We start from the raw sequence: 115,343 nt of genomic DNA on the forward strand, positions 1-115,343 counted from the left end.
GAAGCCGCGCCCCACGGCATCCGCGTCAACGCGGTCTCGCCGAGCCTCGCCATGCACCCCCACCTCGCCAAGGTCACCTCCCCCGAGCTCCTCGAAGAGCTCACCGCACGCGAGGCGTTCGGGCGGTACGCGCAGCCGTGGGAGATAGCCAACGTCATCGTCTTCCTGGCCAGCGGCTACTCCTCGTACATGACGGGGGAGACGGTCTCGGTCAGCAGTCAGCACGCCTAGGCGGAGAATGACCGTGTGTCGAAACAGAAGCAGCCCACCAGTGACGAACCGAACCAGCACACCGGCGGCAAACAGGGTGCGGGCAAGAAGAAGCCCCAGGTGAGCCCCTCGCCCGAGCGTCGCCGCGAACTCCTCGGCATCGCCGCCGACGTCTTCGCCGAGCAGGGGTACAACGCGACGACGGTCCGCAAGATCGCCGACGCCGCCGGCATGCTCGCCGGCAGCCTCTATTACCACTTCGACTCCAAGGAGTCGATGCTCGAAGAGATCCTCCGCACCTTCCTCACCGAACTGTGGGACGGGTACGACTCCGTGCTTCAGGCCCAGCTCGACCCCCGCGCCACCCTCGAAGCCCTCGTCACCGAGTCGTTCCGGGAGATCGACCGGCACCGCGCCGCCGTCGCGATCTACCAGAAGGAGTCCAGGCACCTGGTCGCACAGCAGCGCTTCCAGTACCTGTCGGACTCGCAGCAGCGCTTCGAGAAGGCCTGGCTCACGACCCTGGAGCGCGGCGTCGCGGAAGGCGTCTTCCGCGCCGACCTGGACATCCGGCTCGCCTACCGCTTCGTGCGCGACACCGTCTGGGTCGCCGCGTCCTGGTACCGCCCCGGCGGCGGCCACAGCCCCGAGGAGATCGCCCGCCAGTACCTGTCGATGGTCCTGGACGGCATCTCCGTACGAAGTACGTAACCGGAGCGCCGTCACCCGGCGTCGCGCCCCACGACCGAGGAGCACGCAGTCATGGCCGAGGCCTACATCGTTGAAGCGGTCCGCACCCCCGTCGGCAGGCGCAAGGGAGGGCTCTCCGGTGTCCACCCGGCCGACCTGGGCGCCCACGTCCTCAAGGCGCTCGTCGAACGCACCGGCATCGACCCCGCCGCCGTCGAGGACGTCGTCCTCGGCTGCCTGGACACGGTAGGACCCCAGGCCGGCGACATCGCCCGCACCAGCTGGCTGGCGGCCGGACTCCCCGAAGAAGTGCCCGGCGTGACCGTCGACCGGCAGTGCGGATCGTCCCAGCAGGCCGTGCACTTCGCGGCCCAGGGCATCCTGTCCGGCACCCAGGACCTCGTCGTCGCGGGCGGCACACAGAACATGTCGATGATCCCCATCGCCTTCGCCTCCCGGCAGGCCGCCGAGCCCCTCGGCCTCACCGAAGGCCCGTACGCGGGCAGCGAAGGCTGGCGCGCCCGCTACGGGGACCGGCCCGTGAACCAGTTCCACGGCGCCCAGCTGATCGCCGAGAAGTGGGGAATATCCCGCCGCGACATGGAGGAGTTCGCGCTCCGCTCGCACCGGCGGGCGGTCCGCGCCATCGACGAGGGCCGCTTCGACCGCGAACTCGTCGCCTACGGAGACGTCACCACCGACGAGGGCCCGCGGCGCGACACGACCCTGGAGAAGATGGCCGGCCTCGAACCCGTCCTCGACGGCGGCACGATCACCGCCGCCTGCTCCTCACAGGTGTCCGACGGCGCGGCCACGATGCTCCTCGCGAGCGAACAGGCCGTCAGGGACCACGGGTTGACGCCCCGCGCCCGCGTCCACCACCTCTCCGTGCGCGGAGAGGACCCCATCCGGATGCTCTCCGCACCCATCCCCGCCACCGCGCACGCCCTCAAGAAGACCGGCATGAGCATCGGCGACATCGACCTCGTCGAGATCAACGAGGCGTTCGCGCCCGTCGTCCTCGCCTGGCTGAAGGAGACCGGCGCCGACCCCGAGAAGGTCAACGTGAACGGCGGCGCGATCGCCCTCGGCCACCCCCTCGGCGCGACCGGCGTCAAACTGATGACGACCCTCCTGCACGAACTGGAGCGCACCGGCGGCCGGTTCGGCCTCCAGACGATGTGCGAGGGCGGCGGCCAGGCCAACGTGACCATCGTCGAACGCCTCTGAGGGCTGTCGGGGCTGTCCTCGGATTCCTCACTCCTTGCGGGAGTACCTGCGCCGACCGCGCTCCACAGCGGCCCCGACCCGGCTAGTCTCGACTTCTGTACGTCGATTGAGCGACCCCGGGAGGTAGCGCGATGACGCAGGGACGGCCCGGAGGAGCCGCCTGGGCCCCGCTGTGGGAGCGCGACGCCGAACTCGCCGCGGTGGCCCAGGCCGTGGACGAGCTCTGTGCCGACTCGACGACCACGGGCGGCCTGCTGGCCTTCAGCGGAGAGGCGGGCATCGGCAAGACGGCGCTCCTCGCCGAAGTGCGCCGCATGGCGGAGGGCCGGGCCACGGTCTGGTCCGCACGCGGCGGCGAGACCGTCACCTCCGTCCCCTTCAACGTCGTACGGCAACTGCTGCAGCCCGCACTCGTCCAGCTCACCCCCGACGAGGCCCGCGAGTACTTCGGCGACTGCTTCGACATCGCGGGACCCGCACTCGGCATAGCCGAGCCCGGCGGGCCCCAGGCCGACCCGCAGGGCGTCTGCGACGGCCTCGTCGAAGCGGTCTCCCGGCTCTCCCGACTGCACTGGCCCCTCGTCCTCCTCATCGACGACGCACACTGGGCCGACCAGGAGACCCTGCACTGGCTCGCCACGTTCGCCCAGCGCCTGGAGGAACTGCCCGTCCTCGTCGTGGTCGCCCGCAGGCCCGGCGAGGCCACCGGCGACAGCGCCCGCCACCTGGCGACGGTCGCCGCCCAGGCCCGCTCCTTCAGCACCCTGCGCGCCCTCACACCGGACGCCGCGGCCGGCCTGACCCGCGCGACGCTCGGCGAGCACGCCGACGCCCCGTTCTGCCGCGAGGTCTGGGCGGTCACCGGCGGCAACCCGTACGAATCCGTCGAACTCCTCGCCAAGGTGCAGGACAGCGAGCTCGAACCGGTGGAGAGCTCCGCCGACGAACTGCGCGCCCTCAACCGCACCGCCCGCGGCCGCGGCCTCGTCGCCCGCCTCGAAGCACTCGGCACCGACGCCACCCGCTTCGCCTGGGCCGCCGCCATCCTCGGCAGCGCCATCTCCCTCGACCTGGCCGCCCAGCTCGCCGGAATGATGCCCGACAACGCCGAACGCTGCGCGGAGCGGCTCTGCACGGCGCGCATCCTGGCCGAGGGCGACGAGGGCCTGGAGTTCGTCCACCCGCTGATCGCCAGCACGGTCTACCGCTCCATCCCGGCGGCCACCCGCACCGCGATGCACGGCGTGGCCGCCGGCATCGTCACCCTCTCGGGGCGTGGCGCCGCTGCCGCCTCCCGGCACCTCCTGGAAGTGCACCCGGACGACGATCCGGAGCTCGTCGAGCAGCTGCGCGAGGCCGCAGCCGAACACCTCGCCGTCGGTGCGCCCGACGCGGCCCGCCGCTGCCTGGAGCGCGCCCTCCAGGAGCCGCCCCTGCCCGAGATCCACGCGCGCGTGCTCTACGAACTCGGCTGCGCCACCATGCTCACCTCGCCTGCCACCACCATCCGTCATCTGCGCGAAGCCCTCTCGATGCGCGGCCTCGACCGGGAGCTGCGCGTCGACGCGGTCTGCCGCCTCTCCCAGGCCTTCGTCCACAACGACCAACTGGAGGAAGGCCTGCGGGCCATCGCCGAGGAGGCGAGCAGGCTCGAAGAGGGTCCCGCGAGGCTGCGCCTGCAAGCCGTGCACTACATGTGGGAGGGCATCCACGCGGGCGAGCAGGACTCGCCGGGACGGTCGCGGCGGCTCGCCGCCCTCGCCGGACCCCTCGCAGGCCGCGACAACTCCGAGCGCGCCCTGCTGATCCTGCGCGCCTTCGACGCCATGACCCGCGGCGAGAGCGCGGAACTGGTCGTCGAGCTCTGCGACCGCGCCCTCGTCAACGGCCGCCTGGCGCCAGGACTCGGCTGGACCGACACGGAGTGGAGTTTCGAGCTCCGCCTGATGCTCGGCGGGTCGTACGCCTTCTCGGACCGCCTCGACCGCGCGGAGAGCCTGTTCACCGAGGCCGTGCGCGCCTACGAGACCGCGGGCTGGAGCGGCGGACACCTCGCCCTCGCCCACGCCTTCCTCGGCTACGTGTACCGCAGGCGCGGACGGCTGACCGACGCCGAGCGCTCGCTGCGCGAGAGCCTGCGCCTGGCCGACCGCGTCGGCCAGGGCCTGCCCATGCACTGGGAGGCGGCCAGCATGCTCATCGACACGCTCCTGGCGCGCGGACACATCGAGGAGGCCGGTGAGGTCGCCGACCGGTACGGCTTCGCGCCGCCCTCCGCCTCCACCATCTACGTGCCCGACGCTCCGTCCGTGCGCGGGCGCCTCCTGCTCGCCCTCGGCCGCACGGAGGAGGGGCTCAACGAGCTGGAGGCCACGGCGAAGGCACTGACGGCGCGCGGCCAGTACAACACCGTCCTCGCGCCGTGGGCGTACGACCTCGCCCGCGCCCTGGCCGACGAGGACCCCAAGCGGGCCGCGCACCTCGTCTCGGACGCCCGTATGCAGGCCGAGCGGTTCGGCACGGACACCGCGATCGGCGAGGCACTGCGGTGCGCGGCGTTCCTGGAGACGGGACCGCGCGCCGTCGCGCTGTACCGCCAGGCCGCCGGCTATCTGGAGGCGTCACCCTGCGCGTACGAACACGCGGTCGCCCGCGTCGAGTACGGGATCGCCGCCGGTTCCGCGGCGGAGCTCGAGCGTGGCCTGACCCTGGCGCGGACCTGCGGTGCGGACGGTCTCGCCGACCGGGCCCTGGACCACCTGGGACCCCGCTCCTCAGTCGCCGGACGGGCGTGACGCCGGTCCGTACCGACCGGACAGCTCACCCATGACCTCGTCCGCCTCCCGCATCAGCCGCTCCACGAGCTCCGCGCACGAAGGCAGGTCGTCTATCAGGCCCGCTATCTGGCCCGACGCCATCACGCCCAGCTCCGGACGGCCGTCCACCATCGCCGACCTCAGCATCATGGGGGTGTTCGCGGCGAGGAGGACCTGGCTCCAGGTGAGGTCCTTGCCGCGCCTCATCGCGAGGCCGTCGCGGGCCAGCCGGGTCCACCCCAGGCCGGAGACCTTCCGGAACGCCGCTGCGTGCCGGACCGCCCGGACGAGGGAGGCGAGCCTGCCGGACCGCTCCAGGGACGCCACCAGCTCCGTCCGCAGCATGCGGTGCGGGAGGCCGTCCACGCGCGTGGTGACCGTGACGTCCTTGACGGAGGCGGCCAGATAGCGGGCCTTGACCGCGTCCGGGACCGTCGAGTCCGAGGTGAGCAGGAAGCGGGTGCCCATGGCCACGCCCGCCGCGCCGTAGGCGAGCGCGGCGACCAGGCCGCGGCCGTCGTAGAAGCCGCCCGCCGCGACCACCGGAACGTCCACCGCGTCGACGACCTGCGGAAGCAGCACCGTGGTGGCCACCTCACCGGTGTGGCCGCCGCCCTCGCCGCCCTGCACGAGCACCGCGTCCGCGCCCCAGGCGGCGACCTTCTCGGCGTGCCGCCGCGCGCCGACCGTGGGCATGACCACCACGCCGGCGTCCTTGAGCTCCGCGATCAGCTCCTTGGAGGGCGCGAGCGCGAAGGACGCGACCCGCACCCCTTCGTCGATGATGATCCGCACGCGGTCCCGCGCGTCCCCCGCGTCCGCCCGCAGGTTCACCCCGAAGGGCGCGCCGGTACGGGACTTGACCTCGCGGACGGCCGCCCGCAGCTGCTCGACCGTCATGGTCGCGGAGGCCAGGATGCCGAGCGCCCCGGCGTTCGCGGTCGCGGAGACCAGCCGGGGGCCCGCCACCCAGCCCATACCGGTCTGGACGACCGGGTGCCGGACGCCCACCAGTTCGGTCAGCGGCGTCTTCAGGGTGGGTGTCACGAGCGGTTGCTCCGGTGTCACGGGCGCACCTCGCGGTCGCGCAGGCCGTCCGGGTCCACCACGTCGCGGATCAGCCGCAGCTCCTCGGCGGTCGGCTCCCGGGTGTACGGGACGTCGTCGCCCGGCACGGCCAGCGCGAACCCGGTGGCCTCCCGCACCCGCTCCAGGGTCACGCCCGGATGCAGGGACACCAGACGCATCGCGTGATCAGGGGCCCCGAAGTCGAAGACGCCGAGATCGGAGACGACCCGGCGCAGATCGTGGAAGCGGGTCGCGGAGGGCCCGGCGGCGGCCGCGCTGTCGTACCCGACGCCGCTGATCATGTCGACCTTCTCGACGAACACGCGCGCGGAATGCCTCGGTACCCAGTAACTCACCGGATTGTTCAGCGTGTTGACCGGGGCGCCGCGCACGCCGAGCAGCTGCCGTCGGGGACGGGACCAGTCGCCGATGCACGAGATGTTCTGGTTGCCGAACCGGTCGAGCTGGCTCGCGCCCATCATCACGTGCCGCTTGCCGCCCATGACCATCGTCAGGTGCTTGCGGTACGGCAGCCAGCCCTCGGTCACCGCCGACGCCGCGCCGACCGCGGGGACGTCGCCGATGAGCAGGGCCTCGCCGTCGGTCAGCAGCAGGTCGGGGGAGAAGGTCAGCTTGGCGAGGCGGGCCGCGACCGACGGGACCGTGCCCATGGGGGAGGCGAGGATCTCGCCGTCGCCCCGCCAGGCCTCGGCGCAGGCGATCACGCAGTACTCGGCGCGGGTGGCGGCCCGTGCGGTGGCCGGGGTCATCGCTGCTCCTTGTGCCAGGCCTGGACGGCGAGTTGGTAGTCCCGCTCGGTCCCGGCGAGGAAGCGGTTCCGGAAGTCCCGCCAGGTCTCCGGGTCGGCTGCCGCGGCGGCGTACGCCTTCTGGAAGGGCTCGTCGCGGCCGTAGTCGGGCACGCAGGACGTGAAGTGCGCGCCCTTGGGCGTCTCGGTCACGCCCGTCACCGAGTGCCGGGAGACGAGCATCGTCTGGGGTGCGGCGTGCGCGGTGAGCTCGGCGGAGTCGACGATGCGCTCGCACGAGACGTACGCGGTGTCGGAGGCCTCGCAGAACAGGTCGTCGAAGTAGGGGTCGGGGCCGAGGTACTGGCCGTTGCCGAAGGGGTCGGCGCGGTTCATGTGCACCAGGGCCGCGTCCATCCGCAGCGCGGGCACGGCGACGAGCTCCTCCCTGTCGTCGTACGGAGAAGTGACCGTCCGCAGGTGCGGGTTGACGCGCATCACGTCCGAGCCGAGCCCCGCCCGGATCGGCAGGAACGGCAGCCGCTGGGCGCCCGCGGTGAGGCCCTGCATGAACATCGCCTCGTCCAGCTCGACGAGTTCGAACGCGGCACGCTCGCGCGCCGCGCGGAAGTGCGGCTCCAGGGGGATCGAGTCGAGGGTGGTGAAGGCCGTGACGAGCTTGCGGATGCGGCCGGCCGCGGCGAGCAGGCCGATGTCCGGGCCGCCGTACGACACGACGGTCAGGTCCGTGACGTCGGACCGCAGCAGCGCGCGGACCAGCGCCATCGGCTTGCGGCGGGAGCCCCAGCCGCCGATGCCGAGCGTCATGCCGCTGGCCAGCCGCCCCACGATCTCGTCGACCGTCATCTTCTTGTCGGTCCTGCCGCTCATGCATCGCCCTCTTCTCGCGTCCCGAAATCCGCACGGATGCGGTCGGCAAGGCCGCTGAGGTTCGCCTCGAAGGTGAAGCCCTGCTCGAAGCGGTAGCTGCGGTGCACGTCCACGGGGTCGATTCCGTTGATCGCGGCCTTCGCGAAACGCAGCAGCGTGCCGTCCTTGCGGGCGATCTCCCGCGCCAACTCCAGGGTCGCGTCCAGCAGTTCCACACGCGGGACGACCCGCCACACGGAGCCGTGCGCGTGCAGCTCGGCGGCCGTCGCGGTCCGCGAGGTGTAGTACAGGGCGCGCATCAGGTGCTGGGGGACGAGGCGGGCCAGGTGGGTGGCGGCGCCGAGCGCGCCCCGGTCCAGCTCGGGAAGGCCGAAGGTGGCGTCCTCGCTGGCCACGATCGCGTCCGCGTTCCCCACGAGACCGATGCCGCCGCCCAGGCAGAAGCCGTGCACCGCCGCGACGACGGGCACCTCGCACTCGTACACCGCCGAAAACGCTGCGTAGCACCCGCGGTTGGCGCCGATCAGCGCGGTGTGGCCGGGGTCGCGCCGCATCTCCTTGATGTCCACGCCCGCGTTGAACCCGCGGCCCTCGGCGGTCAGGACGACGCAGCGCGTGTCGGGGTCGCGGCCGGCGGCGCGGACCGCGTCCGCCAGGTCGTACCAGCCGCGTACCGGCAGTGCGTTCACCGGCGGGTAGTCGACGGTGACGACGGTGACGCCCTTGTCCGGGGCGGAGGTGGAGACAGACATCAGACGATCCGCTACCTTTCAACCCACACGCCTTCAACCAAACATTTGTTAGTTGGAAAGGTAGCAGCGATGACTGACCCACGACAGGTGGTCGTCGTGACCGGCGGCACGCGGGGCGTCGGTGCTGGAATCGCCCGGAGTTTTCTCGCCACCGGCGCCCGGGTCGTCGTCTGCGCCCGCCGGCCGCCGGACGAGCCCGTCGAAGCGGCGGGCGCTACCGCCGAGTTCAGGCCGCTCGACCTGCGCGACGCGGCGGCGGCCACCGCCTTCTTCGCCGAAGTGGCCGTGGACCACGGCGCGGTGGACGCGCTGGTGAACAACGCGGGCGGCACGCCGTTCGGGCTGCTCGCCGAGACCGCCCCGGCCCGCCAGGCCAAGATCGTGGAACTGAACCTGCTCGCCCCGCTGTACGCCTCCCTCGCCGCGTACGAGGTGATGCGAGGGCAGGAGACGGGCGGCAGCATCACGATGATCGGCAGCGTCAGCGGGACCCGGCCCTCACCCGGCAGCGGCGCGTACGGCGCCGCGAAGGCGGGCCTGGAGAACCTCGCAGGAACCATGGCCGTCGAGTGGGCCCCCGCCGTGCGCGTCAACACGGTCGTCCTCGGCCTCGCCCGCACCGAGAACACCGCCCTGCACTACGGAGACGACGAGGGCGTCGCCCGGGTCGCCCGCACCGTCCCGCTGGGCCGCCTCGCCGACCCCTCCGACGTCGGCGACGCCTGTGTCTTCCTGGCCTCCGACCGCGCCCGGTACATCAGCGGAGCTGCGCTCCGGCTGCACGGCGGCGGCGAACGCCCCGCGTTCCTGGCCGCGGCCTCCGTCAACCATTGAACGACCCGCACATCGCCCACACCCGACCGAGGAGTTCCGTATGACGTCAGCTGCCAAGTCCGGGCTCTGCGACGGCCGCGTCGTGATCGTCACGGGGGCGGGGCGCGGCCTCGGCCGGGCGCACGCGCGCGCGTACGCGGCCGAGGGCGCCCGGGTCGTCGTCAACGACCTCGGCGTGGGGCCCGACGGATCGGGGGCCTCCGGCGGGCCCGCGCACGACGTCGTCGAGGAGATCCGCGCGGCGGGCGGCGACGCCGTCGCGCACGGCGGCGACATCGCCACGTCCGAGGGCGCGGCCTCGCTGGTGCGGACCGCGCTCGACACGTACGGGCGCCTCGACACCCTCGTCAACAACGCGGGCTTCCTGCGGGACCGGATGCTGGTCAACCTCGAGGAGGACGACTGGGACGCCGTGATGCGCGTCCACCTCAAGGGGCACTTCCTGCCCCTGAAGCACGCGGGTACCCACTGGCGGGCCGAGGCGAAGGCCGGCCGGACCCCGCACGCGTGCGTGGTCAACACCAGCTCCGGAGCGGGCCTGTCCGGCAGCGTCGGCCAGGGCAACTACAGCGCCGCCAAGGCGGGCATCCTCGGCCTCACCCTGGTCGCCTCCGCCGAACTCGCCTCCTACGGAGTACGGGTGAACGCCATCGCGCCCGCCGCCCGGACCCGCATGACAGAGCAGACCTTCGCCGACACGATGGCCGCCCCCGAGGACGGCGGCTTCGACACGATGGCCCCGGAGAACGTGTCCCCCCTCGTCGTCTGGCTCGGCTCCACCGCCTCCGCCGGGGTCACCGGCCGCGTCTTCGAGACGGAGGCGGGCCGCATCACCGTCATGGAGGGCTGGCGCCCGGGCCCCAGCGCGGACAAGGGTGCTCGCTGGACCCCGGCGGAGGCGGGCGAGACGGCGCTGAAGCTGCTGGCCGAGGCGGGGGCGCCGCGGCCGGTGTACGGGGCCCGGTGACGTCGCGGCGCGGGCCCCATGGGCACCCGGCCGGCGCACGTCACCCTCCGCCGCGTCCTTGCCGCCCCCCGGCTTCCTCGGCGAGCACCCGATCGGCCACCGCGAACGCCGCGTTGGCCGCGGGCACCCCGCAGTACACCGCCGTCTGCAGCAGGACCGCGCCGATCTCCTCGGGCGTCAGGCCGTTCCGGCGGGCGGCTCGCACATGCATCGCGAGCTCGTCGAGGTGGCCGTGGGCGACCAGCGCGGTCATGGTGATCATGCTGCGCTCGCGGCGGGCGAGTGTGGGATCGGTCCAGATCTCGCCCCACGCGTAGCGGCTGATGAAGTTCTGGAAGGGCGCCGTGAAGGGCGTCGTGTTCGCCTCCGCGCGGTCCACGTGCGCGTCACCGAGCACGGCGCGCCGCACGGCCGTGCCGTTCGGTGGAGCGCCCGTGAAATGGGCGCGCAGGGCCGCCGCCACCGCGTCGGGGCGCTCCGCGGGCGCCAGATGGGAGGCGTTCGCGAGCTCCACCAGGGAGGCGCCCGGTACGGCGTCCGCGATCTCCCGCGCGTGGGCGGGCGGAGTCGCCGGGTCCGCGCGCCCGGCGACGACCAGCGTGGGCACGGTGATCGACGCCAGCGAATCCCGCATGTCGTACGCGGCCAAGGCGTCGCAACACGCCGCGTACGCGCCCGGATCGGCCGCCCGGAGGTCCGCGACGAGGGCGGGCACCGTGAACCCTGGCGTGAACCAGCGCCCCGGCGCCGACTCCGCGAGCCCGCCCAGGCCCTCGCGGCGCACCAGGGCGGCCCGCTCCCGCCACGGCCCGGCGCCACCGAAGTGCGCCGACGAGCAGACCACGGCGAGGGCGCTCACCCGGTCGGGATGCCGAGCCGCCAGGTGAAGCCCCACGGCACCGCCCAACGACACCCCGGCGTACGCGAAGCGCTCGAGGCCGAGGGAGTCGGCGACCGCGAGAACGAGCCCGCCGAGGTCGGCAACCGTCGCACCCGGGCCGATCAACTCCGCGGGGGACCGCCCGTGACCGGGCAGGTCCCACCGCACAACGCGGTGCGCGACGGCGAACTCGGGCGCGACGGCATCCCACAGCGCGGTGGAGGTGCCGAGGGAGGGGCCGAGGAGGAGCGGGGGAGCGTCCTCGGGGCCTTCGACGGTGTGGTGCGGGAGTTTGCTGGGGGGTGCGGTGCTCAAGGTCGCTCCAGGGCACGGTCGGTGAGTTCGGTGTAGCGGGTGAGGTCGACGTCCCACAGGGCGGTGGAGGTACCTATGGACGGGCAGAGGCGGAGCGCGGGAGCGTGGCCGACGCCTTCGGTGGTGTGGTGTGGCAGTTTGCCGGGGGGTGTGGTGGTCAACGTCGCTCCGGGGCACGGTCGGTGAGTTCGCCGGTGAGGCCGGTGTAGCGGGTGGGGTCGTGGGATTCCGCGAGGTCGGCGTCCCACGGGGTGGTGGAGGGGCCGAGGAGGAGCGGGGGAGCGTTCCCGGCGCCTTCGGTGGTGTGGTGTGGCAGTTTGCCGTGTGGTGCGGTGGTCAACGTCGCTCCAGGGCGCGGTCGGTGAGTTCGGCGGCGAATCCGGTGTAGCGGGTGGGGTCGGTGGATTCCGTGAGGTCGATGTCCTTCAGGGCGGGCTCGTCGGCGAGGACGTCCGCGAGCCTCCGCCCTTCCGCGCGGGCGCGACCCGCCGCCCGGGTCAGCAGCTCCTTCGCGCCGGCCCGGCCGAGTGACGCCGAGAGCTCGACGGCCAGACGCTCGGAGACGATCAGCCCGCCCGTGAGGTCGAGGTGCGCACGCATCGCCTCCGGGTGCACGCGCAGCCCCTCGACGAGCTCCGCCGCGTCCCGGGCCGCGCCACCGGCCAGCCGCAGCAGATCGCGCAGGGGCTCCCACTCGGCGTGCCAGGCGCCCGCCGGCCGTTCGTCCTCGGCGGCCAGTGAGCCGTACAGGGTCGCGGCGAGACCGGGCGCCCGCCGCGCGGCGGCGGCGATCAGCGTGGCACGCACGGGATTGGCCTTGTGCGGCATGGCGGACGAGCCGCCGCCCGCACTCTCGGAGAGTTCGCCGATCTCGGTACGGGAGAGGTTGAGGACATCGGCCGCCACCTTGCCGAGGGCGCCCGCGGTGAAGGCGAGCGCGGAGGCGAGATCGGCGACGGGCGTGCGGAGGGTGTGCCAGGGCAACAGCGGAGTACGCAGGGCGAGTTCGTCGGCGAAGGCCTCCACCACCCGTGCCCCGTCAGCCGCCGCCTCCTCCCCATGCGCCCGGAACGACGCCAGCGTGCCCGCCGCGCCGCCCAGCTGCGCCGGCAGGCTCCCGCGCAGGGCCTCGACCCGGTCACGGGCGTCGAGGACGAGGGACCGCCAGCCCGCCGCCTTCAGGCCGAAGGTCGTCGGCACCGCGTGCTGGGTGAGGGTGCGGCCCGGCATCACGGTGTTCCGGTGGTCGCGGGCCAGGCGGGCCAAAGCCCGTTCCGCCCGGGCCAGGTCCGTGAGGGTCAGGTCCAGCGCCCGTGCGGCGAGCAGCATCAGGGCCGTGTCCAGGATGTCCTGGCTCGTCGCGCCCCGGTGGACGTACGGCGCCGCCTCCGCGGGCACCGCGGCCGTCAACGCCGCCACCAGCGGGATCACCGGATTCCCGCCGTCCCGCGCGCGCAGCGCGATGTCCCCCGGGTCGAACCGGCCGGCGTCCGCGGCCGCTTCCGTGACCGCTGTCGCCGCCTCCGGGGGCGCGAGGCCCACCGCCGCCTGCGCGCGGGTCAGTGCCGCCTCGACGGACAGCAGCGCTCCGAGGAAGGCGGTGTCGGAGGTCGCGTCGGCGGCGGGCGAGCCCGCCCACCCGGGAGAGAACAGCCCGCTCACCGGGACACCTCCACGGGCTCCACGGACCCCACGGACTCCGAGGACTCCGTGAAGTCCAGGAAGACCGTCTCGTCGGGCCCTTGGAGATGGATGTCGAACCGGTACGCGCGCGGGGCCTCGCCCCGGGCGACCAGCGTGGCCCGCCGCTCCGCGTCGAGCGAGCCGAGCAGCGCGTCACCCGGCTCGTCCACCAGGTACGCGCGCGTGTACAGGTGGTGCAGCAGCCCGCGGGCGAAGACGGCCAGCGCGATGTACGAGACGCCGCCCGGCGGCAGCGTCCGCACGGCCCAGTGGCCGTCGGCGTCGGTCGGGACCCGGCCGAACCCGGTGAACGCGACACCGTCGCGCCCCACGACCCGCCCCACGACGGGATCGTGCCGCAGCGAGCCGGGCACGCCCGCACGGGAGCCGTCGGGCGCGGGCTGCCAGGTCTCTATCAGGGCGTCGGGCACGGGCTGCCCCGCGCCGTCGAACACGTACCCGTGCAGGGTGATGGTCTCCGGGTCCCCGACGGGCGCCACGTCGCCTCCGCGCGGGAACGGCAGCGCGTATCCGTAGAAGGGGCCGACGGTCTGGGAGGGAGTGGGCGCGTACGGGGGTGTGGATGCGTACATCAGTGGTCGTCGTCCTCCTCGAAGAGTGTCGCGGACGGGCCGTCCAGGACGATGTCCCAGCGGTGGCCCAGTGACCACTCGGGGACGGAAAGTGTGTGGTCGTACGCGCAGACCAGGCGCTGGCGCGCCGCGTCGTCGGTCACCGAGCTCAGCACCGGGTCGTAGGGGAGGAGCGGGTCACCGGGGAAGTACATCTGCGTCACCAGGCGCTGGGTGAATGCGGTGCCGAACAGGGAGAAGTGGATGTGCGCAGGACGCCAGGCGTTGGTGTGGTTGCGCCACGGGTAGGCGCCCGGCTTGATGGTCGTGAAGGAGTACGTGCCGTCGTCGCCGGTCAGGCAGCGGCCGAAGCCCGTGAAGTTCGGGTCGAGGGGCGCCGGGTGCTGGTCCAGCTGGTGGGCGTACCGGCCGGACGCGTTGGCCTGCCACAGTTCGACCAGCTGGCCGGGCACGGGCCGCCCCCGGCGGTCGAGGACCCGGCCGCTCACGGTGATGCGCTCGCCCAGCGGCTCCCCCGCGTGCTGCCGCGTCAGATCGCTGTCCAGTGCGGAGACGTCGGTGACGCCGAACGCCGGACCGGTCAGCTCCACCGCCTCCGGGTCGCGCAGGGGGACCAACGGCCGCTTCGGGTGCCGCAGATGGCTGCTGCGGTACGGCGGGTAGTCGCGCGGCGGATGGTGCGCGCCGGCCGCCGCGGCCGACTGCGCCTTCGCGACCTCCGCGTCCATGGCGTCCTGGCTGAGTCCGTCCGGCAGCGGTCCGGTGTCGAGGCTCATATCTCGGATCCGTCCGGGATGTGGAGTTCCGCCGCGGTCTTCGCGGCGATCTCCGTGGCGGTGACGCCCGGCGCCGTTTCGACCAGTGCGAGGCCGTGCGCGGTCACTTCGAGGACGCCGAGGTCGGTGACGATCAGGTCGACGCAGCCCTTGCCGGTCAGCGGCAGCGTGCACTCCTCGACGAGCTTCGGCGAGCCGTCCTTCGCGGTGTGCGTCATGACGACGATGACCGTACGGGCGCCGTGCACGAGGTCCATCGCCCCGCCGATGCCCGTGACCATCCGGCCGGGGACCGCCCAGTTGGCGAGGTCCCCGCGCGCGGAGACCTGCATCGCGCCCAGCACGGCGACGTCGATGTGACCGCCGCGGATCATCCCGAAGGAGAGCGCCGAGTCGAAGAAGGAGGCACCGGGGAGCACGGTGACGGTCTCCTTGCCCGCGTTGATCAGGTCGGGGTCGACCTCCGCCTCGGTGGGATAGGGGCCCACTCCCAGGATGCCGTTCTCCGACTCGAGGAGTACTTCGACGCCGGGCGGGAGGTGGTTGGGGATCAGGGTGGGCAGTCCGATGCCGAGATTCACGTACTGGCCGTCCCGCAGTTCGCGGGCGGCGCGGGCGGCCATCTCCTCACGAGTCCAGGCCATCAGCCGGTCACCGTCCGCTTCTCGATCCGCTTGTCCGCCGCCTGCTCCGGGGTGAGCGCCACCACGCGCCGTACGAAGATCCCCGGCAGGTGCACCGCGTCCGGTTCGATCTCGCCCGGCTCCACCAGCTCCTCGACCTCCGCCACGGTCACGCGCCCGGCCATCGCCGCGAGCGGGTTGAAGTTGCGGGCGGACCTGCTGAAGACGAGGTTGCCGTGCCGGTCGCCCTTGGCCGCGCGGACCAGCGCGAAGTCGGTGCGGATGGCGTGCTCCAGGACGAAGGAGACGCCGTCGAACTCCCGCACCTCCTTGGCCGGGGACGCGAGCGCGACCCCGCCCTCGCCGTCGTAGCGCAGCGGTAGCCCGCCGTCGGCGACCTGCGTGCCCACTCCGGCCGGGGTGTAGAACGCGGGAATGCCCGCGCCGCCCGCCCGCAGCCGCTCGGCGAGCGTGCCCTGCGGGATCATCTCGACCTCCAGCTCACCGCCGAGGTACTGGCGGGCGAACTCCTTGTTGCCTCCGATGTACGAGCCGGTCACGCGGGCGATGCGGCCCGCCGCCAGGAGTACGGCGAGACCGGAGTCCAGCGCGCCGCAGTTGTTGGACACGACCCGCAGGCCCGAGACGCCGGACGCGTGCAGCGCGCGTATCAGTTCGTCGGGCACGCCGCACAGCCCGAAGCCGCCGACCGCGACCGACGCCCCGTCCGGGACGTCCGCCACCGCGTCGGCGGCCGTGGCCACCACCTTGTCCATCCGCGCTGCCCCTCTCTTCCCGCTCGACCAATCAGTCAGGGCGCATTAATCAGCGCACTGACTATTTCGGCGAGGATAGGTGGACTCGAACTACTGCACAAGAGCAGGACTGTTGGCGGCACGCGACAGGTATTGTTCAGTGCACCGACGAAATCCGCCGGGAGAGTCGAAGCGACACGGAGGACCCCATGGCCGCGGTGGACCTTGCCACCCACCCCGGGCACCTGGCCCGGCGGCTGCAGCAGGCGCATCACCTGCTGTGGAACACGATGGTGTCCGAGGAGATCACCTCACCCCAGTTCGCCGTCCTGAACGCACTCGTCGCCGAGCCCGGCCTCGACCAGCGCACCGTGGGGGAGCGGGTGGGCCTCGACCGGTCCACGATCGCGGAGGTCGTCGCCCGGCTGATCCGCCGGGAGCTGCTCGACAAGGTGCGCGACCCGCAGGACGCCCGCCGCTACCTGCTGCGCCTCACCGACGAGGGCCGGCGCACGCACCGCGGACTGACCGTGCGCACGGCCCGGATGAACCAGGTGCTCCTCGCCCCGCTCTCCGCCGACGAGCGCTCCGTCTTCCTCGATCTGATCCAGCGCGTCGCGGACGCGGCGGAGGAGCTGCGCACCCCGGCCCCGCTCACGCCTTCGCGTACACCACCCACACCTGCCCCTTCGCGAACGGCAGCCGCTCGCCGCCGGCCGTCGTGAACTCCGTGCCGGCCCCGGCCGCCGGACGCTTCCACCGCGTCTCGTAGGCGCGCCCGTCCCGCAGCACGGTCGCGGAGCCCTCGCCGACCGTCTCGGTGAAGGGGGAGACGCTGCCCGAGCGGTCGTGGAAACGGGACGGCCGCACCTTCACGTACTGCACGACGACCGTCGACGGGCTCAGCTCCTTGCCGCCGGAGGTCCGCGCCCGCTCGCCGTCCATCGCGACGCGCCAGCGCCCCTCGTACTCCACCCAGTCGAAGGTGAAGCGCGCCGCGGGGAAGCGGACCGTCCGCCGCGTCTGGGGCGTGCCGCCCCGCGGGCGCGGCCCGAACCGGATCCCCGCGTCGGCCAGTGCCTCCGGGCGCGGGTCGGCCTTCAGGGCGCCCGGGCGTACGAAGAGGTTGTGCGGCACGGGCTTCGCGCCGCCCCGGTAGTACGCGTCACCGGGCGCCTTGCCCGGCGGCAGGGCCCGGACGGGCGCGCCGGCGATCAGCGGCAGGAGCTTGGACTGCGCACCGGAGAACGCGAGCACGGGCCGGTCGAACTGGCGCAGGAGTTCGAGATCCGTCTCGCGCGCGCTGCGGACGGGCCCGACGGCGGGCGGCAGCCGGGACGCGTACACCGCCATGAGACGGGTGAGTCCCGCCTCCACCTGCTCCACGTACACGATGTCCGCGGCGTCGAGACCGGTCTGCGGGCGCGCCGGACGTACGTTGTCGACCTTCACGGCGACCACGCTGCCGCCACCGCCCGACCCCGGAGCCTTCCCGTCCGCCCCCTCGATCGTGCAGCCGGACACCAGGGCGGCGAGTGCGATCGCCACCGCCGCCCCGGTCCTGCTCCGTGCCCGTGCCAGTGCCCGCGTCCGCCGTGTCATGCGGGAGTCCTACCCCGAACGCGCCCGAACGCGCCCGATCGCAGCCCGTCAGCCGAGATCGAGGGCGTTCGGCAGCCCGAGCCGGTAGCGGGTGCGGTCGTGGCGCTTGAGGGCCTCGATCGCCGGGACGCGGTACAGCGGCGTCACCGTGCACGGCTTCTGGTCCGAACCCACCTGCTTCAGCAGGGCGTTGACCGCCTGGCGGGCCGAGGCGTTGGCACCTTCCATGGTCGCCAGATCGATGTCCACGGAGACGTAGTCCCCGGAGAGAAAGAGATTCGGGATCTTCGTGGCGGCCGACGGGCGGTTGTGGAACGTGCCCACCGGGTGGATGAGGAGCTGGTCCTCGTTGGTGGGGTTCGGTGTGCCCAGGCCGTCGACGCCCGGGTCGAGGAACCAGGAGTGCAGCTTGCTGTCGCTGAGGACCGTCTTGCCGGTGTCGTTGAGGGCGGCCTTGAGCTGCGCCCACACCTCCTTGGCGACCTCGTCGCGGGTGCACTGCTTGGCGGTCTTGCCGTACAGGATCCCCGGCTTGTCCCATTCGGAGATGTCCACGGAGAGACAGTCGACCGCGACGCCGTCTCCGTAGTCGGCCGGAAAGTCCCGCTCGGGCCAGTGGCCCGCTTGCGCGATGCCGGTCAGCGACCACGGGGAGTCGATGAGGTTGAAGTGGCCCTTCACGACGGGCGGGCGCTCGGTCAGGTAGAACTGGATGCCCGTCATCCAGTCCGTCTGCAGCTTGTCGCAGCGCGCCAACTGCGGGTCGGCGGCCTTCAGTTCTTTGCTCCACGTCCGGCGCGCGTGCTCCACCGGCATGGCCTGCACGTAGTGGTCGGCGGTGATGTCGCGCCGTACGCCGTCGGGGTCCTCGACGACCGTCTTCGTGATGCGGCCGCCGCCGAACGCGAGCTCGCGCACGGTCCAGCCGATGCGGAACTCCACGCCGAGCGACTTGAGATGGGTGACCCACGGGTCGATCCACGCCTCGTTCGTCGGCGCGTTCAGGATGCGGTCGGGCGGGCCGTCGGCGCCCTGCCCGAGCGCGTTGAGCACGAACGCCTCGCCGAGCGTACCGACGGTGCGGGTGCTCGCTTCCTCCGCCTTCGTCGCCACGATGTTGCGGGTCACGCCGATCACGAGGATGCGCTGGTAGTCCTTGGACATCCGCTCGGCGCGGGTGAAGTCCCACCAGGGCGTCGACTCCCAGTCGTCGTCGCGGCGTTCGTCGCAGCTCGTGAAGAAGACGAGGGCGCGGTTCACGAAGTACGCGGCCTCGTGGGCCGGCAGGTTGAACGCGGTGTCGAGCAGCGCGGTGAGCGCCCGCCGGATGTCGTCCAGGGTGAGCTTCTCCGGCTCGTTGCCGGGCCACGGGATCGGCATCCTGATGTCCTCGCGGCCGGTGCGCGCGAACGACATCTCGCGGGGCGCGATCAGGTTGTCCCACACGCCGTTCGCGTTCCCGGGGAACGGGATGCGGCGCATCGTGTCCGGGAGGTTGTGGTAGATGCCCGGGATGAAACGGAAGCCGTGCTCGCCGGGCAGCGGCTTGCGGTTGCCCTTCGCGCTGCCCGGTACGTCCATGCTGCGGGCCTTGCCGCCCAGTTCCCTGCGCTCGTAGACCGTGACGGCGAAGCCGCGCTCGGCGAGCTCGTGGGCGGCCGTGAGCCCGGCGACTCCGCCGCCGAGCACGGCCACCGACTGCTTCGCGCGCGGCGCGTCCGGCGCGGCCGGTGCCCGTGTTGTGCCGGGCGTGGCCGCCGCCGCGGGCAGCGCCCCCGCCCCCGCTCCCAGCGCGGCCGCCCCGCCGACCGCCGCGGCTCCCGCGACGAACCCCCGCCGCGTGCTTCCCTCGGCACCGCTGTGCCCCATGCCCCGCCCCCATTACCGTCGGTAACTGACGTGTCAGGCGCAGGAGCCTACGGTCACGGCCAGTGGGGCGGAAGGTGCGCGGGTGCTGATTCACACGTTGGCGTGATTGAGGTGGTCGGTCCTGGACAGTCACGGACCCGCAACCTCATCCGCAAGCGGCGGTCAGTCGGCGGTGCCCAGCGCGTCCGCGAGGTCGTACCGCACCGGTTCCTCCAGCTGCGCGTACGTGCAGCTCTCCGGCGTTCGGTCCGGGCGCCACCTGCGGAAAGCGGCCGTATGGCGGAAGCGCCGGCCGCCCTCCATGTGGTCGTACGCCACCTCGCAGACCAGCTCCGGGCGCAGCGGCACCCAGGAGAGATCCTTCTTGCCCGACCAGCGGCTAGGGGCGCCGGGCATCCGGGCCGTCTCGTGCGCGGCCTCGTCCGTCCAGGACGCCCACGGATGCCCGGCCGCGGACTCCATCCGCAGCGGCTCCAGCTCCTCGACGAGCTCGGCCCTGCGCTTCATCGAGAAGGCCGCACACACGCCCACGTGCTGCAGGGCGCCCCCGTCGTCGTACAGCCCGAGAAGCAGCGACCCGACGACGGGCCCGCTCTTGTGCAGGCGGTAGCCCGCGACCACGCAGTCCGCCGTCCGCTCGTGCTTGACCTTGAACATGAGGCGTTCGTTCTGCCGGTAGCGCAGGTCGAGCGGCTTGGCGATCACCCCGTCGAGGCCCGCACCCTCGAACTGCTCGAACCACACGTGCGCCACCTCCGGGTCCGTGGTCGCGGGCGCGAGGTGGACGGGCGCCGTGACGCCCGCCAGCGCCTTCACCAGCAGGTCGCGCCGGTCGGTCAGGGGCGCGTCGAGCAGCGCCTCGTCCCCGAGGGCGAGCAGGTCGAACGCCACGAACGAGGCGGGCGTGCGCTCGGCGAGCGTCGCCACGCGCGAGGCGGCGGGATGGATACGCTCCGTGAGCGCGTCGAAGTCCAGGTGACCGTCCCGGGCGATCACGATCTCGCCATCCACCACACACCGCTCCGGCAGCCGCTCCCGCAGGGCCGTCACCAACTCGGGAAAGTAGCGGCTCAGGGACTTGCCGGTGCGGCTGCCGAGCTCGACCTCGTCCCCGTCGCGGAACACGATCGCCCGGAACCCGTCCCACTTGGCCTCGTACTGCATACCCGGCGGGATCTTCTTCACGGGTTTGGCGAGCATCGGCTTCACGGGCGGCATCACCGGCAGGTCCATGGTCCAACTTTAGGAGCGGTCCACGCGGACCGCCTGTTCGGCGAGAGCTCCAGAAAGCGCAGGTCAGACGGGGCGGGTCCGGCACAGTTCTTCGCCCACGAGCGTGATCATGGCTTGCTGGGTGTCCTGGCCGCCGTCACTGGTTACGTACACCACGGCGGTCCGGGACCCGTCTCGTGTGGCGCCGGCCCAGGTGACATAGCCGAGGAGCTCGCCCTGGTGGCCGAAGTAGCTGCCGCCACAGGGCAACGGGATCTCGGCAAGACCGAGCCCATACCTCACGCCCAGCTCGGGCATCGCGGGCATGGTGGTCGTCATCTCGTCGAGCTGCGCCGGAGCCAGCAGACGGCCGCCGAGCAGCGCGGCGTAGAACTGGTTCAGATCATGCGCGGTGCTGATGATCGAGCCTGAGCCGACGGCCATACTCGAATTGAGCTTCGTGACGTCGATGGCGGTGTCGGTGCCGAACGCGGCGTAGCTCTGGGCGTGCGGGCCCAGGATGGACGGGAAGACGCCGGGCGTACTGGTGTTGCTTAGGTCCAGGGGGCGGATGATCCGGTCCCTCACCTCCCGTGCCCAACTCCGGCCAGTGACCTTGTGGATGATCATCGCGGCGAGAACGTAGTTGGTGTTGGAGTACGACCAGCCGGCGCCCGGGGAGGACTTCTGCCGCATCGCCAGACCCACCAGCTCCCTGGGGGTGTACGTGCGGAACCGCTCGGCCCGATAGCCGTCCGCGCTGTTCAACGCGGGTATCTCCGGCTCGACATCAGGGATGCCGCTGGTGTGCTGCAGCAGCTGCCGCACGGTGATCCGGCTGCCGTCATGGCCGTTGCCCCGGACCACTCCCGGCAACCACTGCTCGACGGTGTCCTCCAGGGACATTCGCCCCTCGCCGACGAGTTGCAGCACGACCGTGGCGGTGAAGGTCTTGGTGGCACTGCCGATCCGGAACCTGCCGTCCCGCGGCATCGGCCTCCTCGTGTTCATCGCGGCCGTCCCGGCGTACGCGCTGTCGCGTGCGTCCGGTGACGTCACCTCGGCGTGCACACCGACGGCCCCGGTGTCGTGGACCGCGTCCACCTGCCGTTGGAGCGGATCGGCCGGCCGCGGCTTCGCCGCTGCCGTGGACGCGGTCGATGCGGCGATGACGGCTGTAGCCAGGCTGGTCAGGACGAGCAGATCTCGTCGACGCCTTCTTGACCCATGCATGACGACCCCTTCTCTGTTCAGGTTGCGCGCGCGTTCAGGGACCGCTCAGGCTGTGACCCCGCGACTGTGTCGCCTCCGGAGCCGGCGGTCGGCGACCATCCCACCAGCGGAGGAGGGCTCGCCCCATCCGGCCTTCCCCCGACGTACCGATGCGCTGTCCTCAGTGCGGTGCCGGGGGTTACCCCCCCCGGATGCTGAGACTCCCGGTCGCGAGGGCGACAACATGCACGGATACGTGGTCCGCTACTTCCGCCGATATGCCCCGGAAGGGGCGCAACGCCCGGTGTGCGATGAATGTCCAATCCGCATAGCGTGGCACGTATGGGTGCAGCCAAGGGCAAGAGCGCGGCCGTGGAGATCGACACGGGGGAGCGGACGGTGCGGCTGTCCAGCCCGGACCGGGTGGTGTTCCCCGAGCGGGGATTCACCAAGCTGGACGTCGCCCAGTACTTCGTGGCCGTCGGCCCGGGCATCCTCCGCGCGCTCCGGAACCGGCCCACGACCCTGCAGCGCTACCCGGACGGGGCGGCCGGCGAGTTCTTCTACCAGAAGCGCGTCCCGAAGAACCACCCCGACTGGATCCCCACCGCCACCATCGCCTTCCCCAGCGGCCGCACCGCCGACGAGATGTGCCCCACCGAAGTGGCCGCCGTCATCTGGGCCGCCCAGTACAACGCCCTCACCTTCCACCCCTGGCCGGTACGCGGAGACAACCTCGACCACCCCGACGAACTCCGCATCGACCTCGACCCGCAGCCCGGCACCGACTATGCGGACGCGGTACGCGCCGCCCATGAACTCCGCTCCGTGCTCGACGAGTTCGGCGGCCTGGTCGGCTGGCCCAAGACGTCGGGCGGGCGCGGGCTGCACGTCTTCGTGCCCATCGAGCCGCGCTGGACCTTCACCCAGGTCCGCAGGGCCGCGATCGCCTGCGGACGCGAACTGGAACGGCGGATGCCGGACGCGGTCACGACCGCCTGGTGGAAGGAGGAGCGTGGGCAGCGGATCTTCGTGGACTACAACCAGACCGCCCGGGACCGCACGATCGCCTCCGCCTACTCACTGCGCGCCCGCCCGCACGCCCCGGTCTCGGCGCCCCTGCGGTGGGACGAGGTCGAGGACGCCCGCCCCGAGGACTTCGACCTTGCCACCATGCCGGGCCGCTTCGCCGAGGTCGGCGACCTCCACGCGGGCATGGACGACCGCGCCCACTCCCTGGAGGCCCTCCTGGAACTGGCCACCAAGGACGAGCACGACCACGGTCTCGGCGACCTGCCGTACCCGCCGGAGTACCCGAAGATGCCCGGCGAGCCGAAACGCGTCCAGCCGAGCCGGGCGAAGCACGAGGAGGAGTAGCGAAGCCGCGGTGACCGGCCCGGCTCGTAGGCTGCCGGTGTGAGTGATGAGAGGATTCTGCCCGATCCGGCGGAGCTGAAGAGTCTGGCCGGTGCCCGGCCGGACCGCCTCCGGGCACTCGCCTCCGAGCTGGCAAGCGACCGGCGCCTCCCGCACCTCGAAACGCTCTTCACCGAGCCCCCTCGGAGCGCCACCGATTCAGAGGCCGAACTGCGGGCCTGCGTCCTCGGAGAACTGGCGCTCAGGGGCGTGCCGTGGCGGGAGCGGCCCGCCATCGAGGCGTACGCGGAGCGGCTCCGTGAGCTGGGGCATCCGCTGGCCCGGCTGCCGGAGACCCGGCTCGACCTGGAGCACCGCTTCGGGGCGCGGACGCGGGGCGTGGGGCCGGTGCGCTCGGCGGGACAGCTGCGGGCCCGCTTCCCGGAGGCGCCGGACACGGCGGGCGGCGTGGCGGCCGGGGCCACGGCGCGGGAGACGCCGGACGCGGCACGGTCGCGGGCGGCCGCCGGGGCGTTCACGGCCGGAGGCTGGGCGAAAGAGCCCGAGGCGCGGTTCTTCGCGTTGCCGCGGCCGCTGAGGGACGACGACTTCGGCATGGCGTTCCTACGGGGGCTTCCGCTCGACTGCCTGGCGGGGGAGCCGGGCCGGGGCGGGATGCTGAGCTGTCTGACGGCGGCCGACGACGCGGCCGCTCAGCTGTACGTGGCGGCGTGCGACGGCGGCGTCAACGGCCGCCCGCAGTACGGCGCCTACGCTCGCCTCCACGCCTGGGAAGGCCTGTACGCGCTGCTCGGCCTGCCGCCCGGCACACCCTTCCTGGACGCCGTGCGGTACGCGGCCGACAGCCGATGGCTGCGCTTCATGGCCTTCACGTCCTGGTTCCACCACGACACGGCCGACGTGGGCCTCGCCGTGCTCGACCCGTCGCGGACGCGGGTGGCGGTCCTGGCGGCCACGGACACCGACGAATCCGACGACATGTTGGGGTTGGCGCGGCGGCCTTGAGAAACGCCGCAGACCCTGGGAGCCGTCCAGGCGGAGGCGCACCAGGACGCGGAAGCGGAAAGGGCCGCACCCGCGACTCTGCCGGGGCCCGATGTCGACAGCATCTTGGCGCCGACCTCCAGGACGACACTCAACTCGGCAACGCTCGAAGCGTTCCAGTCATCCATTGAGGACTACTGGCGACGAGACGACCAGCACGGGGGCGAGGCGCTGCGGCCGGCCATCGTCGGGCAGCTGCGATACGTGGTCGGGCTCCCGCCGCCAGGACCAAGCCCGGTCGGCCATGGGGAGCACCCGCGTGTCCTGTCGCTGTTGTCCGGCGACAGTTCAACGTCTGCTTCACCGCCCAGATCCTCGGCGGCCAACTGGCGATCTCAGAGGTTCGGCGCTTTCTGGAGCAGCGCGGGTGGCCGTATCTGGGTTGACGGTGGCGGCAATGCTGACAGAGCACTGCCCAATTCCGCGTCCGACTCGCTCTTCTCGGTCGGTGGCCCCGCGTAGGTGCCGCCTTCGATGCGGCAGACGTGGCGCTGCGAGCCAGGCCGAAGCCTCCAAGTAATCGTCAAATATTGAGCAGTGTGAGGGAATTCCTATCGCTATACAGCAAATGCCTTCTGTAATTGATTCGAATCTCTGGGTAGGCTGCGAGGTGCCGGTTAAACCTTCCTCTGACTGCAGAGGTATTGCGGAATGAAAGGCGAACCGGAGCTTGCCAATCGGCCGACCCGTCTGACCTCTCCCTCACGCTTACAAGGGAAGTGTGCGTGAAGCAGAACCGCATCCGCATAGCCGCTGCGGCCGACCGCAGACGATGTCCGCGACCTCATCGCCCGGATGCGGGCAGACGGCGCGTACACGAATCAGATTCGCGAATTCGAGCAGTACGCGAAGCAGCTTGAAGACCCCGCTGCCCGCAAGGGCTCCGAGCGTATCTGGGGCACGGTAGCCTGCAAGCTGATCGTCGCCGGCATACGCCACGGCGGTACATGGCTCGGCAAGATTGTCGGCGTCAAGGCCGGTGTTCCGACTGACATCGCCAAGGATCTCGCACACGCAATCATGCTGTTCGTTGGCTGAGACTACTGATCTCGCGGGCGGCACACCGGCAGCGTCGGGTGCCGCTCGTTCCCTCTTCTCGTGCACAAAGGAGACGCACCGTGGAACCCGAGCGTTCCGGTGACGAACCCACATGGGCCTCTCTGTCGACACCTGAAAAGGTGTCAGCTGCCCTCGCGATGACTGCCCTCGGGCTCGGCGTTCTCGCTGCCTTGGGCGCGGTGACGCTGGCAGGCATCTTCGTTGTCGCCCTCCTCTCCAACAACTTGATCGAAGTCGACGACCCCAGCTCTCTCGTCTGGGCAGCCGCGCTGTGTCCTCCCTGTGGCCTGATTGCGGGCGTATTCGCCACCGCTGCACGTCTCGCACTGCGCCTGACAGCTATTTCCGACAGGACCAAGCGCGGCGCCGAAACGGCCATCTCCGGGGCAACGACGTTTCTGGGAGCTCTGCTCGTAGAATCCTTCACTCCCGGGCTCCGCGTCGAACACCCCTGGCTGCCGGCGCTGCTAGCGACACTTTTGGCTGCTCTTGCCAATCTGGTGATCAACCACATTGAGCGCCGTAAAGGCCGACGGGGCAGCGACGCAAGCTGATGCCGAGGCGGGCCTAGAGACACGCCTTCAGGCTCGTCGCTTATCGATAGGACTGCTTGCATTCCGTTCCGCGGCCATTCGTACGAGTATGGAATGCAGGTCTTGTTCTGCCGTGGACACCTGGGCATGGCGTCGGTGGATCACGACGCGGAGTTCAGGGGTGTCCTGCGCCAGAGGGCGGTGGACAATTGTGCCATTGCGTTCCAGGGGGTCTTCGAACACGCTGTAGTCGGGCAGTACGCTGGCTCCGAGCCCCTGGGCCACCATCAGCTTGCACATCTCAGCGCCGTCGGTCGAGTACGACGAGGCGGGGGTTCTGCCTTCGAGAAGGCGCTGGAGGTAGCGATGCATGGCGTAGCCGGATCGCATCACGATCAACGGATGGGCGAGCAGGTCGGTGACGGTCACTGCGTTGAGAGCCGCCAGCGGGCTGTCTGGGCGGACGCAGACGACCGGTCGTCCTCGGAGTAGCTCGGTGGTGTGAAGGCCGGCTGGAGGGTCGTCGTCCCCGAGGTAGCTGATCAGCCCGAGGTCCAAACTGCCCTCGGAGAGGTGCTGCTGGACACCGGCCTGCCGGTCCGCGACCACTTCTATCTGTGTCGAAGGATGTATAGCACGGAACGCACGGATGGCTGGCGCGAGGAGCGTGGCCGTGGCCGCGTTGACTGTGCCCAGTCGCAGCCTGCGGTTCGCATGGTGACGTTTGCCGGATGCCTGGAGCAGCCGATCGACCGCGTCCAGCACCTCGGCGATGTGCGGCAGCAGCTCGCGTCCTTCGGCACTGATCTTCGACCCGGAACGTCGGCGTTCCAGAAGCTCCACGCCCAGTTCGCGCTCCAACTTGCGGAGTGCCTCGCCCAGAGCTGGTTGAGAAAGGTGTAGTTCCTCAGAGGCGCGGCGCAGAGAGCCCAGCCGTGTGACCATCACCAGGTACTCCAACTGTTCCGTTCGCATAGCGAGCCACCTCCAAGATCATGATAAATGGGCAGCGCGCCGGACGAGTCGGGTGAGAGGGGAAACCGATCGCCCCGCTGGAAACTCCTTACAGGTCTGAGTAGAGGCCGCAATGTGGGATGCGTACGTGGGAAAGTGCTCTCTGCCGGGCCTGCCGTGGAGTGGCTAGATCACTGATCACGATCAGCGAGGCCAGCTATTCCCTTTACGGCGGAAGTGTTGAGCTCTATCGGGCTTTCGGCTCCCTGGCCATGTTCAATGCGGCCCTGGATCTGACCGGTAAGCAGCAGAACGTAGCGGTGTCGTGCATCAACCTTCGTAGTTCGGGCTCAACAGGCAAGCGCGACCTGCGCACGGTGGGAACCTCTGGTTGCACACCGTGATGAGTTAGCAGGCGCCAGGGGCACACAGGTGCGGGCATCACCGCGTGTCGCTTCTCGGAGGAGCCGCCTGGCGGAGCCTCAACAGGCGTCACCTCGGTGCAGGAGACCGGTGCGCCCGGGGAAGAGCCTCCTGGTCAGGCCAGTCGAACTGGCACTCCTGGCGAGCTGAACGGACCAGGCAAGCCGGGTGCCGGCAGCGGCGAAGCGGGAAGCCCGCCGGGCCGACAGGGGAGCAACCCCTCCGATGGCCATGGCCATGGCCAGGAAGACGACAGTGACAATACGTCTCCCGGGCCAACCGCCCCCCGACCCTTGCCGGCCGACGCCACCGCCCGGCGCCACCGCCCGGCGCCACCGCCCGGCGCCACCGCCCGGCGCCACGTGTTCGGCGCCGCCGGACAGTCAGCATCGCAACATCCCCGATAGCTAGCGGAGTGGCCGCTTCCCGTAACCGGCGACTCGGCGGCTCTCCCGCCTCGTCGCGTGAGCCGAACCGACTGCTGCGGCACCGCCGCACTGGCCGTTACGCGATGGCCGACGTTCGCGTCCGTTCTACCCGGGTCAGGGTCAGGGCTCCCTCAGAGCCCGCTTCAGCAGGAGAAAATGGACCCCACCTGGAACTCGTCAACTCTGCTGTCGGCACCGTGGCGTTCATCGGCGTGCTGATGTTGTACACGGGCTACATCTATACCAACGCATACTTCGGATACTTTCATCTGGACAACTTCGCCATGGGCTTCAGCCCCGACGAGCTGGTGATCCGCAGCCTCCGGCTCGCCACTATGCCTGTCGGGGCGGAGAGTAGCGAAAGCTCACTACGTATTCGTTGCCGCCGGAGCACTGTTGATGGTGCTGTGGTCCTGGATTCAGTCGTTCGCGTGGGTCGCGCCACTGCTCGTGGCAACCGGTGTGCTGCTGGGACGCGTTGACTCGGTGATTCCTCCGGGTCAATCGCGTGAACCGGTGTGGAGGTTCGCGGCGTCCCTCATGATCGCCGGCCTCTGCCTGATCTGGGTAGCGGCCCTGGTGGCTGGGGACCTGGGTCGCAAGGACGCTCACCGAGACACACAACAGTTGGTTCGCCGAGTCAGTGTGATTCTACTGAGCACTGAGCAGTTGAACTTCGCCCCGCCGAGACCTCGCGTCACAGACCTGGGGGAGGGCACACACTTCCGCTATCGGTACACCAATCTTCGACTGCTGATAGAGCGTGACCACAGGTACTACCTGCTGCCTGTCGGGTGGCGGCGCGAGAGACCCCGTGTGCACCACGGAGCTCGCGAAGACGACTGAAGGGCGCCCCCGCCCCGAGCGGGGCGAGGGCGCCGAAGCAGGCCGGGGGAAGCCGAGCCGGGCTACAGCTCCTTGATCCGGATGTCCCGGTACGACACCACGTCCGTCACGCCGTGGACCTGGAGCCCGACATAGCCGGACGCGTACCTGCGGCCGTCCGTGCCGGGATCGTTGGCGCGCGGCGGCGTGAACTCCTGGCCGCCCGTGTTGTCGAACTCGTTGATCAGGACGCCGTTGCGGTAGACCGAGTAGTGTTGGTCCACCACACGGATCTCGTAGTCGTTCCACGTGCCCTTCGGAGTGACCCCGGCACCGGCCAGACCCACCCGGTCGAAGCCGTAGATCGACCCCGTCTTGTACATGTCGCCGTCCGGCCGGTCGTGGACCTGCACCTCATGCCCGTACTTGATGGCGACCCACTCGGGGCGCGACTCCTCCGGGTGGTCGTGGACCTGCGGGAAGCGCACGAAGACACCGGAGTTGGTGTTGCCGTTGCCCGGCGCGTCGTCCCGCCACTGGAGCTTCAGCGAGAAGTCGCCGTACTTGCGCTCCGGGAACCAGAGCATGCCCATGCCCTGGACCGTGGTGGAGCTGGTGATGGTGCCGTCGGCGTTGAGACCGAACTTGCCGCCGCCCACCTGCTCCCACTTGCTCAGCGATTCCTTCGTGCCGTCGAAGAGCTTGCGGTAGCCGTCCGTCTGGCCGGGCTTACCGATGCCGGACTGCTTGGCGGCGCGGTTGATTTTGTTGTACTCGCGCCTGTCGATCTCGCCGGCCTTCAGGAGTTTGTCCGTCACGCTCTTGACGTGCTTCAGGAAGAGCGCGTGCGACGTCCACTCCTTCTCGTCCTCGATCAGCTCGCCCACACGGCAGCGGTTGTTCGTGACGCGGTTGGGGATGCCCGTGTCGACCGTGCCCACGAACACCGTCAACCGCTCTTCGTACTCAGGGCAGTTGGGGGCAGGGACGCCGCCGCCCTCGGACACCGTGAAGGAAGCCGTCTTCGCCTCCGACGCGTTGCCCGCCTTGTCGCTCGCCCGGTACGCCACCGTGTGGCGGCCCGCGCGGTCGACGACGACCGGCGCCTCGTACGCGAGGTAGGGGCCACCGTCCAGGGAGTACTCGACCTTGTCGACACCCGAACCGGCGTCCGTGGCGGTGACCGTCACCTTCGCCTTCCCGAGGTAGGCGCCGTCCGAGTCCTTGTCGCCCTCGACCTTCGCCGACGTCTCCGGAGGCGTCCTGTCCTCCACGGGCGGGGCGACCACGCTGAACTCCACGGCCTTCTCGGCGGCCTGGTTGCCCGCCTTGTCGGACGCGCGGTAGCGGACCTTGTGGGCGCCGGCCTCGTGCACCATGACCGGCGCGGTGTACGCGGTCCACGCGCCGTCACCGACCGCGTACTCGATCTTGTTGACGCCGGAACCGGTGTCGGACGCCGTCACCGTGACCGTCGCCATCCCGACGTACTGCCCCTGGCCGTTCTTCTCGCCGGTCACCGTGGCCGATGTCTCCGGAGGCGTCTTGTCGTCCGTCGGCGGCGCGACGACCTTGAAGTCGGCCGCCTTCTCCGCGGACGTGTTGCCCGCCTTGTCGGTGGCCCGGTAGCGGATCTTGTGGGTGCCGACCTGGTCGACGACGACCGGCGCGGTGTACGGCTGCCACGCGCCGTCCGCCCCGACCGCGTACTCGATCCTGTCGACGCCCGAACCCTCGTCCGCAGCGGTCACGGCCACGGAGGCCGAACCGACGTACGCGCCATCGGCGTCGGTCTGGCCCGTCACCTTCGCCGAGGCCTCCGGCGCCGTGGTGTCCTCGCCGCCGCCCTCGGTCACGACCAGGACGCCCTGCATGGAACCGTGGCCGGGGATGGTGCAGTGGTAGCGGTAGCGGCCGGGGGTGAGCGTGACCTCCGCGGTGTGCTTGCCGGCCTGGTCGTCGTTGGGGTTGGCCAGGATGTTCAGCGGGACGTCGTCGTTGTACTCCGGGTCGGAGACGTCGAACGTCAGCGTGTGCGGCATGCCCGTCGTGTTGCCGGTCGCCTCACTGTTCTCGAAGACGATCGTCGTCGGTCCCGCCACCGCCGTCGTGGGCGCCGACTTGTATTTGGCGATGTCGTTGTCGGCCGTCCAGGTCAGCGTCTGGGCTGCGGCGAGCCCGGGGTCGTCGGGCCGCGCCGTCGCCGCGGTCGACGTCAGCCCGAGCACCATGAGGAGCGCCGCGAGCAGAGCCGTCCACAGTCTCCGCTTCCGTATGGTCCGCTGCACCGGAATGGTCCGCTGTGTCGGAGAGCGCATCATCCCGCCCTCCTCGCCAGGTCGCCGGCGGCCGGGGTCGCCGCCCCGCCCTTGTACGTCACGCGCCACAGCGCCGACTTGGCGTCCGAGGTGAAGAAGCCGCGGCCGTAGTCGAGGACGTACAGCGAGCCGTCCGGCGCGAACTTCCAGTCCATGAGGTTCTTGATGCCGTCGTTGCCGATCGGAATGATCTTCTTGAGCGACTCGGCGTGCACCGGGAGGCCGCCGCTGCCGACCGTCTTCGGGTCGGTCACCAGCGCGTGCCGCGGCTGGTCGGCGTCGTAGAGGTCGCCGACGAACCACTTGCCGTCCCAGTACGCGGGCCACTTGTCGGCGCTCGCGCTCGCCGCGTCGTAGCGGTACACCGGGCCGTTGATGGCGGCCTGGCCGCCGCCCTTGAGCCACGGCAGGAGGATCTTCTGCTCCGCCGTCTTGTAGCTCGGCACGCCGTTCGCGTCGCGCGGGTAGTCGACGCCGCCGCCCTGCGGTGAGTACCAGATGTTGTTGGGCTCGGCCGGCGGGATGTTCACCAGGCCGTCGTTGTTGGGCGACTCGTTCTTCAGGTTCTTGCAGTCGTACCAGCCCAGCGGCTTCGTCGGGTCCGGCAGGTTGCGGTCGCGGTAGGGCTGGTTGTTGCCCATGCAGTACGGCCAGCCGCGGTTGGAGGCGTGCGTGATCGCGGCGAACGTGTCGTACTTCGCCGGGCCCCAGGTCGTCGACGGCGCGCCGGCGTCCGGGCCGACCCAGCCCGCGTACAGCGTGTCGGTCTTCTTGTCGATGGAGATGCGCGCCGGGTTCCTGACGCCCATCACATAGATCTCGCCGCGCGTCTTGCCGCCGCCCTCGGCCTGTTCCTTGCCGGTGAAGAGGTTGCCCTCGGGGAGCGTGTACGTCCCGTCGGGCTCCGGGTGGATGCGCAGGATCTTGCCGTTGAGGTTGTTGGTGTTGCCCGCGGTGCGGCGCGCGTCGGCGAAGGAGACGCCCTTGAAGTTGGGCTGCGGGTTGTTGCCCGAGTAACCGTCGCTGAACCGGGAGGAGTTGTTGTCACCGGTCGCGATGTACAGGTTGTCGTTGGAGTCCCAGGCCATCCCGCCGCCCGAGTGGCAGCAGCTGTGGATCTGGATCGGCCACTTCAGCAGCACCTTCTCGCTGCCCATGTCCAGCTTGCCGGTGGCCCGGTCGAGCGTGAAGCGGGAGACGTACCGCTCGGCCATGTGCGTCTCGCGGTTGATTTTCGAGTGGGGCGTGTAGTGCAGGTACACCCACCCGTTCCGCTCGAACTCCGGATCGAGCTCGATGCCGAGGAGCCCTTCCTCGACCTTGATCAGCTCATCGCCGCCGCCCTTGTTCCCGAAGACGGTCAGCGCGCCCGCGAGCGTCGACTTCTTCGTCTTCGGGTCGTAGACGTGGATCTCGCCCGTGCCCTTGCCGATGTCCGGGTTGTCCCAGTCGGTGATCACCGGCTGGGAGGAGTCGGCACCGCCGCGGCCGATGTAGAAGACCTTGCCGTCGGGCGCGGTGACGAGGCCGTGCGGCTCCCCGATCTGGTCGTTCTTGCCCGGCTGGTTGGGCTGGGTGAGGCGCTCCGCCTTGTAGTTGGCGTCGATCGTCCCCTTGCAGTCGGCGCGCGCGATGCGGGTCGTCCACAGCAGGGCGCCCCGCAGATGGCCGCGGAAGTCCGCTTCGTCGTACGACGCCGCCGTGCCGCCCATGCCGGTGTAGAAGGAGCGTCCGCCGTCGTAGTCACGGCACCAGGACACCGGGTGGTCCCAGCCGTTCGCCCCGGCGCCCGGCTTGTAGGTCGTCTCGCGTACCCGGGCGACGGTGTGCACTTCGCCGGAGGGGTTCTTCGCCCAGTTCAGCCAGCGGTCGGGGCGCTTCCACTGGAGGGGCAGGTCCTTGGTCGCCGGATGTTGGCGGTCGCCGACCTCGACGGTCGCGCGCTGGACGTCCGTCGGGCTCGCGTCGGCCGGCCGGGCGCCGATGAGGCCGGTGAACCAGTTCGAGTACGGCTCGGCACGGGCCGCGTCGTGGATGCCGAGGAAGCCGCCGCCGGCCTCCATGTAGGCCTCCAGGCCCGCCTCCTGCTCGGGGTCGAGGACGTCGCCGCCGCCGGTCAGGAAGGCCACGGCGTTGAATTTGCCGAGCTTCCGCTCGTTCGTGAAGACGGCCGGGTCGTCCGTCGCCTCGATCCTGAACCGCTGGGCGGCCGGGCCCGATCGGCCGATCTTCTCGATCGCCTCGATGCCGGCGTCGACGACGGGCGACTCGTCGCCACCCGCCGCCGAACCGTGGAAGACCAGCACCTTGACGTTGGCCCCGCCGGGCGGCGAGGGAAGGGACATCGTTGTCAACCCCGGCTCCGGGAGAGGCTTCGCGGCAGCGGCCTGCGCCGTGAGCGCCCCGGTGACCATGGCTCCGGACAGCAGCGCGGCCGCCCAGGCCCGGCGCGAGCGGTTCGGTCTGTGGCGTGCCTGTGCTCGCGGTTGCGCTTGTGCTCGCGGTTCTGCTTGTGCTTGTGCTCGTGCGTGGATCAACCCTCTTACGGTCAAGGGCTTTTGATGCGGTGTGCGCCGCATGAGTACACCCACCCCTCGTCGGTCACAGCAACAGCGCCGACGAAGCTAGACCTCTTTTCGCAACTCGCCAATAGGTATCACCGCGATAGCACGAACTTTGTCCTGAGTGTGGATAAACAAAGATCCGGCCGATACCGTGTGGCCGTCCCCGGGGCCTCTTGCGCCCCGTCAGTCCCCTTGGTGCAGTGGGGAGTTCGTCATGGACCAACAGAAGCGGCGGAATCTGGACAGGCGGAGCTTCAACCGGCGGATGCTGGTGGGCGGGGCGGCAGCGGCGGCCGGTGTGACATCGTTGTCGGTCGCGGCCGCGCCCGACGCGAGCACGGCGGAGGCGCCGAGGACCGCGCCGGCGGGCGGCGAGGTCAGGCGCATCAAGATGTACGCGGAGAAGCTCCCGGACGGGCAGTTGGGGTACGGCCTGGAGAAGGGCAAGGCCTCCATACCGGGGCCGCTCATCGAACTCAACGAGGGCGACACGCTGCACATCGAGTTCGAGAACACGACGGATGTGGCCGCCAGTCTGCACGTGCACGGCGTGGACCGCGAGATCTCCAGCGACGGCACCAGGCACACCGGAAGCCATGTCGAGCCGGGCGGAAAGCGCACCTACACGTGGCGCACGCACGCACCGGGCCGCCGCAAGGACGGCACCTGGCGCCCCGGCAGCGCGGGTTACTGGCACTACCACGACCATGTCGTCGGCACGGATCATGGAACCGATGGCGTGCGCAAGGGGCTGTACGGGCCGGTGATCGTGCGGCGCAAGGGCGACCCGCTGCCCGACAAGACCTTCACCGTCGTCTTCAACGACATGACGATCAACAACAGGCCGGGCCACGACAGTCCGGCCTTCGAGGCCACGGTGGGCGACCGGGTCGAGTTCGTCTCGATCACCCACGGCGAGTACTACCACACGTTCCACCTGCACGGTCACAGCTGGGCGGACAACCGCACGGGCCTGCTGACCGGCCCCGACGACCCGAGCCGGATCCTCGACGACAAGATCGTCGGCCCGGGCGACTCGTTCGGCTTCCAGGTCGTCGCGGGCGAGGGTGTGGGGGCCGGGGCCTGGATGTACCACTGCCACGTGCAGAGCCATTCGGACATGGGGATGGCGGGGCTGTTCCTGGTGAAGAAGACGGACGGGACGATTCCGGACTATGAGCCGCACCATGCGGGGGCGGACGGCGAGCACGGCCACGAGCACGGTTAGCGCGCGGTACGCAGCCGTTCCAGCAGCTTGGACACCATCTCGGTCAGGTCGTCCGCGTCCGGGTAGTCCCCCGGGTCCGCGAGGCGATCGGTCCAGCCGGACGACTCCAGGGCCTCCAGACGTGCGACGAGCCGGGGCCGTACCTCGTCCGGCAGACGGAACCCTTCGCTCATCGAAGCGTTCGCGCAGACCGACACGAACTCCCAGTGCGGGTCGGGGGATTCGAGCTCGTGGAGCAGCCGGTCGTACGCGCCCGGAACGTTCCGTGCGAGGGCGGCGCCGAGGCTGAGCGCGCGGACGGCCGGGACCGGCGAGCCGGCGTGGCGCTCCAACGCGGCGGCGGCGTCCCGCTCGTTGCCTTCCTCCGCGCAGTCCAGGTTGGCCAGCGTCCTCGCGGCGGACACGCGGACGCCGACCTCCACGTCGCCGTCCAGCAGCCCGGTCAGCCCGTGCACGGCCTCCCGCTCCACCGGGGAACCCTCGGCCATCGGAACGAGGCCCTCGGCGGCGGCCTTGCGCACCTCGGCGTCCGGGTGCCGCAGTGCGTCGAGGAACAGCGCGAGCGGCGGCTCGGCCAGCGGCTTGTGCGCGTGCAGCCAGTCGTAGCAGCGCAGCACCTCGCCCAGGACGCGGGCGCCGGGCGCGGCCGCGGCCAGCCGGTCCAGGGCCGCGCGGACCGCGCCGTACCGCTGCACACCGTTGAACAGCAGCAGATCCGACAGCGTCTCGACCCCGAGCGTCCTGCGGTCCGGGTCCGCGTCCCCGCACAGCTCGAGGGCCTCGTCGATCAACAGCCCGACCTGGGCGCGCTCCGTCCAGGAGTCCTCCGCGGGGAGGTCCGCGACGGTGACCAGGATGTCGACGCGGTCGGTGGAGCCCGGCGCGAAGCGGGCAGCCTGCGCGAGGCGGGCCCGCATCGCGCCGCGAAGCCGCTCCGCCTCCTCGTCGGACAGCGGCTCGCTCCTGCGCACCACGAGTGAGGCCAGCATGACCGCGAGGTCGAACGCCAGGTCGCGCAGGAAGGTCCCGGGCCGCCCGAGACGGTCGATCCCCTCGGCGGTCCAGCCCTCGCCACGCAGATACGTGAGGCGTTCCCGCATGTCGTCGCAGAGGTCCTCGCCGATGTCCCGCGGCGCCGGGGGCCCGCCGAGCTCCGCCACGAAACCGGTCCACGCCCGCACGAAGCCTTCCGGGTCGGTCAGGTGCTCCGCGACGATCCGCTCCGTCCGCTCGCGGATCGCGGCGTCGCGGCGCAGCGCGGCCGCGAAGCCGTCCACCACGGTCTCGTGGAAGTCGTCCGTCCACGGCTCGCGCGCCACGGCCGCGGCCAGCTCCGGCAGCGCCCACCCCAGGTCGCCGGCCTCCGCCGCGTCGAGCGCCGCCTTGGCCCGCACCGCCGCATCCGGCTCCCGCAACGCCCCGGCCAGCTCCTCGTGCAGCTCCGCCTGCTTGCGCTCTCTCCGCTTCTTGAACATGGGGGCAGGGTAGGCGAGGCGTGTCCCGTGCGTACGAGGGGAGAGCCCCGCGCGTGCGTGGTTCTCGCAGGTGCCGAGTGCATGTGCGGGACGGTGATTGCTCGGTAGAGTCATTGAGAAGCGACTGGTTGTGGGGTCAACCGGCCGACGTTCAGCTGCCGATGTCCTGGGGGGCCGCAGCATATGAGTCGTCGCTCTACCGGATTTGTCGGCGCGTGGGCCGAGGTGCAACGGCAGCAGCAGCGCCAGATCGAAGCCGAGGCCAGACAGCGGAGATCGGACGCCCAGCAGGCGCGGGCCTACGAGCGGCGGGCCGCGCAGGGCTATCGCGAGTACAGGCAGGCCGAGGCCTTGCGCCGCACGGAGGAGCTGGACGCACAGGTCGAGTCGCTGCAAGGCCTTCTCGCCGCGGGCTGCCGGGCTCCGGCCTTCCGGGCGTCCTCGCTCATGCGGCCCGAGGAGGTCCAGCCGTTCGCTCCGGGGCCGTGGGCGCAGCCCGTGCCCCTGCCGGACGTCAGTCAGTATCAAGTGCAGGGCGGCTGGACCGCGGGTCGCCGGGCCCAGGCCCAGGCCGAGGCGCGCGAGCGTTACGAGCGTGACCTGGAGGCCGCCCACACGGCGGAGGCGCACAGGCAGCGCCAGCTGGCCGCGCACCAGCGGCAGTACCGGGCGTGGGCGGACGCCCAGTTGGCCGAGGCGCGTGCGCACAACGCCGGCGTCGTCGCGGTCCAGGAAGGGGTGCGGCGCCGGGACGCCGATGCGGTGGTCGAGTACTTCTCCGCCGCCCTGTACGCCTCGACGGGATGGCCCGAGGGATTTCCCCGGCAGGTCGCGGCCGCCTACGACCCCGCTGCCGGGCAGCTGGTGCTCGACTGGGAGCTGCCCGACTACGGCGTCGTTCCCGAGGTCAAGTCGGTCCGCTACATGTTCGGGGTCGATCAGGACAAGGAGGTTCTTCGCCCCGCGGGCCGGCGTCGGGCTCTGTACAGGGAGGTCCTGGCCCAGTGCATGCTGCTCGTCCTGCATGAGGTCTTCGCCGCGGACGAGCTGGGTGTGCTCGAGTCGGTGGCCCTGAACGGGTTCGTCGACGGACACGATCCCGCGACGGGCCGCCGGGGCCAGCACTTCCTCGCCACCGTCATGGCCTCGCGTGCGTCATTCCGTGAGCTGCACCTGGCGCAGGTGGACGCGGGGAGCTGCCTGGCCGGGGCGCTCCGGGGGCAGCTCTCGACGCGGCCCGACCAGTTCGCGACGGTGCGGCCGGGGCGGCGGCCGCAGGACATCGGGAACCGGGTCGTCGCCCACGGCGGCGACGAGGAACCGGACCTGTACGCCATGGACCCGATCGAATTCGAGGGGCTTGTCGCCGAACTCTTCCGGGCCATGGGGATGCAGGCGGTGACGACGCAGCGTTCGAACGACGGGGGTGTGGACGTGGACGCACTGGATCCCACGCCGATCCGCGGCGGCAAGATCGTCGTGCAGGTGAAGCGCTGCCGCACCACGGTGCCGCCCACCGCGGTGCGTGACCTGTACGGGACGGTCCAGGACGCCGGAGCGAACAAGGGCGTCCTGGTGACGACCTCAGGGTTCGGCCCCGGCTCCCACACCTTCGCCAACGGCAAACCCCTGGAGCTCGTCCCGGGGACCGAACTGGTCGACCTGCTGCACCGCAACGGTCTGCGTGGCCGGCTCGGGGCGGACGGCGGCGGGCATCCCGCACCGCAGCCGGCGCCCCCGGAGCCGGACACCCGGCTGCCCGACGACTACAACATCCTGGGCATGTCGTGGACGGGAAGCGTCGCCCTGGACGTGTGCGCTCTCGTCTGCCGCGGCACCCGGGTCCTCAGCGATGATCACTTCGTCTTCTTCAACAACCCGCGGACCCCGGAAGGCTCCGTGCGGGCCCTGGCCGCCCCCGCACCCGACAAGGCCGCGATCTGTGTCTCCTTCGACGGGCTGCCGGACGAGGCCGACCGGCTCGTGCTCGCGGCCGCCGTCGACCCGGAGATCAATCCGGACGCGGACCTCTCCGGCTTCACGGACGCCTGTATCCGCCTGCTCGACACCGGCCTGGCCGAGCTGGGGCAACTCGAGGTCTCCGACGGCCGGGCCCGCGAAACCGCCCTGGTCCTTGGCTCGTTCCGGCGCAGGTCGAACGGGGACTGGGACTTCGTCCTGGGCGGCAGGGGCTACACGGGCGGCCTGGAAGAGCTCGTGAAGGACTTCGGCATCGAAGTGGACTAGGGCCTGTCCGGCGGATCAGGTCGCGGTCGGGTGGCGGTCACGTTTCGGTGCAGGTGAGCGGGGTCTGGTGCGTCGAGATGCAAGGCGGAGGAGGGCGGCAACGCGATGGGGGCGCCCCCTGCTCGAGCGGAGCCGAGAGCTCGGGGGAGTTGACAACCGACGACAACGCCGCAGGGTTGGGGTCTCCCCTGCTCGAGCGAAGCCGAGAGCTTGGGGAAGTGCCAGAGCCCGCGCCCCGCGGCATGATCCGCCGGACAGGCCCTAGAACCGTCGAAGTGGACCGGAACCGTCGCCTGCACGGTCACGGCACGGGCAGCGCGTCGCTCAGCTCGTGAGCGTCGTGAGCCGGGCCGCGAGACCGTCGAGGACCCGGTCGAGCCCGTAGGCGAAGTCCTCGTCGCGGATCCGCTGCGGGTGCGTGTCCGCGCGGGCCGCGCTCCCCTCCCGCAGGAGCGGGTGCTGCCGGGCGGCCTCGTCGAAGGCGGGGCGCAGGCCCGCCACCCACTCCTGTTCGGTTCTGCCGCTGCGGGCGATGAGGGAGAGGTACGCCGCTTCGGAGGCGGCGATTCCGATGACGTATGCCGTGAGCGTCCCGACGGCCCGGTCCTGCTCGTCCGGGGGAAAGCCGGCGGTCTCGAACTGCGCGAGCAGCCCCGATGACATCCGCATGGCGTTCGGGCCGATGTGGACGAGGCCGACCTGGCCCAGCTCGGGGGCGATCCAGGGGTGCCGCAGCGCCATCGCCCGCAGGTCGTCGGCGGCGCGGGTGACTGCCGCGCGCCACTGGGTGCGGTCGGTGGCGGCCGGGACCCGGCACTCTCCGAAGACGTCGTCCACGACCAGCTGGATCAGCTCGTCCTTGTTGGCGACGTGCCGGTAGAGGGACGTGGCCGCGGCGTCCAGGCGGGTGCCGAGCTTGCGCATGCTGAGCGCCTCGATGCCCTCCGCGTCCAGCAGCTCGATCGCCGCGGCCACGATGTGCTCGCGGGTCAGCTGCTCCCGCTGGCGGGGCCGCGGACGGGTCCACACCGATGCGGTCGGCTTCCTGTCGGCTGACATGCGCCCCTCGTCTCTGCTGCTGCTCGTGCTTGTGCCGCGACTCTAGCGGATGGCGCGCACGGCGTACGCCGTTGCGTACACCGTTCCGGTGTGCGTACAGTGTTCGCACCGGAGGACGTCGTACGCAACGAGGTCGTACGCAACGAGTGGGGGACGATATGTCGAAGAACGCCGTGAATTGGGACGAGCGGGGTCGCTGGGATGCCAACGGCGCCTGGGGCAGCCGGAGTTCGGCGGGGCGGAAGTTCGACCTCGCCCGCTGGCAGGCCCGCCTCGACGAGCTGCGCGTCGAGCACCACGTGCCGGCCGCGTCGCTCGCCGTCCTCGTCGACGGGACCGTCCACGAGCTGGCCTGCGGAGTGCTGCACCGCGGCACGGGCGTGGAGGCGACCACCGATTCGGTCTTCCAGATGGGGTCGATCGCCAAGATCTACACGGCCACTCTCGTCATGCGCCTCGTCGAATCGGGCGAACTGGACCTGGACGCACCGGTCGTGGACCTGCTCCCGGAGTTCTCGGTCGCCGACCCCGACGCGACGAAGGCGATCACCGTACGCCGCCTCCTCAGCCACACCAGCGGCCTCACCTGCGACTTCACCTATGACAGCGGACGCGGCGACGACTGCCTCGCCCAGTACGTCGAGGCCGCGAAGGACGTGGCGCTCGACTGTCCGCCCGGCACCGCGCTCTCCTACAGCAGCGTCGGGTACAACGTGCTCGGCCGGATCGTCGAAGTGGTGACCGGCAAGGTCTGGGACGAGGCCCTGAAGGATCTGCTCCTCACCCCGCTCGGCGTCACCCACACGATGACGCTGCCCGAGGAGGCGCTGCGGTTCCGTGCGGCGATGGGGCACCTCGGCGAGGCGGGCCGGGAGCCGGAGCCGGTGCCGTCCTGGGATCTGATGCCGCGTTCGGCGGGCCCGTACGGCAGGGTCATCGCCACGGCCGGGGACGTCGCCCGGCTCGCGCAGCTGCACCTCGAGGGCGGCGTGGCCCGGGACGGCACGCGCGTGCTGTCCGAGGAGACCGTCGCGCTGATGCGGCAGCGCGTGGTCGACTCCCCGGACAAGTGGACGGTCAGCGCGGACGGCTGGGGGCTCGGCTGGACCCTCTACGACTGGGACGGGGTGCAGGGCTTCGGCCATGACGGTGCCTCCATCGGGCAGTACGGGTACCTGCGCGTGGTGCCGTCGGCGGGCGTCGCGGTGGCGCTGCTCACCAACGGCGGTGGCGCGCGCGAGCTGTACGCGGCGCTGTACCGGGAACTCCTCGCCGAGCTGGCAGGGGTGACGATGCCGGAGCCCTTCGCCCCGCCCGCCGAGCCTCCCGTGGTCGACCTCGCCCCGCTCGTCGGCACCTACCGGCGCGAGGGCGTGGTCATCACCGTGACGGAGCGGGACGGCGCGGCACACGCGGTGTACGAGTTCGTCGACGGCATGAAGGACTTCTCCGAGCCCCTGGAGATCGACCTGGTACCGGTGACGGACACGGTCTTCGCCGGCACGGGGGTGGGCGCGGCGTTCAGCGAGGACTACATGCCCGTGGTCTTCTCCACGCTGGGGGACGGCACGGGCTGCGTCTACATCGGCATGCGCTGCGGGCCCAAGGTCGCGTAGCGCGGCTCCCGGCCCGGAAGGCAGGACCGCTCAACCCGACGGGGCCGGCGACGACTTCGCCCTCCCGGGGAGTCCGTGGAGCCGATACGGGAAGATGCCTCCTGACATCGTCAGGGAGGAGTGACCGAGGTGACCGAGGAACCGCGCCCGACCCTGGAGGCCGTGGCAGCCCGTGCCGGGGTTTCCAGGGCCACCGTCTCGCGAGTCGTCAACGGCGACCCAGGGGTGCGGGAGGCGCTCGCCGAGAAGGTGCGGCACGCGGTCGACGAGCTGGGCTACGTTCCCAACCGCGCCGCCCGCAGCCTGGTCACCCGGCGCCACGACGCGGTCGCCGTGGTGATCGCCGAGCCGGAGACGCGCGTCTTCGCCGACCCGTTCTTCGCGCTCCAACTGCGCGGCATCAGCAAGGAGTTGACGGCGAACGACAATCAGCTCGTGCTCCTGCTCACCGAGGGGCGGGACGACCACGAGCGGGTCGGCCGCTATCTCGCGGGCGGTCACGTCGACGGCGCCCTCGTCTTCTCGCTGCACCTGGACGACCCGCTGCCCGGCATCATCCGGCGCGCCGGGGTGCCCACCGTGTTCGGCGGCCGGCCCGGGTGGCCGCAGCCGGGGCCGGGCGAACCGAGCGCGGCGTACGTGGACTGCGACAACCGCGGCGGCGCGCGCGAGGCCGTGCGCCATCTGGTCGGACTCGGCCGCGGCCGCGTCGCGCACATCACCGGGGCGCTCGACCAGACGTCCGCGGTCGACCGGCTCGACGGGTACCGCGACGTGCTGGGCGACGTCGATCCGCGGCTGATCGCCGAGGGGGACTTCACCCCGGGCGGCGGCGAGCGCGCGATGCGGGAACTCCTCGACCGCGTACCGGATCTGGACGCCGTCTTCGCGGCCAGCGACCTGACCGCGTCCGGCGCCCTCCGCGTGCTGCGCGAGCGGGGCAGGAGGGTGCCGGACGACGTGGCGGTGGTCGGGTTCGACGACATGCTTCCGGTGGCCGAGCAGACCGACCCACCGCTCACGACGGTCCGTCAGGAGATTGAGGAGATGGGCCGGTTGATGGCCGGGATGCTGCTGCGCGGCAGGGGAGGGGCGGAGCCCGTCGCCGAGCCGGCCGGTGTGGTCCTGCCGACGTCCCTGGTGCGCAGGGCCTCGGCGTGACCGGCCCGCCGGGACCGGCTCGTCCGACGGGGACCTGCGGTGTGCGTCAGGAGCCCACGCTCACCGTGAACCGCCGCGGATTCCCGTCGTGCGCCGCCCCCGACACGTCCGGCTGCCCGTCCGGGCGCACGTCGTCGTACGGAAACGCGTAGCCGATGGGGGAGTTGGCATGCACCACCCGTGACCAGTGGTTGGTCACCGCGTCCCGGTAGTAGTCCGCCGAGCTCGTCCCGTTCGGCTGCTGGGGGTGGGTGAGCATGATGCTGCGGTTGAACCCGGCGGCGAGCCGGGCGAGCAGGCCCTTCTTGTCGTCGGGGTCGCCCGGGTTGTTGGCGAACGGGCCGTGGTTGCAGGTGAAGATGTCCTTCGAGGTGGGCTTGGTGAAGGAGTGGCCGCCGTTGAACGTCAGTACGTTGCCGCTGACGCGCCCGGTGAACACGCCCCGGCCGCCCTGCAGATCGATCTTGAGGTCAGTGCTCCGGTACTTCTCCCACACCTTGTCGATGTAGCCGTTCCACACGTCGCGGAACGGCATCTGGTCCGGCCTGTCGAAGTACGGCGCCATGAGGTTCTGCGGCGAGATCACCCGCAGCACGCGCCCGTCGTCGCCCCGGATGACCAGCTTGTCCCAGGGCTGCCCGTCCTTCGCCGCCTGCGCCGCGAGGTCCGCCGCGATCCTGCCGACGGCGCCGTCCGGCAGCGGGGCGACGGTGTGCCTGGCGTCGCCCTCCAGGGTCAGGCCGATGGGCAGCGCGGTGACGAGGTCGACGTAGCTGATGTTGGCGTACAGCTGCTGGGGGTTGAAGGTGAACTCGCAGAACGACCACGTCCTGCCGTAGTTGGGGTCCGCCCGGGTGGCGAAGGCGGGCTCGACCAGCGCCGGGCCCGGGTTGAGGAAGAAGTCCAGCTTGTCGTCGCGTACGAAGTAGACGCGCGCGCCGAACATCTGAGGCAGCGTCAGCACCCTCGGTGCCGACCCCGCGGCCCCGAGCGGGATGGCGCAGTCGACGGGCAGCGGGGTCTGCGGCGCCGAGGGCGACTCGGGGCGGTAGACGCCGCCGTCCGGCTTGAGCAGCACCCAGCGGCCGGTGCCCTGCTCGTGCCCGGTGACGTAGGCGCGCACCTGACCGGGGAGCGACTTGTTCGCGAGGGCCAGCTCGCAGGTGGCGGGGGCGGCGGCCGTGCCGCCCGCCCGCGCGCCGGGGCTGAGCGCGCTGCCCCAGACGGGGTAGGTGAGGGCGCCCGCGGCGCCGGCTGTGGAGGTCAGGAACGTTCGACGCGATATCACGGAAGGTCTCCTGCGCGGTTGCGTGGGGGGAGGGGGCATGGCCGCCCCGAGGTGGTGCACCACTGTCCCGACGCCGGAATGCGGCGTCAAGAGTTGTGACTGAGAGCGCTCTCACAAATGTTGTCCGTTCACCAGATGACGACGTCAGAGGTGGTGGTACCGACGGCAGGGTGCATTGTCAGTGGCGGGTGCCAGACTCAGGAGTGCGGAAGAGAGATGCGACAAAGGAGTCGATCATGCTCAATAACCGTTTTCTCACGGGAGCCCCCGTCTGGGTGGACTCGTGCGCGCCGGACCTGGACGGCGTCAGTGCCTTCTATCGCGAGCTGTTCGGCTGGGAGCTCCAGCGGGGCCCCGCGGAAGTCGGCGGCTACAGCCAGTATCAGCTCGCCGGCCGGACCGTCGCGGGTGCGATGGCCATGCCGGCGGAAGAGGCCGCTCCGTCCTGGACGCTCTATTTCCGGACGCCGGATGTGGACGCCACGGTCAAGTCGGCCGAGCAGGCCGGCGGCGGCTCGCTCTACGAAGCCGTGGACATCCTCGACCTCGGCCGCATGGCGGGCCTCACCGACTCCGCCGGCGTCCCGTTCTCCGTGTGGCAGCAAGGAGAGCTGAAGGGCGTTGATCTCCTGAACGAGCCGGGCGGGCTGGTCTGGACCGAGCTGTACACCCCGGACGTCTCCGCCGCCCTCGGGTTCTACGCCTCCGTGTTCGGCTGGCAGACCACCGAGGCGGCCTTCCCCGGCGGGACGTACACGATGGTGCACCCCGCGGACGGCACGGCGGACGACATGTTCGGCGGCGTGGTCCCGCTGGCGAGCGACCCCTCCGAGGACGAGGCGTACTGGCTGCCGTACTTCCAGGTGGACGACTGCGACGGCGCGGCTGCCACGGCCCGGCGGTGCGGCGGCGAGGTGCGGATGGAGCCCCTCTCGATGGAGGGCGTCGGCCGCTTCGCGAAGCTCGCGGACCCGGCGGGGGCACGGTTCGCGGTCCTGCAGCCGTCGCCTCCCGGGGAGCAGGCCGAGTAGCGGGGAAGGAGAGGGGACCACACGGTTTCGCCGTGTCCACCGATGGGCAGTCCCCTGCGGGGCACAGGCGCTCAACGGCCGACCAGTCGTTCGTTGATCGTTCGTTGATTGCTTGTTTCGCGCGGTGGGACACCATCGGTGGCATGCAGATCGAGATGACAGCCGAGCCGGAACTCGCCTGGCAGGAGCAGGCCCTGTGCGCCCAGACCGGCGCCGACTTCTTCTTCCCCGAGCCCGGGAGCTCGGTGCGCGAGGCGAAGGACATCTGCCGGATGTGCGAGATGCGCACGGCTTGCCTGGAGTACGCACTGACCAACGACGAGCGGTTCGGCGTCTGGGGCGGCCTCTCCGAGAAGGAGCGGTACGCCCTCAGACGCGAATCCCGTGCCTGACGAATCCCGTGCCTGACCCCACCTGATTCCCGGCCCCGCGGGCTCCTTCCGAGCCCGCGGGTTCAAGGACGAGCTATCAGGCGTACGTCACGACGAACCGCCGCGTCCCCGCGGGCACCTGCACGTCGTCACCGGTGACGGGCAGGTCCCGCCCGTCCGCCGACACCGACCGCACCGTTCCGAACCGGCACGGGTAGACGTACCGCACCTGAGCCGGAGCCTCCGTCACCTCCACCGTCACCGCCCGCTTCCCCGCGTCGTGCGTGAGCCGGTACCCGAAGGGCTCACCGAACAGCGTCGGAGCGGACTCGACGGCCACCGTGTCGCCGTCCGGCACCCAGTGGGGCCGTACGCCCGGCGCGATGTACACATGCGGGTCGTGGTCCTCGTCCGCCTCGAAGAGCAGGATGTCGCGGATCAGGAGCAGATACTCGGCGGCGGCCCAGCCGTGCGGGATGTCGCCCATGTACCAGTGCCGGGACGGCACTTCCTGGAAGTCCGACGCGATGGTGAAGGCGTGCTGCTCGTTCCACGCGCCGAGCGCCACCGCCCGCTCCTCGGTCCGCGGGAAGGCGGCCCCGACGATCCAGCCGAGCAGCTCGTCCATCCGCCCCGGGGCGCCCGCCAGCAGGTACGCGTGCGCCAACTGCGTGGTGAGGTACGGGCCGAAGGCGTTCCACGCGGCCTCGTGCCGGTAGCCGCCCGACACGAAGTGGGCGTACATGGTGTCGAGCGTGCAGCGCGCCGCCGCGTCGATGTCCGTGCCCAGCTTGCTGCCCATGTGCAGCCGCAGCGGATGGAAGAACGCCGCGGTTCCGATCATCGTCGAGTCGAGCCGCCCGACGTCACCGGGACCGGTCGGGATGTACGTCTCCCAGGCACCGCGCCTGCGCTGCTCCGCAAGGACCCACCGCACCGAGGCCGCCGTCGCGCGCTTCACGTCGTCGAACGCGGCCCAGAGTTCCGGCACGTCGGGCGAGCCGATGCGCTCCGCGAGCCGCGCCGCCTCGTACAGACCGGCCAGCGCCCACAGGTCGTCCCAGTAGTGCGGCTTGTCGCGCTCGCCCAGGTGCTCGGCGCTCCAGCCGCTGTGCAGCAGCCCGTACTGGTCACGGTTGTCGCGCAGCCAGCGCGCGCCGTCGACGACGTACGGCGTGTACAGCTTCGTCCCGAACGCGGCGGCGCGGCCCTTCGTGCGGTCGAGGCGGCCGATCGCCCAGAGCGCCTGGCCGTTGCTGTCCCACTCGCGGTCGTCCCGCTCATGCGGACCGCCGTAGAAGCCGTACTCCGCGCACGGCCCGATGCGGCCCGTGCCACGGTTGAACTTCAGCGGGTAGTGCGTGCCCAGCTGGTGCTCGGCGAGCGCGGCGTCGCCCACCAGCGAGCAGGCCGTGGCCTCGACGGACGAGTCACGGATCCAGAACGAGTCGTAGACCGTCGGGCCCGGATGGATCTCCCCGTGGTCGGAGAGGATGAGCAGCTGCGCACGCGACTCGCGGAACAGGTCCGTCAAGTGGGCAACCGGGCGCGGCAGTTCGGGCTGCACGCCCTGGTCGGTCAGTTTCGAGGTCCAGAACGCCCGGTTGGCCTCCTCCAGTTCGGCGGCCGGGGTGGCCCGGATCTCGGCCAGGTCGTCGGCACCGCTGTACAGGTCGACGGGCAGCCGCACGTCCAGCTCGAACATCTCGTCGTCGACGACCCGGTACGGCCAGGCGAACGCCGCGCTGCACAACCCCGCGACCTGGTCCTGCGCCTGCGCCACACCGTTCAGCTTGCCGCCGGTCACCAGGTCGTGGAACGGGCTGCGCGTCAGATAGGAGCCCGGATCGTGGCTGAAGTCGGGGTTGCCGTACACGCCGTACTGCTCGGGCGGCGTGTCGAACACGGGGCCCCAGCCGCTGTTCGTCTCGACCCGGTTCTCCAGCGGCAGATGCCGCAGGAATGTCAGCCTCCGGTCGGTGATCTGCCGGCCGTTGCGGTCGTGCCGCTGGAAACCGCTCGGGCCCGCGGGCATGATCGCCGCGCACAGCCAGCCCTCGCGCGGCCGCCCGGTCGCGGAGCCCACCGTCACCCGCGTCACCACGAGGTCACGCTGCCGCGCGCCCACGGCCGTGGCGAAGGTGCGCTGCACGAACGAGACGCCGTCCGGCGCGCGGAAGTCCGTGAGGACGACCGGCAGGTGCGGAGCCTCCATGCGCTGCGCCACCGTGCCGCCGTCGGACAGCTGCGGCAGGTGCAGGGCGCCCGTCGCAGGGTCGTACAGGAAGAAGAACAGGCAGTACTTGTCGTAGACCGGCTCGATCTCACCGGCCTGCCCGATCAGGGACTCCTGCCGGTGGTCCTTCACGCCCACCATGTGCCAGTAGCGGTACAGGGCGTTGGAGGCCAGGGCGGCCTCCTTCGATTCGTACGTCCCGGAGTCGAAGTCGTCGCTCCAGTGCCGGAAGGCCTGCTGCGCCCACCACGGCACGGGATAGGGCACCTGCCCCTTTCCCGCCCAGCTGCGCCACATGACCTCGTAGAACATCCACTCATGGGTCTGCGCCATGGGTTCCACCCCCGGTGCCCACAGTTGCACCGCGAGGAGCGTTCGTAAATCGTGTGCCCCGGGTCAGGGCCCCGGCTTGACCGTCTTCATCGTCAGGTGCGAGTCGACGCGCAGGACACAGGGGAGGCCGGTGAGCTTGCCGGTGAGGAAGGCCTCGTAGGCGGCGTGGTCGGCGACCGCGACGCGGATGAAATAGTCGGGGCGGCCGAACATCCGCCGGACCTCTATGACCTCCTCGTAGGCGGCCACGACCTCCTCGAACTCGAGGTACGTGTCGCGGTCGTTGGCGCTGACCTCGACGTCGATGAGGACTTCGAGGCCGCGGCCGAGCGCCGCGGTGTCGATGACGGCGTGGTAGCCGGCGATGACGCCCGCCTCCTCCAGACGCTTGACCCGGCGCAGACAGGGAGGCGCGGTCAGGCCCACGCGTTTGGCCAGCTCGACGTTGGTGAGACGGCCGTCCTGGCGCAGGTGAAACAAAATGTCGTGGTCGAGGGCGTCAAGGCGAATTTCATTGCTCACGGGCCCATCATAGAGCCACTATCGGCAATCAAATTAGGCGTGGATCTTCATAACATGTCGGCATGCGAATAGCACCACCCGTCGCCGACGCCCCTCCCGTTTCCACCCCCGCCCCGGCTTCCCGACCACGCTCGGGGCTGCGGACCGCGTTCGGGGACACCGCCTCCGTAGGGCTCGCGTTCCTGCCGCTCGGTCTCGCCTTCGGGGCTCTCGTCACCCATTCCGGGCTCGACTGGTGGTGGGCGGGCCTGTCCGCCGCGCTCGTCTACGCGGGCTCGTTCGAATTCCTGCTCATCGGCATGGTCACCGCCGTCGCCCCGCTGGCCTCGATCGCCGTGGCCGCCTTCATGGTGAACGTCCGGCACGTGTTCTACGCGCTGTCCTACCCGCTGCACCGCATCGAAGGGCGGGCCGGCAAGGCGTACGGGACCTTCGCGCTCAGCGACGAGGCGTTCGCCCTGACCTCGGGGGAGCAGGCCCGCTCCTGGCCGGGCCGGCGCATCCTCGGACTGCAGCTCCTCCTGCACCTGTACTGGGTGGCCGGCTCGGTCGCCGGCGCGCTGCTCGGCTCACTCATCCCCGACAGCGTCAGGGGCCTGGACTTCGCGCTGACCGCGCTGTTCACCGTGCTCGCCGTCGACACCGTACGCGACCTGCGCGGTGATCTGCCCACGCCCGTACTCGCCGTGCTCAGCGCCCTGTTCGCCCGCCTCGTCTTCCCCGGCGAGCTGCTCCTGGCCGCCTTCGCCCTGTTCACCGCGGGGCTCCTGGCCCGCCACCTGGTCACCCGGAGGGCGCCGAGCCATGCCTGACGCCCGGTACGCCATCGCCGCGGTCCTCGTCACCGCCGCCGTCACCTGGGCCCTGCGCGCCCTGCCCTTCGCCGCCCTCGTCCCGCTGCGCGAGAGCGGCACCGTCCAGTACCTCGCCGCCCGCATGCCCGCGGGCGTCATGGTGATCCTCGTCCTCTACTGCCTTCGCGACCTCCCCCGCGCGGGCGCCTCCGCCCTGGCCCCGACGGCGGCCGTCGCCGTCACCGTCGGCCTCCATCTCTGGCGCCGCAACGCCCTGTTGAGCATCCTCGGCGGCACCGCGGTCCACGTGGTCCTGGCCAGTACCGTCTTCGCTTCCTGATTCGGTGAGCGCCGCCCGGGAAAACCCATGCGACACAGGCGCGCGCCCTTGATTACGATCAGGGCGTGCGCCGGGGGTCCTGTAGAGCAGAGGCAGACTCGCCGCCCTCTCAAGGCGGATACGCCGGTTCGAATCCGGCCGGGACCACGAGCACGGAACACGCGGGGCGGGAACACATGGGTGAGAGCGGCGGGATCAGCGAGGCGGACCTCGCGGTCTTCCACGACGTGGTCGGCAGGCTGCGGGAGCTGCCCGTCGACGACCCGGTGCGGCTCCGTGCCGAGCAGGTCGCCGCGTCCTTCGCCCGCGACGGACGGCTGCGCAGGCGCAAGGCGCGCGGCGCCGAACTGTCCGCCGCCGACGCCGCCGCCATGGCCGCCACCGCGACCGGCGCGGGCGACCGCCGCGAGGACGCGCCCCTGGCGACGGCGGGAACGGGTGGCGTCTTCCGGCGTCCGCGCCCCTGCTACGTCTGCAAGGCGTCGTATCGACAGGTCGACTCCTTCTACCACCGGCTCTGCCCGGACTGCGCGGCCGACAACCGCGCCCGGCGCGCGCTCACCACGGATCTGCGCGGGCGGCGGGTCCTGCTCACGGGCGGCCGGGTGAAGATCGGCTTCCAGCTGGCCCTGATGATGCTGCGGGACGGCGCCGACCTCGTCGTCACCAGCCGCTTCCCGCACGACACCGTGCGCCGCTTCCGTGCGGCGCCGGGCAGCGAGGCCTGGCTCGAGCGCCTCACCGTGCTCGCCGTCGACCTGCGCGACCCACGCCAAGTGCTCGGCCTGTGCGAGGAGTTGCGGCAGGCGGGCGACCCCCTCGACATCCTCGTCAACAACGCGGCGCAGACGGTCCGGCGGCCACCCGAGTCGTACGCGGCTCTCGCGGCGGGGGAGCGCAGCGAGCTGCCCGCGCTCGCCCGGAGCGCGCCGGGATTCCGGCCGGCGCAGGCGGTGACGGGCGCCGCCGGACAGGGCGCCCTCGCGCTCGTCCTGCGCGACGCCGACGAGGCCGGACTGCTCCCCGACCCGGCGCCGGAGAACTCCTGGTCCGCACGGCTCGGCGGCCTCGACCCCGCCGAGGTCCTGGAGACCCAGCTGGTCAACGCGCTCGCCCCGGCCCTCCTCTGCGACCGGCTGCTGCCCCTGCTGCTCGCGTCGCCGCGCCCCCGCACGTACATCGTGAACGTGACGGCGGTCGAGGGCCGCTTCGCCGTGCGCAACAAGATGGGCGGGCACCCGCACACGAACATGGCGAAGGCCGCCCTGAACATGCTCACCCGCACCAGCGCCGCCGAACTCGCCGAGCAGGGCGTGCACATGTGCGCCGTCGACACCGGCTGGATCACGGACGAGAACCCCGCGCCGAAGAAGGACCGCATCGCGGGCGCGGGCTTCCGCACGCCGCTCGACGTCGTGGACGGCGCGGCCCGGATCTACGACCCGATCGTGCGGGGGGAGGCGGGCGCGCCCGTCTCGGGCGTCTTCCTCAAGGACTACCAGGAGGTGCAGTGGTGAGCGAGGACCCGTCCGCCGGAGTGCCGCGCGTGGTGCCCCGGCCGGTGGCCGAACTGGCGCCCCTGCTCGCCTGGTTGAGGGCGGGGCGTCCGGCGGACGAACGCCTCGACTTCACGGCGGGCACCGCGCTGCCCGACGGCCGGCTCGACCTGTGCAAGCAGGCGATCGGCGCGCAGGGTGCGGCCCTCGTCGCCGACGCGCTGCGGGGGGCCCAAAACCCTGCTCCCGTACGCCACTTGCTGCTCGGCACGGACGGTCTCGGCGACACGGGAGCGAACGCCGTGGCGGCCGGTACGGGTGAGAGCGGCATCAAGACGCTCTACCTCGGCTGCAACGGCATCACGGCAGGCGGCGCCTGCCGCATCGCGGACCAGCTGCGCGCCTCGCCGCAGGTCGTGACGGGCGTCTGGCTCAAGCGCAATCCGCTGGGTCCGTCGGGTGGCCGCGCGGCGGCCGAACTCATCGAGTCCGTAAGGGCGTTGCGCACCCTCGATCTCGTCCAGACCGGCCTCGACGCGGACGGGCTCACCGCCCTCGCCGAGGCCCTCATCGCGGCCGCCGCCACCGGGCGACGCGTCGAGCGGATCTTCCTGGGCGGTAACCCACTGGGGCGGGAGGGCGCCGTACCGCTGGCGGAGCTGATCGCCCGGGGCGCGGTGCGCGAACTCTACGTATCGGCGGCGCGGTTGGGCGACGAGGGTGCGCTGCTGCTCGCCGCCGCCCTGGAGCGCGCGCCGCACGGCGGGCTCGACCGGCTGGCCGTCGCCAGCAACGGCATCGGGCCGCGCGCCGCGTCCCGGCTCGTCGCCGCGTCGGTCGCCGCGGGCGTGGAGCTGCTCGACCTGGGCCGGGTGCGTGCCGCGGGAGCACTCGGCGCGGCCGACAACCACCTCGACGACGAGGCGGCCGGAGCCGTCGCGGACGTGCTCGCGGGCACTGAGCACCGGCTGACCCACCTGGTGCTCACTCACACCGGAATGCGCAGCCGAGAGGCCCACCGGCTCCTCGACACCGCCGAGCACGCGCCCACACCCACGCGGTTCGTGCTCGGCCGGGGCATCGCGGCGAGCGTCAAGCGCCGTCTCGCGGCGTTGAGCGCGGACATCCCGGCGCCCGCGGTCGCGCCGGACGTCGCGGCGGTGCGCAGCGTCCACCGCTGACCGGGGCGAGGGGAGCGGGGCGTACGATCTCCCGCAAGGGCGGGGTCGTAGCGCAGTGGCAGTCGCGCCGGTCTCCAAAACCGGAACACGCCGGTTCGAATCCGGCCGCCCCGCCCCCTTCAGGCCCTGTGCGGGGCGGGGTCAGGCTCCCCGCGCCGCCAGCCGCGCCTTGCGCGCCGCCAGCCTCTCGTCGAACTTGGACGCCTCGGCGTCCAGCCCGTTCATGTAGAGGCCGAGCTCCTCCTGCGCCTTCAGCCCCTCGGCGCCGAGGCCGTCGATCTCCAGGACCTTCAGGAAGCGGAGCACGGGCTGCAGCACGTCGTCGTGGTGGATGCGCAGGTTGTAGACCTCGCCGATGGCCATCTGCGCGGCGGCGCGCTCGAAGCCGGGCATGCCGTGGCCGGGCATCCGGAAGTTGACCACGACGTCCCGCACGGCCTGCATGGTCAGGTCGGGGGCGAGCTCGAAGGCGGCCTTCAGGAGGTTCCGGTAGAAGACCATGTGGAGGTTCTCGTCGGTGGCGATGCGGGCCAGCATGCGGTCGCAGACCGGGTCGCCCGACTGGTGTCCGGTGTTCCGGTGCGAGATGCGGGTCGCCAGCTCCTGGAAGGCGACGTACGCGACCGAGTGCAGCATCGAGTGCCGGTTGTCCGACTCGAAGCCCTCGCTCATGTGCACCATCCGGAACTGCTCCAGCTGGTCCGGGTCGACGGCGCGCGAGGCGAGGAGGTAGTCGCGCATCACGATGCCGTGCCGGCCCTCCTCCGCCGTCCAGCGGTGCACCCAGGTGCCCCAGGCGCCGTCGCGGCCGAAGAGGGAGGCGATCTCGTGGTGGTAGCTGGGGAGGTTGTCCTCGGTGAGCAGGTTCACCACCAGGGCGATGCGCCCGATGTCGGTGACCGGGGACTGGCCCTTCTCCCACGCCTCGCCGTCCTCGAAGAAACCGGGGAAGTTGCGGGCGTCGGAGAACGGGACGTACTCGTGGGGCATCCAGTCCTTGGCCACCTTCAGATGGCGGTTGAGTTCCTGCTCGACCACTTCCTCCAGCGCGTAGAGCAGACGGGCATCGGTCCAGCTGTCCGTGCTGCCGAGGTGGGGAGAGGTGATCGTCACGGGGGCTCCAGAGAGGGACGGGAGTACTGACAAGCGGTGCGGGCAAGCAGTGCGAGCGGTGCACTACCTACGGTCTCGTAGGTTACGTTGCCGTAGGTTAAACCCGCCGTAAAGAGGCTGTGAGCCAGGACGCCACCCGTCCCCGCCGCAACAAAGGCCTCATTACTGGTCAGGCGTACAGCTCGCGCAATCGAACTGAGAGGCACGTCACACAGCCTTCGAGCTTCTCGAACTCCCGGATATCCACGAGAACCGGATCAAATCCGAGATCCGCGAAAAGCTCCGCGCTCTTCGGCGCACTCGCCGACATGAGCAGCTTCGAGCCGCCGAGGAGGACCACGTGCGCGCCCGCCTCCTCCGGTACGGGAAGGAAGCGGGGGAAGAGCGCGGCGGAGTCGACCAGCGGCTCGTACCCGATGACCGTCCCGTCGGGCAGCGCCGTCACCGCGGACTTCAGATGCAGGACCGTGGTCACGGGGACGGCGACGACCCGCGCCCCGAGCGGTTCGAAGACGGCCCGCAGCTGCCGCACGCCCTCCGCGTTCGTCCGCCCGCCCCGGCCCACGTACATCGTGTCGCCGATCTTCAGGACGTCGCCGCCGTCGAGCGTCCCGGGCTCCCACACCCAGTTGACCGAGCAGCCGAGCCTGCCCACCGCCTCCTCGACACCCGGGGTCTCGCCCCGCCGGGAATCGGCGCCCGAGCGCGCTATGAGGGCCACGTTCCGGAAGACCACCACCGCGTCCTCGACGAAGACCGCGTCCGGGCAGTCGTCGGCCGGCTCCACCTCGAAGGTCTCCCAGCCGTGCCCGGCCAGCACCGCCGCGTACGCCTCCCACTGCCGCGCCGCGAGCCGCGTGTCGACCGGTGCGCGCTCCAGGTGGGTGGCCAGGCCCTCGGCGAGGCGCGGTCCCGGACGGCGGATCAGGGCCTTCTTGCTGGGCACGGCTTGCTCTCCTCACGTGGCGGGACAGTGCCGCACATCATGCAGCGCGGGGACCGCCCTCGCCCAGAGCGCGTCGCAGGTGCTCCGCCGTGAACGATCCCTCGGCGCGCAGGAGCTCCGCGGGCGTCCCCTCGAACACGATCCGCCCGCCGTGCTTGCCGCCGTCGGGGCCGAGGTCGATCACCCAGTCCGCGTGCTTGACGACATCGAGGTTGTGCTCGACGACGAGGACGGTGTTCCCCGCGTCGACCAGCCGGTCGAGCAGCGCGAGCAGCCCGTCGACGTCCGCCATGTGCAGCCCGGTGGTCGGCTCGTCCAGGACATACGTCGTGCCCGTGCGGTGCAACTGCATGGCCAGCTTGATGCGTTGGCGCTCACCGCCGGAGAGCGTGCTCAGCGGCTGGCCGAGCGTGAGGTAGGTGAGGCCCACGTCCCGCAGCGCCCGCAGCCGGCGGCGTACCGACGCGTCGTCGAAGCGCTCGAAGAAGTCCAGCGCTTGATCGGCCGTCATCTCCAGTACGTCCACGACGGAGCGGCCGTCCACGGTCAGCCGCAGGACCTCGTCCTTGAAGCGCCGCCCCTCGCACGCCTCGCACGTCGTGGTCACCGGGTCCATGAACGCCAGGTCGCTGTAGATGATCCCGCGCCCCTGGCAACGCTCGCAGGCGCCACGGGAGTTGAAGCTGAACAGGCTCGCCTTCGCGCCGGTCCCGCGCGCGAACAGCCTGCGCACCGTGTCCATGATCCCGAGGTACGTCGCCGGGGTCGAGCGGCCCGAGATGCCGATGGACGACTGGTCCACGACGACCGCGTCCGGATGCGCCCCGACGAACGCCTTCGACACCAGCGTGCTCTTGCCGGAGCCGGCGACACCGGTCACCGCCGTGAGCACCCCGGCCGGCACCCGCACGCTCACGTTCCTGAGATTGTGCAGGTCGGCACCCTTGACCCAGTGTCCGCCGATCGGCTCGCGGGGGCGCTCCTTGATGCCGGTGGCGCGCCGCAGACAGCGGCCGGTGAGGCTGTCGGCCCTGCGCAGCTCGTCCGGCGTGCCCTCGAAGACCACCAGGCCGCCGGCCGCGCCGGCCGCCGGGCCCATGTCGACGACGTGGTCGGCGACCGCGATCACGTCCGGGTCGTGCTCGACGACCAGCACGGTGTTGCCCTTGTCGCGCAGCCGGAGGAGGAGGTCGTTGAGGCGTCCCACGTCGCGCGGGTGCAGTCCGACGCTCGGCTCGTCGAAGATGTACGTCATGCCGGTGAGGCTGGAGCCGAGGTGGCGCACCATCTTCAGGCGCTGCCCCTCGCCGCCGGAGAGCGTGGACGTCTCCCGGTCCAGGCTGAGATAGCCGAGGCCGATCGCCTCGATCCGCTCCAGGGCGGCCACGGCGGCGCGGGCGATCGGGCCCGCCACCGCGTCGTCGACGCGCTCCAACTCCCCGATGAGATCGGTGACTTCCATGCGGGTGCAGTCGGCGATGCCCAGGCCGTTGATGCGGGAGGCGAGCGCGGCCGGGTTGAGCCGCGCCCCGCGGCAGGACGGGCAGGCGCCTTCACTGAGGAAGCCCTGCACCATGTCGCGGGTGCGCTGCGAGAGCGTCGACAGGTCGCGGTTGAGGTAGAGCCGCTCGAAGCGGTCGGCGAGCCCTTCGTAGTCGATGTCCCGCGCACCCCCCGTGTTGTCGACGCTGACCTTCTTCTTGCCGGGGCCGCCGCGCAGCAGGAACTGCCGCTCCGCGTCGGTGAACCGGCCGACCGGCTTGTGCGGGTCGAGCTCGGTGGTGTTGGTGTACGTCTGGCCCTGCCAGGTCCCGGCGGTGAACGGCGGGAAGAGGATCGCGCCGTCCGCCAGGGACCTGGCGGGGTCGAGGATGCGGTCGTAGTCGGGGCGCACCGTGCGGCCGAGCCCGTCGCACTCCGGGCACATGCCCGACGGGTCGTTGAACGAGTACGCCGTCGCCGGGCCCGCGCTCGGTGTGCCGTGCCGGGAGAACAGCACCCGGATCACGGAGTAGATGTCCGTCATCGTGCCCACGGTGGAGCGGGAGTGGCCGCCGATCGGCTTCTGGTCGACGACGATCGCGGGGGAGAGCTCCTCGATGGCGTCCGCGTGCGGCCGCTCGTACTTCGGCAGCCGGTTGCGGACGAACCAGGTGAAGGTCTCGTTCAGCTGGCGCTGCGACTCCACCGCGATCGTGTCGAAGACGACCGACGACTTCCCGGACCCGGACACCCCGGTGAAGACCGTGAGCCGGCCCTTCGGGATGCGCAGGTCCACTTCCCTGAGGTTGTTCTCACGGGCTCCGTCGATGGTGATGTATTGATGCGTTTCCTGGTGCATGCACCAGAAGCTACGAGGAATACCCGACAGCTTCTGTCTTCTTTTCCTGGGTGATCTCCTTGAGCTCGCCGTCCAGGAGCAGCCACCGCGTGATGCCGATGGACTCCAGGAAGGGCAGGTCGTGGCTGGCGACGATGAGCGCGCCCTCGTACGACTCCAGGGCCGTCGAGAGCTGTTTCACGCTCGCCATGTCGAGGTTGTTGGTCGGTTCGTCGAGCATGAGCAGCTGCGGTGCGGGCTCCGCGAGCAGCAGCGCCGCGAGCGCCGCGCGGAACCGCTCGCCGCCCGACAGGGTCGCCGCCCGCTGATCGGCCTTGGCCCCCTTGAACAGGAACCGGGCGAGGCGGGCCCGGACGCGGTTGTTGGTGGCGTCGGGGGCGTACGCCGCCACGTTCTCCGCGACGGTGAGCTCGTCGTCGAGAACGTCGAGGCGCTGCGGCAGGAAGCGCGCCGGGACGTGGGTCCTCGCCTCTCCGGAGACCGGGTCCAGCTCCCCGGCGATGGTGCGCAGGAACGTGGTCTTGCCGGCGCCGTTGCGGCCGATGAGCGCGATCCGCTCGGGCCCGCGCAGCTCGAACTCGCCCTCCACGCGCGCCCCGTAGCGCAGTTCGAGGCCGCTCAGGGTGAGCACGGTGCGTCCCGGATGCACCAGGGTGTGCGGCAGGTCGACGCGGATCTCGTCGTCGTCCCGCACCGCCTCGACGGCGTCGTCAAGACGCTCCTTGGCCTCGGCGAGCTTCTCCTCGTGCATGATGCGGTGCTTGCCCGCCGACTCCTGGGCGGCCCGCTTGCGCGCCCCCATGATGATCTTCGGCTCGCGCTTCTGGTCCCACATCTTCTGCCCGTACCGCTTGCGGCGGGCCAATTTGACCTGGGCGTCGGCCAGTTCGCGCTTCTGCTTGCGCAGATCGGTCTCGGCGACGCGCACCATGCGCTCCGCCGCCTCCTGCTCCACGGCGAGGGCCTCCTCGTACGAGCTGAAGTTGCCCCCGTACCAGCTGACCTCCCCGTCCCGCAGATCGGCGATCTGGTCGACGAGGTCCAGGAGTTCACGGTCGTGGCTGACCACGACCAGGACGCCGGACCACGCCTCGACGGCCGCGTACAGGCGCCGACGGGCGTACAGGTCGAGGTTGTTGGTGGGTTCGTCGAGCAGCAGGACGTCGGGGCGGCGCAGCAGCAGCGCGGCCAGGCGTAGCAGCACCGACTCGCCGCCCGACACCTCGCCCGTGGTGCGGTCCAGGCCGATGTGGCCGAGTCCGAGCTGGTCGAGGGTGGCGACGGCGCGCTCCTCGACGTCCCAGTCGTCGCCGACCGCGGTGAAGTGCTCCTCGCGCACGTCACCGGCCTCGATGGCGTGCAGCGCGGCGCGGGTCGCGGCGATGCCGAGCACCTCGTCGACGCGCAGCCGGGTGTCGAGGGTGACGTTCTGCGGCAGGTACCCCACGTCGCCGGCGACGCGCACGGTGCCCTCGGTGGGCGTCAGCTCACCGGCGATGAGCTTCAACAGGGTTGATTTCCCCGACCCGTTGACGCCGATGAGTCCGGTCCTGCCGGGCCCGAAGGCCACCTGGAGGTCGTCGAAGACGTCGGTTCCGTCGGCCCAGGCGAAGGAGAGCGACGTACAGGTGATGGAAGTGGGGGAGGTAGACATACGGGCCTCGCGGTTGCGTGGTGTGGAGCGCGGTCAGGGGCAACGCGTTCGAGACACCGCGGCGCGGGGAGGCCGGAGAAATGAAGAAGGCCTGTGCCGGGGGGGCGGGGACGGCTCGTGATGCCGAGGTCGCACACGGCGCGCACGGCAGCGTGAAGCTGCGTGACGCGGTGTCTCATGACCTCAGACGAGCAACGTCCTACTCCTATCGAAGGCAACAGAACCGTTGTACACCGTAGAGAAGCTCGGTGGAGGGTGTCAACGTTTTATCGGGCGGCCGGGCGGGGCCCGCCCCCGGCGGGCCGCCTCAGAGGGCGTCCCGCATCAGCTCGGCCAGATCCTGGTCCAGGTCGACGTGGCGGTGCTCCTGGCCGACCGGCACCAGCGCCGTCGTGCGGTGCAGGAAGCGGCGGAGCTCCCCGGTGCGGATGTGGACGATCGCGGTGCCCTCGGGGGCGTGGAACTCCAGGACGGTGCGGTCGAAGCCGTACGGCCGCACGCGCACGTCACCGTCGCCGACCGCGCGCTCGACGCCCTGGGTCAGCAGTTCGCGGGCGAACGTCCAGTACACCTCGATGCCCTCGAGGGTCGCGGGCGCGGGGAAGCTCATCCGCACGGCGAAGGGATCCCGCCGGTCGTAGTGGAGCGTGGCGGGAATGGTCGGCATCCGCGGCGCGGCGGCGACCAGGCGGGCCTCTACGGCTTGCTCGATGACGGTGGACAACGCCTGCTCCCTCACTGACTGCTGGACGACTGGGGTCGGCATGTGACTAGACGACGGAAAGACGGGATCCGTGCACACGGAGGGTGGGTGAGACCGAGTGACCTCTGTCACCGCGACACCGTGGCGGCGCCCGCGGTTCCCGGCCACCACCTCATGGGGGAGGCCTTCCGGCCATCTGGACGAGCCCCGGCGCGTCGGCTAGCTTCGCCCGCCATGAGAGGCATGGGGAAGTCGAAGTCGATGAGGCGGACGGTGCTCGCGGGAGTGTGCGGGGCGGTGCTCGCCGGGACCCTCCTCGCGGCGCCCGGAGCGGCCGGTGCGGACGAACGGACCCAGCGTCCGGACCGGTATCCGCGCTGGCAGCTCAAGGACAGCGGCACCGACGCCCGCTTCCGCGGCCTCGCCGCCGTCAGCCGGAACACGGCCTGGGCGGCCGGCACCAAGGGGACCGTGCTGCGTACGGCCGACGGCGGCAGGACCTGGCTCGAAGTCTCCCCGCCCGGCGCCGCCGCTCTGGAGTTCCGCGACATCGAGGCCTTCGACGGCCGCCGCGCGGTGGTCCTCGCCATCGGCGAGGGCGAGGCCTCCCGGGTGCTGCGCACCGAGGACGGCGGAGCCACCTGGACGGAGTCCTTCCGCAACACCGACGCCAGAGCCTTCTACGACTGCATGACCTTCTTCGACCGCCGCCACGGACTGGCGATGAGCGACCCCGTCGACGGCAGGTTCCGCATCCTCTCCACCGCCGACGGAGGCCGCTCCTGGAAGGTCCTGCCGAACGCCGGGATGCCCGCCGCGCAGGAGGGCGAGGCCGGCTTCGCGGCGAGCGGCCAGTGCCTGGTGAGCTCGGGGCCGCGCGATGTGTGGCTGGCCACCGGCGGGGCGCCGCGCGCGCGGGTCCTGCACTCCGCCGACCGCGGGCTGACCTGGAAGGCCACCGACGCGCCCCTCCCCGCGGGCGACCCGGCCCGCGGCGTCTTCGGCCTCGCCTTCCGCGACCGTACGCACGGCATCGCGGTCGGCGGCGACTACCGCGCGGGCCAGGCCTCGCCGAAGGCGGCCGCGGTCACCCGCGACGGCGGCCGCCGCTGGGACCCGGCGGGGCGCCCGCCGCCCGCCTACCGCTCGGGCGTGACGTGGTTCCCGCACAGCCGCTCCACGGCCCTCGCCGTCGGCCCGACGGGCACCGACGTCACCACGGACGGCGGCCGGAGCTGGCGCACGGTCGACACGGGCTCGTACGACACCGTGGACTGCGCCCGGGACCGGGGCTGCTGGGCCGCGGGGGAGAAGGGGCGCATCGCCCGCCTGGAGCGGAGCGAAGCGGCACGCTAGGCGGGCAGCTGCTCGCGGTACGGGGCGAGTGCCGGGGCCGTCTTCGTGGCGAAGAACTCCGTGATCCGGTACTCGCAGACCCCGGCCGTCGTGAACGGGTCCGTCGCCACGAGCTCCTCGATGCGTGCGCGGCTCTCCGCGACGGCGATGATCACGCCGCCGTCGCGCGGGTTCTTGCGGCCGGAGGCGATGAAGACACCGGCCTCGTACTGCTGGTCGAGCCAGTCGACGTGGGCGGCCAGCTGCTCGTCGACGGCGGAGACCGGCGCGGTGTAGGTCAATTCGAGAATGAACATGATCACGAGGCTACCGGGCGCCACCGGCGTCGGTCAGCTCCAGGAGATGGCCGAGGACGGCCGAGCCGAGGCCTCTTCCCCGGCCCCGCGGCGCCGGGTAGAAGTGCTCGAGCCATCGCCCGTCCCCGGCGGGCCTCAGCGTGACGCAGTTCCCAGTCCATGATCGAAGCATCGCCACGCGGGGCGCGGGGCACGCGGCCGGGCGCCGGGGTGCTACCGCGCCAGTTCCGCCCGTATCGTCTTGCCGGTCGGGCCGCGCGTCACGCCCACGGCTCTCGCCAGCTGCTGCACCATGGGCCAGCCGAACCCGCCGGTGCCTCCCTCGAAGTCGGGGGCCCGTTCCCGCGGCGGCCGCGGATCCGCGTCGGAGACGGCGATCGTGATGACGCCGGGCCGGGCGTGCAGCCGGAGCGAGCACAGGGCGCCGCGTGCGTGGCGCACCACGTTGGTGATGAGTTCGGAGACGACGAGCTCGATGCTCGCGGCGTTCTCGTCGTCCACGGCAGGGGTGAGTCCTGCGACGTAACTACGGGTCAGGTCCCTCGCGTCGGAGACCGCTTCCGGCCTCTTGTCGAAGGTGGCCGAAGCCGGCGGTCCGGTGTCGAGCGGTATGTGCTGTGTCCGCATGAGCCTCCTCCTTCGTCGAGTCGGCAGAGCCGAGTCATGGTCGTACGAAAGGAACTCTTGCCCGAAAAGCGGCGGATTCAACGCCCCGTTGCCTCAGTCGCGGCCCCGCCAGTCGAGGCACACGATCATCGCGTCGTCGTCGGCGTCGATCGGCCCCCGGTACCCCGAGAGCTCCTTGAGCACCGCGCGCGGGACCTGCGAGGGCGGCAGGAGGCGGGTGTTCGTCATGGCGCGTGTGAGCGCGCGCTCGCTGTAGCGCTCTCCCGTCGGTGACGCCGTGTTGTAGACGCCGTCGCTGACGAACAGGAGCCGGTCGCCGGGCCGGACGCGGAAGTGCTCCGTGCTGTACGGCGTGTCCTCGGACATGCCGAGCGGAAGCTGCGCGTCCAGTTCGATGGGCTCGGGCCGGCCGTCCCGCATCCGCCACATCTTCGGGGACCCCGCGTCGACGATCTCCACGTTTCCCGTGGCGAGGTCGAAGCGCAGGAGCAGCACGGCGAGATGGGCCGCGCCCTGGAAGTGGCCGTAGACGGCCTGGTCGGCCAGGCACGCCTGATCGGCCAGGGACAGCCCGGCGCGCCGGGCGTTGCGCAGCGCGTTCACCGCGAGGTTGGTGAGCAGGGCGGCCTGGATGCCTTCGCCCATCCCGTTGGTGACGGTGAGGGTGAGCCGGTCGGCCGAGGCCGACCAGTCGAAGTTGTCACCGTGGATGGCGTACGCCGGTTCGAGCTGGGCCCCGATGTCGTACTCGGGACGCGAGCTGGAGCAGCCGGGCAGCAACTGCCACTGCATCTCGGCGGCGAGGGTGAGCCGGTCGGCCCGCCGGGCCTGGAGGTAGAGGTCGGTGTCGCGCTCCGCCACGACGATCTGGTGGGCCAGCACCTCGGCCACCTCGGCGAGTTCGCGCACGGTGGCGGGATCGCAGGCCTCGGCGGGCAGCCGCACGCTGAGGACGCCGATGCGGTCGCCGCGCACGGTCACGGGGAGGTGGGCGGTGCTCAGGCCCTCTTGGCCATCGGTCTCGACGCGGGGTTCCTGCGAGCCGAACGCGCGGCCGACCGCACCGGAGTGGGCCGGCACGGGTGTCGCGGTTTCCGGAAGGGCGTTGACCGGTTGGAGTATGGTCATCGCGTAGTCGGCCATGAGCAGTTCCACGGAGTCGGCCGCGTAGTGGACGGCGAGCGCGTCCCGCACTGCTTCGATGAGAGCGTGCGGTGCGGATCTGCGCAGCGCACGTTCCACGGCCGTGTATCTGTCCACTTGTCGGGTACCACCTGTTCCTGTTCGGTCGTTCTGATACGGGAAGAGCTTGCGAAGGAGCCGTCGGCCTGCCATGCCTCAGCGACTGACAGGATCATTGCGAAGTGTCACAGTTGAGGGCATGGATTCCGAAACTTCCGCCGGGGACGGGCAGGATGCGGCCGCGCATGCTGCCCGGGAAGTCATCGAACTGCTCGAGGTGCTGTGGAGCAGAGGCAGGGACATCACGACGACGGCACCGGTGTCGTCGTCGCAGCTGCGCGTGCTCTACGCCCTGGACGGTGCGCGGGGGATCAACCTGCGCACCCTCGGTGAGTACTTGGGGTCGGCGCCGTCCTCGGTGAGTCGTATGTGCGACCGCCTCCATGCGTTGGGCTTCATCGAGCGGTCCCTCAGTTCTGCCAGTCGCCGCGAGCTCGAACTGCGCTTGTCGAGCCGGGGAGAAAATTACCTCAACGAACTCCGGGCCCGCCGGGAGAGTGCGCTGCTCGAAGCCATCTCGGAGATGCGGCCCGCGGAGCGCTCCGCCCTGGTCAAGGGATTGAGCGGGTTCCACAGGTCGGTGGAGTGCACCGCGCCGCGGCCCGGCTCGGCGGGCGACCACGCGGCGGAGTCCGCCTGACGTTCGCCTGAACGCGTGGGTTTACTTCCGGCGTATCCCGGTACTCGCAGACGGTCGTGGCCCGGCCACGACGCAACGGAGCCGCTGGAACGTGCAGTTGACGCGTCGTAGCCTCTGCCTTCGGATGATCGTCGACCTCGGTTAACATTTGCCGTGCGACAACAATTGCTAAGGTGGATGGAATGAACACCAGTGAGCCCGAGGCCCGGTTGCGCGTCATTGCCGCCCTGCGCGAGCAGGGGGAGAAGGTGGCCGATCGCTGGGTGCAGCTTCAGTCGGAACAGGCGGTCCTGGAGACAGGCATCACCGAGGACGAGCTGAACGAGGAAGCCGACTCCTTGGTCGAGACGCTGCTCGCCGGCCTGGAGGCCGGCCACCCCGTCCAGGACGTGGTGGCCTCGCACCGCACTCTGCGGCAGGCCATCACGGACCTCTCGATGCGCCGCGCCAGAGGAGGCGCCACCCCCACGGCCACCTACATGGCCGTGCTGGCGCTCAAGGAAGCGCTGCTGGAAGCGGTGCAGCAGGAGACGCGCGACGTCACCGCCCTCTACCAAGCCGCCCTGTTCATCAACCGGCTCCTCGACACCGCGGGCGCCATCTCCTTCGAGATCTTCGTCGAGGGCCGCGAGGAGATCATCCGGCGCCAGAGCCGTCAGCTCCTGGAAGTCTCCACGCCAGTGGTGCGCATCTGGGACCGGGTCCTTGCCGTCCCGCTGATCGGCACGCTCGACACGACCCGTACCCAGGTCGTGATGGAGAACCTGCTCGAGGCCATCGAGCGGGACGAGGCGCAGGTCGCCATCATCGACATCACCGGTGTCCCCACGGTCGACACCGCGGTGGCGCACCACCTCATGCAGACCGTCAACGCCGTGCGGCTGATGGGCGCCGACTGTGTGATCAGCGGCATCCGCCCGCCGATCGCGCAGATCATCGCGCAGCTCGGCATCGATCTGTCGCCCATCCTGACCCGCGCGACGCTCGCCGACGCCCTCGCCGCCGCCATCCCGATGCTCACGGACCAGCCGGAACAGCGGGCCATTTTCGCGGACGCCCGGTGAGCGGCGGCTTGAGCGGCGTACCGATCCTGCGCCTCGGTGACGTGCTCGTCACCGGGCTGCTCAACGAACTCGACGACAGGGCGGCGATCGCCTTCACCGAGGAGCTGACGGAGCGCATCGTCGCCGACCGTGCGCGCGCGATCCTCATCGACATCTCACGGCTCGAGATCATCGACTCGTTCGTGGCTCGTACGCTCATGGAACTGACGACCACGGCGCGGCTGCTGGGAGCCCGGGTGATAGTGGCCGGCATGCGCCCGGCGGTCGCCATCACCCTGGTCGAACTGGGGCTGCAGCTGTCCGGTGTGGAGACCACACTCAACGCGGAGCAGGGCATGATCGCGCTGGGCTGGCAGCCGTCGTCCCGGTCGTCCAAGGGGAGCCCGGACCGATCACCCAAGGGGAGCCGTGGTGTCCCTCTACGGTGACCTCGAAGAAACGCGCACCGTCCCCGCCCAGACCCGTGCCGACGCCGAGCCCGTCCGCAGCGAGCACGCCATCCGGGCGGAGGAGGACCTGCTCGCGGTGCGCCACGCGGTGCGCGAAGCGACGCTCCGGGCCGGCTTCGGCCTCGTGGACCAGACGCGCATCGTCACGGCCGCCAGCGAACTGGCCCGCAACGCCTACGTGCACGGCGGCGGTGGCTCCCTCGCCCTGGAGATCATCGGACAGGGCGACCGACGCGGGCTGCGGCTGACGGTGAGCGACCAGGGGCCGGGCATCGCCGACCTCGACCAGGCGTTCATCGACGGGTACACCACCGGGGCCGGCCTCGGACACGGTCTGGGCGGCGCGCGCCGCCTCATGGACGAGTTCAAGGTGCAGACCGCCCCGGGCCGGGGCACGACCGTCACCGCCGTGCGCTGGAACGGGCGACGGTGAGCGCCGGAGCGGCGGTACGCACTCTGCACATCGCCATCGACCACCCCAGCGCGGTGCAGAGCGCGGCCGACCAGGCCAGGTCGGCGGCGCGCGGCATGCCCGGCGCGCTGCCCGACCAGGCGGCCGTGCTGGCCAGCGAACTGGCCAGCAACATCGTCAAGCACGCCAGGAACGGCGCCGTGTTCGTCCAGCGGTCGCCGCTCGGCGACGGCCTGGACGTCGTCGCGGTCGACAGCGGCCCCGGCATGCCCGACGTCGCCCGGAGCCTCGTCGACGGCTACAGCACCACCAAGACGATAGGAGCGGGCCTCGGAGCCGCGCGCCGCATCGCCACCGACTTCGTCATCCGCTCCGAAGCCGGCTTCGGCACGCTCGTCCACGCCCGCCTCGCCGCGCCGGACACGCCGCGCGTCGCGGGCGCCCCGGGCGCGCTGTGTCTGCCCGCCGACGGCGAGGACGAAAGCGGCGACGGGTACGCGGTGGCCGAGCACGACGGCGCCCGGACCGTGCTGATGATCGACGGCCTCGGTCACGGCCCCGAGGCCGCCACGGCCGCCCAGCGCGCCGAACGCACCTTCCTGGCGAACCCCGCCGCCCCGCTGGCCGACATCCTCACCGCACTGCACAAGGCGCTGCGGCACACCCGCGGCGCCGCCGTCGCGGCCCTGCGCACCACCGGCGGCCAGGCCGAGTTCTGCGGCATCGGCAACGTCCGCGCCGTGACCCTCTCCTCCCAAGGCATCCACCGCCAGCTCACCGGGCACGCCGGCATCGTCGGCTACAACCTCCCCAGGCCCAGGAGCCGGTTCGTGGAGCTGTCCGAACACACCACCGTGGTCCTGTACACCGACGGGATCGACCACCGGTGGACCTATGCCCCCACCGACGCGCGCCTCACGCTGCCCCCGGTGCTCCTTGCGGCCTCCCTGGCCCACACCCACCGCCGCCGTCGTGACGACGCCACCATCCTGGCCCTCGGCCCCCACCTGGGAATGAGATGACCCGCGAAACCCTCCGTACGCTCACGGCCCTCCGGCACACCGTACGAAGCATCGCCCTCGGCCACCGGCTGCCCGCCGACGACCGGGCGCGCCTCGTCCTGTCGCTGAGCGAGGTGGCCGCCGCGGCCCTCGGCCGCGGCCGCCCCGTCACCCTCCTGAGCGGCCGCGAGACGGGCGAGGACGGCGCCCACCTGCTGACCCTCGCCCTGCGGCTGCCGCACCAGAGCACCGGTGCGCAGATCGCCACGGACCGGCTGCCGCTGCGCGCGCGGACCCAGCCGGACGGCACGGTCGTCTGGAACCTGCCGCTGCCGGCCCCCGGCTCCTACGGCCAGGGCCCCTCCTTCACCGGCGGCCTGCCCGCGAGCCGGCCGTCGGCCACCCCCGCCGCGGCCGCGCAGCACGGCGAGACCGACGTCGCCCTCCTTGAGGAGGAGCTCCGGGCGGCGCTGGCCCGCGCGGACGCCCTGGCCGACGAACACCAGCGGCTCAAGCACGAACTGGCCGAGACGAACAGCGGGGTCCTCGCCCTCTACGTACAGCTCGAAGAGCGCGACGAGCAGCTCCGCACGGCGCACGGCCGCACCCTGCGCGCCCTGGAGGACGCGCTGCGCCCCAGACCGCTGCACGTCCAAGGCCTGGAGCTGGCCGTCCACTACGCCCCGGCCAGCGACGACGCCCCCACCGGCGGAGACCTCTACGACTGGTTCACCCTGCCGGACGGGACCGTCCACATCACCGTCGTCGACGCGATCGGCCACGGGATCACCAGCACCCGCACCGCGCTGACCGTCACCCACGCGGTCCGCACCCTCGCCCTCGAAGGGCACCCGCTGGAGAGCATCGTGGCCCGGACCGACACGATCCTGGCGCCCTTCGACCAGAACGTCATGGCCACCCTGCTCCTCGCCCGCCTCGACCCGGTCGAGGGCAAGCTCTCCCTGGCCAACGGCAGCCACCCGCCGGCCCTGCTCGCCCACGGGGACGGCAGCGCGACCTACCTCGAGGTGCGCGGCCGGGGCATCGGCTTCCCGCTGCCCGGCAGCGACCGCGTGCTGACCACCACGATGGAACCCGACGACGTGCTGCTCCTCTACACCGACGGCCTCACCGAGAGCCGCCGGGACCCCATCGCGGGCGAGGCCCGGCTCAAGGAAGCCCTGTGCCGGCACCGCGCACGACCGACCGAGCTGATCCCCGGCCTGCTGGCCGAGGACCTGCTCAGCGACGTGCTCCACCAGGACGACACACTGGCGCTCGTGATGCGGCGTACGGCGAACTAGGGGCTTTCGTTTGGGTCAGCGGGCGGACCGGAGGAAGATGCCGGGGTGGCCTGCCGCCCCGGCTGCCCCGCCGCAGCCGGTGGCCACGCTGATCCGCCGGGATGGGAATCACCGCCCGGATGCCGCGCTTGCGCAGGTGGCCGCGGATCGCACGGGATGAGTAGGCCTTGTCCGTCAGGGCCATGTCCGGCCGGGTGCGCGGCCGGCCACGTCGCCGGGGAACACGCAGGCGGGCCATGACGTCGGTGAAGGCCGGTGCATCGCCGGCCTGTCCCGCAGTCAGAACGAACGCGAGGGGCCGGCAGCGGGCATCGGCTGCGAGGTGGACTTCGGCCGTCAGCCCACCACGGGACCGGCCGATGGCGTGGTCGGCCGGTTCGCCGCCCGGGGCCCCTTTTTGCGGGCCCCGGCCGCGTGCTGGTGAGCTCGCACGATCGTGGAGTCCACCGACACCGCCCGGGCCAGGTCCTCATTGGCGTCGGCCCAGGCCATCAGCGCGGTGAACACCCGCTCCCAGGTGCCGTCGACGGCCCACATCCGCAACCGGTTGTAGACGCCTCGCCAGGCACCGTACTTCTCCGGCAGATGCACCCACTGCGTTCCGGTCCGGAACTTGAACGCGATCGCATCGATCACCTCACGGTGATCCCGCCGGCGGCCACCACGCTTCGGCGTCCGGTCCGGGAGCAACGGCTCGATCCTCCGTAGCCGCGGAGCGCGAGCACGGTGCCGGGATCTGCTGACCCGTGTCCGGTCCCGCCGCCCGTCGTCGATCAGCCGGTACGGCGCGTCCCACATCCCGGCGGGCCCGGATTGCCTCCAGGTGGCTGCAAACGTAGGTTGGGCGACCGTTCCTGTGCTTGAAGATTGAATTGAAAGGTGCCACCAGGTGGGCCGACGCGAGAAACCGGTGGACCCCAGCGCCGGCCCGGTGCAGCGCCTCGCACACGACCTGCGCCTGCTCAGGGAGAAGGCCGGAAAGCCGCCGTACCGGGAGATGGCCGAGCGCGCCGGTTACTCCACGACCGCGCTGTCACAGGCTGCGGCCGGCGACCAGCTGCCGACGCTCGGGGTGGTGCGCGCGTATGTGGAGGCGCTGGGTGCCGACCCGGACGAGTGGGAGGCTCGCTGGCGGGAGGCGGAGGCCGAGCTGCGCGCTCCGGCGGACGACGAGCGGGCTCCCTACCGTGGACTGGCCCGCTTCGAGCCGACTGACAGCAACCTGTTCTTCGGCAGGGAAGCACTGGTCGCCGAGTTGCTGGGCCTGGTGAGCGCGCACCGGTTCGCCGCGGTGTTCGGCCCGTCCGGCAGCGGGAAGTCCTCGCTGTTGAGGGCCGGGCTCGTCCCGTTGCTGAGGGACGCCGGGGGTGGGGACCGCCCGGCAGTGATCCGGGTCCTCACCCCCGGTGAGCGGCCCGCGCACACGCACGGACAGGTGCTCCTCGCCAAGGACGGCGAGTTGGACACATGGGTGATCGTCGATCAGTTCGAGGAGTTGTTCACTCTCTGCCGGGACCGCGAGGAGCGGGATCGCTTCCTCGACCTGCTGCTCGGCGCGCGTGAGCCGGAGAGCCGTCTGCGAGTGGTGGTCGCGGTGCGTGGTGACTTCTACGGCCATTGCGCCGCTCATCGGGAGCTGGCCGAGGCCGTCAGCCGCGCCAATCTGCTGGTCGGGCCCATGAAGGAGGACGAGCTGCGCGAGGTGATCACTGGCCCGGCCACCGCAGCGGGCCTGAACGTGGAGCGAGCGCTGACCGCCCGGATCGTCGAGGAGGTCGGTGACCAGCCGGGTGCGCTGCCCACGCTCTCGCACGCACTGCTGGAGACCTGGCGCCGTCGCCGGGGCCGCACGCTGACGCTGGCTGGATACGAGGAGGCGGGCGGGGTACGCGGCGCGATCGCCGCCACGGCCGAGCAGGTGTACGGCGACCTGACCGCGTGGCAGGTACGGACGGCCCGTCGCATCCTGCTGCGGCTGATCGCTCCCGGCGGCTCCGCTCTCGAACGGGGTTCGCCGCTGTCTGCGGGTGCCCCTGACACGCGCCGCCCGGCGTCCCGCGCGGAACTGACCGGACCGGACACCCTTGAGGTGCTGGAACGTCTTGCCGCCGCCCGTCTGATCACCCTCGACGGCGACACGGTGGAGCTGGCCCACGAGGCCCTCATCACGAGCTGGCCTCGGCTGGCCGGCTGGATCGAGGAGAGCCGTGAGCGGCTGCACGCGCAGCGTCTGCTCGGCGACGCCGCCCATGCCTGGGACGGGCTGGACCGCGATCCCGGTGCCCTGTACCGGGGCACCCGGCTGGCCCAGGCCGAGGAGCTGTTCCCCGTGACGCAGACCGGGCGACAGGCCGAGGACGACGATCTGTCTCCGCTGGAGCGGGCCTTTCTCCGCGCGTCGGGGGCGGGCCGGGACGCGGAGCGGGCCGCCGGGGCACGGACCGCCCGACGCACGCGCGCGCTCGCCGTGGGACTTTCGGTGTTCCTCGTGTGCGCGCTGGCGGCCGGCCTGCTCGCCTGGCAGCGTGACCGGACGAGCGAGCAGGAATCCGCGAAGGCCGCCGCCCGACACCTTGCCACGATCGCCGAGAGCCTGCGCGCCAGTGACCCCCGCACCGCCGCCTTGCTCGGCGTCGCGTCCTGGAAGCTCGCCCCGCTGACGGAGTCCCGTTCCGCGCTGCTGGCCTCGCTGGCCCAGCCGGAGCGGGACACCTTCACGGATCCGCAGACGGGCAGTGACGCCCGGCGCTTCCTCACCGACCGCGGCCGGAGCCTCGTCAGTGTCGCGGGCCGCACGGTGAGGGTGTGGCGTGTCGCCGACCACCGGCGTAAGGCGACCTACCGCCTGCCCAGCGGCATGGAGGTCTACGCCGCCGGCCCCGACGCCCGTTCCCTGAACCTCTCCGGGCAGGACGGTGAGGTGCTGTGGGACCTCGCCGCCGGGAAGCCCGCCGCCGAACTCGGCGATGCCGCTTTGGTGGACGCCTCCGAGGACGGAAGCGCGTACCTCACCGCTCCCACAGGGGACGAGGGCTCGCTGCGGCTGCGGCGGACCGACGGCGCCAAAACCGCCTTCTCGGCCGATGCCCCGGGCAGCACGGGCATGACGGCCGTGGGTCCGGGCGGTCGGCTGCTGGCGCTGTGCCCTGCCCGAGGCCGGCCGCAGGTGTGGGACACCGCCCGGCACCGACGGCTGACGGGTGAGTGGGACAAGGCCGACAACACCGTCTGCGGCACCGGCTCGGGCGCGGACGACGGATCCCGCCTGCTGAAGTTCAGCGCGGACGGTCGACGGCTGGCCGTCGCCCACGGCACGGCGATCTCCGTCTGGGACGTGGCCGGCAGGCGCACGGTCGCCGACTTCGAAAGCGGCGGCATCACCGGGTTCACACAGCTCGCCCTCTCCGCTGACGGTCGGTTCCTCGCCACGGCCGACGACCAGCAGATCGCCGTGTGGCGCCTGGACAGCGGAGGCACCCTCGCCTACGAGCGGCCGCTGTCCGGCGCGGAGGTGAAGGGGCTGACCTGGGCCCCGGGCGGGCGACGCACCCTGCACTACCTGGACGGCGCCACCGTCCACAGCTACGACCTGACCGAGCGCCTGCGCCCCCGATGGCAGGACACCGAGGCGGACGCGACCGCCCTGAGCCCCGACGGCACCTCTCTGGCCACCGTCACGCGCTCCGGCCACGGCTACCGCTTCGAGCTGCGCTCCACGCGCACCGGCAGGATGCTCGCCAGGGCCCGGCTCGGATCGATGCCCTCACCGGAGAACGCCGGCCCTCTGCTGTCGTTCAGTCCGGACGGCCGGTCGCTCGCCGTCGCCGACACCACCTCCGCGCGCGGCTCGCTGCGGCTGCGGTTCACGATCTGGGACGTACCGGAACACAAGGTGCGCACGGTCTTCGACACCGCCGGTGCCGATGACCATCCTGCGTCCGGCCTTGCCCTGGGTCCCGGCGGGCGGACCCTGCTGGCCGTTCGCTCCGACGAAAGCGGCGCCGAGGTCTGGGACACCGCCCGCCACCGCAGGCAGCGGACCCTGCGCGGCCTGTCCGAGACCGCCATGGCGGTCCGACCGGACGGCCGGCTGCTGGCCAGTCACGGTGACGCGTACGGGGACCTGGCGTCCGGCGAGGCCACCGGGCGTTCGCTGGCCGACGGCCGGCAGGTCACCGCGCTCGCCTTCAGCCCCGATGGCACCCGGCTGGCGGTCGGTGACGAGACGGGGCACGTCACCCTGTGGGACGGCGGCATCCGGCGGCGTACGGGCGTGCTGACCGGTACCGCCGATACGGTGCCCCGGGGCCGGCCGGAGCCTGTCACGGCGCTCGCGTTCTCCGCCGACGGAGACACCTTCGCCGTGGGCGGGATGGGTGGCACGCTGCGGCTGTGGGACTCCGACGGCCAGCGGCTGCTCGGCGGCGACCTGCCCACGTCCGGTGACGAGATCGACTCCCTCTCCTTCGCGCGGGACGGGGGCACGGTCTATGCCGCGGGCCCGCACGTCCCGCTGCAGGCGCTGCCCATCGCCCCGGATCATGCCGTCCGCGCCATGTGCGAACGAGCGGGTGGCGGACTCACCCGGGTCCAGTGGCACACCTACGTACCCGACGCCCCGTACCGGGAGGTGTGCCCCGCGCCGCGGTGAGAAGAGCTGGGATTGTGGGACGAGAATTGTTCAGGGTGACCCCGGGGGTCGCTGAAAAACGCCTCTGACCTGGAACATCGAGAGCACAACGGCCGTCCGCGCGCTCCGGGTGCAGGGCGGCCGACCGGCGTCCGTTCCGTGATGCCCGGCACGTCCTCTTCCCACCAGGTTCTCCGCATGCGTACTCACATCCTTGTTCCCACGGCGCTTCTCCTCCTCGGTGCATGCACCTTGACCGCCTGCTCCGACGGCGCCGGAGTCGTGGAGTCCTCTCCTGCCCGGGCACAGGCTGGACCGTCCTCTCCTGGGGCCCCGGCGGTCGACCCTTCGAAGATCAAGGGTCTGGAGATCGTCAGCGACAGCAGTGAGCACGGCTCCTGCCCGTTTGCCGTCAGCTACCCGAAGGTGCCCGGGGCAAGGGCGATGACGGCCGCGCTGAAGAAGGACGTCGACCAGCGCCTGGCCACTTTCCGCTCCAGCAGGTGCGGCAGCGACTCGACCGCGGTCGGCGAGCTCAACATCAGCCACCGCTTCCTGGCCGCCTCCGGGGACGTGCTCGGAGTTCGACTCACCACCCTGGACAGCAGTGGGGCGGGTAACCCGCGGACGGCCAAGAGCTACTGGTACGACGGGAAGGACGGCGCCTACCACCCGGCGCTCGACCTCGTCGCCGACGGCTCACGGAATGCCTTTGTCGCCGCCTTGAAGAAGCGGCTCAAGGGCCGTGAGGGAGTGGACCCCGCCCTTCTTGACGAGGCCTTTGCCGACACCAGGGACCTCGCCGACCTCCTCGGCGATCTGTCCTTCACCGCCGACGGCGGTCTCCGGGTGCACGTCGCTCCGGGCGCCGTGGGAGGCGCTGCGGCCGGGGCCTATGTCGTGTCCCTCACCGAGGCGGCGACCACGCCCTGGTTGTCCCCCTTCGGCAAGCGCGCCCAGAAGCAGAGCGAGCACCCCGGCGACGGCCTGGATCTGGGCTCCACCCGCACGCCCGCGGCCGTGCCCACCCACACCGCCTCCGCCGACGACGACACCGACTGCAAGAAGGTCAAGTGCATCGCTCTGACCTTCGACGACGGCCCGGCTGCCCCGGAGTCCGCGAGCCTGCTGCATCACCTCGCCCGGTACAAGGCGCGGGCCACTTTCTTCGTCGTCGGCCAGAACGTGGCAACCCATCCCGAACTCGTACGAGCCGAGGCGAGGGCCGGTCACGAGATCGGCAACCACTCCTGGAACCACCCCGACCTCACCAAGCTCACCTCCCGGCAGGCCGCCTCCCAGCTGGGTCGCACCAGCGCCGCGATCAAGGCAGCGACCGGCAAGACCCCCACTCTCTTCCGGCCGCCCTACGGCGCGGTCAACACCCGGGTGAAGGCCGCCACCACGCTCTCGCCCGCGCTGTGGGACATCGACACCGAGGACTGGAAGTACCGGGACAGCGCCAAGGTCGCCCGGAAAGTCATCGCCAAGGCGCGGCGCAACAGTGTCGTCCTGATGCACGACATTCACCCGACATCCGTGGCCGCCGTACCGCAGATCCTGCGCACTCTCACCGCCAAGGGCATGCACTTCGTCACGGTGAGCCATCTGCGGGCCACGCTCTGAGGCCCGCCACCTTCGGTTGCACGGTCCTCGCGGCAACCATCCTCGAACCGGCGGCAACTGTTGAGCGGCCCGTGTCTCACGGGCGCCCCCCACGTACGTACAGATGGGAAACGACGCATGACTGAGCCGCACAGCCACGGCAGGGCCCGGCACCGCAGAAAGAAGACGGCCCTGGTGGCAGGGGTCCCGCTGGCGCTGGCCGCCGCGGGAGCCCTGGCCTACGGCGGTGCCTTCGGGGTCTTCGGCGCGGACGCGCAGCCGCGGGCCGCCGCCGCCCCCGCACCGGCCTGGGCGAACGACGCGGCCGACGGTTTCGCCTCGGTCCACGCGCTGGGGCAGAAGGGCACCTACGGTGGCCGCGGCGGGCGGACGGTCACCGTGCGGACCCTCGCCGACCTGGAGAAGTACGCGACCGCGAAGGAGCCCTACGTCATCGTCGTGGCCGCCACGATCCCCATGAACCCGAAGGGCAAGGAGATCAAGGTCGCCTCGGACAAGACGATCGTGGGCGCGGGCACCTCGGGGCAGATCGTCGGCGGCGGCTTCTTCCTCGGCCAGGGCGTGCACAACGTCATCATCCGGAACCTCACGATCCGGGATTCCTACGAAGGGACCTGGAACGACAAGGACCACGACTGGGACGCCATCCAGATGGACGGCGCGCACCACGTGTGGATCGACCACAACGATCTGCGGCACATGGCCGACGGCCTGATCGACAGCCGCAAGGACACCACCAACGTGACGGTGTCCTGGAACAGGCTGAGCGACAACAACAAGACGTTCGGCATCGGCTGGACCGAGAACGCCACCGCCGACCTCACGATCCACCACAACTGGTTCCGCGAGACCGAGCAGCGCAACCCCTCGACCGACAACGTCGCCCACGCCCACCTCTACAACAACTTCCTCCAGGACGACCCCGGCACCGGCGTCACCTCGTCCTACGGCAACTACGCGCGCGGCAGGACGAAAATGGTCCTGGAGAACAGCTACTTCCAGGGCGTGAACAACCCCGTCACCAAGGACGGCACCGCCGCCCTCGTACAGCGCGGCAACGTCTTCTCCCGCACCACGGGCCGCAACGAGAGCGGCGGCACGGCGTTCGACCCGAAGGCGTACTACCGCTACACCCTCGACAAGGCCGCCGACGTACCCGCGCTCCTCAAGTCCGGGGCCGGACCGCGCCCTTCCATCGGGGTGACGGCGGCCCGGGCCGCGGCCGCCGCGCGGGGGACCCTCACCGTGGCCAAGGACGGCAGCGGCCAGTACAAGAGCGTGCAGAAGGCCGTCGACGCCGTCCCCGCGGGCAACACCTCACGCGTCGTCATCCGCATCAAGCCCGGCACCTACCGCGAGACGGTCAAGGTCCCCGCGAACAAGCCGCACGTCACGTTCGAGGGCACCGGCCGCAGCCGCAAGGACACCGTGATCGTCGAAGGCCACGCCGCCGGCATGAAGAAGCCGGACGGCACCCCCTACGGCACCGGCGGCAGCGCGACCGTCGCCGTGGAGGCCGACGACTTCCGGGCCCGCAACCTCACCATCTCCAACGACTTCGACGAGGCCAGGCACCAACAGCTGAAGGACCAGCAGGCCGTGGCGCTGCGCACCGCCGCCGACCGGGTCCGCCTGGACGCCCTCATCGTCAGCGGCGACCAGGACACCCTGCTCCTGGACACGGCCGCCAAGGAGAAGACGGGCCGGGTGTACCTGACCAACTCCTACGTGATCGGCAACACCGACTTCGTTTTCGGCCGCGCCACCGCGGTGATCGACAAGTCCGTCCTGACCCTGAAGAAGCGCTGGAACGGCACCTCGGCCGGATATGTCACCGCGCCAAGCACTCCGGCCGGACGCAAGGGCTTCCTCATCACGCGCACCACCATCGACGGCGACGTCTCCGCCCGCAGCTTCCACCTCGGCCGCCCCTGGCACGCGGGCGGCGACGCGTCCCTCGACCCGCAGACCACCATCCGCGACAGCAAGCTCGGCGCGGCCGTCAAGACCGCTCCCTGGACCGACATGGGCGGCTTCTCCTGGAAGAAGGACCGTTTCGCCGAGTACAACAACGGGGGCCCGGGTGCAGGCGCCGCCAACAGTGACCGCCCGCACCTGACCGACGCCCAGGCCGCTGCCCAGGAGACCACCGACTGGTTCGGCGACTGGAAGCCCACCGCCTGAACCCCGTCGGCTCGGGGACAAGCCGGGACGCCCCCTGTGCCCCGGAACGGCTGAGCCGAACGGAACCCAAAGCACTGCGTGATGGAGGCCCCACTCGTATGCGGCAGGGCCCGGTGCGGGATGCGCCGGGCCCCCGTACGGGGGAGTGCTACCCGGAGGCGGCAGGACACTCCCCGAGCGTCTCTCCCGTCACAGAAAGCCTGTTGCCTTCCACCCCGAACAAGGGGGCGCCACTCGGTCGTTTGTAAGCCGATGTCATATCCGTCCACACCCGAAGGAGAAGCGCGTGAACCGTACTCTGCGCAGATCTTCGTTCCTCGCCCTGCCCGCCGCCGTCATGCTGACCCTGATGCCGTCGAGCGCGTCCGCCTACCCCGGCCCCGGGAGGGTCACCGGCGACGTCACCGTCCACGACCCGACCATGCTCCGCGCGCCCGACGGGCGCTACCTGCTCCACTCCACCCACGGCTACCTGGAGTCCCGCACCTCCACCGACCGCGTCGCCTTCAGCCGCAACGGCAACGCCTTCACCTCACCGCCTCGTTGGTGGTCGCGCTATTCACCCGAGAACGACCCGTGGGCACCCGACGTCTCCTATCACGGCGGCCGGTACCTGATGTACTACTCCGTCTCCAGCTTCCGCTCCAATACCTCGGCCATCGGCCTCGCCACCTCCACGACCGGGATGCCGGGCAGCTGGAAGGACCAGGGCGTCGTCTACTCCTCCACGGCCAGCAGCGACTTCAACGCCATCGACCCTGACCTGTTCGTCGACGACGACGGCAAGTGGTGGCTGGCCTTCGGCTCGCACTGGAGCGGGATCAAGATGATCCGCCTCGACCCGGGGACCGGCAAGCAGTACGCGAGGGACACCACCCGCCACTCGCTCGCCTCGCGCTCCACGGCCCCCAGGGCGGTGGAGGGCCCGACCGTCATCAAGCGGAACGGCTACTACTACCTTTTCGCCTCGTACGACACCTGCTGCAGCGGCACCTCCTCCACGTACAAGATCAAGGTCGGCCGGGCCACCAGCCCCACCGGGCCCTACTACGACCGCAACGGCGTCGCGATGAACAAAGACGGCGGCACCGTCGTCATGGCGTCCCAGGGATCCGTGATCGGCCCCGGCGGGCAGGACATCATGCGCGACGGCGGCAAGGACCTGCTCGTCTACCACTACTACGACGGCAATGACGGCGGTGCCTCCAAGCTCGGCCTCAACCTGCTGAAGTGGAGCGGCGGCTGGCCCACCGCATACTGACCGGGACTCGGCGGCGCGGGGGCGGCGGTTCGCGTAAGGGCCGCCACTCCCATGCCTTCGCGCGCGACGGGCACGTGCGGCCCGCCCGCTGCACCACTCGGTCTTCCCACCGCGCCCTGCCCCGCCGCCCTGCCCCGCCGGTTCATGGTGCACCTTCGCCGTCCCACCGGTGCGCATCACGGCCGGGACCGGACGGCAGCCGACGAGCCGGAGGTTTCCTCGTCGCTCACGCGCCCGTCTGCGGTCGGCGGCGGGTGACCGGTGGCTGAAGCAGGGCTCCTGCGGCCCGGCCGTAGGCCGTTGAACCGACAACCTTTACATAGGGGCGGCGACCACCAGCGGCCCCTGCCCCCGACCCATGAGGTATCCATGTCCCTTGTTCCACCCGCAACGCACCGCCGTCGCCGCAGAGGGCGGCTGCTCGCGGCAGCTCTCGCTGCCGTCCTCGTCGGCACCGGCGCTTCCCTGGCCCTGGACCGGTTCGCGGACGCCGCCGACACACTGCCCGCGCCCGCCAACAAGGCGACGAAGGCTCTGGCCGCAGCCCGCGTCGCGGAGCGCCTCGACCGGGGCCTGGTCGCGGTGCCCGCGGACGGCGGAACGCTCGTCACCTGGCGGATGCTCGGCAACGATCCGGAGGGCGTCTCCTTCAAGCTCTACCGTGGCAGTGAACTCATCGAGGAGACACACAAGACCAACTACCTCGATACCCGAGGCGGCCCCTCGTCGACGTACGAGGTCCGTGCCGTCGTCAACGGCGCGGAAAAGCCCGGCGAGAAGGCCCGGGTGTGGGCTTCCGGACGCCTCGACATCCCCTTGCAGAAACCCGAAGGCGGCACCACCCGCGACGGCGTCGCCTACACCTACTCCGCCAACGACACCTCAACGGGCGACCTGGACGGCGACGGCCAGTACGAGCTCGTCGTCAAATGGGCGCCCTCGAACGCCACCGACGTCGCCAACTCCGGCACCTGCACCGGACCGACCGTCTACGACGCCTACGCGCTGAGCGGCAAGCGGCTCTGGCGGGTCAACCTCGGCACCAACGTCCGCAGCGGCTCCCACTACGACTCCTTCCAGGTGTACGACTACGACCGCGACGGCAAGGCCGAGATGGCCGTCCGCACCTCCGACGGATCAAAGGACGCCGCGGGCACCGTCATCGGCGACCGGAACGCCTCGCACCTCGCAGCCAATTGCGCGGTCATCAGCGGAGCCGAATACCTGTCCGTCTTCAACGGAGCGAGCGGCAAGGTCATGGACTCCGAACCCTTCGAACCCGCCCGCGGCTCCGCAGCCGACTGGGGCGACACCTGGGGCAACCGTGAGGGCAGGCTGCTCTCCGCCACCGCCTACCTCGACGGCACCAGGCCCAGCATGGTCTTCACCCGCGGCATCTACGCGCGCACCGCACTCGCCGCGTACGACTGGAACGGCTCACAGCTGACCCGGCGCTGGAAGTTCGACAGCAACAGTTCGGCGAACCGCGGCAAGGGCTACGACCAGCAGGGCAACCACAACCTCGCGGTCGCCGACGTCGACGGTGACGGCAAGGACGAGATCATGTACGGCGCGATGGCCGTCGACGACAACGGCTCGGGCCTGTGGACCACGAAACTGGGACACGGCGACGCCCTGCACGTCGGCGACCTGAACCCGACGCGCCCCGGCCTGGAGTCCTTCAACGTGCACGAACACAAGGACTCCGCCTACGGCTTCGAGATGCACGACGCGAAGACAGGCCAGATCCTGTGGGGCCAGAAGACCGGCACGGACGTCGGCCGCGGCATCTGCGCGGACCTGGCCAGGCAGCACGCAGGCGCCGAGTGCTGGTCGAGCGGCGGCGGGCTCTACACGGCGGCCGGCAAGAAGATCAGCGACAGCATTCCGGCGTTCGGCGGCGGCGCCTCGTACAACTCCGCGATCTGGTGGGACGGCGACGCCCACCGTGAACTGCTCGATCACCGCTGGTCAGGCTCGGCGAAGACCGGCTACGGCCAGATCCTGAAGTACGACGGCGACAGCGAGCTCACCCGCATCTGGCACGACCAGGACGCCAAGTCCAACAACTGGACCAAGGGCAGCCCGGCGCTCTCCGCGGACCTGCTCGGTGACTGGCGCGAGGAGATGATCTGGCGGAACGCCGACTCCACGGCGCTGCGGCTCTACAGCACCCCGCATCCCACCGAGTACCGGCTGCCGACACTGATGCACGACCCCGTGTACCGCACGGGCGTGGCCTGGCAGAACACCGGCTACAACCAGCCGCCGCAGGTCAGCTACTACCTCGGGACGAAGTAGACGGGGCACGGGCGAGCCCTCGCCTACGAGGCGAGGGCTCATGGCAGATGCGAGGGCGCCGGAGGCGCCGTCATCGGCGCACACCGTGCTGTACGCCCCCACGGCCTGGCCGACGCCGCGTTCCTCCTGGACCGCGCCCGGTACGAGGTGCTCGTCACCACCGTCCTGGCATGGAAGGACCCGGGTCTCACCGCACGCGACTACGAACAGATCGTGCTCCAGCTGACCGGGCACGCCCGCGCCCTGGCCGTCGACGTCCAGCGGCCATGCCGCCGCCCTGCCCAAGGACGACGGCCGCAGCGCGCTCGCCGAAGTCGTCCTGCGGGAAGCCACCAGCCGCCTGTCCCAACCGATACACGGCACCGTGCACTGCGCCCAGAACCGCGCCCGCCTCGACCGGGCGCTCCACGAACGGCTCGACCGCCTCACCGGGCCCCGACAGCCACCCCATAGCCGTGCTACCACTGCCCTCTGACAGGTGATCTTGACTGATTGACAAGTGATCTTGACCGGGGCTGGGTCGTCCCTGCTGGTGCGGCGGAAACTGCGATGCGTGTGGGTCGGGCGGCGACCGGCTTACGCCCCATCGGCGAGGATGAGTTCGGCCATCGCAAGCAAGCCTTTGAAGACCCTGAGTCCCTCTCGGTACTTCGCCGAACGCGCCAGCAGCGCCACGGCCGCACGGAGCTCCGGCAGGCAGTCACGGAGAACCTCGACGTCGTCCGGGCCCGGAACTCCATCGTTCCTGAGATAGGCCGTGACGCAGCCGGCCATGTTGAGATCCAGGTACGCCAGATCGTGTCGGTGATCAAACGGCACGTCGGGGAACGGCCCGGGGTGGTGCGCGGCCCACAGGAGGGCCACCTCGCTGACTATCGCCCGGTGTCGGTCGGGCCCGGGAGGCGGGATGAGAGTGGTCACGAAGCGATCCTCCCGCACGCGCCGAGCCCCACCCGCCGCCGGGCCTCCTTCGACGTGGCCGACATGTTGACCTCTCGCAGCGAAGGTTGCTCACGACAGGTGTGGCCGGGCCGCGGTCCTGGGTGGGGGTCGTCGTGGTCGGCGCCGTACACGCGCCGCAGGGGCGTGTCCAGGCGCGGCTCCAGATCCATCGCCTTTGCCCCGATGGAGCCGAATCCGCCACACAGATCCGCGCACACGTATGGACGGCAGACGTCCCGGCCGCCGGCACCGACTCGTGGGTCTACCTCGGAGTCGGAGGGCGCGAGTTCCTTCTCGACACCGGGGAAACCGATCTTCAGCAAAACCAGGACCAGGAGTGCATCTTCGGCGAGGGCAGCAACGCCAAGAACGCCGAGTACAACGACCCGCGTACACCTCCCCTGCCCACCGAAGATGCGGCGGACATGGTCCTGGCGGACAAGGCCTACTCATCCCGTGCGATCCGCGACCACCTGCGTAAGCGCGGCATCCGGGCGGTGATTCCCATCCCGGCGGATCAGCGTGGCCACCGGCTGCGACGGGGCAGCCGGGGTGGCAGGCCACCCGCCTTCGACCGCGAGACCTACAAGCAGCGCAACACCGTCGAGCGGTGCATCAACCGCCTCAAACAGTGGCGAGGCATGCCACCCGCTACGAGAAGACCGCGACCATCTACCTCGCCGGACTCCACATCGCCGGCATCTTCCTCCGGTCCGCCCGCTGATCCAAACGAAACCGCCTAGTCGGTCACCGCGATCCGGCCGTCGACGGGCGCGGGCGCCGGTGTCGGCGTCCTGCCCCCGGTGAGGTTCTTCAGGAGCTCCGCGAGGTCGACTCCCGTGGTGGAGTTGAGGAGTTCGACGCCCTGGGCGACGTTGTCCGCGACCGTCCGCGAGAGCTGACTCGCCCCGTCCGTCGAGATCACCGTCATCTTGTCCACCGCGCTGAGCGGCTCGGACGCCTTGGCGACCACGCTCGGCAGCACCTCGACGAGCATCTGCAGGACCGCCGCGTCGCCGTACCGCGTGAACGCGTCGGCCTTCTTGTGCATCGCCTCCGCCTCGGCGGAACCCTTCGCGCCGATCGCGGCGGCCTCCGCCTCACCCTCCAGGCGCACGGCGTCGGCGAGCGCGGCGCGGTGCGCCTTCTCGCCCTCACCGGTGAGCCGGGCCCGCTCCGCGTCGGCCTCGGCCTGCTTGACCAGGCCGATCCTGCGGGCCTCCGCCTCCTGCTCGGCCTGGTAGCGCGCGGCGTCGGCGGGCTTGCGGATCTTGGTGTCCAGCTCGCGGTCGGTCAGCGCGGCCTGGCGCTGGGCGACCTTCTCCTGCTCGGACAGGACGTCCTGCTGCCGGGCCGCCTCGGCGAGCGGTCCGGCGGCGCCCGCGCGGGCCGCGGCCTCGTCCGTCTCGGCCTTGATCTCGGCCTGCTTGAGCGCGAACGTCCGCTGGGCGATCGCGATCTCCTCCTCGGCCTTCAGCCGCGCCTGCTCGGCGGCGCGGCGCGCCACTGCCTCGGCGATGTCCGCCTCCTGCTTGGCGCGGGCCGCCTCGGGCCGCCCCAGGTCCTCCAGGTAGGAGCCCTCGGTGGTGATGTCCTGGATCTGGAAGGCGTCCAGGACCAGGCCCTGCCCGGAGAGGCTGGCCTCGGCCTCCTCGGCGACCTGCCCGGCGAACGCGGCGCGGTCCCGGATGATGTCCTCGACCGACATCCGCCCCACGATGGAGCGCAGCGCGCCGGACAGCACTTCCTGGGTGAAGCCGACGATGCCGTCCTGCTGCACCAGGAACCGCTGGGCCGCGGCCCGTATCGAGTCCTCGGTGCCGCCGACCTTCACGATGGCGACGCCTTCGAGGTTCGCCTTCACACCGCGCAGCGTGACCGCGCCGCGCACCGCGATCGGAATGTGCCGCGAGGACAGGTCGAGGGTGAACTTCTGCTGCACGAACGGCACGACGAACACGCCGCCGCCGACCACGACCTTCTGGCCGCTGTTGTCGGTCATGACCCGGCCGGTGTCCGGGTCGGTGGACTTCTTGCCGCGCCGGCCGGTCACGATGAAGGCCTCGCTGGGCCCGGCGACCTTGTAGCGCGTGATGACGACGAGCGCCAACAGGACGAGGAGTACGACGACTCCGACGACGGAGATCAGGACTGAGCTCATGGTGCATTCCCCCTCTGCCGTCCGGGGACGGCAGATCGGTTTCGGGATGGTCTGTGTGTGGGTGGCCCGCAGGCGTGTGCCCGGGTCAGCGCTCCACGGGCCGCACGGTCACCGAGGTCGGCGAGAGCGTCGCGTCGACCCAGACCTCGGTGCCCCGCGCCACGGCGACGGAGCTGCGGGCCGCGAACTTCACGCGCTGGCCCGCGAGGTGCAGCAGCACTTCGCCGTAGCCGTCGGCCGGGATCGCGGTGACCACGGACCCCGGGGTGCCCACGAGGTCGGCGCCGCGCGGAGTGCGGGCGGTCTGGTCGCGCATCAGGGCGCGGGTGACCTTCCACGTCAGCAAGGCGGCTCCGGTCCCGGCGCAGGCGCCCGCGACGGTGGCGGGGCCCGCGCCGAGGCCGGTGGTGCCGAGCACGAGCGCCCCGCCGAAGCCGAGCATGGACACGAACCCGGCGACGACCGGCAGTGAGAGGAGCCCATCGAAGAGCCCGTCCAGCGCGCCCGCCCCGTCGAAGAGGCCTTCGAGCACCCCGCCGAGGACGAGCGAGAGCACCAGCAGCACGATCCCCGTGATGCCGAGAACCAGAAAGACCGTCATCGGATCACTTCCCCCGTCACGCCGTCCACCTCGGTACGGAGCGATCCTGGCACGCCGGTGGAGGCACTGACATTGCCTGGTTCCGGCAGTCTTTACGCGTCTTTAATGCCGGACACTCCGCCCGTCGCCAACTAGGCTGGCCCGCACCATGATCAGCTGCATACTGCCCCCGGACTGGCCCACCGACGAGCGGACGGCGCGCGCCGTCCAGGACGAACTGCGCACCCGCGTCGTCCTCGACGAGGAGGGCCCGCCGCCCGGCACGGGACACGTCACCGGGGTGGATGTCGCCTACGACGACGAGCGGGACATCGTCGCCGCGGCCGTCGTCGTGCTGGACGCCGCGACGCTCGACGTGGTCGAGGAGTCGACGGCGGTCGGCACGGTGGCGTTCCCCTACGTGCCGGGCCTGCTGGCGTTCCGCGAGATCCCGGCGGTCCTCGCCGCGCTCGCCGGGCTGCGGGCCGACCCCGGCCTGGTCGTCTGCGACGGCTACGGAATCGCCCACCCGCGCCGCTTCGGCCTCGCGAGCCACCTCGGCGTGCTGACCGGCCTGGCCACGCTGGGCGTCGCCAAGAACCCCTTCACGTTCTCGTACGAGGCCCCGGCCGCCGGACGGGGGAGCGCGGCGCCGCTCCTGGACGGCTCCGAAGAGGTGGGCCGCGCGCTGCGCACCCGTGAGGGCGTGAAGCCGGTCTTCGTCTCGGCGGGCCACCGGGTGAGCCTGTCGAACGCCTGCGCGCACGTGCTGCGCCTGACGCCCCGCTACCGCCTCCCGGAGTCCACGCGGCGCGCGGACGCCCTGTGCCGGGCGGCCCTGCGGGAGGCGACCGCGGCGGGGGGTTGAAAGATCAAATGAGGGGCGGGTTAGCATATGAGCGCCGCCTAGCTCGAAAGATACTTCTGTGACTGTCAATGACGACTCGTTCACCAATTGGAAGCACCGCGAGGAGATCGCGGAGTCGATGATCCCGATCATCGGGAAGCTGCACCGCGAGCGGGACGTGACGGTCCTGCTGCACAGCCGCTCCTTGGTGAACAAGTCGGTGGTCAGCATCCTGAAGACGCACCGGTTCGCCCGGCAGATCGCCGGCGCGGAGCTCTCGGTCACCGAGACGCTGCCGTTCCTGCGGGCCCTCACCACGCTCGACCTCGGTCCCTCGCAGATCGACATCGGCATGCTCGCCGCGACGTACCGGACCGACGACCGCGGTCTGAGTGTCGAGGAGTTCACCGCCGAGGCCGTCGCCGGCGCCACGGGCGAGAACAAGATCGAGTGCCGCGAGGGCCGGGACGTCGTCCTCTACGGCTTCGGCCGCATCGGCCGCCTCGTCGCCCGTCTGCTCATCGAGAAGGCCGGCTCCGGCAACGGCCTGCGCCTGCGCGCCGTCGTCGTCCGCAAGGGCGGTGACCAGGACATCGTGAAGCGCGCCTCGCTGCTGCGCCGCGACTCCATCCACGGCCAGTTCCAGGGCACGATCACCGTCGACGAGGCGAACAGCACGATCATCGCCAACGGCAACGAGATCAAGGTGATCTACGCCAACGACCCCTCCGAGGTCGACTACACGGCGTACGGCATCAAGGACGCCATCCTCATCGACAACACCGGCAAGTGGCGGGACCGCGAGGGCCTCTCGCAGCACCTGCGCCCCGGTATCGACAAGGTCGTCCTGACCGCCCCCGGCAAGGGCGACGTCCCGAACATCGTGCACGGTGTCAACCACGACACGATCAAGCCGGACGAGCAGATCCTGTCCTGCGCGTCCTGCACCACCAACGCGATCGTGCCGCCGCTCAAGGCGATGGCGGACGAGTACGGCGTCGTGCGCGGCCATGTGGAGACCGTCCACTCGTTCACCAACGACCAGAACCTGCTGGACAATTACCACAAGGCCGACCGCCGCGGCCGCTCCGCGCCGCTCAACATGGTCATCACCGAGACGGGTGCCGCGTCCGCCGTCGCCAAGGCGCTGCCGGACCTCAAGGCGCCGATCACGGGCAGCTCGATCCGCGTGCCCGTGCCGGACGTCTCGATCGCCATCCTCAGCCTGCGCCTCGGCCGCGAGACCAACCGCGAGGAAGTCCTCGACTACCTCCGCAACGTGTCGCTGACCTCGCCGCTCAAGCGCCAGATCGACTTCACCAGCGCCCCCGACGCGGTCTCGAACGACTTCATCGGCTCGCGCCACGCCTCGATCGTCGACGCCGGCGCGACCAAGGTCGACGGCGACAACGCGATCCTCTACCTCTGGTACGACAACGAGTTCGGCTACTCGTGCCAGGTCATCCGGGTCGTCCAGTACGTCTCCGGGGTGGAGTACCCGACCTACCCGGTGCCGGTGGTCTGATCTCCGGTGGATGCCCCGCACGGAAACGTGCGGGGCATCTCCATGTGGCCGTACTCGCCGCCCTACCGCACCGAGCTGCCCTACCGCACCGAGGCGACCCGGAACGACATCCCCGCCGCCCGCAGCCGCGCGAGCAGCGGGTCACCCATCGCCACGGCCGTCGTGACCTGCCCGGCCGTCGGGGGCAGCTCGTCCAGGGCGAGGCACAGCGCCGACTCGGCCAGGATCTTCGCCGTCTCGTCGTACCCCGGGTCGCCGCCCGACACCTCGGTGAAGACCCGCTTGCCGCCGCCCTCGCCGACGAACCGCACCGAGAACCACGTCCTGGCCCGCCGCTCCTCGCTCGGCCCGTCACCGGGCTTCAGCCGGTCCGACAGCCAACGTCGCACGGACGGCAGTTGAGCGGCTGCCAGCAGCCCGCCGAGGGCCACCGGTGCGCCCAGCGCGACCGGCAGCGTCTTCACGGCCGCGTAGTGCCGGTAGCGGAAGTCGGGCCCGTACCGCTCCAGGGCCCGCGCCGAGCGCTGCACCACCTGCGGGTCGATCGTCGGCAACGGCAGTGCCCACGCGCCGACTTCGCCCGCGTACCTGGGCGCGCTCGGCGGGGCGTACGCCTTGCGGTCCGTCGGGCGGGGTTCGTGGCGCCGCCGCTCCTTCGCGGCGGCCAGCATCTGCGGGGCCCGCGCGAACTGGTTGAGCGCGGAGGCGAAGGTGCCGCCGGAGAACTGCCCGTTGGTCCGCACGAATCCGTCGACGCGCAGCGGCACCCCCTCGGGCAGTTGCTGCACGGTGAAGTACGCTCCCAGGTCGTGCGGGACCGAGTCGAAGCCGCAGGCGTGCACGAGGCGGGCGCCGGTCTCCCGCGCGCGGGCGTCGTGCTGCACGTACATGAGGTCGATGAACTCGGGCTCGCCCGTCAGGTCCACGTAGTCCGTGCCGGCCTCCGCGCACGCGGCGACCAGTTCCTGCCCGTAGGTCAGGTAGGGGCCGACGGTCGTGGCGACCACGCGCGCGTGGGCGGCCATCTCCCGCAGGGAGTCGGGGTCGGCCACATCGGCGCGCACCAGGGGGAGTTCGGCGCACGCCGGGTCGAGTGCGGCCAGCCGCTCGCGCACCCGCTCCAGCTTCCCGGTGTCGCGTCCCGCGATGGCCCACCGCAGCCCCTCGGGGGCGTGCGAGGCGAGGTACTCCGCGGTGAGCACCCCCACGAAGCCGGTCGCTCCGAAGAGCACGATGTCGTAGGGGCGGTCCGTCTTCGCGCCGGTCTCGTCGTTCCCGTCGCTCTCGCCGTGCTGACTGGTCATGACACCTCTCCGCTGTACGCCCCCGTGCGGTCGTGAGTGGCCGAGGCTAGCGTGCGCGCCCGGAGACCACGCCTACACCCCCGGAGGACACGGCTATACCCCCGGCGCGGATCGGACCGCTATCCCGTTCCGCTCGAACAGCGCCGCGGTGACCCCGTCGCCCGCCACCAGCTCCCCGCCGAACGACCCGTCGTACACCTCCCCGCGCCCGCACGAGGGGCTGCGCGGCATCAGCAGCGCCTCCGTGCACCCGCCGTGCCGCGCGGCCGCCAGCGCGCGCCTCGCACCGTCCACGAACTCGGCCGTCACGTCGCGGCCGGTGTCCTCGACCACCCGCGCGGTGCCGTCCAGGACGTCGTGCCCGTCGCCCCCCACGAGTTCCGCGGGGCGGCGCGGCGTCGGAAGTCCGCCTGCGGCCTCGGGGCAGAACGACACGACCGTACGGCCGGCCACCGCCTCGTCGAGCTCCGGCGAGGCCTTGTCGCGGCCGTCGTAGCGGCACGGGACGCCCCGCAGACATGCGCTGACCAGTACGGAATCCATGCCCCCAGGCTAGGCGGCGCCGGGTCGGCGGCCGAGTGCGCCCCGGAAATTGGCTAAGCGCTTGCTCGCCAGGGGCTTGTGCGCGGTGGGACACGTTCATAGCATCACTGGTGTTACATCAGTTGTGTCATAGCTGTGTCATAGCGCTGGGGGCTCAATGGCAGTGCCGGGCAAGGGCGTTCACGGACCGCTCGCCGGAGTGCGTGTGGTGGAGCTGGCGGGCATCGGGCCCGGCCCGTTCGCGGCCATGCTGCTGGCCGATCTCGGCGCGGACGTCGTGCGCGTCGACCGCCCCGGCGGTGGCGGCCTCGCGATCAATCCCGAGTACGACGTGACCAACCGCAACAAGCGCTCCGTCGTCGTCGACCTGAAGGCGGACGACGGCGCGGACCGCGTCCTCGGCCTCGTCGAGCGCGCCGACATCCTCATCGAGGGGTACCGGCCGGGCGTGGCCGAGCGCCTCGGAGTCGGCCCCGAGGCCTGCCACGACCGCAATCCGCGGCTCGTCTACGGCCGGATGACCGGCTGGGGCCAGGACGGACCGCTCGCCCCGCGCGCCGGGCACGACATCGCGTACATCGCCATCACCGGCACCCTCGGCATGATCGGCAACGCCGACGAGCCGCCCGCGATCCCCGCCAACCTCGTCGGTGACTACGCGGGCGGCTCGCTCTACCTCGTCGTCGGCATCCTCGCGGCGCTGAACCATGCGCGCGTGCACGGTGCCGGGCAGGTCGTGGACGCCGCGATCGTCGACGGCGCGGCGCACCTCTCCGCGATGATCCACGGCATGCTCGCGGCCGGCGGCTGGCAGGACCGGCGCGGCGCCAACCTCCTCGACGGCGGCTGCCCCTTCTACGGCACCTACGAGACCGCGGACGGCGGTCACATGGCCGTCGGCGCCCTGGAGCAGCAGTTCTACGACGAGTTCATCGCCCTGCTCGGCCTCGCAGGCACCGCCCCCGCCCGCAAGGACCTGGCCCGCTGGGGCGAGCTGCGCGAGGCGGTCGCCGCCCGCTTCAAGGAACGTACGCGCGACGAGTGGACGGCCGTCTTCGAGGACTCCGACGCGTGCGTGGCGCCCGTCCTGTCCCTGCGCGAGGCCCCCGCCCACCCGCACCTCGCCGCACGCGGCACCTTCGTCGACCACGGCGGCATCACCCAGCCCGCCCCCGCGCCCCGCTTCTCCGCCACCCCGACGCGCGTCCGCACCGGCCCGGCCCAGCCGGGCGCCGACACCGCCGAGGTGGCCCGCGACTGGGACGTACCGGCCCTCGCGGAACCCTCCGAGGAACAGGAGGACCACTGATGGAGATCTCGGTCCCGCTCGCCTACGCGGGCGACCCGCGCGAGGGCGCCGACGGCGTCGCCGCACTGGAGTCCGCGGGCCTGGACGCCGTATGGGTCGCGGAGGCGTACGGCTTCGACTCGCCCACGATCATGGGCTACCTCGCGGCGCGCACCCGGCGCATGAAGATCGGCGCCGCCATCCTCAACGTCTACTCCCGCACCCCCGCCCTGATCGCCCAGACCGCCGCGGGACTCGACGCGATCTCGGGAGGCCGCGCGATCATCGGCCTCGGCGCATCGGGCCCGCAGGTCGTCGAGGGCTGGCACGGCAAGGCGTACGACAAGCCGCTCGGGCGGATCCGCGAGACCATCGAGCTGACCCGCCGCATCCTGCGCCGCGAGGTCATCGACCACCACGGCATCACGGACATGCCGCTGCCTGCGGAGAAGGGCGGCAGGCTCGGCAAGCCCCTGAAGATCCTCACGAAGCCGGTCCGCCCCGAAGTACCGCTCTACGTCGCCTCCCTGGGCCCCGCCAACGTCCGCATGACCGCCGAGATCGCCGACGGCTGGCTGCCCACCCTCTTCATCCCGGAAAAGGCCCACCAGGTGTGGGGTGCCGCGCTCGCCGACGGCAAGGAGAAGCGCGATCCGGCCCTCGGCCCGCTGCGGACGGTCGCCGGGGGACTGCTGGCCATCGGCGACGACGCGGGGGCCGTACGGGATCGCGCCCGCCCCCAGATCGCCCTCTACGTAGGCGGCATGGGCGCGAAGGGGAAGAACTTCTACAACGACCTCGCGGTCGCGTACGGCTACGAGAAGGAGGCCGCACGCATCCAGGAGCTGTACCTCGCCGGGAAGAAGAAGGAGGCCGAGGCCGCCGTCCCGGACGAGTTCTGCGAGCTCATGTCGCTCTGCGGGCCCGAAGGGTACGTCCGCGAACGCGTCGAGGCCTTCCGGGCGGCGGGCGTCACCATGCTCAACGTCATTCCCGTCGGCCCGGAGCCGGCCAAGCTGATCGAAACCGTCAAGGGCTGGCTCTAGGAGGCCGTACGTGAAGCGACAGATCTTCTCCGCCGAGCACGAGGCGTTCCGCGAGACCGTCCGCACCTTCCTGGCCAAGGAGGTGCTGCCCCACTACGAGCAGTGGGAGAAGGACGGGATCGTCAGCCGTGACGCCTGGCTCGCCGCGGGCAAGCAGGGGCTGCTCGGCCTCGCCGTCCCCGAGGAGTACGGAGGCGGCGGCAACGACGACTTCCGCTACTCCGCTGTGCTCGCCGAGGAGTTCACACGCGCGGGCGCCGCCGGACTCGCGATCGGCCTGCACAACGACATCATCGGCCCCTACCTGACCTCCCTCGCCACCGAGGAGCAGAAGCGGCGCTGGCTGCCCGGCTTCTGCACCGGCGAGACCATCACCGCCATCGCGATGACCGAGCCCGGCGCGGGCTCCGACCTCCAGGGCATCCGCACCGGTGCCGAGGACCACGGCGACCACTGGGTGCTCAACGGCTCCAAGACGTTCATCTCGAACGGCATCCTCGCCGACCTCGTCATCGTCGTCGCCAAGACGTCCCCCGAAGGCGGCGCCCACGGACTGTCCCTGCTTGTCGTCGAGCGCGGCATGGAAGGGTTCGAGCGCGGCCGCAACCTCGACAAGATCGGCCAGAAGGCGCAGGACACCGCCGAGCTCTTCTTCAACGACGTACGCGTCCCCAAGGAGAACCTGCTCGGCGAGCTCGACGGCGCCTTCATCCACCTGATGACGAACCTCGCGCAGGAGCGCATGGGCATCGCCGTCGCCGGGATCGCCGCCGCCGAGCACCTCCTGGACATCACCACGACGTACGTGAAGGAGCGCGAGGCCTTCGGGCGCCCGCTCTCCCGGCTCCAGCACATCCGCTTCGAGATCGCGGAGATGGCCACCGAGTGCGCCGTCACCCGCACGTTCCTCGACCGGTGCATCGTCGATCACTCGAACGGGGAACTCGACGCAGTCCACGCGTCGATGGCGAAGTGGTGGGCGACCGAGCTGCAGAAGCGCGTCGCCGACCGCTGCCTGCAACTGCACGGCGGCTACGGCTACATGACCGAGTACCGCGTCGCCAAGGCCTTCACCGACGGACGCATCCAGACCATCTACGGCGGCACGACCGAGATCATGAAAGAGATCATCGGCCGTTCCCTCCTCGGCTGACCCTCACCCTCCCGAAGACCCCGCGAAAGGCTCAACGCGTGACCACCGAAGCGTACGTATACGACGCGATCCGCACCCCGCGCGGACGCGGCAAGGCCAACGGCGCCCTGCACGGCACCAAGCCGATCGACCTCGTCGTCGGCCTGATCCACGAGATCCAGGCACGGTTCCCCGACCTGGACCCGGCCGCCATCGACGACATCGTCCTCGGCGTGGTCGGTCCGGTCGGCGACCAGGGCTCCGACATCGCGCGGATCGCCGCCATCGCCGCGGGACTGCCCGACACGGTCGCCGGCGTCCAGGAGAACCGCTTCTGCGCCTCCGGCCTGGAAGCGGTCAACCTCGCCGCGATGAAGGTCCGCTCCGGCTGGGAGGACCTGGTGCTCGCGGGCGGCGTCGAGTCGATGTCACGCGTCCCGATGGCCTCCGACGGGGGCGCCTGGTTCAACGACCCGATGACCAACTTCGAGACCGGCTTCGCGCCGCAGGGCATCGGCGCCGACCTCATCGCCACCATCGAGGGCTTCTCGCGGCGCGACGTCGACGAATACGCGGCCCTCTCCCAGGAGCGCGCCGCCGCGGCCTGGAAGGACGGCCGCTTCGCCAGGTCCGTCGTCCCGGTCAAGGACCGCAACGGCCTCGTCGTCCTCGACCACGACGAGCACATGCGGCCCGGCACCACCGCCGACTCCCTCGGCAAGCTGAAGCCGTCCTTCAAGGACATCGGCGACATGGGCGGCTTCGACGCGGTCGCGCTGCAGAAGTACCACTGGGTCGAGGAGATCGACCACGTCCACCACGCGGGCAACTCCTCCGGCATCGTCGACGGCGCCTCGCTGGTCGCCATCGGCTCCAAGGAGGTCGGCGAGCGGTACGGCATCGCGCCGCGCGCGCGGATCGTCTCCGCGGCGGTCTCCGGCTCCGAGCCGCTGATCATGCTGACCGGGCCCGCGCCCGCGACCCGCAAGGCGCTCGCCAAGGCCGGCCTCACCATCGACGACATCGACCTCGTCGAGATCAACGAGGCGTTCGCGGCGGTCGTGCTGCGCTTCGTGAAGGACATGGGCCTGTCCCTGGACAAGGTGAACGTCAACGGGGGTGCGATCGCGCTCGGTCACCCCCTCGGGGCGACCGGGGCGATGATCCTCGGGACGCTGGTCGACGAGCTGGAGCGCAGGGATCTCCGGTACGGGCTGGCCACGTTGTGTGTGGGCGGTGGGATGGGCATCGCCACGATTGTGGAACGGCTGTAGGGGTCGCGCCGTAGGGGCTGGGGTGCGTCGCCGACCGCGGGTGCGCCGTGGTCGCTCGCGCAGTTCCCCGCGCCCCTGAAGGCCTGCGGCTGCGCGCCTTCCCCCGACGCGCCCCTGAGACGGCGCACGGAGTGCGCCTCTCAGGGGCGCGGGGAACTGCGCGACCAGCCCCCACCGGCGGTCAGCCGACCACGATCCCCAGCCGCCCTCCCCAGATTCCGCCCGCCACAGACTTCACGGAGAAACGAACATGACCGCAAGCACGACCATCCGCTGGGAACAGGACGACACCGGTGTCGTCACCCTCGTCCTCGACGACCCCAACCAGTCCGCCAACACCATGAACCAGGCCTTCAAGGAGTCCATCGCGGCGATCGCCGACCGCGCCGAGGCCGCCGTCGCGGCCGACAAGGACGCCGTCCGCGGGTTCATCTACACCTCCGCGAAGAAGACCTTCTTCGCGGGCGGCGACCTCAAGGACATGATCAAGGTCGGCCCGGACAACGCCCAGGAGGCGTTCGACACGGGCAACGCCATCAAGAACTCGCTGCGCCGCATCGAGACCCTCGGCAAGCCCGTCGTAGCCGCCATCAACGGCGCGGCCCTCGGCGGCGGCTACGAGATCGCCCTCGCCTCCCACCACCGCGTCGCCCTGGACGCCCCCGGCTCCAAGATCGGCCTGCCCGAGGTCACCCTCGGCCTGCTCCCGGCCGGCGGCGGCGTCACCCGCACCGTGCGCCTCATGGGCATCACGGACGCCCTCCTCAAGGTGCTGCTCCAGGGCACCCAGTACAACCCGAAGCGCGCTCTGGAGAACGGCCTCGTCCACGAACTGGCCGCCACTCCGGAGGAGATGATCGAGAAGGCCCGCGCCTTCATCGACGCCAACCCCGAGTCCCAGCAGCCCTGGGACAGGCCCGGCTACCGCATCCCGGGCGGCACCCCGGCCAACCCGAAGTTCGCGGCGAACCTGCCCGCCTTCCCCGCCAACCTGAAGAAGCAGACGGCGGGTGCCAACTACCCGGCACCGCGCAACATCCTCGCCGCGGCCGTCGAGGGCTCCCAGGTCGACTTCGAGACCGCGCTGACCATCGAGGCCAGGTACTTCACCGAGCTGGTCACGGGCCAGGTCGCGAAGAACATGATCCAGGCGTTCTTCTTCGACCTCCAGGCCGTCAACTCCGGCGCCAACCGCCCCAAGGACGTCGAGCCGCGCCAGGTCCGCAAGGTCGCCGTGCTCGGTGCCGGGATGATGGGCGCCGGCATCGCGTACTCGTGCGCCCGCGCGGGCATCGAGGTCGTCCTGAAGGATGTCTCGGCGGAGGCCGCGCAGAAGGGCAAGGGGTACTCCGAGAAGCTCTGCGCCAAGGCCGTCGCCAAGGGACGTACGACCCAGGAGAAGGCGGACGCGCTGCTCGCCCGCATCACGCCGACCGCCGACCCGCAGGCCCTCGCGGGGTGCGACGCCGTGATCGAGGCGGTCTTCGAGGACACCTCGCTCAAGCACAAGGTGTTCCAGGAGATCCAGGACATCGTCGAGCCGGACGCGCTGCTCTGCTCGAACACGTCCACCCTGCCGATCACCACCCTGGCCGAGGGCGTCACGCGTCCCGTCGACTTCATCGGCCTGCACTTCTTCTCGCCCGTCGACAAGATGCCGCTCGTCGAGATCATCAAGGGTGAGCGGACCGGCGACGAGGCGCTCGCCCGCGCCTTCGACCTGGTGCGCCAGATCAACAAGACGCCGATCGTCGTCAACGACTCGCGCGGCTTCTTCACGTCGCGCGTCATCGGGCACTTCATCAACGAAGGCGTCGCGATGGTCGGCGAGGGCATCGAGCCCGCGTCCGTCGAGCAGGCGGCGGCCCAGGCGGGCTACCCGGCGAAGGTGCTGTCCCTGATGGACGAGCTGACCCTCACCCTGCCCCGAAAGATCCGCAACGAGACGAAGAAGGCCGTCGAGGAGGCGGGCGGCACCTGGGCGGGCCACCCCTCGGACACCGTGATCGACCGCATGGTCGACGAGTTCGAGCGGCCCGGCAGGAGCGGGGGAGCGGGCTTCTACGACTATGTGGACGGCAAGCGCGGCAAGCTCTGGCCGGGCCTGCGCGAGCACTTCACCAAGCCGGGGCACGAGATCCCGTTCGAGGACATGCAGGAACGCATGCTGTTCTCCGAAGCGCTCGACACCGTACGCCTCTTGGAGGAGGGCGTCCTGACGTCGGTCGCCGACGCCAACATCGGCTCCATCCTCGGCATCGGCTTCCCGGGCTGGACGGGCGGCGTCCTGCAGTACATCAACGGCTATGAAGGCGGCCTGCCCGGATTCGTGGCACGCGCGCGTGAGCTCGCCGAGCGCTACGGAGAGCGGTTCACGCCGCCCGCGCTGCTCGTCGAGAAGGCGGAGAACGGCGAGAAGTTCAGCGACGCCTGACCCTGCTCTCAACCTGACCCTGCTCTCAAGAGGATCCCGCGCGGGAGTGGCTCAGCTCTCCTTGAGCCACTCCCGCAGCTCCTCCTTGAGGGAGCGCTGGAACGCGGTCACCAGCGCCTGCACCACCATCGGCTGCATATGGGCCGAGAGCGACCGCATCGCCGCCACGTGCTCGGGGTCCGACTCCCGCTCGCGGTAGGGCCCCCACACCTCGTCGCGGAAGAGCCGGGACAGCTCGTGCGCGGCCTCGCGGGTGTGCTCCATCAGGACCGTGCGCGCCGCGAGGATCGTCTCGTGCGCGATCGGTACGTCCAGGAGCTGCACGCCGAGGCGCAGCAGGCCCAGGTCGACGCGGTACGTGCCCGGGGCAGGAGTGCGGGCGATCACGCCCATCGCCGCGAGCCGGTCAAGGTCCTCGTCGTCGAGCGCGCGGCCCGCTCTGCGCTCCAGTTCGGCGTGTGTGGTGTCCTCCGCCGAATCCGGCGCCCACGAGGCGACCACGGCCCGGTGGATGGCCAGGTCGTGGGCGCTCAGGTCCGCGGGCAGCTGCTCCAGGTAGCGCTCGATGGCGGCGAGCGTCATGCCCTGGTGCTGCAACTCCTCGATCAGCGCGAGCCGGGACAGGTGGTCCTGGCCGTAGTGGCCGACGCGGCGCGGGCCGATCACCGGCGGCGGGAGCAGCCCCTTGGTGCTGTAGAAGCGGATCGTGCGGACCGTGACGCCCGCGCGCGCGGCGAGTTCGTCGACCGTGAGCGTCGGCTCCTCGGTGTTCGTGTCCGTGTCCGTGTCCGTCGTCATGACGCGCTCCTCCCCGGCCGGCTCTCCGGACCTCTCCCCGTTGTGCAGCGGTCCGGTGCGTGGCCGGGCGTGCATCAATCCGGTGCAACAGTATTGCTGGCACACCAGTGTTGTGAAACCCTCCGGGCCAGTCACATGCTTGTCCACCGCTCGGCCACTCGCTCCTCACGCACCCGTCCGCTCACGCACAGCCGATGGCGCCAGGAGGCGGTCATGACCACGATCCTGCGACTCCCCGGGGACCCCGCCGACATCACGCTCCCCGCCCTGCTGCTCCGCAACGCCGAGGACCACGGCGACCTCCCCGCGCTGTCCTGGCGTGTGGGGGAGGAGTGGTCGACGCTCACCTGGCGAGAGGCGCGGCGCAAGGTCGCCGTCCTCGCCGCCGGTTACGCCGCGCTCGGCGTCGAGCGCGGCGAACACGTCCTGATGATGATGGGCAACCGCCCCGAGCACTGGCTGAGCGACCTCGCCCTGGTGCACCTCGGCGCCGTCCCCGTCACCGTGTACGGCACCTCCGCCCCCGGGCAGGTCGCGCACATCGTCCGGCACAGCCGGGCCCGCTTCGCGATCGTCGAGGGTGCCCGCGAGCTGCCGCGCTGGGAGCCCCTCCTGGCGGACGACACGGCCCCGCTGGAGCGCCTCGTCGTCGTGGAGGCGGCCGAGGCGGGCGAACACCGTACGTACGGCTCCCTGCACGCCACCGGGAGCCGGCTGTTCAACCCCGACGCCTTCGAGAAGGCCTGGCGCGAGAACCGCCCGGCCGACCCGCTCACCGTCGTCTACACCTCGGGCACCACGGGCGACCCCAAGGGCGTCCGCCTGACCCACCGCAACGTGATCCTCAACGGCATCGCCCTGGACGGCGTCGTCGACTTCCCCGAGCACGTCGGGCACATCTGTTACCTGCCCTTCGCGCACATCGCGGAGCGCCTCCTCGGCATCTACCTGCCGGTGCTGCGCGCCGCCCACGTCTATCTGTGCGCCGACCCCGCGCACGTCGCCGCCACCGCGCGCGAGCTGCGGCCCTTCCAGTTCTTCGGTGTCCCGCGCGTGTGGGAGAAGCTCGCCGCGTCCGTGCGGGCCGCGCTCGCCGGGCTGCCGGAGGAGCAGCGCCGCGCCATCGAGGCGGCCAACGAGACGGCACGCGCCCACGTCGCCTGCCGGGAGCGCGGCGAGGAGCCCCCCGCCGAGCTCCGGACGGCGTACGAGGAGGCCAAGGAGCGGGTGCTCGATCCGCTGCTCGCGCTGGCCGGGTTCGACCGGCTCGTGTGGACCGCGAGCGCCTCGGCGCCGATGCCGCTGGACGTGGCCAGGTTCTGGGCGGGCTTCGGTCTCGTGATCATGGACGCGTGGGGGCTCACCGAGACATCCGGCGTGGTCACGACGAACGGCCCGGACGGGTTCCGGCTCGGCTCGGTGGGCCGCCCCATCGAAGGCCTCGAGGTACGCGTCGCCGACGACGGCGAGATCCTGGTGCGCGGCGCGACGGTCTTCGACGGGTACCTGCGGGCGGACGGCGGCGTCGACGACGCACGGGACGCGGACGGCTGGTTCGCCACCGGGGACATCGGGCGGCTCGACGAGGACGGCTACCTCTGGCTGACCGACCGCAAGAAGGAAATGATCGTGACCTCGACGGGCAAGAACGTCGCGCCCGCCCTCGTCGAGAGCGCGCTCAAGGAGCACCCGCTGATCGGCCAGGCCCTCGTCCACGGAGACGGCCGCTCCTACCTGGTGGCGCTCCTGGTCCTCGACCCGGAGATGGCGCCCGTCTGGGCGGCCGCGCGCGGCATCGAGGGGGATCTGGCCGCGCTGGTCACGCACGAGGCCGTGCTCGCGGAGGTGGCCCGCGCGGTGGAGGCCGCCAACGCGCGCCTGAACCGCACCGAGCAGATCAAGCGCTACCGGCTGCTGGCCGAGGAGTGGGGCCCCGAGACGGGCGAGCTGACACCGTCCCTGAAGCTGCGCCGCCGGGTCATCCGTGACAAGTACATGCAGGTCATCGATGCTCTGTACACCCCCTGACCAGCATGTGAGAAGTTCCGCTATGTGACGTGCGCCACCGCGTGGGGGGCGATCTCTGAGGGAAGGTGTCCCGTCGGTCCGCGCGCGTCAGGGGTGTCGCGGGCCGGAGCACATCCGGACCCCGGGAGCTCTTCCGGGCACCAGAGAGTAGATCCCCCACGTGAGCAAGGAAGCCGTAGACACGGCCGCCCTGGACGCATCCCGCACCGATGCTCCCCAGGCCCCCGCGGACGCGGGCGACGCCGGTTACAGCAAGGACCTCAAGGCCCGGCACGTCAACATGATCGCGATCGGTGGCGCGATCGGCACCGGCCTCTTCCTGGGGGCGGGCGGCCGCCTCCACTCGGCGGGCCCCGCGCTCGCCCTCGCGTACCTCGTGTGCGGCATCTTCGCGTTCTTCGTCGTCAGGGCGCTCGGCGAGATGGTCCTCTACCGGCCCTCGTCCGGTTCGTTCGTCTCGTACGCGCGTGAGTTCCTCGGCGAGAAGGGCGCGTTCTTCGCCGGTTGGATGTACTTCCTCAACTGGTCGACCACCTGCATCGCCGACATCACGGCGATCGCGCTCTACACGCACTACTGGAGCTTCTTCACCGACATACCCCAGTGGGTGCTCGCGCTGATCGCCCTCGCGGTCGTGCTGTCGGTGAACCTGGTCTCGGTGAAGTACTTCGGCGAGATGGAGTTCTGGTTCTCGATCATCAAGGTGGCCGCACTGAGCGCCTTCATGATCATCGGCATCTGGCTGCTTGCCAGCCAGCACAAGGTGGGCGGCGAGACGCCCGGCCTCAACATGATCACCGACCACGGCGGCCTGATGCCGAACGGTCTGATGCCGGTCGTGATCGTGATGCAGGGCGTCGTCTTCGCGTACGCCTCGCTGGAGCTGGTCGGCGTCGCGGCGGGCGAGACCGCCGAGCCGCAGAAGATCGTCCCGCGCGCGGTGAACTCGATCATGTGGCGCGTCGGCCTCTTCTACGTGGGCTCCGTCGTCCTGCTCGCGCTGCTGCTGCCGGGCACGGTGTACTCGGCCGACCAGAGCCCGTTCGTGACGGTCCTCTCCAAGATCGGCGTCCCGGCCGCCGGCGACGTGATGAACTTCGTGGTCCTCACCGCCGCCATGTCGTCGCTGAACTCCGGCCTCTACTCCACGGGCCGCATCCTGCGCTCGATGGCGATGGCGGGCTCCGCCCCGAAGTTCACGGCGAAGATGAACCGCAACCAGGTTCCCTACGGCGGCATCCTCCTCACCGCCTCCCTCGGTGTCGTCGGCGTCGGCCTCAACAAGGTGGTCCCGGGCAAGGCCTTCGAGATCGTCCTGAACGTGGCCTCGCTCGGAATCATCGGCACCTGGATCACGATCATGGTCTGCCACCTCGCCTTCGTGCGCAGCGCCAAGCGCGGCGAGATCACCCGGCCGAAGTTCCAGCTTCCCTTCAGCGGCATCACCGAGTACGTGACGATCGCGTTCCTGCTCGCCGTCCTCTGCCTGATGTGGAAGGACGCCGAAGTCGGCCGCAAGACGCTGTTCCTCATCCCGGTCGTGGGCGCGGCCCTGGTCGTGGGCTGGTTCGGCGTCCGGCGCCGGGTGGAGCGCGAGGCGCAGGGCCTCACGGTGCCGCAGGACAAGTAGCAGCGCGCCACTGATTGTCAGTGGCAGCCCCTACGGTGGCGTCATGTCGGAGATCACATATGTCCGGGGTGACGCCACCGCGCCGTTCGGCAAGGGCGTCAAGCTGATCGCCCACGTCTGCAACGACCTCGGGGGCTGGGGGAAGGGCTTCGTGCTCGCGGTCTCGCGCCGCTGGCCCGAGCCGGAGAAGGCGTACCGCGCCTGGCACCGCGAGCGCGCGAAGAACGACTTCGGACTCGGCGCCGTCCAGTTCGTCGACGTCGGCCGCGGCGTGTGGGTCGCCAACATGGTGGGGCAGCGCGGCATGCGCACGGGCAGCAAAGGCGTCCCCGTGCGGTACGAGGCGATCGACACCGCCCTCGCCGCCGTCGCCGACAAGGCCGAGGAGCTCGGCGCCTCCGTGCACATGCCGCGCATCGGCTGCGGGCTCGCGGGCGGCAAGTGGTCCCGGATCGAGCCGCTGATAGCCGGGCGCCTGGCGGCGCGCGGGATCCCCGTGACGGTGTACGACTTCGGGGACTGAGACGGTCGCGCGTGGGGTGCGCGGACGACGGCACGACCCCGGCCGCCCAACTGCCCTGCATGTGTGCGTTGTTGCGCACGGATGAGCGGGTAAGGCTCCGGCATGCAGTTCATTCCCGCGCAGCTCGTGCCCATGGGAGTCGGGGCGATCGGGCCGCAGGTCCAGGGGCCGGCCCTCGCCGTGGTCCTGCTCTGCGCCCTCTGCCTCCTCGCCGCCCGCTTCCTGCCCCGCGGCGGCCGGGCCCCCGTGCTCGAAGAGCTGCCCCCGCCCGGCGCTCGGCAGGGGAGGCCGGAAAGGCTGCACTCCGAGGCGCGCGCGGACAGCCCGTGGGAGGACGACGGGCCCCTCGCCACCGGTCAGGCCCGCGAGGAGGCGGCGCGCGCCGAGGCGGAGGCGGAACTGCGCCGCCAGATCTCCGAGTGGGCCTCCGAGGCGGCGGGCCGCATGGCGGACGCCCCGCAGACCGCCCCGCACACCGATCCGTGGAGCGATTCGCGGGCCGATCCGTGGAGCGACCCGTGGACCGATCCGACGGGTTCAGGTCGCTAGGCGTACGCATTCACGCCCTCGTCCGCCCGCACCACTGGTGGCCCGGCCCCCGCACCCGGAGACTCGGGGCCATGGACGTCATGGTCTCGGTCAAGGACGGCGAACTGTGGTCGCACGACTCGGGTGAACCGAGCGGCACGGGCGGCGAAAGCCTCCCCCTGGTCCTGCTGCACGCCGGAGTCGGCGACTCCCGCATCTGGGACGGCATCCTGCCGCAGCTCACGGAGCGGCACCGAGTGATCCGCTACGACGCCCGGGGGTACGGCAGGTCGCCGGCCCCGACCGCCCCGTTCTCCCTGGTGGAGGACCTGATCGCGGTCCTCGACCACTACGGCGTGGCCCGCGCGGTACTGGCCGGGTCCAGCATGGGCGGCGCGACGGCCCTCAGCCTCGCGCTCCGCGACCCCGCGCGGGTGGCGAGCCTCGCCCTGGTGGTCCCGGCGGTCACCGGCGCGGAGGAGCCGCTCCCGCCGGAGTTCATGGCGGAGGTCGGCCGGCTCGCCCAGGCGGGCGACGTGGACGGCATCGTGACCATGATGCGGGGCGTCTCCGCCACGATGGGCACCGGGGACGACCCCGAGGTGACGGCGCACCTGAAGGCGGTGGTCCCGGCGTGGTTCGCCGTGCACCCGCACCACATGCCCGACCCGCCCGTCTTCGACCGGCTCGGCGAGCTCGACGTGCCGTGCGTCCTCGCCCTGGCCGAGCACGACCAGCCCGGGGTGATCCGCGTGAACGAGGCGATGGCGCGGCGCATCCCCGGCTGCCGCCTGGTGCGCCTCGCACACAGCGACCACTTCCCGACGGTGCGGGAACCCGAAGCGGTTCTGGAGGTCGTCCTGGACGCGTACGCCCTGGCGCGCTGACGGCCCCCGCGCCCGCGGTCGCATACTGGAACACGCACGCACCGGGGTACGGCCGAGGAGCACGTCACATGAACCACCACGCCGACGTCCGCGACCCGGCCCCGCCCCCGCCCGGCGGCATCCTCTGGAGCATCGCGGGCGACATCCGCATGTTCCTCATGCTGCCGCCCGCGCTCACCATGCAGGTCGCGCACCCCGCGGTCGGCGCGGGCGTCGACGAGCACTCGGTGTTCCGGACCGACCCGTGGGGGAGGGGAGAGCGCTCGGTGCGCTCGGTCCTGCTGTGGGTGTACGGCGGGGACGAGGCCGCCGCGGAGGGCCGCAGGCTGCGCGTGCTGCACCGCACCATCCAGGGCACGGACACGCGCGGCCGCCGCTACCACGCGCTGACGCCCGCGAACTACGCGTGGGTCCACGCCACCGGCTTCCCCGTCTACCGGCACGCGCAGAAGTACCTGGGCCGCCCCTTCACCGAGCGGCAGGAACGGCAGCTGTACGCGGAGTGGCTCCGGGTCGGGCGGATACTCGGCCTGCGCGACCGGGACATGCCGCAGACGCTGGAGGAGTTCTGGCCGTACTACCGCAAGGTCCTCGCCGACGAGCTGGAACTCACCCGGGTCGCGGCCGAACTCACCGCTCCCGACCAGCCCGTCCCGCCGCCGGACCGCGGCCCGCTCCCCGTCCGGCTGCTGCTGCGCGTCCTGTGGCCCGTGCTGTGGCCCCCGGTGGCCCGCTTCCGCCGCTTCGTCACGATCGGCCTGATGCCGCCGGACGCCCGCGAGGCGATAGGCCTGCCGTGGACCGCCGCGCAGGAGCGCGGGCTGCGCCGGTTCGGCCGGGTGGTCCGCACGGTGGTGCCGCTCCTGCCGGAGCGGCTGCGCTACCTCCCCGCCGCCCGACGGGCGAGGGCACGGCACCGCGCCGCCGGGCGGTAGACCCGGACGGCGCGGCGCACCCGGCCGTCAGTGACCGTGCTTCTCGTGCTTGGCGTGTCCGTGGTCGTGCACGCCGTTCGTCGCGGCGATCTCCTTCCACGACTTCGGCTCGACCGGGGCGGCCTTCGAGCGGGCGATCCCGGCCTTCCGCACGGCGGGGGCGTCCGGACGCGACGGCTGGTAGAGCCACGTGTCGAACAGCTCCGCGAGCGGCTTGCCCGACACCTTCTCGGCGTACTTCACGAAGTCGCCGACCTTGGCGTTGCCGTACGCGTGCTTCTTCGGCCACCCCTTCAGGATCGCGAAGAACGCGTCGTCGCCGATCTCGTTGCGCAGCGCCTGGAGGGCGAGCGCGCCACGGTCGTAGACCGCGCCGTGGAACTGGTTGTCGGGGCCCGGGTCGCCCGGCTTGACCTTCCAGAACGGGTCGTCCGCGGGGCGCTGCGCGTACACGTAGTCCGCCAGCTCCTGCGCCGTGCCCTCGCCCTCCTTCTCCGACCACAGCCACTGGCTGTACCGGGCGAAGCCCTCGTTGATCCAGATGTCCTTCCAGCCGTCCACGGAGACGCTGTCGCCGTACCACTGGTGGGCGATCTCGTGGACGACGATCGACGCGTTGGAGCCGTTCGCGAACGCGGCGGGGCTGTAGAAGGGCCGCGTCTGGGTCTCCAGGGCGTAGCTGCTCTTCACGTTCGGGACGTACCCGCCGAGCGCGTTGAAGGGGTACTTCCCGAAGACCGTCTCCAGCCACTCGGTGATCTCGGTGGTCCGCTCGATGCTGGCGCGCGCCGAACCCGCGTTGTCGCCCAGGTCCTTGCTGTACGCGTTGAGGACGGGCAGGCCGCTCTCCGTCTTGTCGGTCGTGATGTCGAACTTGCCGACCGCGAGCGTCGCGAGGTAACTGGCCTGCGGCTTGTTCGACCGCCAGTTGTAGCGGGTCCAGCCGAGCCGTGAACTCTGCGACTGGAGCACGCCGTTGGAGATCGCCTGGGTGCCGTCGGGCACGGAGACGGACACGTCGTAGGTGGCCTTGTCCAGCGGGTGGTCGTTGGAGGGGAACCACCACACGGCGGCCTCCGGCTCCTGCGCCGCGACGCCGCCGTCCGGCGTCCGGTGCCAGGCCGTGTAGCCGTTGATCTTCAGCTCGGACGGCTTGCCCGCGTACCGGACGACGACCGTGATCGGCGTGCCCTTGGGCAGCCCGGCCGGCGGCGTTATCTCCAGCTCCTGGTCGCCGGTCTTCTTGAACTTCGCCTTCTTGCCGTTGACCCGCACCTCGGAGACCTTGAGGCCGAAGTCGAGGTTGAAGCGCGAGAGGTCCTGCGTGGTGCGGGCGTTGAGCGTCGCCGTGCCTTCGAGAAGGTCGGTCGTGGGCTGGTACTTCAGCCGCAGGTCGTAGTGCGAGACGTCGTATCCGCCGTTGCCGCTGGCCGGGTAGTAGGGGTCGCCGATGCCCGGCGCCCCGGGGGAGAAGTCCGCGGCCGATGCCGGGATCGCCAGCAGCAGAGAGGCAGCGAGCGCGCCCGGGGCGATGAGTCTGCGGTGCACGAGAGCTCCAAGTCGTAGGGGCACAACATGTGTTCTTTCCTGGTCGTGAGCCTATTCAGCCCCGCCCGCACACGTCATGTCCATGGCCCCGGACGTCACACGATCGCCATTCGGCCGACATGTGCCTGGATGTCCCACGCACCTGTCGCGACCGTGTCGGCCCTCTGTCGCACAGGAGTTCACCGGTGTACCTTCCGCGCCATGCCGATACGTGCGCGACGCACCCGCGTCCTGTGGAGAACGCTGCTGACGGCGGCCCTTGCCGCCCTGATGGCCACCCTCTTGTCCCCGGGCGCGGCGCAGGGCGCCGGCCCGGCCCCCCGCATGCCGGGCGAGAGCAGACCCGTGTACTCGTACGAGGACGCGATACGCGAATCCGTATGGGTCGACACCCGGATCGACGGCGACGCGGACGGCAGGACCGACCGCGTCGCCGTCGACATCGTCAGACCCCGCGAACTCGACCGCACGGGCCGCCGCATACCCGTGATCATGGACGCGAGCCCGTACTACGCCTGCTGCGGACGCGGCAACGAGAGCCAGAAGAAGACGTACGACGAGAACGGGAACCCCGTACGCTTCCCGCTCTACTACGACAACTACTTCGTGCCCCGCGGCTACGGCTACGTCGCCGTGGACCTCGCCGGCACCAACCGCTCCGACGGCTGCGTCGACGTCGGCGGGCGCTCCGACGTCCAGTCCGCCAAGGCCGTCGTCGACTGGCTGAACGGCCGCGCCCGCGGCTACACCAGCCGCACCGGGACCGAACGCACGAAGGCGTCGTGGAGCAACGGCGCCACCGGCATGATCGGCAAGAGCTACGACGGAACCGTCGCGCAGGGCGTCGCCGCCACCGGAGTGCCGGGCCTCAAGACCATCGTGCCCATCGGCGCCATCTCCTCCTGGTACGACTACTACTTCGCCAAGGGCGCCCCGCTCTACGACAGCGGCCCCGAGTGGCTGTCCGACTACGTGGAAAGCCCCGAGGCGCGCGCCCGCTGCGGCGCCGTGCAGCAGCGGCTGATCGACGGGGCGCCCCGCACCGGCGACTGGACCCGCCTCTGGAGCGAGCGCAACCACGTCCCCGACGCCGACAAGGTGCGCGCCAGCGTCTTCGTCGTGCACGGCATGCAGGACCTCAACGTCCGCACCAAGCACTTCGGCCAGTGGTGGGACGCGCTCGCCGAGAACGGCGTCGACCGCAAGATCTGGCTCAGCCAGGCCGGTCACGTCGACCCCTTCGACTTCCGCCGCGCCGACTGGGTGCGCACGCTGCACCGCTGGTTCGACCACGAACTCCTCGGCTACGACAACGGCGTCGACCGGGAGCCGATGGCCGACATCGAACGCGCCCCGGACCGCTGGAGCACCGACCGCGTCTGGCCCCCGCGCGGCACCCACGCCGTCAAACTCCGCCCCGCCAAGGGCACTGCCCCCGGCGTCGGAACCCTCGGCATCCGCCCCGGCAAGGGCACCGAGACCTTCACCGACGACCCGGCGCTGAGCGAGACCGACTGGGCCGAGCGGATCGACACATCGACACCCGGCAAGGCGGGCTTCGTCAGCAAGCCCCTCGCGCGCGACCTGCGCCTGTCCGGCTCCTCGAAGGTAACCGTCACCGCGACCCCGACGACCCGCACCGCCCACCTCTCCGCGGTCCTCGTCGACCTGGGGCCCGACACCATCCGCGACTACGCCGCCGCCGGTGAGGGCATCACGACCCTTCCCGAACGGACCTGCTGGGGCGCGAGCACCACGGGTGACAGCTCCTGCTTCAAGGAGACGCGCGCCAAGACGGCCGACGTCGACTACACCATCTTCAGCCGCGGCTGGGCCGACCTCGGCAACTGGGCCGACGCCGGGCACGGCCGCCCCCTCACGCCGGGCAAGCCGCACACCATCACCCTCGACCTCGCCGCGACCGACCACGTCGTACCGAAGGGCCACCGTCTCGCCCTGATCGTCGCGGGCACGGACAAGAACCTGATCGAACCGCCCGCCGACACCCCGACGCTCACCGTCGACCTGGCCCGCACGTCCGCGAAGCTGCCGCTGGTCGGCGGCGCCGGCTCGTTCGCCACCTCCACCCCGTCCGGCACGCCCCGTGATTCCCGTCTCGACGGCGTGGCCCCGCCGCGTCCCCTCAACCCCGTCCCCGGAGGCAGCACTTCATGACCCCGCGCATCCGCACCCTGGCGCTCGCCTGCGCCGCCGCCGCGCTCGCCGCTCCGCTCGTGACGGCGCCCGCACAGGCGACGCCGACCCCGCCCCGTACCGGATTCGAGGAGACGAACGGCGCGCGCTGGACCAGCCGGCCCGAGGAACAGGCCCTCCTCGCCACCGTGGACAAGGCGGCGAAGAGAGTCTCGGTCGCCCGAATAGGCACCACCAAGCAGGACCGCCCCGTCCAACTCGTCCGCATCGGCGAACGCCCGACGAAGAACACCGTGTTGCTGATCTGCAGCCAGCACGGCGACGAGCCCTCGGGACGCGAGGCCTGCCTGTCCACGATCCGCGACCTGACGTACGCGAAGGACAAGAGGACCCAACGCTTCCTCTCCCGCACCACGCTCCTCGTCGTGCCCACCGCCAACCCGGACGGCCGCGCCGCCGACACCCGCGGCAACTCCGACGGCGTCGACATCAACCGCGACCACCTCTCCCTGCAGACGGCGGAGGCCCGCGCCATGGCCGCCGTGATCCGCGACCACAAGCCGGACGTCATCTACGACCTGCACGAGTACGGCTCCACCCCCGAGTTCTACGAGAAGGATCTGTTCGACCTCTGGCCGCGCAACCTCAACACCGACGCGGCCGTGCACGGCGAGGCGCAGACCCTGTCGAAGGCGTACGTCCGCCCGGCCGCCGAGCACGACGGCTACACCACGGGCACGTACGGCATCTGGACCGACCCCGTCACCGGTGAGCCGGTCAAGCAGGTCGCGGGCGACGGCCAGGAGCGCATCCTGCGCAACATGTCCGGCATCAAGCACGCCGCCGGCCTGCTGATAGAAAGCCGCGTCAACCCCCTCACCGAAGCCGAGAAGAAGGACGAGGCGCTGAACAACCGGCGCCGCGTGACGTCCCAGCGCTCGGCACTCGGCGGCCTGTTCGACTACACGGACGAACGCCGCCGACAGCTGGAGGCGGCCACCGGCGCGGCCCGCACCGAGGGCTACCGCGACCGCGGCCCGGTCTACGTCGGCGGCGCCGACAACGACCCCGCCGAGCCGTCGGAGACGATCCAGGACCCGCCCTGCGGCTACCGCCTGAACGCCGCCCAGTACGGCGACATCAAGGACGAACTGGCCCTGCACGGCGTCACCGTGCAGCGCCACAAGTCCGGCGCGTACGTCCCGCTGCGGCAGTCCGCGCGGGCCCTCGTGCCGCTGCTGCTCGACGAGCGTGCGCCGTATCACATGGTCACAGCTCGACCCGACATGGTCTGTTGAGAGAGTGAGAGGTGCGTCACATGTGGTAGGGGGTAGCGGAGAACAAAGTCTCGACCCAATCGACCCCTTGAAAGGTGTCACTTGTGACGCAGGATCAGCATAAAGCGGACGACGGGGGAGGGTCGGCGGAGATCATGGCGCCCGCCCCCGGTGGCCGTTCCCCACAGACGGACCGGGTGGTCTTCGGCGTGACCGCCGTGCTCACCCTCGCGTTCGTGGTCTGGGGCGCGGTGTCGACGGACTCGCTCGAGAATGTCTCCACGGACATGCTCGAAGGTCTGATGCACAACGGCGGCTGGTTCTTCATGCTGACCGCCACCGGGTTCGTCGTCTTCGCGCTCTGGCTGGCGGTCAGCCGGTACGGGAAGATCACGCTCGGCCGGGAGGGCGAGGACCCGGAGTTCCGCACCGTCTCCTGGGTCGCCATGATGTTCAGTGCCGGTATGGGCATCGGCCTGATGTTCTACGGGGTCAGCGAACCCCTGGCCCACTTCACCACGCCACCGCCGGGCACCGACCCGGCGGACGCGCCCGCGGCCATGGAGACCGCGATGGCCACCACCCTCTTCCACTGGACGCTCCACCCGTGGGCGATCTACGCGGTCGTGGGCCTCGCCATCGCCTACAGCACCTTCCGCCGCAACCGCCGGCAGACCATCAGCGCCGTCTTCGAGCCGCTCATCGGCAAGAAGCACGCACGCGGCGCCTGGGGACGGGTCATCGACATCCTCGCCATCTTCGCCACGCTCTTCGGCTCGGCCGCCTCGCTGGGCCTCGGCGCCCTGCAGATCGGCAGCGGCATCGAGGAGCTCGACTGGATGGAGACCGCGGGCACCGGCCTGCTCGTCGTGATCATCGCCGTGCTGTCCGTGGCGTTCGTGGCGTCCGCCGTCTCCGGTGTGGAGAAGGGCGTGCAGTGGCTCTCGAACATCAACATGGTGCTCGCCGGGCTCCTCGTCCTCTTCGTCTTCATCGCGGGCCCGACGGTCATCATCCTCGACATGGTGCCGACGTCGATCGGCGCCTACCTCAACGACCTGCCGCAGCTCATCGGCCGCACCGAGGCGTCCAGCGGCAAGGGCGTCGCGGACTGGCTGAGCAGCTGGACGGTCTTCTACTGGGCCTGGTGGATCTCCTGGACGCCCTTCGTCGGCATGTTCATCGCGCGGATCAGCCGCGGCCGCACGGTCCGGCAGTTCGTCGGCGGCGTCATCCTGGTGCCCAGCACCGTCAGCCTCATCTGGTTCGCGGTCTTCGGCGGCAGCGCCATGACCGTCTCCGACCGCGGCGGCCTCAAGGGCGACATGTCCCAGGAGGCCCAGCTCTTCGGGCTCCTCAACGAGTATCCGATCGCCACGGTGACCAGCCTGCTCGTGATGATCCTCGTAGGCATCTTCTTCGTCTCCGGAGCGGACGCCGCGTCCATCGTGATGGGCACGCTCTCCCAGAAGGGCGCTCTCGAACCCGGCCGGTTCGTCGTGGTCTTCTGGGGCCTCGTGACGGGCGCCGTCGCGGCGGTCATGCTGCTGATCGGCGACGGCTCGGACGACGCGCTCACCGGCCTGCGCAACCTCACGATCCTGGTCGCCGCGCCGTTCACCCTCGTCATGATCGGCATGTGCGTCTCGCTGATGCGGGACCTGCGCCACGACCCGCTGATCGTGCGCGGCGAACACGGCACGGAGGTCCTGGAGAAGGCTGTCATCGCCGGCCACGAGCACCACGCCGGTGACTTCGAGCTCCGGATCGGCCCCGCCGGCGACGGCAACGGCGACGCCGACGGCCCGGAACGGGACAACGACCCGGCCGACCCCCGCTGACCGGCTGTCCCAGGAGGCGGCGCCCACCGGACGACGGTGACACCGGGCGCCGCCTCGCCCCGGGAACGCGGCGGAATCCGCGATGCCGTGCTCACATCGCACGTCAGGTGGGGATACTCACAGCATGTCTGCCGAGTACGCGACCTTCGGTCTGGCACCGGCCATGCGCGCCGGTGGAGTTCTCGCCAACGGTGACTATCAAGTGCACCGCGATTTCGTCGACTTCATAGTGAACGGGCGTCCCCTGCTCTTCCAGCTGTCCGACCTCGACGCGGTGTCGCCGCTGGCCGCCGACATCCCTCCGGCGATCTTCACCGCACACGTCCGCAGGCTCCTCCTGGAGGCGCCGGCGCCGCTGGGCGACGGGCGGTACGTCATCTACGGCTGTCCCGAGTGCGAGGGTCTCGAGTGCGGCGCGGTCACGGCGGTGATCGAGCGCAGCGCCGACGGCGGCGACGGCGGCGACGACTTCGTATGGCGCGACTTCGCCTGGCAGACGGCCGAACCCGCCGACCTCGAACGCAACGGCTACCACGGCATAGGGCCCTTCCGCTTCCGCGGTGCCGAATACCGCGCGGCGCTCGGCCAGTTGCTCTCCGAGAGCGAGCGGCAGACCCGCCGCCGGGTCCTCCTCATCGGCGCCCGCGTGGCGGTCCTCGCCAAGCTGGCGGCGGCCCTCCGCACGATCGGCATCGGCGCGGAGATCGCGGCGGACGCGACGGGCGTCCCGCGCGACGAACTCCGCACGTACGGAGCGGTCGCCTTCGGCCCCACCATCCCCGAGGAGACCCGCAGGTCCGTACGGTCGGCCTTCGACGCGGCGGGCGTCGACGTCGCCCACGTCGACGGCCTCGCCCCGGTCATCCCGCTCCTCGTCGCCCAGATCGAGTACGCGCTCGACCGCAGCCCCCAGGAACAGCGCCGCCTCACCCGCCTCACGGCGAGCCCCGCCTCGGCCGAGCTCGACGTCACGTCGACGTGCCGCATCCAGCTGACGACCTACCGCGTGGACCGCCTCTCCCGCACCCACGTCCACGAGGTCTTCGACGAGGTCCTCGAACCGGGCCACCACAACGTCCCCCTCGCCCCCAGGGCCACGAAGGGCAACGCCTACGTGGTCGCCCGCACCTCCACCAGCGTCCTCGTCGCCCCCGTCCGCCCCTCACCTACAATCACCCCCTGATGACCGCAACTCTCGTCGCCAAAGATCTCGCCGCAGGCCACGGCGACCGCACCCTGTTCTCCGGACTGGATCTCGTCGTCGCCCCCGGCGACGTCATCGGTCTCGTCGGTGCCAACGGAGCGGGCAAGTCCACCCTCCTCAGGCTCCTCGCGAGCCTGGACACCCCCGAAGGGGGTGAGCTGAGGCTCTCGCCGCCCACCGCGTCCGTGGGACACCTCCCGCAGGAGCCCGACCGCCGCCCCGGCGAGAGCATCCGCGCCTTCCTGGCCCGCCGCACCGGCGTGGCCGAGGCGCAGCGCGTCATGGACGACGCCACCCAGGCCCTCGTCGACGGCGCCCCCGGCGCGGACGACGCGTACGCCACCAGCCTGGAGCGCTGGCTGGCGCTCGGCGGCGCCGACCTCGACGACCGGGCCGAGGAGGTCGCCGACTCGCTCGGCCTCTCCGTGAACCTGGACCAGCCGATGACGTCGCTCTCGGGAGGCCAGGCCGCCCGCGCGGGCCTCGCCTCCCTCCTCCTCTCCCGCTACGACGTGTTCCTCCTGGACGAGCCGACCAACGACCTCGACCTCGCAGGACTGGAGCGCCTGGAAAGCTTCGTACGAGGGCTGCGCGCCGGCACCGTCGTGGTCTCCCACGACCGCGAGTTCCTCACCCGCACCGTCACCAAGGTCCTCGAACTCGACCTGGCCCAGCAGCAGATCAACCTCTACGGCGGCGGCTACGACGCGTACCTGGAGGAGCGCGAGACGGCCCGCCGGCACGCCCGCGACGACTACGAGGAGTACGCCGACAAGAAGGCCGCGCTCCAGGGCCGCGCCCAGATGCAGCGCTCGTGGGCCGACAAGGGCGTCAAGAACGCCCGCCGCAAGGCCGCCAAGGGCGGTGACAACGACAAGATCGGCCGGAACTTCCGCAGCGACACCAGCGAGAAGCAGGCGGCGAAGGCCCGTCAGACGCAGCGCATGATCGAGCGCCTCGACGTCGTCGAGGAGCCCCGCAAGGAGTGGGAGCTCCAGATGGAGATCGCCGCGGCACCGCGCTCCGGCTCGGTCGTCGCGAGCCTGCGCGACGCGGAGGTGCACCGCGGCGCGTTCACCCTCGGCCCCGTCACCCTGCAGATCGACTGGGCGGACCGCGTCGCCATCACCGGAGCGAACGGCTCGGGCAAGTCGACGCTGCTCGCCGCCCTCCTGGGACGCGTCCCGCTGAACGCCGGCCACGCGGCCCTCGGCTCGGGCGTACTCGTCGGCGAGGTGGACCAGGCACGCGCGCTGTTCCACGGCGAGGAGTCCCTGCTGGACGCGTTCTGCGCGGCCGTCCCCGACACCGAACCGGCCGAGGTCCGCACGCTCCTGGCGAAGTTCGGCCTGAAGGCGGACCACGTACTGCGCTCGGCGGCCACGCTCTCACCCGGCGAGCGGACCCGCGCCGCCCTCGCCCTGCTCCAGGGCCGGGGCGTCAACCTTCTCGTCCTGGACGAGCCGACGAACCACCTCGACCTGCCCGCGATCGAGCAGCTGGAGTCGGCCCTGGACTCCTACGAGGGCACGCTGCTCCTGGTCACGCACGACCGCAGGATGCTGGACGCGGTCCGGGTGACGCGCCGCCTGGAGGTGGCGGAGGGCAAAGTGACGGAACTGCCACTCTGACCTCCGCCACCCCGGCGTCACACGTCAGCCCCGCTTCGGATCCACGAGCCCGGCCCGCCGCAGCGCCTCGGCCATCGCGTCGTTGGCCGGCGGCGGCCCCTGGCGCTGCGGCTTCTGACCGCGCTGGCCTGCGCCGCGCTGGCGCTGCTGGGGCGGCCGCCCGCCGCCCCGCTTCGGCCGCCCCTCACCCGGCGCGGCGGCCGGGGAAGCGTCGGAGGCGCTCGCCTCGTCGTCCAGGCGCAGCGTCAGCGAGATCCGCTTGCGCGGGATGTCGACGTCCATGACCTTCACCTTGACGATGTCGCCGGGCTTCACGACGTCCCGCGGGTCCTTGACGAACGTCTTCGACATGGCGGAGACGTGCACCAGACCGTCCTGGTGCACACCCACGTCCACGAACGCCCCGAACGCGGCCACGTTCGTGACGACGCCTTCGAGGACCATCCCGGCGGTCAGGTCGGAGATCTTCTCCACGCCGTCCTTGAACGTCGCCGTCTTGAAGGCGGGCCGCGGGTCGCGCCCGGGCTTCTCCAGCTCCTTCAGGATGTCCGTGACCGTGGGCAGACCGAAGACCTCGTCCACGAACCGCTCCGGCTCCAGCGAGCGCAGCACCGCCGTGTTGCCGATCAGCGAAGCGACCCCGCCGCCCGCCGACTTCACCATCTTGCGCACCACGGGATACGCCTCCGGGTGCACGCTGGAGGCGTCCAGCGGGTCGTCGCCGCCGCGGATGCGGAGGAAGCCCGCACACTGCTCGTACGCCTTCGGGCCGAGCCGGGCCACGTCCTTGAGGCCCTTGCGGCTCTTGAACGGGCCGTTCGCGTCGCGGTGCGCCACGATGTTCTCCGCGAGGCCCGCGCCGATGCCCGACACACGCGCGAGGAGCGGGGCGGACGCCGTGTTCACGTCCACGCCGACGCCGTTCACACAGTCCTCGACGACCGCGTCCAGCGAGCGCGACAGCTTCACTTCCGACAGGTCGTGCTGGTACTGGCCGACGCCGATCGACTTGGGGTCGATCTTCACGAGCTCGGCGAGCGGGTCCTGGAGGCGCCGCGCGATGGAGACCGCGCCGCGGATCGAGACATCGAGGTCCGGCAGCTCCTGCGAGGCGAAGGCCGACGCCGAGTACACGGAGGCGCCCGCCTCGGACACCATCACCTTGGTGAGGTTCAACTCCGGGTGCTTCGCGATGAGTTCACCGGCGAGCTTGTCGGTCTCGCGGGACGCCGTGCCGTTGCCGATGGCGATCAGGTCGACCGAGTGCTCCTTGGCGAGCTTCGCGAGCGTCGCCAGGGACTGGTCCCACTTGTTCGCCGGGACGTGCGGGTGGATCGTGTCGGTCGCGACGACCTTGCCGGTGGCGTCGACGACGGCCACCTTCACACCCGTACGGAAACCGGGGTCGAGGCCCAGCGTCGCGCGCGTGCCCGCGGGCGCGGCGAGCAGCAGGTCGCGCAGGTTCGACGCGAAGACCCGCACCGCCTCGTCCTCGGCGGCCGTCCGCAGCCGCAGCCGCAGGTCGATCCCGAGGTGCACGAGGATCCGGGTCCGCCAGGACCAGCGCACGGTGTCCTGGAGCCACTTGTCGGCCGGTCGGCCGCGGTCGGCGACGCCGAAGCGGTGGGCGACGATCCCCTCGTACGAAGAAGGGCCCTCAGTGGGCTCCTCCGGCTCCAGGACGAGGTCGAGGACGTCCTCCTTCTCGCCGCGCAGCATGGCGAGGATGCGGTGCGAGGGCAGCTCCTTGAAGGGCTCGGCGAAGTCGAAGTAGTCGGCGAACTTGGCGCCCGCCTCCTCCTTGCCGTCCCGGACCTTCGCCACGAGACGGCCGCGCACCCACATCCGCTCGCGCAGTTCGCCGATCAGGTCGGCGTCCTCCGAGAACCGCTCGGCGAGGATCGCCCGGGCCCCGTCCAGGGCGGCCTGCGAGTCCGCGACACCCTTGTCGGCGGCCACGAACGCGGCCGCCGCGGCGTGCGGTTCCACCGTCGGGTCGGCGAGCAGCCCGTCGGCCAGCGGCTCCAGGCCCGCCTCGCGCGCGATCTGCGCCTTGGTGCGCCGCTTCGGCTTGAACGGCAGATAGATGTCCTCGAGCCGCGCCTTGGTGTCCGCCTCACGGATCCGGGCCTCCAGCTCGTCCGTGAGCTTGCCCTGCTCACGGACGGATTCGAGGATCGCGGCGCGCCGGTCCTCCAGCTCCCGCAGATAGCGCAGCCGCTCCTCGAGCGTGCGCAGCTGCGCGTCGTCGAGCATCTCGGTCGCTTCCTTGCGGTAGCGCGCGATGAAGGGCACCGTGGAGCCGCCGTCGAGCAGGTCGACGGCGGCCTTCACCTGCCGCTCCCGTACGCCGAGCTCCTCGGCGATCCTGCTCTCGATGGACGCTGGGGTGGACGTCTTCAAAGCTGCCACGTTCCGGTACCGCCTTCTCGCTCAGGTTGCCGGGCAATTGTGGCAGGTGGCGCCGGTAGACAGGGATCAGACCCGGCGGGCCCGCCCCATGCGCCCCGATCGGCGGCCGCCGCCGCGCCCGCCCCGGCTCGCGGTACTGGAGGCTCCGCCGAACAGCCGGGCCAGGGCCCGGAACGGCAGGGTGACGACGGTGGCGATGGCGGCACCTATCTGGCGCAGAACGTCCGCGATGGCACGGAACATGAGAACTCCCCTTTCCTCCCCCCGGACCGCCGGTCGGCGGCGCCGGAGGACGGACGAGTACCTCGGACGCCCGAAGCCATGCGCTCCCGGTGCCGCCGGCCGCTCAGCGCTTGCCGAGAAGGTCCGCGGGGAACGCGCCGGCCCGCAGCGCCGTGCCCGTGAACAGAGTGCCGAGTTCGGTGAGCCGCTCGACGCCCGCCGCGCCCAAGTGCTCGTACGGCGCCCGGTCCAGGTGGTCCGTCCGCACCTCGACGTCCCGGCGCAGCGCCACGCCGTCCTCCGTCAACTCGCCCTCCCCGTCGAGCAGTCCACGCCCCCGCAGCCGCTCCACGGCGGCGTCCCACTCCTCCTGGTTCCAGCCACGGGTGGCGAAGACCCACTTCGGTGAGGTGCCCTTGCCGGTCGCGGTGTGGCTCACCAGGGCTTCGAGGCCGTCGAGTCCGGCGTCGAGCAGCGCGGTCAGGTGCCCGTCGCCGCGGTGCTCGCGCAGCAGCGTCGCCGCGTGCCAGTAGGCGAGGTGCGGCTCCTCGGGGACGGGCAGGTCGGCGTGCGCGGCGTACAGCGGGCGGGCGCCGCGGGTGCAGGCCTCGGCGGCGCGCAGCGCGAGGCCCGCGGCCTCCGCCATCTCCGGCGACGTGACGAGGTCGTCGCCGAGGAGCCGGCGCAGCGTCGTGTCGACGGCCCGCAGACGCGCCGCGAGGACATCCTCGGGCGAGGCCGTCCGCCACACCTGCGGGACGTGCGCGGCGACGAGCTCGTACTTGTAGTTGTAGAAGGCGGCGGCCACGGTCCCCGGCCCGACGGCCCCCAACGCGGCCGCGCGCACGGCGAAGTTGACGGCGCTGGGGTGGGTTATGCCCAGCCCGCCCAGTTCCCGGCCCACGTCGGGTGAGAAGTAGTGCGTCGAGTGCAGTGCGTTGAGCACGTTGTGGCAGCGGCGTCCGGCGCGGGGTTCCAGCGCGGCGGGCGCGGACGAGGTCGTCGAAGAGGTCATGTGCGCACGATACCTACTGGTTGGTATGGGCAACCGGACCGTCGGCGGAACCGGATGGCAGGAAAGGTGGGTTATTCGTCATTGCGGACATCGGTCGGCGGGCCAAGAATCGAGGGCATGGCCCAGCGAACCGTCCTGGTCGTCCTCTTCGACGACGTCCAGAGCCTCGATGTCACCGGGCCCGTGGAGGTCTTCGCGGGCGCGAGCTCCTGTCTGGCCGACCCCACAAGCGGCTACCTCCTCCACACCGCTTCCCTGGGCGGCGGCCCCGTCCGCGCGTCCAGCGGCCTCACCCTGGTCCCGGACTCCACGCTTGCGGACGCCCCCGCACCGCACACCCTGCTGGTCCCGGGCGGTCTCGGCACCCGCGATGAGGCCCGCGAGCTGACCGACTGGCTGCGCGAGAACGCTCCACGCGCGGAGCGCCTGGTGTCGGTCTGCACCGGAGCGCTCCGGCTCGCCGAGGCGGGTCTCCTGGAGGGGCGCAGGGCGACGACGCACTGGGCGTTCTGCGACCGCCTCGCCAGGGAGTACCCGGGCGTCGAGGTCGACCCGGACCCCATCTACGTACGCGACGGTCACATCGCGACGTCCGCCGGGGTCACCGCCGGCATCGACCTCGCCCTGGCGCTCGTCGAGGAGGACCTGGGCCGCGAGGTGGCGCTCACGGTCGCCCGCCATCTCGTGGTCTTCCTGCGGCGGCCGGGAAACCAGGCGCAGTTCAGCGCGCAGCTCGCCGCGCAGACCGCACGGCGCGAACCGCTGCGCGAGGTCCAGCAGTGGATCACCGAGCACCCCGCCGACGACCTCTCGGTCGACGCGCTGGCCGCCCGCGCCCGGCTCTCGCCCCGCCAC

General features: G+C 71.2%; 93 protein-coding genes, 2 tRNA genes and 3 pseudogenes (2 of these 98 only partly in view). 55 read left to right on the plus strand and 43 right to left on the minus strand.

The genetic code is table 11. The features are described from left to right. From ACI2L3_RS21325 to ACI2L3_RS21340, 4 genes are all read left to right on the plus strand, one after another. Positions 1–231: the end of an SDR family oxidoreductase gene (locus tag ACI2L3_RS21325; RefSeq protein ID WP_404753930.1), read on the plus strand. Its footprint begins 561 nt before the window's first position; 231 of the gene's 792 nt are visible here — the last part of the coding sequence; its start codon lies beyond the left edge, outside the window; its stop codon occupies positions 229–231. Positions 232–330: 99 nt separating this feature from the next. Beyond that, a complete protein-coding gene (locus ACI2L3_RS21330) occupies positions 331–921 on the plus strand; it encodes a TetR/AcrR family transcriptional regulator (RefSeq protein WP_404754043.1) in 591 nt (196 codons plus the stop codon). Between the two features lie 51 nt (positions 922–972). After that, the gene (locus ACI2L3_RS21335; RefSeq protein WP_404753931.1) at positions 973–2,130 is read left to right on the plus strand and encodes an acetyl-CoA C-acetyltransferase; all 1,158 of its coding nucleotides are present in this window, start codon (positions 973–975) and stop codon (positions 2,128–2,130) included. Between the two features lie 131 nt (positions 2,131–2,261). Then, entirely contained in the window at positions 2,262–4,925 is a 2,664-nt protein-coding gene (locus tag ACI2L3_RS21340) for an ATP-binding protein (RefSeq protein ID WP_404753932.1), read from the plus strand. Here ACI2L3_RS21340 and ACI2L3_RS21345 read toward each other — a convergent pair. The 4 genes from ACI2L3_RS21345 to ACI2L3_RS21360 are packed head-to-tail and all read right to left on the minus strand — an operon-like array spanning position 4,905 to position 8,405. Then, the gene (locus ACI2L3_RS21345) at positions 4,905–5,981 is read right to left on the minus strand and encodes an NAD(P)H-dependent flavin oxidoreductase (protein ID WP_404754044.1); all 1,077 of its coding nucleotides are present in this window, start codon (positions 5,979–5,981) and stop codon (positions 4,905–4,907) included. The genes ACI2L3_RS21340 and ACI2L3_RS21345 overlap by 21 nt on opposite strands. A 29-nt stretch (positions 5,982–6,010) precedes the next feature. Then, positions 6,011–6,784 (minus strand): CoA-transferase subunit beta, encoded by a 774-nt coding sequence (locus ACI2L3_RS21350; RefSeq protein WP_404753933.1) that lies wholly within the window; start codon positions 6,782–6,784, stop codon positions 6,011–6,013. Then, entirely contained in the window at positions 6,781–7,653 is an 873-nt protein-coding gene (locus tag ACI2L3_RS21355) for a CoA transferase subunit A (protein WP_404753934.1), read from the minus strand. The genes ACI2L3_RS21350 and ACI2L3_RS21355 overlap by 4 nt, the downstream gene beginning before the upstream one ends. Continuing rightward, positions 7,650–8,405: an enoyl-CoA hydratase family protein gene (locus ACI2L3_RS21360; RefSeq protein WP_404753935.1), complete on the minus strand. Its 756-nt coding sequence runs from the start codon at positions 8,403–8,405 to the stop codon at positions 7,650–7,652. The genes ACI2L3_RS21355 and ACI2L3_RS21360 overlap by 4 nt, the downstream gene beginning before the upstream one ends. 69 nt (positions 8,406–8,474) lie before the next feature. Here ACI2L3_RS21360 and ACI2L3_RS21365 point away from each other — a divergent pair, with 69 nt between their 5' ends. Both ACI2L3_RS21365 and ACI2L3_RS21370 read left to right on the plus strand, forming a co-directional pair. Next, positions 8,475–9,239, plus strand: coding sequence for an SDR family oxidoreductase (locus ACI2L3_RS21365; protein WP_404753936.1), 765 nt, complete (start codon positions 8,475–8,477; stop codon positions 9,237–9,239). A gap of 40 nt (positions 9,240–9,279) precedes the next feature. Beyond that, on the plus strand, positions 9,280–10,206 hold the full coding sequence (locus ACI2L3_RS21370) for an SDR family oxidoreductase (protein ID WP_404753937.1): 927 nt from the start codon (positions 9,280–9,282) through the stop codon (positions 10,204–10,206). Between the two features lie 40 nt (positions 10,207–10,246). On the opposite strand, the gene pcaD is transcribed toward ACI2L3_RS21370, so the two are convergent. Genes pcaD through ACI2L3_RS21410 form a run of 8 tightly spaced genes read right to left on the minus strand, consistent with a single transcriptional unit; the run spans position 10,247 to position 15,852 of the window. Beyond that, the gene (gene pcaD / locus ACI2L3_RS21375) at positions 10,247–11,401 is read right to left on the minus strand and encodes a 3-oxoadipate enol-lactonase (RefSeq protein WP_404753938.1); all 1,155 of its coding nucleotides are present in this window, start codon (positions 11,399–11,401) and stop codon (positions 10,247–10,249) included. Next, positions 11,398–11,562, minus strand: a complete 165-nt coding sequence (locus ACI2L3_RS21380; protein WP_404753939.1) for a hypothetical protein — start codon at positions 11,560–11,562, stop codon at positions 11,398–11,400. The genes pcaD and ACI2L3_RS21380 overlap by 4 nt, the downstream gene beginning before the upstream one ends. Continuing rightward, the gene (locus ACI2L3_RS21385; protein WP_404753940.1) at positions 11,559–11,741 is read right to left on the minus strand and encodes a hypothetical protein; all 183 of its coding nucleotides are present in this window, start codon (positions 11,739–11,741) and stop codon (positions 11,559–11,561) included. The genes ACI2L3_RS21380 and ACI2L3_RS21385 overlap by 4 nt, the downstream gene beginning before the upstream one ends. After that, positions 11,738–13,063 carry a 3-carboxy-cis,cis-muconate cycloisomerase gene (gene pcaB, locus ACI2L3_RS21390; protein ID WP_404753941.1) on the minus strand — a complete coding sequence of 442 codons (1,326 nt, stop codon included), beginning with the start codon at positions 13,061–13,063 and terminating at the stop codon, positions 11,738–11,740. The genes ACI2L3_RS21385 and pcaB overlap by 4 nt, the downstream gene beginning before the upstream one ends. Next, positions 13,060–13,677, minus strand: coding sequence for a protocatechuate 3,4-dioxygenase subunit alpha (gene pcaG, locus ACI2L3_RS21395; RefSeq protein ID WP_404753942.1), 618 nt, complete (start codon positions 13,675–13,677; stop codon positions 13,060–13,062). Before pcaG ends, pcaB begins: the two co-directional genes overlap by 4 nt. Beyond that, positions 13,677–14,405: a protocatechuate 3,4-dioxygenase subunit beta gene (pcaH, locus tag ACI2L3_RS21400; RefSeq protein ID WP_404754045.1), complete on the minus strand. Its 729-nt coding sequence runs from the start codon at positions 14,403–14,405 to the stop codon at positions 13,677–13,679. Before pcaH ends, pcaG begins: the two co-directional genes overlap by 1 nt. Before the next feature lie 44 nt (positions 14,406–14,449). Then, entirely contained in the window at positions 14,450–15,097 is a 648-nt protein-coding gene (locus tag ACI2L3_RS21405; protein WP_404753943.1) for a CoA transferase subunit B, read from the minus strand. Beyond that, positions 15,097–15,852, minus strand: coding sequence for a CoA transferase subunit A (locus ACI2L3_RS21410; RefSeq protein WP_404753944.1), 756 nt, complete (start codon positions 15,850–15,852; stop codon positions 15,097–15,099). The genes ACI2L3_RS21405 and ACI2L3_RS21410 overlap by 1 nt, the downstream gene beginning before the upstream one ends. Before the next feature lie 188 nt (positions 15,853–16,040). Between ACI2L3_RS21410 and ACI2L3_RS21415 the strand changes: the two genes are divergently transcribed. Continuing rightward, a complete protein-coding gene (locus tag ACI2L3_RS21415; protein ID WP_404753945.1) occupies positions 16,041–16,556 on the plus strand; it encodes a MarR family winged helix-turn-helix transcriptional regulator in 516 nt (171 codons plus the stop codon). Here the strand turns inward: ACI2L3_RS21415 and ACI2L3_RS21420 are convergent. From ACI2L3_RS21420 to ACI2L3_RS21435, 4 genes are all read right to left on the minus strand, one after another. After that, positions 16,486–17,433 carry a DUF3048 domain-containing protein gene (locus ACI2L3_RS21420; RefSeq protein WP_404753946.1) on the minus strand — a complete coding sequence of 316 codons (948 nt, stop codon included), beginning with the start codon at positions 17,431–17,433 and terminating at the stop codon, positions 16,486–16,488. The genes ACI2L3_RS21415 and ACI2L3_RS21420 overlap by 71 nt on opposite strands. Positions 17,434–17,481: 48 nt before the next feature. Next, complete coding sequence (locus tag ACI2L3_RS21425) at positions 17,482–19,302, minus strand: FAD-dependent oxidoreductase (protein ID WP_404753947.1); 1,821 nt, start codon at positions 19,300–19,302, stop codon at positions 17,482–17,484. A 162-nt stretch (positions 19,303–19,464) separates the two neighbouring features. Next, on the minus strand, positions 19,465–20,535 hold the full coding sequence (locus tag ACI2L3_RS21430) for an ATP-dependent DNA ligase (protein ID WP_404753948.1): 1,071 nt from the start codon (positions 20,533–20,535) through the stop codon (positions 19,465–19,467). A 63-nt stretch (positions 20,536–20,598) separates the two neighbouring features. Next, positions 20,599–21,747 carry a serine hydrolase domain-containing protein gene (locus ACI2L3_RS21435; protein ID WP_404753949.1) on the minus strand — a complete coding sequence of 383 codons (1,149 nt, stop codon included), beginning with the start codon at positions 21,745–21,747 and terminating at the stop codon, positions 20,599–20,601. A 321-nt stretch (positions 21,748–22,068) separates the two neighbouring features. Between ACI2L3_RS21435 and ligD the strand changes: the two genes are divergently transcribed. From ligD to ACI2L3_RS21455, 4 genes are all read left to right on the plus strand, one after another. Continuing rightward, the gene (ligD, locus tag ACI2L3_RS21440; protein ID WP_404753950.1) at positions 22,069–23,103 is read left to right on the plus strand and encodes a non-homologous end-joining DNA ligase; all 1,035 of its coding nucleotides are present in this window, start codon (positions 22,069–22,071) and stop codon (positions 23,101–23,103) included. Positions 23,104–23,142: 39 nt separating this feature from the next. Continuing rightward, entirely contained in the window at positions 23,143–24,108 is a 966-nt protein-coding gene (locus tag ACI2L3_RS21445; RefSeq protein WP_404753951.1) for a DUF6183 family protein, read from the plus strand. An 834-nt stretch (positions 24,109–24,942) separates the two neighbouring features. Continuing rightward, complete coding sequence (locus tag ACI2L3_RS21450; protein ID WP_404753952.1) at positions 24,943–25,185, plus strand: hypothetical protein; 243 nt, start codon at positions 24,943–24,945, stop codon at positions 25,183–25,185. A gap of 80 nt (positions 25,186–25,265) precedes the next feature. Beyond that, on the plus strand, positions 25,266–25,760 hold the full coding sequence (locus tag ACI2L3_RS21455) for a hypothetical protein (protein WP_404753953.1): 495 nt from the start codon (positions 25,266–25,268) through the stop codon (positions 25,758–25,760). 27 nt (positions 25,761–25,787) lie between these two features. On the opposite strand, the gene ACI2L3_RS21460 is transcribed toward ACI2L3_RS21455, so the two are convergent. The 3 genes from ACI2L3_RS21460 to ACI2L3_RS21470 form a co-directional block, all read right to left on the minus strand. Then, a complete protein-coding gene (locus tag ACI2L3_RS21460) occupies positions 25,788–26,714 on the minus strand; it encodes a LysR family transcriptional regulator (RefSeq protein WP_404753954.1) in 927 nt (308 codons plus the stop codon). 1,738 nt (positions 26,715–28,452) lie between these two features. Next, entirely contained in the window at positions 28,453–30,687 is a 2,235-nt protein-coding gene (locus ACI2L3_RS21465; protein ID WP_404754046.1) for an OmpL47-type beta-barrel domain-containing protein, read from the minus strand. Beyond that, positions 30,687–33,101 (minus strand): ThuA domain-containing protein, encoded by a 2,415-nt coding sequence (locus ACI2L3_RS21470; protein ID WP_404753955.1) that lies wholly within the window; start codon positions 33,099–33,101, stop codon positions 30,687–30,689. The genes ACI2L3_RS21465 and ACI2L3_RS21470 overlap by 1 nt, the downstream gene beginning before the upstream one ends. 388 nt (positions 33,102–33,489) lie before the next feature. On the opposite strand from ACI2L3_RS21470, the gene ACI2L3_RS21475 reads away from it, so the two are divergent. Next, positions 33,490–34,479, plus strand: coding sequence for a multicopper oxidase domain-containing protein (locus ACI2L3_RS21475; protein WP_404754047.1), 990 nt, complete (start codon positions 33,490–33,492; stop codon positions 34,477–34,479). Here ACI2L3_RS21475 and ACI2L3_RS21480 read toward each other — a convergent pair. Beyond that, complete coding sequence (locus ACI2L3_RS21480; RefSeq protein WP_404753956.1) at positions 34,476–35,954, minus strand: HEAT repeat domain-containing protein; 1,479 nt, start codon at positions 35,952–35,954, stop codon at positions 34,476–34,478. The genes ACI2L3_RS21475 and ACI2L3_RS21480 overlap by 4 nt on opposite strands. Positions 35,955–36,137: 183 nt before the next feature. Between ACI2L3_RS21480 and ACI2L3_RS21485 the strand changes: the two genes are divergently transcribed. Next, positions 36,138–38,201, plus strand: a complete 2,064-nt coding sequence (locus ACI2L3_RS21485) for a restriction endonuclease (RefSeq protein WP_404753957.1) — start codon at positions 36,138–36,140, stop codon at positions 38,199–38,201. Between the two features lie 324 nt (positions 38,202–38,525). Here the strand turns inward: ACI2L3_RS21485 and ACI2L3_RS21490 are convergent, their stop codons facing one another. Beyond that, the gene (locus ACI2L3_RS21490) at positions 38,526–39,260 is read right to left on the minus strand and encodes a TetR/AcrR family transcriptional regulator (RefSeq protein WP_404753958.1); all 735 of its coding nucleotides are present in this window, start codon (positions 39,258–39,260) and stop codon (positions 38,526–38,528) included. 158 nt (positions 39,261–39,418) lie between these two features. Between ACI2L3_RS21490 and ACI2L3_RS21495 the strand changes: the two genes are divergently transcribed. Both ACI2L3_RS21495 and ACI2L3_RS21500 read left to right on the plus strand, forming a co-directional pair. Then, the gene (locus ACI2L3_RS21495; RefSeq protein ID WP_404753959.1) at positions 39,419–40,876 is read left to right on the plus strand and encodes a serine hydrolase domain-containing protein; all 1,458 of its coding nucleotides are present in this window, start codon (positions 39,419–39,421) and stop codon (positions 40,874–40,876) included. Between the two features lie 129 nt (positions 40,877–41,005). Beyond that, positions 41,006–42,037, plus strand: a complete 1,032-nt coding sequence (locus ACI2L3_RS21500; RefSeq protein WP_404753960.1) for a LacI family DNA-binding transcriptional regulator — start codon at positions 41,006–41,008, stop codon at positions 42,035–42,037. 46 nt (positions 42,038–42,083) lie between these two features. Here ACI2L3_RS21500 and ACI2L3_RS21505 read toward each other — a convergent pair whose 3' ends face one another. Beyond that, the gene (locus tag ACI2L3_RS21505; RefSeq protein ID WP_404753961.1) at positions 42,084–43,325 is read right to left on the minus strand and encodes a glycoside hydrolase family 64 protein; all 1,242 of its coding nucleotides are present in this window, start codon (positions 43,323–43,325) and stop codon (positions 42,084–42,086) included. A 236-nt stretch (positions 43,326–43,561) separates the two neighbouring features. Here ACI2L3_RS21505 and ACI2L3_RS21510 point away from each other — a divergent pair, with 236 nt between their 5' ends. Then, entirely contained in the window at positions 43,562–44,356 is a 795-nt protein-coding gene (locus ACI2L3_RS21510; RefSeq protein WP_404753962.1) for a VOC family protein, read from the plus strand. A 143-nt stretch (positions 44,357–44,499) separates the two neighbouring features. After that, complete coding sequence (locus ACI2L3_RS21515; RefSeq protein WP_404753963.1) at positions 44,500–44,748, plus strand: WhiB family transcriptional regulator; 249 nt, start codon at positions 44,500–44,502, stop codon at positions 44,746–44,748. A 76-nt stretch (positions 44,749–44,824) separates the two neighbouring features. Here ACI2L3_RS21515 and ACI2L3_RS21520 read toward each other — a convergent pair whose 3' ends face one another. Then, complete coding sequence (locus ACI2L3_RS21520) at positions 44,825–47,296, minus strand: hypothetical protein (protein ID WP_404753964.1); 2,472 nt, start codon at positions 47,294–47,296, stop codon at positions 44,825–44,827. A gap of 63 nt (positions 47,297–47,359) precedes the next feature. Beyond that, positions 47,360–47,818 carry an Lrp/AsnC family transcriptional regulator gene (locus ACI2L3_RS21525; RefSeq protein WP_404753965.1) on the minus strand — a complete coding sequence of 153 codons (459 nt, stop codon included), beginning with the start codon at positions 47,816–47,818 and terminating at the stop codon, positions 47,360–47,362. 62 nt (positions 47,819–47,880) lie between these two features. On the opposite strand from ACI2L3_RS21525, the gene ACI2L3_RS21530 reads away from it, so the two are divergent. From ACI2L3_RS21530 to ACI2L3_RS21555, 6 genes are all read left to right on the plus strand, one after another. After that, on the plus strand, positions 47,881–48,630 hold the full coding sequence (locus ACI2L3_RS21530; RefSeq protein ID WP_404753966.1) for an AzlC family ABC transporter permease: 750 nt from the start codon (positions 47,881–47,883) through the stop codon (positions 48,628–48,630). Further along, positions 48,623–48,952 (plus strand): branched-chain amino acid transporter permease, encoded by a 330-nt coding sequence (locus ACI2L3_RS21535; RefSeq protein ID WP_404753967.1) that lies wholly within the window; start codon positions 48,623–48,625, stop codon positions 48,950–48,952. Before ACI2L3_RS21530 ends, ACI2L3_RS21535 begins: the two co-directional genes overlap by 8 nt. Before the next feature lie 75 nt (positions 48,953–49,027). Then, positions 49,028–49,099, plus strand: a tRNA-Glu gene (locus tag ACI2L3_RS21540). A gap of 29 nt (positions 49,100–49,128) precedes the next feature. Further along, positions 49,129–50,469, plus strand: coding sequence for an SDR family NAD(P)-dependent oxidoreductase (locus tag ACI2L3_RS21545; protein WP_404753968.1), 1,341 nt, complete (start codon positions 49,129–49,131; stop codon positions 50,467–50,469). After that, positions 50,466–51,629: a ribonuclease inhibitor gene (locus ACI2L3_RS21550; RefSeq protein WP_404753969.1), complete on the plus strand. Its 1,164-nt coding sequence runs from the start codon at positions 50,466–50,468 to the stop codon at positions 51,627–51,629. Before ACI2L3_RS21545 ends, ACI2L3_RS21550 begins: the two co-directional genes overlap by 4 nt. A gap of 39 nt (positions 51,630–51,668) precedes the next feature. Then, positions 51,669–51,744: transfer RNA gene (locus tag ACI2L3_RS21555), tRNA-Trp, on the plus strand. A gap of 26 nt (positions 51,745–51,770) precedes the next feature. Here the strand turns inward: ACI2L3_RS21555 and ACI2L3_RS21560 are convergent. The 5 genes from ACI2L3_RS21560 to ACI2L3_RS21580 all read right to left on the minus strand — a co-directional run bounded on the left by ACI2L3_RS21560 (position 51,771) and on the right by ACI2L3_RS21580 (position 58,407). Further along, positions 51,771–52,742: an acyl-ACP desaturase gene (locus ACI2L3_RS21560; RefSeq protein ID WP_404753970.1), complete on the minus strand. Its 972-nt coding sequence runs from the start codon at positions 52,740–52,742 to the stop codon at positions 51,771–51,773. 169 nt (positions 52,743–52,911) lie between these two features. Then, complete coding sequence (gene ddaH, locus ACI2L3_RS21565; RefSeq protein ID WP_404753971.1) at positions 52,912–53,688, minus strand: dimethylargininase; 777 nt, start codon at positions 53,686–53,688, stop codon at positions 52,912–52,914. 37 nt (positions 53,689–53,725) lie between these two features. Next, positions 53,726–56,029, minus strand: a complete 2,304-nt coding sequence (locus tag ACI2L3_RS21570; protein ID WP_404753972.1) for an ATP-binding cassette domain-containing protein — start codon at positions 56,027–56,029, stop codon at positions 53,726–53,728. A 10-nt stretch (positions 56,030–56,039) separates the two neighbouring features. Next, positions 56,040–57,683, minus strand: coding sequence for an ABC-F family ATP-binding cassette domain-containing protein (locus tag ACI2L3_RS21575; protein ID WP_404753973.1), 1,644 nt, complete (start codon positions 57,681–57,683; stop codon positions 56,040–56,042). Positions 57,684–57,990: 307 nt separating this feature from the next. After that, positions 57,991–58,407 carry an SsgA family sporulation/cell division regulator gene (locus ACI2L3_RS21580; RefSeq protein WP_404753974.1) on the minus strand — a complete coding sequence of 139 codons (417 nt, stop codon included), beginning with the start codon at positions 58,405–58,407 and terminating at the stop codon, positions 57,991–57,993. 222 nt (positions 58,408–58,629) lie between these two features. Here ACI2L3_RS21580 and ACI2L3_RS21585 point away from each other — a divergent pair, with 222 nt between their 5' ends. Further along, positions 58,630–59,742: a WD40/YVTN/BNR-like repeat-containing protein gene (locus tag ACI2L3_RS21585; protein WP_404754048.1), complete on the plus strand. Its 1,113-nt coding sequence runs from the start codon at positions 58,630–58,632 to the stop codon at positions 59,740–59,742. On the opposite strand, the gene ACI2L3_RS21590 is transcribed toward ACI2L3_RS21585, so the two are convergent. The 3 genes from ACI2L3_RS21590 to ACI2L3_RS21600 form a co-directional block, all read right to left on the minus strand. Beyond that, a complete protein-coding gene (locus tag ACI2L3_RS21590; RefSeq protein ID WP_404753975.1) occupies positions 59,739–60,038 on the minus strand; it encodes a YciI family protein in 300 nt (99 codons plus the stop codon). The genes ACI2L3_RS21585 and ACI2L3_RS21590 overlap by 4 nt on opposite strands. Before the next feature lie 213 nt (positions 60,039–60,251). Continuing rightward, on the minus strand, positions 60,252–60,665 hold the full coding sequence (locus ACI2L3_RS21595; RefSeq protein ID WP_404753976.1) for an ATP-binding protein: 414 nt from the start codon (positions 60,663–60,665) through the stop codon (positions 60,252–60,254). A 93-nt stretch (positions 60,666–60,758) separates the two neighbouring features. Next, a complete protein-coding gene (locus ACI2L3_RS21600) occupies positions 60,759–61,925 on the minus strand; it encodes a PP2C family protein-serine/threonine phosphatase (RefSeq protein WP_404753977.1) in 1,167 nt (388 codons plus the stop codon). Between the two features lie 121 nt (positions 61,926–62,046). Between ACI2L3_RS21600 and ACI2L3_RS21605 the strand changes: the two genes are divergently transcribed. From ACI2L3_RS21605 to ACI2L3_RS21630, 6 genes are all read left to right on the plus strand, one after another. Further along, positions 62,047–62,547, plus strand: coding sequence for a MarR family winged helix-turn-helix transcriptional regulator (locus ACI2L3_RS21605; RefSeq protein WP_404753978.1), 501 nt, complete (start codon positions 62,047–62,049; stop codon positions 62,545–62,547). A gap of 182 nt (positions 62,548–62,729) precedes the next feature. After that, the gene (locus ACI2L3_RS21610) at positions 62,730–63,611 is read left to right on the plus strand and encodes an STAS domain-containing protein (protein ID WP_404753979.1); all 882 of its coding nucleotides are present in this window, start codon (positions 62,730–62,732) and stop codon (positions 63,609–63,611) included. A gap of 8 nt (positions 63,612–63,619) precedes the next feature. After that, entirely contained in the window at positions 63,620–64,039 is a 420-nt protein-coding gene (locus ACI2L3_RS21615) for an STAS domain-containing protein (protein ID WP_404753980.1), read from the plus strand. A gap of 70 nt (positions 64,040–64,109) precedes the next feature. Next, positions 64,110–64,493 carry an anti-sigma regulatory factor gene (locus ACI2L3_RS21620; protein ID WP_404754049.1) on the plus strand — a complete coding sequence of 128 codons (384 nt, stop codon included), beginning with the start codon at positions 64,110–64,112 and terminating at the stop codon, positions 64,491–64,493. Next, positions 64,490–65,494, plus strand: coding sequence for a SpoIIE family protein phosphatase (locus ACI2L3_RS21625; RefSeq protein WP_404753981.1), 1,005 nt, complete (start codon positions 64,490–64,492; stop codon positions 65,492–65,494). The genes ACI2L3_RS21620 and ACI2L3_RS21625 overlap by 4 nt, the downstream gene beginning before the upstream one ends. Then, positions 65,491–66,777: a PP2C family protein-serine/threonine phosphatase gene (locus ACI2L3_RS21630; RefSeq protein WP_404753982.1), complete on the plus strand. Its 1,287-nt coding sequence runs from the start codon at positions 65,491–65,493 to the stop codon at positions 66,775–66,777. Before ACI2L3_RS21625 ends, ACI2L3_RS21630 begins: the two co-directional genes overlap by 4 nt. A gap of 43 nt (positions 66,778–66,820) precedes the next feature. On the opposite strand, the pseudogene ACI2L3_RS21635 reads toward ACI2L3_RS21630, so the two are convergent. Further along, positions 66,821–67,476 (minus strand): annotated as a pseudogene (locus ACI2L3_RS21635) (IS5 family transposase); the annotation flags it as partial. Positions 67,477–67,666: 190 nt separating this feature from the next. Between ACI2L3_RS21635 and ACI2L3_RS21640 the strand changes: the two are divergent. The 5 genes from ACI2L3_RS21640 (at position 67,667) to ACI2L3_RS21660 (ending at position 78,779) form a co-directional block, all read left to right on the plus strand. Continuing rightward, positions 67,667–71,428, plus strand: a complete 3,762-nt coding sequence (locus tag ACI2L3_RS21640; RefSeq protein WP_404753983.1) for a helix-turn-helix domain-containing protein — start codon at positions 67,667–67,669, stop codon at positions 71,426–71,428. 177 nt (positions 71,429–71,605) lie between these two features. After that, a complete protein-coding gene (locus ACI2L3_RS21645; protein ID WP_404753984.1) occupies positions 71,606–73,033 on the plus strand; it encodes a polysaccharide deacetylase family protein in 1,428 nt (475 codons plus the stop codon). A gap of 117 nt (positions 73,034–73,150) precedes the next feature. Then, positions 73,151–75,217, plus strand: coding sequence for a pectinesterase family protein (locus tag ACI2L3_RS21650; RefSeq protein WP_404753985.1), 2,067 nt, complete (start codon positions 73,151–73,153; stop codon positions 75,215–75,217). 337 nt (positions 75,218–75,554) lie between these two features. Further along, positions 75,555–76,478, plus strand: a complete 924-nt coding sequence (locus ACI2L3_RS21655) for an arabinan endo-1,5-alpha-L-arabinosidase (protein ID WP_404754050.1) — start codon at positions 75,555–75,557, stop codon at positions 76,476–76,478. A gap of 369 nt (positions 76,479–76,847) precedes the next feature. Continuing rightward, positions 76,848–78,779, plus strand: coding sequence for a rhamnogalacturonan lyase (locus ACI2L3_RS21660; protein ID WP_404753986.1), 1,932 nt, complete (start codon positions 76,848–76,850; stop codon positions 78,777–78,779). A 576-nt stretch (positions 78,780–79,355) separates the two neighbouring features. Here the strand turns inward: ACI2L3_RS21660 and ACI2L3_RS21665 are convergent. Then, positions 79,356–79,700, minus strand: coding sequence for a hypothetical protein (locus ACI2L3_RS21665; protein ID WP_404753987.1), 345 nt, complete (start codon positions 79,698–79,700; stop codon positions 79,356–79,358). 407 nt (positions 79,701–80,107) lie between these two features. Between ACI2L3_RS21665 and ACI2L3_RS21670 the strand changes: the two are divergent. After that, positions 80,108–80,445 (plus strand): annotated as a pseudogene (locus ACI2L3_RS21670) (transposase); the annotation flags it as partial. Positions 80,446–80,460: 15 nt separating this feature from the next. Here the strand turns inward: ACI2L3_RS21670 and ACI2L3_RS21675 are convergent. Then, positions 80,461–81,882, minus strand: coding sequence for a flotillin family protein (locus tag ACI2L3_RS21675; protein ID WP_404753988.1), 1,422 nt, complete (start codon positions 81,880–81,882; stop codon positions 80,461–80,463). A gap of 85 nt (positions 81,883–81,967) precedes the next feature. After that, positions 81,968–82,483, minus strand: coding sequence for a hypothetical protein (locus ACI2L3_RS21680; RefSeq protein ID WP_404753989.1), 516 nt, complete (start codon positions 82,481–82,483; stop codon positions 81,968–81,970). Between the two features lie 148 nt (positions 82,484–82,631). Between ACI2L3_RS21680 and ACI2L3_RS21685 the strand changes: the two genes are divergently transcribed. Together ACI2L3_RS21685 and ACI2L3_RS21690 are read left to right on the plus strand one after the other, a co-directional pair. Further along, entirely contained in the window at positions 82,632–83,330 is a 699-nt protein-coding gene (locus ACI2L3_RS21685) for an endonuclease V (RefSeq protein WP_404753990.1), read from the plus strand. Between the two features lie 58 nt (positions 83,331–83,388). Then, entirely contained in the window at positions 83,389–84,834 is a 1,446-nt protein-coding gene (locus ACI2L3_RS21690; RefSeq protein ID WP_404753991.1) for a glyceraldehyde-3-phosphate dehydrogenase, read from the plus strand. Positions 84,835–84,914: 80 nt separating this feature from the next. Here the strand turns inward: ACI2L3_RS21690 and ACI2L3_RS21695 are convergent, their stop codons facing one another. Next, entirely contained in the window at positions 84,915–86,138 is a 1,224-nt protein-coding gene (locus ACI2L3_RS21695; RefSeq protein WP_404753992.1) for a saccharopine dehydrogenase family protein, read from the minus strand. A 93-nt stretch (positions 86,139–86,231) separates the two neighbouring features. Continuing rightward, a complete protein-coding gene (locus ACI2L3_RS21700) occupies positions 86,232–86,681 on the minus strand; it encodes a DUF523 domain-containing protein (RefSeq protein WP_404753993.1) in 450 nt (149 codons plus the stop codon). 157 nt (positions 86,682–86,838) lie between these two features. On the opposite strand from ACI2L3_RS21700, the gene ACI2L3_RS21705 reads away from it, so the two are divergent. The 5 genes from ACI2L3_RS21705 to ACI2L3_RS21725 all read left to right on the plus strand — a co-directional run bounded on the left by ACI2L3_RS21705 (position 86,839) and on the right by ACI2L3_RS21725 (position 93,855). Beyond that, positions 86,839–87,990, plus strand: coding sequence for a CaiB/BaiF CoA transferase family protein (locus tag ACI2L3_RS21705; protein ID WP_404753994.1), 1,152 nt, complete (start codon positions 86,839–86,841; stop codon positions 87,988–87,990). Next, positions 87,990–89,015, plus strand: a complete 1,026-nt coding sequence (locus tag ACI2L3_RS21710; RefSeq protein ID WP_404753995.1) for an LLM class F420-dependent oxidoreductase — start codon at positions 87,990–87,992, stop codon at positions 89,013–89,015. The genes ACI2L3_RS21705 and ACI2L3_RS21710 overlap by 1 nt, the downstream gene beginning before the upstream one ends. A gap of 10 nt (positions 89,016–89,025) precedes the next feature. After that, a complete protein-coding gene (locus tag ACI2L3_RS21715; RefSeq protein WP_404753996.1) occupies positions 89,026–90,168 on the plus strand; it encodes an acyl-CoA dehydrogenase family protein in 1,143 nt (380 codons plus the stop codon). A 38-nt stretch (positions 90,169–90,206) separates the two neighbouring features. Continuing rightward, positions 90,207–91,421: an acetyl-CoA C-acetyltransferase gene (locus ACI2L3_RS21720; RefSeq protein WP_404753997.1), complete on the plus strand. Its 1,215-nt coding sequence runs from the start codon at positions 90,207–90,209 to the stop codon at positions 91,419–91,421. 250 nt (positions 91,422–91,671) lie between these two features. Then, positions 91,672–93,855 (plus strand): 3-hydroxyacyl-CoA dehydrogenase NAD-binding domain-containing protein, encoded by a 2,184-nt coding sequence (locus ACI2L3_RS21725; RefSeq protein ID WP_404753998.1) that lies wholly within the window; start codon positions 91,672–91,674, stop codon positions 93,853–93,855. A gap of 51 nt (positions 93,856–93,906) precedes the next feature. Here the strand turns inward: ACI2L3_RS21725 and ACI2L3_RS21730 are convergent, their stop codons facing one another. Next, positions 93,907–94,653 (minus strand): MerR family transcriptional regulator, encoded by a 747-nt coding sequence (locus ACI2L3_RS21730; protein ID WP_404753999.1) that lies wholly within the window; start codon positions 94,651–94,653, stop codon positions 93,907–93,909. A gap of 213 nt (positions 94,654–94,866) precedes the next feature. On the opposite strand from ACI2L3_RS21730, the gene ACI2L3_RS21735 reads away from it, so the two are divergent. The 6 genes from ACI2L3_RS21735 (at position 94,867) to ACI2L3_RS21760 (ending at position 101,184) form a co-directional block, all read left to right on the plus strand. Beyond that, a complete protein-coding gene (locus ACI2L3_RS21735; protein WP_404754000.1) occupies positions 94,867–96,681 on the plus strand; it encodes an AMP-dependent synthetase/ligase in 1,815 nt (604 codons plus the stop codon). Positions 96,682–96,841: 160 nt separating this feature from the next. Next, the gene (locus ACI2L3_RS21740; protein ID WP_404754001.1) at positions 96,842–98,311 is read left to right on the plus strand and encodes an amino acid permease; all 1,470 of its coding nucleotides are present in this window, start codon (positions 96,842–96,844) and stop codon (positions 98,309–98,311) included. 43 nt (positions 98,312–98,354) lie between these two features. Then, complete coding sequence (locus ACI2L3_RS21745) at positions 98,355–98,834, plus strand: macro domain-containing protein (protein WP_404754002.1); 480 nt, start codon at positions 98,355–98,357, stop codon at positions 98,832–98,834. Between the two features lie 102 nt (positions 98,835–98,936). Next, on the plus strand, positions 98,937–99,383 hold the full coding sequence (locus ACI2L3_RS21750) for a hypothetical protein (RefSeq protein ID WP_404754003.1): 447 nt from the start codon (positions 98,937–98,939) through the stop codon (positions 99,381–99,383). A 71-nt stretch (positions 99,384–99,454) separates the two neighbouring features. Then, positions 99,455–100,249, plus strand: a complete 795-nt coding sequence (locus ACI2L3_RS21755; RefSeq protein ID WP_404754004.1) for an alpha/beta fold hydrolase — start codon at positions 99,455–99,457, stop codon at positions 100,247–100,249. A gap of 68 nt (positions 100,250–100,317) precedes the next feature. Then, positions 100,318–101,184, plus strand: coding sequence for an oxygenase MpaB family protein (locus ACI2L3_RS21760; RefSeq protein WP_404754005.1), 867 nt, complete (start codon positions 100,318–100,320; stop codon positions 101,182–101,184). A gap of 27 nt (positions 101,185–101,211) precedes the next feature. On the opposite strand, the gene ACI2L3_RS21765 is transcribed toward ACI2L3_RS21760, so the two are convergent. Then, a complete protein-coding gene (locus tag ACI2L3_RS21765) occupies positions 101,212–102,732 on the minus strand; it encodes a M1 family metallopeptidase (RefSeq protein ID WP_404754006.1) in 1,521 nt (506 codons plus the stop codon). A gap of 201 nt (positions 102,733–102,933) precedes the next feature. Here ACI2L3_RS21765 and ACI2L3_RS21770 point away from each other — a divergent pair, with 201 nt between their 5' ends. The 5 genes from ACI2L3_RS21770 to ACI2L3_RS21790 all read left to right on the plus strand — a co-directional run bounded on the left by ACI2L3_RS21770 (position 102,934) and on the right by ACI2L3_RS21790 (position 110,839). Continuing rightward, positions 102,934–104,907, plus strand: a complete 1,974-nt coding sequence (locus ACI2L3_RS21770) for a Xaa-Pro dipeptidyl-peptidase (RefSeq protein WP_404754007.1) — start codon at positions 102,934–102,936, stop codon at positions 104,905–104,907. Then, on the plus strand, positions 104,904–106,184 hold the full coding sequence (locus ACI2L3_RS21775) for a M14 family metallocarboxypeptidase (RefSeq protein WP_404754008.1): 1,281 nt from the start codon (positions 104,904–104,906) through the stop codon (positions 106,182–106,184). Before ACI2L3_RS21770 ends, ACI2L3_RS21775 begins: the two co-directional genes overlap by 4 nt. Positions 106,185–106,318: 134 nt before the next feature. Continuing rightward, entirely contained in the window at positions 106,319–108,004 is a 1,686-nt protein-coding gene (locus tag ACI2L3_RS21780) for a BCCT family transporter (protein ID WP_404754051.1), read from the plus strand. 124 nt (positions 108,005–108,128) lie between these two features. Beyond that, complete coding sequence (locus ACI2L3_RS21785; protein WP_404754009.1) at positions 108,129–109,187, plus strand: oxidoreductase; 1,059 nt, start codon at positions 108,129–108,131, stop codon at positions 109,185–109,187. Beyond that, on the plus strand, positions 109,187–110,839 hold the full coding sequence (locus ACI2L3_RS21790; protein ID WP_404754010.1) for an ABC-F family ATP-binding cassette domain-containing protein: 1,653 nt from the start codon (positions 109,187–109,189) through the stop codon (positions 110,837–110,839). The genes ACI2L3_RS21785 and ACI2L3_RS21790 overlap by 1 nt, the downstream gene beginning before the upstream one ends. 24 nt (positions 110,840–110,863) lie before the next feature. Here the strand turns inward: ACI2L3_RS21790 and ACI2L3_RS21795 are convergent, their stop codons facing one another. From ACI2L3_RS21795 to ACI2L3_RS21805, 3 genes and pseudogenes are all read right to left on the minus strand, one after another. Next, positions 110,864–113,251, minus strand: coding sequence for a Tex family protein (locus tag ACI2L3_RS21795; protein WP_404754011.1), 2,388 nt, complete (start codon positions 113,249–113,251; stop codon positions 110,864–110,866). A gap of 114 nt (positions 113,252–113,365) precedes the next feature. Beyond that, positions 113,366–113,494: pseudogene (locus tag ACI2L3_RS21800) on the minus strand (LPFR motif small protein); the annotation flags it as partial. 103 nt (positions 113,495–113,597) lie between these two features. Next, a complete protein-coding gene (locus ACI2L3_RS21805) occupies positions 113,598–114,488 on the minus strand; it encodes a hypothetical protein (protein ID WP_404754012.1) in 891 nt (296 codons plus the stop codon). A gap of 117 nt (positions 114,489–114,605) precedes the next feature. On the opposite strand from ACI2L3_RS21805, the gene ACI2L3_RS21810 reads away from it, so the two are divergent. Further along, positions 114,606–115,343, plus strand: the 5' portion of a protein-coding gene (locus ACI2L3_RS21810) for a GlxA family transcriptional regulator (protein WP_404754013.1). 288 nt of this gene lie beyond the right edge of the window; 738 of the gene's 1,026 nt are visible here — the first part of the coding sequence; the start codon lies at positions 114,606–114,608; the stop codon falls past the right edge of the window.

It is taken from the genome of Streptomyces sp. NPDC029674 (assembly GCF_044903205.1).
Classification (GTDB): Bacteria; Actinomycetota; Actinomycetes; order Streptomycetales; family Streptomycetaceae; genus Streptomyces.

Coding starts and splice junctions, on each gene's coding strand:
- ACI2L3_RS21335 (WP_404753931.1), top strand. CDS start 973: ATGGCCGAGGCCTACATCGTTGAAGCGGTCCGCACCCCCGTCGGCAGG.
- ACI2L3_RS21340 (WP_404753932.1), top strand. CDS start 2,262: ATGACGCAGGGACGGCCCGGAGGAGCCGCCTGGGCCCCGCTGTGGGAG.
- ACI2L3_RS21350 (WP_404753933.1), bottom strand. CDS start 6,784: ATGACCCCGGCCACCGCACGGGCCGCCACCCGCGCCGAGTACTGCGTG.
- ACI2L3_RS21355 (WP_404753934.1), bottom strand. CDS start 7,653: ATGAGCGGCAGGACCGACAAGAAGATGACGGTCGACGAGATCGTGGGG.
- ACI2L3_RS21360 (WP_404753935.1), bottom strand. CDS start 8,405: ATGTCTGTCTCCACCTCCGCCCCGGACAAGGGCGTCACCGTCGTCACC.
- ACI2L3_RS21365 (WP_404753936.1), top strand. CDS start 8,475: ATGACTGACCCACGACAGGTGGTCGTCGTGACCGGCGGCACGCGGGGC.
- ACI2L3_RS21370 (WP_404753937.1), top strand. CDS start 9,280: ATGACGTCAGCTGCCAAGTCCGGGCTCTGCGACGGCCGCGTCGTGATC.
- pcaG (WP_404753942.1), bottom strand. CDS start 13,677: ATGTACGCATCCACACCCCCGTACGCGCCCACTCCCTCCCAGACCGTC.
- pcaH (WP_404754045.1), bottom strand. CDS start 14,405: ATGGACGCGGAGGTCGCGAAGGCGCAGTCGGCCGCGGCGGCCGGCGCG.
- ACI2L3_RS21405 (WP_404753943.1), bottom strand. CDS start 15,097: ATGGCCTGGACTCGTGAGGAGATGGCCGCCCGCGCCGCCCGCGAACTG.
- ACI2L3_RS21410 (WP_404753944.1), bottom strand. CDS start 15,852: ATGGACAAGGTGGTGGCCACGGCCGCCGACGCGGTGGCGGACGTCCCG.
- ACI2L3_RS21415 (WP_404753945.1), top strand. CDS start 16,041: ATGGCCGCGGTGGACCTTGCCACCCACCCCGGGCACCTGGCCCGGCGG.
- ACI2L3_RS21420 (WP_404753946.1), bottom strand. CDS start 17,433: ATGACACGGCGGACGCGGGCACTGGCACGGGCACGGAGCAGGACCGGG.
- ACI2L3_RS21425 (WP_404753947.1), bottom strand. CDS start 19,302: ATGGGGCACAGCGGTGCCGAGGGAAGCACGCGGCGGGGGTTCGTCGCG.
- ACI2L3_RS21430 (WP_404753948.1), bottom strand. CDS start 20,535: ATGGACCTGCCGGTGATGCCGCCCGTGAAGCCGATGCTCGCCAAACCC.
- ACI2L3_RS21435 (WP_404753949.1), bottom strand. CDS start 21,747: ATGCATGGGTCAAGAAGGCGTCGACGAGATCTGCTCGTCCTGACCAGC.
- ligD (WP_404753950.1), top strand. CDS start 22,069: ATGGGTGCAGCCAAGGGCAAGAGCGCGGCCGTGGAGATCGACACGGGG.
- ACI2L3_RS21450 (WP_404753952.1), top strand. CDS start 24,943: ATGCGGGCAGACGGCGCGTACACGAATCAGATTCGCGAATTCGAGCAG.
- ACI2L3_RS21460 (WP_404753954.1), bottom strand. CDS start 26,714: ATGCGAACGGAACAGTTGGAGTACCTGGTGATGGTCACACGGCTGGGC.
- ACI2L3_RS21465 (WP_404754046.1), bottom strand. CDS start 30,687: ATGCGCTCTCCGACACAGCGGACCATTCCGGTGCAGCGGACCATACGG.
- ACI2L3_RS21470 (WP_404753955.1), bottom strand. CDS start 33,101: ATGGTCACCGGGGCGCTCACGGCGCAGGCCGCTGCCGCGAAGCCTCTC.
- ACI2L3_RS21480 (WP_404753956.1), bottom strand. CDS start 35,954: ATGTTCAAGAAGCGGAGAGAGCGCAAGCAGGCGGAGCTGCACGAGGAG.
- ACI2L3_RS21485 (WP_404753957.1), top strand. CDS start 36,138: ATGAGTCGTCGCTCTACCGGATTTGTCGGCGCGTGGGCCGAGGTGCAA.
- ACI2L3_RS21490 (WP_404753958.1), bottom strand. CDS start 39,260: ATGTCAGCCGACAGGAAGCCGACCGCATCGGTGTGGACCCGTCCGCGG.
- ACI2L3_RS21495 (WP_404753959.1), top strand. CDS start 39,419: ATGTCGAAGAACGCCGTGAATTGGGACGAGCGGGGTCGCTGGGATGCC.
- ACI2L3_RS21510 (WP_404753962.1), top strand. CDS start 43,562: ATGCTCAATAACCGTTTTCTCACGGGAGCCCCCGTCTGGGTGGACTCG.
- ACI2L3_RS21515 (WP_404753963.1), top strand. CDS start 44,500: ATGCAGATCGAGATGACAGCCGAGCCGGAACTCGCCTGGCAGGAGCAG.
- ACI2L3_RS21520 (WP_404753964.1), bottom strand. CDS start 47,296: ATGGCGCAGACCCATGAGTGGATGTTCTACGAGGTCATGTGGCGCAGC.
- ACI2L3_RS21530 (WP_404753966.1), top strand. CDS start 47,881: ATGCGAATAGCACCACCCGTCGCCGACGCCCCTCCCGTTTCCACCCCC.
- ACI2L3_RS21535 (WP_404753967.1), top strand. CDS start 48,623: ATGCCTGACGCCCGGTACGCCATCGCCGCGGTCCTCGTCACCGCCGCC.
- ACI2L3_RS21545 (WP_404753968.1), top strand. CDS start 49,129: ATGGGTGAGAGCGGCGGGATCAGCGAGGCGGACCTCGCGGTCTTCCAC.
- ACI2L3_RS21570 (WP_404753972.1), bottom strand. CDS start 56,029: ATGCACCAGGAAACGCATCAATACATCACCATCGACGGAGCCCGTGAG.
- ACI2L3_RS21575 (WP_404753973.1), bottom strand. CDS start 57,683: ATGTCTACCTCCCCCACTTCCATCACCTGTACGTCGCTCTCCTTCGCC.
- ACI2L3_RS21585 (WP_404754048.1), top strand. CDS start 58,630: ATGGGGAAGTCGAAGTCGATGAGGCGGACGGTGCTCGCGGGAGTGTGC.
- ACI2L3_RS21590 (WP_404753975.1), bottom strand. CDS start 60,038: ATGTTCATTCTCGAATTGACCTACACCGCGCCGGTCTCCGCCGTCGAC.
- ACI2L3_RS21595 (WP_404753976.1), bottom strand. CDS start 60,665: ATGCGGACACAGCACATACCGCTCGACACCGGACCGCCGGCTTCGGCC.
- ACI2L3_RS21605 (WP_404753978.1), top strand. CDS start 62,047: ATGGATTCCGAAACTTCCGCCGGGGACGGGCAGGATGCGGCCGCGCAT.
- ACI2L3_RS21610 (WP_404753979.1), top strand. CDS start 62,730: ATGAACACCAGTGAGCCCGAGGCCCGGTTGCGCGTCATTGCCGCCCTG.
- ACI2L3_RS21630 (WP_404753982.1), top strand. CDS start 65,491: ATGACCCGCGAAACCCTCCGTACGCTCACGGCCCTCCGGCACACCGTA.
- ACI2L3_RS21645 (WP_404753984.1), top strand. CDS start 71,606: ATGCGTACTCACATCCTTGTTCCCACGGCGCTTCTCCTCCTCGGTGCA.
- ACI2L3_RS21650 (WP_404753985.1), top strand. CDS start 73,151: ATGACTGAGCCGCACAGCCACGGCAGGGCCCGGCACCGCAGAAAGAAG.
- ACI2L3_RS21655 (WP_404754050.1), top strand. CDS start 75,555: ATGCTGACCCTGATGCCGTCGAGCGCGTCCGCCTACCCCGGCCCCGGG.
- ACI2L3_RS21660 (WP_404753986.1), top strand. CDS start 76,848: ATGTCCCTTGTTCCACCCGCAACGCACCGCCGTCGCCGCAGAGGGCGG.
- ACI2L3_RS21675 (WP_404753988.1), bottom strand. CDS start 81,882: ATGAGCTCAGTCCTGATCTCCGTCGTCGGAGTCGTCGTACTCCTCGTC.
- ACI2L3_RS21680 (WP_404753989.1), bottom strand. CDS start 82,483: ATGACGGTCTTTCTGGTTCTCGGCATCACGGGGATCGTGCTGCTGGTG.
- ACI2L3_RS21685 (WP_404753990.1), top strand. CDS start 82,632: ATGATCAGCTGCATACTGCCCCCGGACTGGCCCACCGACGAGCGGACG.
- ACI2L3_RS21695 (WP_404753992.1), bottom strand. CDS start 86,138: ATGACCAGTCAGCACGGCGAGAGCGACGGGAACGACGAGACCGGCGCG.
- ACI2L3_RS21700 (WP_404753993.1), bottom strand. CDS start 86,681: ATGGATTCCGTACTGGTCAGCGCATGTCTGCGGGGCGTCCCGTGCCGC.
- ACI2L3_RS21705 (WP_404753994.1), top strand. CDS start 86,839: ATGGCAGTGCCGGGCAAGGGCGTTCACGGACCGCTCGCCGGAGTGCGT.
- ACI2L3_RS21710 (WP_404753995.1), top strand. CDS start 87,990: ATGGAGATCTCGGTCCCGCTCGCCTACGCGGGCGACCCGCGCGAGGGC.
- ACI2L3_RS21725 (WP_404753998.1), top strand. CDS start 91,672: ATGACCGCAAGCACGACCATCCGCTGGGAACAGGACGACACCGGTGTC.
- ACI2L3_RS21730 (WP_404753999.1), bottom strand. CDS start 94,653: ATGACGACGGACACGGACACGGACACGAACACCGAGGAGCCGACGCTC.
- ACI2L3_RS21735 (WP_404754000.1), top strand. CDS start 94,867: ATGACCACGATCCTGCGACTCCCCGGGGACCCCGCCGACATCACGCTC.
- ACI2L3_RS21745 (WP_404754002.1), top strand. CDS start 98,355: ATGTCGGAGATCACATATGTCCGGGGTGACGCCACCGCGCCGTTCGGC.
- ACI2L3_RS21750 (WP_404754003.1), top strand. CDS start 98,937: ATGCAGTTCATTCCCGCGCAGCTCGTGCCCATGGGAGTCGGGGCGATC.
- ACI2L3_RS21755 (WP_404754004.1), top strand. CDS start 99,455: ATGGACGTCATGGTCTCGGTCAAGGACGGCGAACTGTGGTCGCACGAC.
- ACI2L3_RS21760 (WP_404754005.1), top strand. CDS start 100,318: ATGAACCACCACGCCGACGTCCGCGACCCGGCCCCGCCCCCGCCCGGC.
- ACI2L3_RS21770 (WP_404754007.1), top strand. CDS start 102,934: ATGCCGATACGTGCGCGACGCACCCGCGTCCTGTGGAGAACGCTGCTG.
- ACI2L3_RS21775 (WP_404754008.1), top strand. CDS start 104,904: ATGACCCCGCGCATCCGCACCCTGGCGCTCGCCTGCGCCGCCGCCGCG.
- ACI2L3_RS21780 (WP_404754051.1), top strand. CDS start 106,319: ATGGCGCCCGCCCCCGGTGGCCGTTCCCCACAGACGGACCGGGTGGTC.
- ACI2L3_RS21785 (WP_404754009.1), top strand. CDS start 108,129: ATGTCTGCCGAGTACGCGACCTTCGGTCTGGCACCGGCCATGCGCGCC.
- ACI2L3_RS21790 (WP_404754010.1), top strand. CDS start 109,187: ATGACCGCAACTCTCGTCGCCAAAGATCTCGCCGCAGGCCACGGCGAC.
- ACI2L3_RS21805 (WP_404754012.1), bottom strand. CDS start 114,488: ATGACCTCTTCGACGACCTCGTCCGCGCCCGCCGCGCTGGAACCCCGC.